This window comes from Arthrobacter sp. P4_F11 (assembly GCF_056401395.1).
In genome coordinates this window covers 1-112,844 of the sequence record NZ_JBFUJK010000008.1, presented here as the reverse complement: position 1 = coordinate 112,844, position 112,844 = coordinate 1, and the positions used below count along the sequence as shown (strand labels likewise).

Sequence of the window (112,844 nt, the reverse complement as noted above, 5' to 3'; positions counted from 1 at the left end):
GCGTTCGAGGACGAGGAATCCACCACCGGCGTCGTGTGCCTGGCCGTCGCCGTCCCGACCCGGGGCGCACACGGGCCCAGCCTCGGCCTTTCGGTCACCGCGCTGAAGGCGACTTACTCGCAGGAGCAGGGCGCCATGATGGTGAAGGAACTCCAGGACCTCGCCCGGTCCCTCGGCAATCCCATGGGCTAGGGGCCCGCGCCGCGGGGCGTTTTGGGACGCCCCGGAATAAATCTGATTATTCATTGGCTAGGCGATCACTATGCTGTACGCTGTTCAGCATAGTGATCGACTCCTTGGGGTTGCTCACACCCACCAGACCAACGGGGGTCTGGAGTGTTCTTGAGGGAGTGCTTGTGACAACTAGTACTAATACACCGCTCGCTGAAGCGGACGGCGCCGTCGTCGATCCGGAACAGCTGCGACGGGCAACGCTTGCCAGCTCTGTGGGCTCCGCGCTGGAGTACTACGACTTCTACATCTACGGGCTGGCCTCCGCCCTGATCTTCGGCCCGCTGTTCTTCAAACCGCTCGGCGAGGACGGGGCCCTGATTGCATCCTTCGCCACGTACGGTGTGGGCTTCGCGGCCCGGCCCTTCGGCGGGATGGTCTTCGGCTACATCGGCGACCGGTTCGGCCGCAAGATGGTCCTGATCCTCACCATCGGCCTGATGGGGACCGCCAGCTTCGCCATCGGCCTGCTGCCGACGTACGAACAGGCCGGCATGCTCGGCGCCGTTCTTCTGGTGACGCTGCGCATCCTGCAGGGACTGGGTGCCGGCGCTGAACAGGCCGGTGCCACCACGCTCATTTCCGAAGTCGCGCCGCGCCGCCGTCGTGGCTTCTTCGCGTCGCTCCCGTTCGTCGGCATCCAGCTGGGAACCCTGCTCGGCGCCGGAACATTCGCGCTCATTGCCATGGCAGACAAGGCCGTCCTGGAGGGCTGGCTATGGCGGGTGCCCTTCCTGGCCAGCGTGCTCCTGGTTGTGGTGGCCATCTTCATCCGTCTCCGGTTGAAGGAAACGCCCGTCTTCCAGGAACTGGAAAAGCACAAGAACGTGGTCAAGAACCCCATCGGCCAGCTGTGGAAGCACTCGAAGAAGAACGTGCTGATCGGCATCGGCCTGCGGATGGGCGAAAACGGCAATTCCTCGATCTACTCCGCCCTGCTCATCGCGTTCCTGGCGGCCAAGGACGGCGTTTTTCCCGGCGACAAGTTCATCGGTCCGGTCGGCCTGCTCATCGCCGCGGGCTTCGCGGCCGTCATGGTGATCACGTTCGGTGCGCTGTCCGACCGGTTCGGCCGGGTGCCTGTCTACCGCTACGGTGCACTGTTCCAGGCGCTCATCGCGCTGCCGGCGTTCTACCTGGTGACGCTGGGCAATGTCACGCTGGTCTGGATTGTCATGGTGGTGGGCATCGCCCTCGGCGTTCAGTCCATGCTCGGCCCGCAGTGCCCGCTGCTGCCTGAACTCTTCGGCTCGCAGTACCGCTTCACCGGCGTGGCCATGAGCCGGGAGCTCTCCGCCGTCCTGGCCGGCGGACTGGTCCCGCTGGTCGGCGCCGCGCTGCTGGCCGCCACGGACCATTCCTGGCTGGTGCTCGCCATCTACTCGCTGGTCCTGGCGCTGATCTCGTTCGTCACCACCTTCTTCACGCCCGAGACGGTGGGACGCGACCTTCTCCTGACGGAGGATGCGCACTAGGCGGTATCCGGGCCGCAGACGCTCCGTCCGCGCAGCACAGGCCGTGGCCCCTTCCACCCAGGAAGGGGCCACGGCCGTTTCTGCGCGACCCGAATACCACGTCGACGGGCGGAACCCGCCTCGCCCAACGCAAAGGGCGGCCCACCGTTTCCGGTGGGCCGCCCTGTGTGCGCCGCGGCGCTAGTGCAGTGCGAAAGAGTGGACTCAGTAGAAGTGCACCGTGTCCACCTGGTGGGGGAGTTCGCCGCCGTCGAGGTAGGTCCGCAGGTTGCTGCAGAAACGTTCGGTGATCAGCCGGTTTTCGGCGGCACTGAGCGCCGAGGTGTGCGGGGACACCATCACCCTGGGGTGGGTCCACAGCGGGCTGTCCTGCGGCAGTGGCTCCACGGCGAAGACATCGAGGCAGGCATAGGAGACCTGGCCGTTGCCCAGGGCCTCCAGAAGCGCCTCTTCATCCACCACGGTGCCGCGGCCCACGTTGACGAAGACCGTTCCGGGCTTCATTGCGGCGAAGACCTCGCGGCTGAAGAGCTTCTCGGTGTACGGCGTACCGGGCAGGGTATTGACGACGGCGTCGGCGGTGCCCAGCAGGCCGGCGAGGCCGTCGTTGTCCGTGACCGTCTCGATCCCGTCGATGGCCTCCACGGTCCGTTTGGTCCCGCTGACGCTCATGCCCAGGGCGCGGGCGATCCGTGCGGTCTCGAGCCCGATCTCGCCGAGCCCGGTGACCACCAGGCGGGAGCCGTTGACCAGGCGGGTGGGGGTGCGGAGCTCGGGCCAGAGCTTGGCCGCCTGGTCCTGGGCCAGCTCGGCGCTGCGCTTGAAGCCGTTGAGGATGCCCAGGGCGGCGAACTCGGCGAGCGGCAGGGCGTGCACCCCGGCCGAGGTGGTGACCCTGAACTTCTGCAGCGTCGCGGCGTCCAGCCCCGATGCCTTCACGGCACCGCCGGCGCCGGCCGCCATGGCATGGATCCACTCAAGCCGGGGATTGCTGCCGGCGATCCGGGCGAGGCCTGCCGGGCTTTCGTTGGGGAGCCCGTACAGGACCTGGGCCGTGTTGAGCATGTCCCAGTAGCGCTCTTCCTGTTCCGGCGTCCGGCGGAAGTCCGGGTCACCCGCATGGTCGGCGGGAAAACGTTCCGGCGGCAAGAGCTCGGGGTCGTAGAGGACGGTCACGGACGGATCTACGGCGCGGATGCGGTCCACCAGCTCTGCTTCGAGCGGGACGGCGATCGCGACGGTGGTTTTGGTCGTCATAGTGTTCATCATACTGAATGGAGGCTAGGATGCTGAACAGAATTCCAAGATTAACCACGACGAAGTGAGGGCAACGCATGGAGATGGACCGCAGGGAGGCCGGGTTTGTCGGCCTCGGCCTGATGGGCGCGCCGATGGCCGCCAACCTCCTCGCGGCAGGATGGACCGTCACCGCCTGGAACCGTTCGCCGGCGGCGCTGGACGCCTTCGAGGCCCAGGGCGGCTCGCGCGTGGCCAAGGTCGAGGGGCTCCGCGACCAGCCCGTCATCGTCTTCATGCTGCCGGATCTGTCCGACATTGAGGACGCGAGTGCCGCGCTCCTGGCCGGCTGGACCGCCAGCCCGCCCGCGCCCGGAACCGCCGTCGTGGTCATGAGCAGCGTCTCGCCGTCCGGCGTGCGGGACTTCGGGGCACGGGTCGCGGAGGCGAGCGGAGGCAACGCCGTCGTCGTTGATGCGCCCGTCAGCGGCGGCACCAAGGGCGCGGCGGACGGCACCCTTGCCATCATGGCGGGCGCCAGCGACGGCGACTTCCGCCGGCTCCTGCCGCTCTTTGGCGCGATGGGCAGCACCGTGCGGCGGCTGGGACCGCTGGGATCGGGGTCGCTCGCCAAGGCGTGCAACCAGCTGATCGTGGGAACCACGACGGCGGCGCTCGCCGAGGCCGCGGAGCTCGCCGAACGCTCCGGCATGGAGGTGCCCGCCCTTTACGAGGTGCTCGCGGGCGGACTGGCGGGCAGCCGGGTCCTGGACATCGTGGGCCCGCGGCTCGCCGCCAGGGACTACGAGCCCACCGGACCCGCCAAGTTCATGCACAAGGACCTCTCCTTCGTGCTCGAGAGCGCCGCGGCCGCGGGTGCCGCAGTGCCGATGGCGGCCGCCGGCGCCGAGCTCTACGCGGAACTCAAGCGCCAGGGGCTGGGGGACCGGGACCTCGCCGTCGTGCGGCAGGCCATTTCCAACCTCAGCGACAACGCACGTGACAACCCCAGCGACAAGCCAACAGCCAACACAGCAGCAAAGACCAATGAGGATCAGTGAACCATGAGTGGACTTTTTGACCTGACCGGGCGCGTGGCCCTGGTGACCGGTTCGAGCCGGGGAATCGGCAACGCCCTGGCCCGGGCCCTGGCCGACGCCGGCGCCACCGTGGTGCTCAACGGCATCAACCCCGAGCGTCTCAAGGCCGCCGAGGCCGCGATGGCCGCGGACTACGCGCCGGGCCGGGTGCACAGCTGCGCCTTCGACGTCACCAGCGACACCGGGGCTGCCCGGGGCATCGCCTGGGTGGAGGAGAACGTTGGCCCGCTGGACATCCTGGTCAACAACGCCGGCATCCAGCACCGGGTCCCGATGCTCGAGCTCGACGTGGCCGACTGGGAACGGGTGATCTCCACGGACCTGACCAGCGCGTTCCTGGTGGGGCGGGAAGCGGCCCGGCACATGATCCCGCGGGGCCGGGGCAAGATCATCAACATCTGCTCGGTTCAGACCGACCTCGCCCGGCCCACCATCGCGCCCTACATCGCGGCGAAGGGCGGTCTGCGGAACCTGACCCGGGCCATGACCGCGGAATGGGCCGCCTCGGGCCTGCAGATCAACGGGATCGCGCCGGGCTACATCCACACCGAGATGACCCAAAACCTTGTTGACGATGAGCAGTTCAACGCCTGGATCCTGGGCCGGACCCCCGCGCACCGCTGGGGGACCGTGCAGGACCTGGCCGGACCCGCCGTGTGGCTGGCCTCCGACGGGTCAGACTTCGTCAACGGCCAGACCATCTTCATCGACGGCGGAATGACGGTGGTGGTCTGATGGGCACCGTGGCAGCACTTCCGGCCACGGCCGCGGCCGTGGTGGCCCACGCCGCGGGCGACCTGCGGATCGAGGATATCCCCGTGCCCGCGCCGGCGCCCGGTGAAGCCGTCATCGACGTGGCCTTCGGCGGCATCTGCGGCTCAGACCTGCACTACTGGCTGCACGGCGCCGCGGGCGAATCCGTCCTCAAGGCTCCCATGGTCCTGGGCCACGAGATCGTGGGGACCGTGATCCGCGCCGCCGCTGACGGCTCGGGACCGGGGCCCGGCACGGCCGTCGCGGTGCATCCCGCCACGCCGGGCCCGGGCGGCGCCCGGTACCCGGCGGAGCGTTCGAATCTGTCACCGGGCTGCACCTATCTGGGCAGCGCCGCACGGTTTCCGCACACGGACGGGGCATTCAGCCGGTATGTGAACCTGCCGGCCCGGATGCTCCGGCCGCTGCCGGCGGGGCTGGACCTGCGGACCGCGGCCCTGGCGGAACCGGCCAGCGTCGCCTGGCACGCCGTGTCGCGCGGCGGGGCCGTGGCGGGAAAGACGGCGCTGGTGATCGGCAGCGGTCCCATCGGGGCCCTGGCCGTGGCCGTGCTCAAACGCGCCGGCGCCGGCCGGATCGTGGCCGTGGACATGCACGAGCGGCCGCTGGAGATAGCCCGTGCCGTGGGGGCCGACGCGGTCCTCAAGGGGGACGACGCCGGGGCGATCGCCGCGGTTGAGGCGGACGTCGTCATCGAGTCCTCGGGCAGCCACCGGGGCCTGGCCTCGGCGATCACGGGCGCGGTCCGTGGCGGCAGGGTGGTGATGGTGGGGCTGCTGCCTTCCGGCCCGCAGCCGGTCCTGATCTCCCTGGCCATTACCCGCGAGCTGGAGCTGGTGGGCTCCTTCCGCTTCAATGACGAAATCGATGACGTCATAGCGGCGCTCGCCGACGGCTCCCTGCGGGTGGACCCCGTGGTGACCCATACCTTTGGCCTGGACCGCGGACTGGAAGCGTTCGAGGTCGCCAGGAACGCGGCTGTTTCGGGGAAGGTGCTGCTGGACTTCAGGCCGGCACCGGCGTGAGGAGCGCCGCCGTCGGGCCCGGGACGGCCAGTGGCGGGTTAGTGGCGCTCGACCGGGACAAACACCCGCGGCTGGTTCTTCCAGCTAGGCTCCATCTCCGAAATGGTCTCGCGCATGATCCGGTTCGAGGCCTCGCGGGCGGCGGCGGCATCCCCGGCGGCGATGGCCTCGGCGACCTCCACGTGCCAGCGCAGCGCCGTCTCCCGCGGATGGTCCGGCATCAGGCCGTGGATGGTGCGGCCGGTCAGCGTCTCGGTCACCTGGCCCACCATGTTGGCGAACATCTCGTTGCCCGAGCCGGTCAGCAGCAGGGAATGGAACAGGATGTCCAGCTCGAGGAACCGGGGCACGTCCCCGGCCTGCCCGGCGTCGCGCATGGCGTGCGAGATCTCCACGAGCTCCCGGCGGAGCTCCTCGGGGGCGTTGGCCGCGGCCAGCTCGGCGGCCACCGGCTCGACGGCGGTGCGGAGTTCGGCCAGGGAGCGCAGCTGGGCGCCGCGGCCTTCGCCGGCCAGCCGCCAGCGGATCACGAGCGGGTCGAAGGGGTTCCACCGGTTCGAGGGCAGCACCCGGATGCCGACGCGTTTGATGGTCTCCACCAGGCCCAGGGACTGGAGGACCCGGACCGCCTCCCGGACCACCGAGCGGGAGACCTTGAGTTCGTCCTCAAGGTGCTCGGCAAGCATGACGTGACCGGCCGGAAGCTCGCCGGCCACGATCCGGGTCCCGAGGTGCTCAATGGCACGGTGGTGGAGGCTGGTTGACATAGTCGTAAGCATAATGCGGTGGGCATGGTCCGGGCCGACCGGAGGGGCGCACGCCGGTGATCATAGACTGTTTATGACGCGCAGCATTCCGCTCCGTGGGCGCGGCTTTCCCGCGGCCCGCGGATATACATATGGTTTAAGGACAGCCACAATCCTCAAGAGCGGGTTCCGCCCTCCGCGGCGCAACCTGCCGAGTCCTAGATGAACGTCTGAGACGAATCGCCGTACACGTGGTCTACAGAAATCATCGTGTACAAAAATGAATTGGAGTTTTTGATGTCAGCACACATCGGTGTTACCGGCCTCGCGGTGATGGGGGCCAACCTCGCACGCAACCTGGCCCGGAACGGCTTCACCGTTGCCCTGCACAACCGGTCCGTGGAAAAGACAGACACCCTGCTCGCCAAGTACGGCGATGAGGGCGACTTCGTCCGCACCGAGACCCTCCAGGAACTCGTTGATTCGCTGGAGAAGCCGCGCCGCGTGCTGATCATGGTCAAGGCCGGCAAGCCGGTCGACTCCGTGATCGAGCAGCTTGAGCCGCTGCTGGAAGCGGGCGACATCATCATCGACGCCGGCAACTCGCACTACGAGGACACCCGCCGCCGCGAGGCTGCGCTCGCCAAGAAGGACCTGCACTTCGTCGGCATCGGTGTCTCCGGTGGCGAGGAAGGTGCCCTCAACGGCCCCTCAATCATGCCGGGCGGTTCCAAGGAGTCCTACGACGCCCTCGGCCCGCTGCTGGAAAAGATCGCCGCGCACGTCGACGGCCAGCCCTGCTGCGCCTGGATCGGCACCGACGGCGCCGGCCATTTCGTCAAGATGGTCCACAACGGCATCGAATACGCCGACATGCAGGTCATCGGCGAGGCCTTCGACCTCCTGCGCTCCGGCGCCGGGATCGAACCGGCCGAGCAGGCCAAGATCTTCGAAGAGTGGAACAAGGGTGACCTCGCCTCCTTCCTGATCGAAATCTCCGCCGAGGTCCTCGGCCACGTCGATGCGAAGACCGGCAAGCCGTTCGTCGACGTCGTGGTGGATGCCGCCGGCCAGAAGGGCACCGGCCGCTGGACGGTCATCTCCGCCCTTGAGCTCGGCTCCCCGACGTCGGGCATTGCCGAGTCCGTCTTCGCCCGGGCCCTGTCCTCACAGGCCGAGCAGCGCGTGCTGGCACAGGAGCTGCTGGCCGGCGGCGAGGCCGCCGTCGAGGTCTCCGAGAGCTTCGTCGAGGACGTCCGCCAGGCGCTCTACGCCTCCAAGCTGGTCTCCTACGCCCAGGGACTGGACATGCTCACCTCCGCGGCCAAGGAATACGGCTGGGACCTGAAGCTGGATGAAATCGCCTCGCTGTGGCGCGGCGGCTGCATCATCCGTGCGGAACTGCTCAAGGAGATCACCAAGGCCTACGCCGCTGAGGAGAAGCCGGCCAACCTGCTCTTCGCCCCGGCGTTCACCAAGGCGATCGCCGAAGTCCTTCCGGCCTGGCGCCGGGTGGTGTCCACCGCGGTGCAGCTCGGCATCCCGGTGCCGGTGTTCTCCTCCTCGCTGGCCTACTACGACGGCCTGCGCCGCAAGCGCCTGCCGGCCGCCGTCATCCAGGGCCAGCGTGACCTCTTCGGGGCGCACACCTACGGCCGCGTCGACGCCGAGGGCACGTTCCACACCCTCTGGGGCGAGGACAAGTCCGAGATCGAGGCAGTCGACACCCACTGACCCACCCCGTTCCGACGCGACGGCCGGTGCTTTCCAGATACGCTGGGAGGCGCCGGCCGTCCGTGTTTCCGCACCGCTCCTGCCCCGGGAGTTCAGCGCCCTAGGAGTTCAACTCATGCCCCAGCCCGTAGCATTTGTCACCGGTGCCTCCACCGGCATCGGCTTCGAAACCGCGAAAAAGCTTGCCTCGGCCGGCTTCACCGTCTATGCCGGGGCCCGCAGGGTGGAGCTGATGGAGCCGCTGAAGGCATCCGGGGTCAAGGTGGTGGCACTGGACGTGACCGATGAGGCCTCGATGAGCGCCGCCGTCGGGGACGTGCTGGCAGCACACGGCCGGATCGACGTCCTGGTCAACAACGCCGGCTACGGGACGTACGGTTCGCTCGAGGAGGTCGAACTGGCTGAGGGCCGGCGGCAATTCGACGTGAACGTCTTCGGCCTGGCGCGCATGACGCAGCTCGTGATCCCCGCCATGCGGGCCGCCCGTTCGGGCAGGATCATCAACATCTCATCGATCGGCGGCAAGATGTACGAGCCGCTGGGCGCCTGGTACCACGCGACCAAGTTCGCCGTGGAGGGCCTGAGCGATTCGCTGCGGCTCGAGCTCAAGCCGCACGGTATTGATGTGGCCGTCATCGAGCCGGCCGGGACGCAGTCCGAGTGGGGCGCCATTGCGGCGCAGGGGCTGCTGGCCAGCTCCGGAAACGGCCCCTATGCGGCCCAGGCCAAGGTGGTGGCGGCGGCGCTGGGCACCACGGACAACCCCGCAACGTCGTCGCGGCCCGAGCTCGCGGCCGAGGCGATCCTGCACGCCGCGACCGCGCGGCGGCCCAAGACGCGGTACCCGGTGGGTGCCAGCGCCCGGGGGATCCTGCTGCTGCGCCACCTGCTGCCGGACCGGGCGTTCGACGCCGTCCTCTGGAACATCTACAAACGGTTCCCCGGCTAAGACGCCCTAGATGTGGTAATCGATCAGGTATTCGGCCGGGTCGACGGCGGGCTTGGTCTCGCGCTGCGCGTCGCGGTGCCGCCAGGTGGCCGGCACGCCGGTGACGATTGATTCGGCCGGGGCATCCTTGACCACCACGGCGTTGGCGCCGACGGCGCTGTCCCGGCCGATGGTGATGGGACCCAGAACCTTGGCCCCGGCACCGATCACCACGCGGTCCTCGATGGTGGGGTGGCGTTTGATTTTGGCGAGCGAGCGGCCGCCGAGGGTCACGCCGTGGTAGATCATGACGTCCTCGCCGATCTCGGCGGTCTCGCCGATGACCACGCCCATGCCGTGGTCGATGAAGAAGCGCCGGCCGATGGTCGCGCCGGGGTGGATCTCGATGCCGGTGAGGAACCGGGCGAGTTGGGAGATGAGCCGCGCCGGGAACCGCAGGGCCGGGTTTTGCCACAGCCGGTGCGTCAGGCGGTGGAACCAGATCGCGTGCAGGCCGGAATAGGCGAAGAAGTTCTCAAAAGAACCTCGAGCCGCCGGGTCGTGGGACCGGGCGGCGTCGAGGTCTTCCTTCAGTCTTGCGAAGAAGCTCACAAAGACCTTTCTGGGCAATCGTGGGTCAGCGGACTTAGCCGCGGATGTCGTCGTACAGCACGGTGGAGATGTAACGCTCACCAAAGTCGCAAACCACAGCAACAATGAGTTTACCGGCGTTCTCCGGGCGCTTGGCGAGCTCCAGGGCCGCCCAGACGATGGCGCCGGAGGAGATGCCGCCCAGGATGCCTTCCTTGATGCCGAGCTCGCGCGCGACGCGGACGGAGTCTTCCAGCGTGGCGTCGATGACCTCGTCATAGACGTTGGTGTCCAGGATTTCCGGGACGAAGTTCGCGCCGAGGCCCTGGATCTTGTGCGGGCCCGGGGCGCCACCGTTGAGGATGGCGGAGTCCTTCGGCTCGACGGCGACGATCTGGACCTCCGGCTTGCGTTCCTTCAGGACCTGGCCGACGCCGGTAACGGTGCCGCCGGTGCCGACACCGGCGACGAAGATGTCCACCTTGCCGTCGGTGTCGACCCAGATTTCCTCGGCCGTGGTGCGGCGGTGGACCTCCGGGTTGGCCTCGTTGGCGAACTGCTGGGCCCAGATGGAGTTCTCCGTGTTGGCCACGATCTCCTGGGCCTTCTCCACGGCACCGCGCATGCCCTCGGAGCCGGGGGTCAGGACAATCTCGGCGCCGTACGCGCGCAGCATGACCCGGCGCTCGGTGGACATGGTTTCCGGCATAGTCAGGATGACCCGGTAGCCGCGGGCCGCGCCCACCATGGCCAGGGCGATTCCGGTGTTGCCGGACGTGCCTTCGACAATGGTGCCGCCGGGCTTGAGGGCACCGGACTTCTCGGCAGCATCAATGATGGCGACGCCGATCCGGTCCTTGACGCTGTTGGCCGGGTTGTAGAACTCCAGCTTGACCGCCACAGTGGCGTCCAGGCCTTCGGTCAGCCGGTTCAGCCGGACCAGCGGAGTTCCGCCCACCAGCTGGGTTACATCGTCATAGATCGGTGCCATGTATGTATGCCTGTCTTTGAAGAGGGTTGACTGAGGTCAGCCTAACGAGCGGTCACAGGCCCTAGCTAAGCATTAAGCCATGCAGAGTAATATTTCCTCGCCTTAGCCAGCTTCGGGTTGATGATGACCTGGCAGTAGCCCTGCTCCGGGTACTTGGCGAAGAAGTCCTGGTGGATTTCCTCGGCCACATGGAACTTCGGCAGCCGGCTGACCTCGGTGACGATCGGGTGCCGCCACAGGGCCTGGTTCCGTTCGATCGCCTCCTCGAACAGGATCTTTTCCTCGGTGGTCTCGTAAAACATTGAGGAACGGTACTGGGTCCCGACGTCGTAGCCCTGCCGGTTCAGCGTGGTTGGGTCGTGGAGGGCGAAGAACATGTCCAGGATGACTTCGGCGGGAATGACGTCCTCGTCGAATGTCACCGCCACCACCTCGGCGTGGCCTGTGGTCCCGGAGCACACAGAGTAGTAGTCGGGGTTGTGGTCATGGCCGCCGGTGTAGCCCGAGACGACCGAGCTGACGCCCTTGGTTTTCTGGTAGACGGCGTCGAGGCACCAGAAGCAGCCTCCGCCGAGCACAAAAGTTCTCATGCACTGTTCAATGGTTCGAGGGCCCCGATGATTCCCCACCCACCTTACGGGAGTGTTACGAGTGACCGGGGCGCGCGCGGATAGGGTAAAAATGGGGGTATGGAACCTGTGAACACCGATGTTTCAGCGGAATCCGACCGCCCTGCTGCCGCCGTCGACGGCGATACTGGCGCCGGTGAGGCCTCCGGCTCCGCGACGCTGGGCATGATCCAGCTGGCCGTGGAGGAGCTCTGGCCCGAGTCGCTGGCCGAGGACTGGGACGAGGTGGGCCTCGTGGCGGGCCATCCGGGCGCCGAGGTGCACCGGGTCATGTTCGCGGTCGATCCGACAATTGACGTGATCGAGGAAGCGATCGACTTCGGTGCCGAGCTGCTCATCACGCACCATCCGCTGCTGCTCAAGGGCGTGACGTCCGTGGCTGCGAATACGGCCAAGGGCAAGGCCGTGCACCGTCTCATCGAGTCCGGGACCGCGCTGCTGACCGTGCACACCAACGGTGACTCCGCCGTCGGGGGCGTTTCCGACGTCCTGGCGGACGCGCTGGGCCTGCAGAACGTGGCCCCGCTGACGCCGGCCGCGAACGGGCTCCCCGAGGAAGGCATCGGCCGCGTCGGCGACCTCGACGAGGTCCTGACGCTGGGTGATTTCGCGGCCCGCGTGTACGGCATCCTGCCCTCGGTGGCTGGCGGCGTGCGTGTCTCGGGGGACCGGGACGGGCTGATCCGGCGGGTGGCTGTCTGCGGCGGCGCCGGCGATTCCCTCTTCGGCGAGGTGCGGGCGAGCAACGCGGACGTCTACGTCACGGCGGACCTGCGGCACCACCCGGCATCGGAAGCCCGGGAGGCGGCGGTCAACGACCGGCCGTACCTGATCGACGTTTCCCACTTCGCCAGCGAATGGCTGTGGCTGCCTGCGGCCGCCGAAGCGCTGGGCAATGTGCTCAGCGACCAGGGCCATGATGTCGAGATCCGGGTGAGCAGCACCAACAGCGACCCGTGGGACTTCATTCTGACTCCGGGCTAAGCCTGGCGTGCGAGGGGCCCCGGGTGAGCGTAGCGAGGCCGGGGAGTACGCTAGGCGCTAGAGTCTAAGGAGCGCCGGGACGGTGCCCGGCTTCGGCCGGATTGGATTTAGCGGAGGTAAATAGTGGCCAAGGCAGCACCGGCGGAACAGTTGAAGTTGCTCGAATTGCAGGGACTCGATGCCAAGCTCAAGTCCTTGTCCAACCGCCGGCGAAGCCTTGAAAGCGATTCCCGCATCACGGACCTGGAAGCCGCCCTCAGCGTGGCCAACGGTGAGCTCGGTGCCGCGAAGGTGGCCGTCCACGATGCTGAACTGGAGCTCAAGCGCTCAGAGGCCGACGTCGAGCAGGTCGCCTCCCGGATCGAACGCGACGAGGCCAGGCTCAACAGCGGCACGGGGCTGTCCAAGGACCTCGTCGCCCTGCAGCGGGACCTTGTCTCCCTGAACAAGCGCCGCTCGGACCTCGAGGACGTGGAGCTCGAAGTCCTCGAACGGCTCGACTCGCTCCGCGCCCGCCAGGCGGCCCAGCAGCAGATTGTGGACGACATCCAAGGCTCCTTCGGCTCCATCCGTGCCGAGCTGGACGAGCAGCTGGCCGAGATTGCCGCCGAAGCCACGGTGGTGCGCGGGCAGCGTGCCGAGTTCGCCGCCGGACTCGACGCCGGAATGCTCGCCGTCTACGAGAAGACTTTGGCCAAGCGTGGCGTCGGCGCTGCCCGGCTCTTCCACGGCACCTCGGAAGGCTCCGGCATGCACCTGAGCCCGGGCGACCTGGCCGAGATCAAGGCCGCAGCCGAGGACGACATCGTGTTCTGCCCGGACTCCGGCTGCATCCTTGTGCGCTCGTCCGAGTGGGCCTAAGCACCCGCCTGCGCGTCAGCTCGGCAGGATGATGTTCAGGGTGTGAGGCTTCCGGGCCGTGCCCTCAACGAGTTCGGCAACCCACTTCTCCGCCGCCGCCTTCTGCAGCTGTGCGGGGGTTTGGGGCGCCTTGCCCCGGCGGCTGAGCAAATGCCGTGCCAGTTCGCCCCGGGTGTGCTTGGCAAAGTGGCTGACCACCTTGCGCACGCCGGCGGTCTCGGTGAAGACGTTCACGGCCACCGTCTGTTCCGGCGGCGGAGTCCACGCCGCGGCGTAGGTGCTGGACCGGCAATCCACTAACAACTCACCCGTAGTGGCCGCCGCCAGGGCGTCGTTCAGTTGCGGCTTCCAGAATGAGGCGAGCCGTCCGACGTCGGGCAGCGAAGTCCCCATCGACAGCCGGTAGGCGGGCACGCGGTCGGCGAAGCGGATGGCGCCCCACAGGGCGGAGACCACCAGCACCGATTCGTCGGCCTTCCTCCGCTGCGCCGGGGTCAGCGAGTTGTAGCCGAGGGCGTCAAAGAGCACCCCGGAATACACCTGGTGGGCCGGGGCGGCAGGTTCCGCGTGCAGCCGCGTATTGCGTTCGACGTCGGCGCTCAGGGAAGCGCCGACGCCCAGAAGCGCCAGCGCGTCCGCGTGGGCGCTGACGGTGCCGAGCGCCTCCAGGACCTTGGCGCGGGAGCTGTTGAGGGCGGGAAAGCTCAAGGCGCCCCAGTCGGCGGCGTCCCCGCGCGCAACGGGAGTCTTGCCCTCGGAGGGCGGCAACAGAATTAGCACCGTACGATCCTACCGGCGGCGGGTTCAGGCGAGGTTGACGCCCAAAAATGACACCACCTCGGGCAGGACGGACCGCCAGTAGCTGCTATCGTGGCCGCCGGGCCGGAAACCACCCTCGACGTAGCCCGGCAGTCCTGCACGGTACGCATGGACCGTGGCGGCAAGATCGTCCCCGGTGCCGCAGTCGATCCGTTTCGGCACCGCCGCGAGCCGGGACCGGAGCGCGAACACGTCATGTGCCGCGAAATCGGCCGGTCCGTCGAAGGCGGATCCCTCCCGGGGGTCGTAGTGGTCCCAGACCGCCGGACTCATGGCCGCGACGGCGCGGACTCCGGGCAGCCGGCCCTGCGAGGCCAGGAGGAGGGCGCCGAAGCCTCCCATGGAGATGCCGACGAGGCCGATCCTGCCAAGGTCGTAGCCCTGGCTGCCCAGGAGCGGAACAAACTCCTTCACCAGCATCGACTGGGTGTCGCTGCCGTCGGCGCGGCGGTGCCACCACGTGTTTCCGCCGTCCACCGCAGCCATCGCGAAGGGTGTGCCGCCGTCGTCGAGGTGCCGTTGGAGGGGCTCGTGGGCCGCCAGGTCCTCCAGCAGGACGGCGTGGCTGCCGCCCAGTCCGTGGAGAAACACTGCCACGGGCAATTCGGGCTGCGAGCCGCCGGGCGGCAATTCGGGTGCAGCCAGCGACCAACGGGTGGAGATTCCGGGGCGGAAAGCCGAGAGGAACGAACCTGAGCTCGTCCGGACTCTGAGCCGCGCCGGGGGAGCCGGCGGCGCTGTCAGGGTACCGGTTGGCATGCGCGCAGAGGTGTCGGGAGGCGGGATGCCGCCTGTGCAGGCGGTGAGCGCGGACACGCCCAAGCCGATCCCTGCCAGCTCAAGCAGCCGGCGCCGGGTCAGGGCAGACTCGTCCATTCCTCGATAGTAGGCCTGACGCGGACGCTATGCCGCTTTGATCGGTGGCGCCGGTGTCGTTGCCTCTGGCGTCGCCGTCGCCGGCATCGCTGTCTTGGCCACATGGTCCTCGCGTGCCAGGAAAGCGGCCAGTTCGGCGATGGTGCTCATCAGGGGCGCCGGGAAGACGACGGTTGAGTTCTTGTCCACCCCGATCTCGACAAGTGACTGAAGATTCCGCAACTGCAGGGCTACCGGGTGGGCCATCATCGTGTCAGATGCCGCGCCGAGCGCCACGGCGGCGATCGCCTCTCCTTCGGCCGAAATGATCTTCGCCCGCTTCTCCCGCTCGGCCTCCGCCTGCCGGGCCATCGCCCGCTTCATGCTCTCCGGGAGCTGGATGTCCTTGAGTTCGACGAGCGTCACTTCGACACCCCATTCCAGGGTCATCGCGTCCAGGATTATCCGAATGTCGCTGTTGATGCGCTCAGTCTCCGACAGCGTCTGGTCCAGGCTGTGGCGGCCGACCACTTTCCGCAGGGTGGTCTGGGCGATCTGGTTGATGGCCGCGGCCACGTCTTCGATCGCCACGACGGACTTCACGGAGTCGATCACCCGGTAGTACGCCACTGCCGAGATATCGACGCTGACGTTGTCCTGGGTGATGATGCCCTGTGACTGGATCGGCATTGTCACGATCCGCAGGCTCACCAGCTGAAGCCGGTCCACCACCGGGATGATGAACCGCAGGCCGGGCATCCGTACCGCGACCACCCGGCCCAGGCGGAACAGGACGCCCTGTTCGTACTGGCGCACAATCTTGATCGACATCTTGGCGAGAATAGCCACCAGGACGATGGCCAACAGCCAGATGATGATGGCGGTCCAGTTCACCGGGATCACTCTTCCTTGAGTAGCAGGAACCCTGCTTAAATTCTCCCACCGGCGGCCCCGAAAGGCCGCGGTGCGGCTGCGCCGGCCGGGAGAACGTAGACTGGACAGCGGATGGGTTGACCAGGCGGCCGCGCGTCACGCAAGTGGCTCGAGGAACGTCCGGGCTCCGCAGAGCAGGGTGGTGGGTAACGCCCACTCGGGGTAACCCGCAGGCCAGTGCCACAGAGAATAGACCGCCTCCATGCGGCGTGTGCTTGCACAGGCAGCAGGGCAGGTAAGGGTGAAACGGTGGTGTAAGAGACCACCAGCTTCCCGGGTGACCGGGAAGGCTAGGTAAACCCCACCCGGAGCAAGGCCAGACAGGGCACGTTTGAGGGCTGCTCGCCCGAGTGTCCGGGTAGGCCGCTGGAGGGCGTCGGCAACGGCGTCCGTAGATGGATGGCCGCTACTCCCGCGCCGGCAACAGCGCGGGAACACAGAACCCGGCGTATCGGTCAACCCATCCATTCACTCCGGTTACCGCGAAGAGGCCGATGTGGCGGGCCGGGTTCCAGGCCCTAATATTGTCGTAATGACAGTCGTGCTGGGGCGCTGACGAAGTTCCTGGGGCTTGGCTGGTGGAAGCCCCGCCGTTCACGCTTGGCGGGGAGCACGGTCCGGCCGTGCATCAGGCAGGCTGGCCGCCAGCAGGATCATTGGACACATCGAACAAATGGGGGGAAACCTTGACATCGGGCTTTGAGCTGCGTCGCGAAATTGATCGTATTAATCGTGCAGGAACCATCGCAGCGCGACAAAAAGAGACAAAAGAGCAGGCGCGGAAGCTCTTTGCCGAAGCGTTGGAGAAGGACGTCTATGCGTGCCAAGACGATTGGGACCTTCTGGCAGAATCGCCACGGGCCTTCCGGGCGCGCGTGCAGCTAAGGAACCTCCTTCGCCTCCGCATGGCTCCAATGGCCCGGGACGCCAAAGTGTTCAATGCAGAGTATGTGGTGCCTGAGGATTGGACGCCGAAGATCTTTGTCTATTGGGGGCAGGGTTTCGAGAATGCTCCTGAGATCGTGAGGTTCTGCCACGCGGAGCTCCACCGCCTGCATAACGCCGATGACATCGTGGTCCTAACAGACGAAAATTTGTCGGACTGGGTTGAGCTGCCGCCCGGCCTGCGGGAAATGCTGGGAGACAACCGAACCGCGTTCTCGGACGTTCTGAGGTTTGAGCTCCTCGCCAAGCACGGCGGCATCTGGATCGATGCCACGTGCTTGCCCACCGTGCGTCTCCAGGATCACTTCGACGAACTGGTAGGCGAGGCAGGGTTTTTCGCGTTCGAAACCAAGGAAAAAACCATTTCCAGCTGGTTCCTGGCCAGTCGTCCCGGACACTATCTGACTCATCTCGTCAGGGATTCACTGCGTCTGTATTGGCGTGTCTTTGACAGGCCGGTGACCTACTTCTATCTCCATTTCATCTTCCAACTAGTGCATATGCTGGATAGGCGTTCGGACCGGATTTGGTCGAAGGTACCCCGGCCGGCGTACGATCCACGCACCTTTGGCCGGGTGCTCAAGCGCCGCGCGGAAGACGTCGACGCCGAAAAGATCGTCAGTGCCAGCATTGTGCACAAGCTCTCCTACAAACCGGACCCTGCAGACGTAGGCCCGGGTACTGTATTCCATGAGCTGGTCCATGGATCATTCTTGAGCACGAGTCAAAACACCGCCTCGTAGCCAAAGCGCGCATTTGGCCCCCGGAAGCACCTGCAATGTGAGGATGGGGGCCATCCGGTGCCAGTGCCGGTTCCGCCGCGTGCCGCCTCCTTGCGGCTTTGCACGCCAGCCCGGATGCTTGACATCATGCCCGCTTAACTAACACACTTCAATCAACGCTTCAAGGAGCGGTAGTTTCGGCGATGGTTGAGGAGTCATGGTGCCGGACGATGCTGAGTACGACTATGTGATCGCCGGGGGTGGTACCGGCGGCAGCGTTCTGGCTGGCAGATTGAGTGAAGACCCCTCAGTCCGTGTGCTTTTGCTGGAGGCGGGCAGATCCGACCGCCATCCTTTCATCCATATGCCCGCGGGCTTCCCGAGATTGAAGGGAGGACCGTACCAGTGGGCGTATAGCAGTGTTCCGCAAAAGCACAGCAACGGCCGCAGCATCCCGCTCCCTCAAGGCCGCGGGCTTGGCGGCGGCGGGTCCATCAACTCCCAGGTCTTCACCCGCGGCGTGGCTGGGGACTACGACGGGTGGGCCGGGGACTACGGATGTGAGGGCTGGTCCGCCGCCGAGGTGTCCAAGTATTTTATTCGCTCGGAGTCAAACACCAGGCTCTCAGGACCCCACCATGGAACCACAGGGCCCCTCGGCGTCTCGGATCTCCGGCGTCCGCACACGCTCTCGGCGGCATTCGTGCAGGCGGGCCAGGAGTTCGGGCTGCCCTACAACAACGATTTTAACGGGGCGAAGCAGCTCGGCGTTGGCTTCTATCAGACCACCACCAGGAATGGCCGCCGGTGCAGCGCAGCCGTCGCCTATCTGAAACCCGCGCGCAGGCGGCCCAATCTCACTGTCCGCGTCAATGTGACCGTCTCCAAGGTGGTCATCAAGAATGGCCGCGCCGTCGGCATCCAGGCGATTGAAGGCGGAGTCGCGCGAACCTACGGTGCCCGGCGCGAGGTGCTGATCGCCGGCGGCGCGTTTGGCTCGCCCAAGTTGCTGCAGCTTTCAGGCATCGGCGACCCGGCAGACCTTGCTCCCGCCGGCATCGACATGCTCCACGCCCTGCCCGGGGTCGGGAAGAACCTGCAGGACCACCTTGACCTGGACATCATCTACGAACTCACCGATGACCACAGCCTGGACCGGTTCAATCGGGTGCGGCCGGCGACAGTCCTGGCGGGCCTCGAGTATCTGGTTTTCCGCTCGGGACCGTTCGCGTCCAACCTCGTCGAGGCCGGTGGCTTCAGCTACGCCAACACAGATGAGAAGACCCCGGACCTGCAGTTCCACTTCCTGCCCGCGGCGAGGTCGGAGCCGGGCATTGCGTCGCTGCGGCCCGGATTCGGGGCGACGCTGAACTCGTACTTCCTGCGCCCCCGCAGCCGGGGGGCAGTCCGCGTCGCGTCCTCGGATCCCACAATGACACCGCTCATCGATCCGAATTTCCTGGCGGATGACTACGATCTGGAGATGACGATCGCCGGCGTGCAGCAGAGCCGGCAGATCATGGAACAGTCATCGATGGCGGCGTTCATCCAGAAGGAGCACATCGGCGACGGCTCCCGGGTGGCAACCCGCGACGAGTACGTGAATTTCGTGCGCTCCTACGGACGGACCTCGTACCACCCGGTCGGCACGTGCGCCATGGGTACCACCGACGATTCCGTTGTCTCCCCGCGGCTGAAGGTCCACGGGCTGGAGGGACTGCGGGTCGTTGACTCCTCGATCATGCCGCGGCTGGTCAGTGCCAACACGCAGGCACCCACCATCATGATCGCGGAAAAGGCCGTCGACATGATCCTTGAGGACGCAGCGGGGCTGGCGCCCGGCGCGGATGGTTTTGCCGACTTCGACGTGGCCCCGGACAGTGTGTGAGTCAATTCACGCGCAACAGGCACCCCACCCTGCCTGGCCGCCCGTAGAATTGATGGTGAACGTAGAAGTTCTGCCGCCGGGTCTGCGTTCGCAGCCGGCGGTTTTTCTTTGCGCTCGATGAGGCGCCCGGGGTGGACCGAATCCCCGCCGGTGCCCGGTACCGGACACCCTCCGGCGGCCGACTTCCCCCTACGAGGACGTAGGGGGTGGATTCTAGGAAGGTAGTTCTGTGAGCCAGACGTCAGATTCTTGTCTTGATACGTGGATGGGCCGTGAGGCACTCGCCGAGGCGATGATCCCCGTGATCGGCCGGCTGTACCGCGAGAACAACGTGGTGACCTCCATCCACGGACGCAGCCTGATCAACAAGTCCACCATGAATATCCTCAAGGCCCACCGCTTCGCCCGCAGGATGAGCAAGGAAGAACTGCGCCTCGAGGAGACGGCCCCGCTGCTGGAGGCCCTGACCAAGCTGGACCTCGGCGCCGCGGCGATCGACATTGCCCGCCTCACCGAGAAATACCGCGCCGAGGGCGACGGCGCCAGCCTGGATGAGTTCCTCCGCGCCGAACTCGCCGAGGTTGTCGGCAAGCGCGGCGGCGACGACCGCACCAGCACCGACGTCGTCCTCTACGGCTTCGGCCGCATCGGCCGGCTCCTGGCCCGGCTCCTGATCGAAAAGGCAGGCGGCGGCCACGGCCTGCGCCTGCGTGCCATCGTGGTCCGCCGCGGTTCAGACAACGACCTTGCCAAGCGCGCGAGCCTGCTGCGCCGCGACTCCGTCCATGGCTCATTCGAAGGCACCATCAAGGTTGACCTCGAAAATGACACCATCACGGCCAACGGCGTCCAGATCCAGGTCATCTACTCGGACAACCCCTCCACGGTGGACTACACCGCCTACGGCATCCACGACGCTCTCGTCGTGGACAACACGGGCCGCTGGCGCGACGCCGAGGGCCTGTCCCAGCACCTGGTGAGCAAGGGTGTTGCCCGCGTTCTCCTCACCGCACCGGGCAAGGGCGAGTTGAAGAACATCGTGCACGGCATCAACCACGGCACCATCGACGGCTCGGACACGATCGTCTCGGCGGCGTCCTGCACCACGAACGCCATCACCCCTGTGCTCAAGGCGATCAACGACCGCTACGGCGTGGTGCATGGCCACGTGGAGACGGTCCACTCCTTCACGAACGATCAGAACCTGATCGACAACTTCCACAAGGGCGACCGCCGTGGACGCTCTGCCGCGCTGAACATGGTGATCACCGAGACTGGTGCAGCCAAGGCCGTGGCCAAGGCCCTGCCGGAACTGCTCGGCAAGCTCACGGGCAGCTCCATCCGCGTCCCCACCCCGGACGTCTCGCTGGCCATCCTGAACCTGAACCTGGAGAACGGCACCACGAAGGACGAGGTCAACGACTACCTGCGGGAAATGTCGCTGCACTCCGAGCTGCGCAAGCAGATCGACTACATCGATTCGCCCGAGGTTGTCTCCACGGACTTCGTCGGCTCACGCCGGGCAGGCATCGTCGACGGCCTGGCCACCATCTCCAACGACAAGAACCTCGTGCTGTACGTCTGGTACGACAACGAGTTCGGCTACAGCTGCCAGGTGGTCCGCGTCATGGAGGAAATGGCCGGGGTCAACCCGCCGTCCTTCCCCGCCAAGGACGCTGCGTCCATCCTCGAGGCCGCAGGGCTGCCCGTCGAGGTCTAAGCAGGGCGAACGTCCCTGACCGGGACATGTTCCCTCTTTCCCGGCCGATGCACTGGAATCGGCCGGGAAAGGGAACCACAATGGAGCCATGGAACCGAACCCGGCTGTTGAACACGAGACCACCCTGGAACACGCGCTGGACGTCGCGCGGAGCAACGCGAAAGAAGCGAAGCGGCTGCTGGACGACGCCCTCGTCAAACGCCAGTCCGGTGAAGTCAACGACGACCGGGTGACCCAGCTCCAGGGCCTGCTGGATCTGGCCAACGAAGATCTGAAACGGGTCACACGGGAGCAATAGGCCCCCGCGTTCCGCCACCGGTCCCCAACACTGTGGACAACCGCCCGAGTGGGGTGGCGTCCGCATAGGCTCAGGGCGTGCAGCCAAAACGCCGCGAGCGGCCGCCCACATGACCGTAACCTGGATGGATTTCCGCCGCGCCCGCCGCCACTCCCGCCAGGCCTGGATTCTCCTTGCCGCGGCCGGCCTGGCCGTCCTGGGCGGCTTGGTCTGGTTCTTCACGGCCGGCCAGTTTGCCGCCGCGGAACCGCAAATAGCCGGCCCCAGCGAGGCCCCCGTCATTGCCCGAGGGTGGATGAACGCGGTGGACGCCGTCCGGGCCGTGCCGCAGGGAAGCGCTGCCGGCGTGCTCGAGACCCTTGCGGTCAAGGGTCGGTCGGCGAAGAACAACTATGACCGGGGCGCGTTCGGCCAGGCGTGGCTCGACGTCGACCGCAACGGCTGCGATACGCGCAACGACATCCTCCGCCGCGACCTGGCGGCCGCCGAATTCGTCAGTGGCTCCCGCTGCCAGGTGGCCGGCGGCACGTTCCAGGAACCGTACATCGGCCGCATGACCGCGTTCCGGCGCGGCGCCGAAACCAGTGCTGCGGTGCAGATCGACCACGTCGTGGCGCTGGGAGACGCGTGGCAAAAAGGCGCCCAGCAGCTCACCGCGCAGCAGCGCGAACACCTGGCCAACGATCCCCTCAACCTGATCGCCGTCGACGGTCCCGCCAACCAGGACAAGAGTGCCTCCGACGCCGCCACCTGGCTGCCGCCAAACAAGGCTTTCCGCTGCCACTACGTCGCCCGCCAAATTTCGGTCAAGGCGGCCTACCGGCTGTGGGTCACGGCGGCAGAGAAGGAGGCGATGAAACGGATCCTGGCCTCGTGCCCAGGGCAACAGACGATCGTGCCGCGCTGACGCGCCCTTCGCAGTTTCCGGGCTGGAGGACCCTTGCAGCCGTTCTGCTGCCCGGCGACAATGGGCGCGGTGGGACAAACCGCGCGCCCCAAATGCTGGAACGGAAGCCATGGCACATCGCACGCACAATTCAGGCAAGGGGCACGCCGGCCACAAGAAGGGCTCCGCACGGCGGCCGGCCCGGCTCGACGCCGGACTCTACAAGGCCGAACTTCTGCGGCTCCAGGCAGAACTGGTTGCCCTCCAGGAGTGGGTCCGGAGCACCGGGGCGCGGGTCCTCATCATCTTCGAGGGGCGGGATGCAGCCGGTAAGGGGAGTGCAATCAAGCGGGTCACCGAGTACCTGAATCCGCGGTTTGCCCGGATAGTCGCGTTGCCGGCGCCGACGGAGCGCGAACGCGGTGAATGGTATTTCCAGCGCTATGTGGCGCATCTGCCCGCCGCCGGGGAAATCGTCCTGATGGACCGCTCCTGGTACAACCGCGCCGGCGTCGAACACGTGATGGGCTTTTGCACCCCGGCGGAGCACAAACGCTTCATGGCCCAGTGCCCGGTTTTTGAACGGCTCCTCATCCAGGACGGCATCCTGGTCTTCAAGTACTGGTTCTCGATCAGCCATGGGGAACAGGAGCGGCGGTTCAAATCCCGGCTGGATGATCCCATGCGGCAATGGAAGCTCTCGCCGATGGACCGGGAGGCAATCCTGCGCTGGGAAGACTACTCGCGGGCCAAGGACGACATGTTCGTGCAGACAGATACCGCGGATTCACCCTGGTACGTGGTGGAAGCCGAAGACAAACGCCGGGCACGGATCAACCTCATCGCCCACCTGCTCTCCAGCATCGACTACACCGAAGTACGGACCGAGCCGGTGACCCTGCCGGAGCGGCCGAAGGCCGTCAACTACACGCGCCCGCCGCGGGAACTGTTCCGCTATGTCCCGGACTTCGCGGCGAGATTCGAAAAGCCGGCCGCGGACTGAGCAGGATCGATGGGCTCAGTAGACTGCCGCATGGACATTGTGAAATACGTGACACCGTTCCTTGGCACCTGGCAGGGACAAAACCGCTTGCGGCTCATGCCCACGGACGACTACAAGGCTTCGGCGGCCACCGCCACGGTGACGGTGACCGCCGCACACTTCGCGAGTGTCGCCTACACCTGGTCAGAGGGTGAGAGCCAGCAGGAAGGCCTCCTGATCCTGGCCGGCGGCGCGTCCGGCGCGGATCCCGCCACCGCGGTGTGGCTGGACTCCTGGCACACGGGCAAGGCGCTGATGCAGTTTTCCGGGAGCGTGGGCGGCGACGGTGTCCTCCGGCTCAACGGCTCCTATGCGGCGCCGACCGGCCCGGACTGGGGCTGGCAGATCCACCTGCACCCGGCGGACGGTCCGGGCGGACGCATCACCATGCACAACCTGGTCCCGGGCGAGGACCCGTATCAGGTGGTGGAGCTGGTACTCGACCGGTAGGGTACCGGCATGGACATCATCCTCGTACCCGGATTCTGGTTGGACGCCTCGTCGTGGGCTGACGTCACCCCGCCGCTGACCGCGGCCGGGCACAAGGTCCACCCGTTGACACTGCCGGGCCTGGAGTCAGCCGATGCGCCGCGCGCCGGGATCGGCCTGCGCACCCACATCGACGCCGTCGTGGCGAAGATCGATTCCTTCGACGCGCCGGTGGTCCTGGTGGGCCACTCCGGCGGCGGGGCCATCATCCATGGCGCCGTCGATGCCCGCCCGGACCGGGTGGCCCGGGCTGTCTACGTGGACAGCGGACCGCTGGGGGAGGGCGGGGTCATCAATGACGACTTGCCGGCCGACGGCGACGAGGTGCCGCTGCCGCCGTGGGAGCTCTTCGAGGACGAGGACCTCACCGACCTGACCGACGAGCTGCGCGCCGGGTTCCGTGCCCGTGCCATCCCGCAGCCCCGAGGCGTGGCCCAGGACCGGCAGCAGCTCTCGGATGAACGCCGCTTTGAGGTTCCGGTCACCATCATCGCCTGCGAATTCCCGTCCTCGATGCTGACGGAAATGGTTGCCGGCGGCCACCCGTTCGTGGCGGAGCTCGGACGGATCCGCCAGGTCGACTATGTGGACCTGCCTACAGGACACTGGCCGCAGTTCACCAGGCCGGCCGAGCTCGGCGCCGCCATCCTGGCCGCCGTCGACCGGACCTAAAGGAACTGGCCGGCCGGGTCACTGCTGACCTGGGGAAATCCCGCCGAAATTCCCCACCTTTGGGACCCGCCGCCGGCGCGTCCTGCCAAACCGCCGGCGATTTCCTGCGCATCGGTGTCAAACGTGGGGAAAATCCGCGTGCAGCAGCGCCTAACTGCCGCCGTCAGTGGCCGAACGGGTCCGGGTCCACTCCCGGCATCCAGGTCAGGCCGGGAACGCCCCAGCCGCTGCGCTTGGCCTGCTTCAGGGCCCGGCGGGCATAGCGGTCAATGAGCCGGTTGACGTAGAGCTTGCCGTCGAGGTGGTCGTATTCGTGCTGGATGACCCGGGCGAACCAGCCGGTCGCCTCGAATTCCACCGGCTTCCCGTCACCGTCGAAGCCCTGGACCCTCGCCCATTCGGCCCGCTTGAGCGGATACTGGCCGCCGGGGAAGGACAGGCAGCCTTCCTCTTCCTCGTCGGGGTCCGGCAGGGCGCCGGAGATCTTGGAAAGGGTCAGGACGGGGTTGACCACGACGCCGGTGGGCGCGGCGCCGTCGTCGTTGTCGTACTTGTACACGAAGAGCCGCTTGCCGACCCCCACCTGGGGGGCCGCCAGCCCGACGCCGTTGGCGGCGTCGTTGGTCTCGAACATGTCGGCGATCAGGCTGCGGAGTTCGTCGTCGAAGACTTCGACTTCCGCGGCCCGGCGGTGCAGCACGGGCTCGCCCCAGATCGTGATGGGCAGGACGGTCATATCAGGAAAGTTCCTCGGGTGCAGGTGGAGTCGCGGCGTCTCAGCCGGCGATGGTGCGGCCGACGACGTCGCGCATGATTTCGTTGGTGCCGCCGAAGATCGTCAGCAGCCGGGCGGCGAGGTAGGCCTGGGCCACCGGGTATTCCATGATGTAGCCGTACCCGCCGTGCAGCTGCAGGCAGCGGTCCGTGACGGACTTGGCGCGCTCGGAAGCCCACAGTTTGGCACGGGCAGCGCCTGCGGCGTCGAGCTCTCCGGCGTTGAACGCCAGGATGGCCTGGTCCACGTACGCTTCGGTGACCTCGACCTCCGTGAGGATGTCGGCGAGTTCGAAGCGGCTGTTCTGGAAATCGATGATTCGTTCGCCGAACGCGTTGCGGTCCTTCGTGTAGCGGACCGTCGCCTCGTAAGTGGCGCGCACGACGGCGGAGCTTGCCACGGCGATCGCCAGCCGGCCCTGGGGGAGCTGTTCGGCCGCGTACTGCAGGCCCTTGCCTTCCTCGCCGACGAGGTCCGCGTGCGGGACGCGGACGTTGTCGAAGAACAGCTCGGCCGTGTCGGAGGCCTTGAGGCCCATCTTGTCCAGCTGCTTGCCGGTGTTGTAGCCCTCACCCTTCTGGACCATGAAAAGCGAGAACGAGTCGCGGTTTCCGCGTCCGGTGCCGCCGTCAGTGCGGGCCAGGACGAGGGAGGCATCGCCGGATATGCCGTTGCCGATAAACGTTTTCTGGCCAGTGATCAGCCAGTCGTCGCCGTCGCGGACTGCTTTGGTGCGGATGCCGCGCAGGTCGGAGCCGGCCCCCGGTTCGGTCCAGGCGACCGAGGTGATCTTTTCGCCCGAGACCATGCCCGGGAGCCAGCGGGCCTTGAGGTCATCGGAGCCGTAGGCCAGCAGGTGGGGGAGGACCATGTCATCGTGCAGGTGGAACGCCAGGCCGACCGCGAGGTGGTTGCTCTTGGCGAATTCTTCGTCCAGCACTGTCCGGAAGCGGTAGTCGGACATCCCCATGCCGCCGAACTCTTCCGGCACGGCCAGGCCCAGCAGGCCCTGCTCGCCGGCAGCGGACCACAGTTCCCGGGGCATCATGTGGTCCTCGTCCCACTGGGTGTAGTGGGGAGCGACCGCGCGCGCGTTGAACTCGGCGGCCATCTCACGGAACATCTCGTGGTCTTCTTCAAACAGCTTGCGCTTCACTGCGATTCCTTCCAATACAGACAACAAAGGCCGCACCGGATAACCGGTGCGGCCTTTGGAAAAGGTCGGACAATCACTGCCGTCCTTCATGAGGGTGAGCGACGGGGGTTGAACCCGCGACCTCCTGGACCACAACCAGGCGCTCTGCCAACTGAGCTACGCCCACCATGTGCCATATCAGGCCCTCCGGCGAACCGGCTGGCTGGAAAGGCAACGACAAATAGCTTACCTGCTGTTTGGGGGTGGTTTTGCCACTTTTGCGATTTTCGCCGAAATTTCCGCGAAACGTGGCGCAGATTACTTTTCCGCGCCACGTCCCCGGCGACGTTTCATCGGCTCCGCTGCGCGGAGGGGAGGTGTGCGGCCGCTACTCCGCCGGGGTGGGCTCGGCTGCCTCGCCGCCCATGACGCGCTTGGCGATCCGCTGCGCCGTGGCACTGTCCGGGCCCGGCGCGGGAACAAACACGGCCTCGCGGTAATACCGGAGTTCGTCGATGGAGTCCTTGATGTCGCCGAGCGCCCGGTGGCCGCCCAGCTTGGCCGGGGACTGGAAGTAGGCCCGGGCAAACCAGCGGCGGGAGAGTTCCTTGATGGTGCTCACATCGATGACCCGGTAGTGCAGGTGCTCCACCACGTCGGGCATGTCGCGGACAAGGAACACGCGGTCGGTGCCCACCGAGTTGCCGCCGAGCGGGGCCTTCCGGGGATCCGGCACCCATTTCTTGATGTAGGCGAGCACGGCTGCCTGCGCTTCGGCCATCGTCTTGCCGTGCGGAAGCTCCGCCAGCAGGCCGGACCGTGTGTGCATGTCGCGGACAAAGTCGTTCATCTGGGCCAGCGCGGCGTCGTCGGGCTTGATCACGACGTCGACGCCGTCCCCCAGGATGTTGAGCTCCGAATCGGTCACCAGGGCGGCCACCTCGATAAGGGCGTCATTCTTGGTGTCCAGGCCGGTCATTTCGCAGTCGATCCAGACGATGCGTTCGTTAGTAATAGGCACCCGCCCAGCCTACCGTTCCGACGCCACAGAGCCGTCCGGTGCTAGGATTTCGAATACGCGGCCGCCGAATTATTTCGGCACTTATTTCTTCGACGCGGCGCCCCGGGCCGGACACTGCGGCCGGCTGTGGGCGGAATTGTGGCCCACAACAGATTGGACGATCCTGACATGACGGCGCCTGTGCCTGCGGCGGGGGAAACGGCTGCCGGTACGTCCCGCCCGTCCACGTCCCGCCCCTCCGCGTCCGGCCGGACCGCGCTCACCTCGGCTGCGGCCTCCCCTGAGGGGGAAGGGGGCGTCGGCGACGTCGACAACCCGCGGTCCCCGATCCTTGCCGGGTTCCTGGGCTCGCTGTTCATGACGATCGGTTCGATCGGCGTCGGCTGGCTTGCCCCCGCGTCCGAACTCCGCCGCGTCCCGCTGTTCATCTTTATGCGCACCGAGGCCCTGGGCGTCGCCCTCTGCATTGTCCTGCTGGCCTTCGGCGGCATGCTGCTGGTCCGCGCCTGGCTGCGGCTCGGCCAGCGCGTCCGGGTCTGGGGGGCCGGCGCCCGCAAGGCCACGCTCCAGGCGACGGCGGCGTGGGGGCTGCCGCTGATGTTCTCTGTGCCGCTGTTCAGCCGCGACGTCTACGCGTACATCGGTCAGGGCCGGCTCATGGTGGAGGGCTTCAACCCCTACGAAAACGGCATTTCGGCGCTGTCCAACTACTTCCAGCTGGGCGCCGACAGAATGTGGACCGAAGCTCCCGTCCCCTACGGGCAGCTGTTCCTGTGGATCGAACAGTTCGTGGTCTGGGCCACCAACGTGCACCCTGAAGGCAGCATCATGCTGTTCCGGATCGCGGCCCTGGTGGGCGTGGTCCTCTGCGTGATCTACGTGCCGAAACTGGCCGAACTGCACGGAGTGAACCCGAACCGGGCCCTGTGGCTGACGGCGGCCAACCCGCTGTTCCTCACCAACTTCATCGCCAGCGTCCACAACGATGCCCTCATGATCGGCCTGGCCCTGGCCGGCCTTTATTACTGCGCCACGCGCCGGGTCATCCTCGGAATCGTGCTGGTCACGCTCTCCATCTCGGTCAAGCCCATCACGGTGGTCTTCCTGCCGTTCATCGGCCTGCTCTGGGCGGGCAAGGGCGCCAGCTGGCCGCGCAAGTTCGTCTTCTGGGCCCTCACGGCCGGCATCAGCGTGGCCCTGCTGTATCTCATGAGCCGGGTCAATGGCTTCGGCTTCGGCTGGATCAACGGGCTGTCGGCCCCGGGCAGCATCTGGATCTGGTACGCGCCTGTTGGCCTGGTGGGCCTGATCGTGGCCTCCATCTCCAACGCCTTCGGGCTCGACGGCTGGGGACTGGCCAAGTGGGCGTTCGACGCCGGCAAGCTGCTCGCCGTCGGCATCGTCGCCTGGCAGATCTTCCGCGGCGACTACGACCGGCTGATGCGCCGGCTCACCCTGGCGTTCGCCGCCGTCGTGCTGCTGTCCCCGATGATCCAGTCCTGGTACATCGTCTGGCTCATCCCGCTCTTCGCCGTCACGGGCATCCGCGACGACTGGCAGGTCAAGGCGCTCTACTTCATCGTGTCCTTCTTCATGGTGTACGCGATCTCGGACCAGCTCGATGTCTTCCCGTACCTGCAGACCGCGGATCTGGGCCTGGCCCTGGCCCTGGCCCGCAACGCCGCGGCGATCATTGCGTTGCTGTTCGCGCTGTACCTGATCTTCCTTGACCCGAAGACCAAGCTGCTGTTTACCAAGTCGGACGAGCCGGTCACCACGCGGCCGATCATCTAGGGCTGGTTCTGGCTAGGCCGCCAGGTTCCTGAGCGCTTCCCTGCGTGAGAGCGGACTGAGCTGGTCCGCGTGCCGCCGCACGAACGCTTTCACCCAGGCCGGATCCGTCCTGGCGTACTGGCGCAGCGCCCACCCGATCGCCTTGCGGATGAAGAACTCCCGGTCCTCGAGGTTGGCCTCGATCACAGCGGCCAGAAGCTCCGTGTCAGTGGCGTCCTTCGCCCCCAGCTGTGCGGTGATCGCGGCCCTCCGGACCCAGAAGTCCTCGTCCCGGCTCCAGCGTTCGAGCACCGGCGTCAGTTCTGCCCGGTGGGCCTGCAACAGGGCGCCCAGCCGGTGGGCCACCCCGTCCACCAGGTCCCACCAGGCTCCGGTGCGGATGATTTCCTCATAGAGGGCCAGCATGCCCAGTTCCCCGGCTGCGGGCTTGAGCCCCGTGAGCTCGATCGCGGCGTAGCGTTCCTCACGGTGGCCGGCGTTGCGCCACAGCACAAGAACCGCGGACTGCAGTTCCGCCAGGCTGCCCGGCGGGTGGTCCGCGGCCGCGGCCCTGACAATGCTGCGAACCTCGGGAACCCGCACGCCCAGGGATGGCATCTGCGATTTCATATAGGCCTCTGCCCCCGCGGCGCGGCCAGCATGGGCAGCAGCCTGGAGGCTGCCGCGGATCGCGTCAATGAGTTCCGTGGTGGTCATGAGGCCACTGTAGACACGACGCGGCGGGCTTTAGAGTTGAAGCCAGCAAGCCGCGGCTCCGCGTCGGAAGGGAAAGCCATGTCCATGATCAAGAGTCCCGAAGAGATCGCACTGATGCGCGAGGCCGGCCGGGTGGTCGCCACCACCCTCGCCCGGATCCGCGAGGCGGCCGCCGTCGGCGTTTCGCTCAAGGAACTGGACGATGTCGCCGCAGCATCAATCGCCGACGCGGGAGCCACTCCGGCGTTCCTGAACTACCGGCCGCGGTGGGCGTCAGTGCCGTTCCCGGGGGTCATCTGCGCGTCCGTCAACGACGCCGTCGTACACGGCATCCCCAACGAGTACCGGCTCCAGGACGGGGACCTCCTAAGCGTGGATTGCGGCGCCTTCCTGGCCGGGTGGTGCGGCGATGCGGCCGTCAGTTTCATCGTGGGGACCGTGGACCCGGTGGACCAGGCCCTCATAGACGCCACGGACGCCGCCCTGGCGAGGGGGATCGATGCGGCAAGGATCGGGAACAAGATGGGGGATCTCGCCTACGCGATCGGCGGGGCGGCTCGCCGGGCAGGCTACGGGCTGCTCGCCGACCACGGCGGCCACGGGATCGGCCGGACCATGCACGCCGAGCCGCACGTGCCCAACGACGGGCGTCCCGGTCGCGGCATCAAACTGACCGAGGGTCTGGTCATAGCCATCGAGCCAATGCTGATTCTCGGCCGCAAGGACGACTACTACCATGACGACGACGAATGGACCCTCCGCTCAGCGAACGGCCGCCGCGCCGCGCACAGCGAACACACCGTGGCCATCACCGCCGAAGGGCCGGTGATCCTGACGCTGCCCTAGCGCCCGCGGTCCCCGCCGGGCCGGGGCACCGTGAGGCGGACGACGGCGCATCCCGGCACTGGGCCGCTGACCACTGCGCCGCTGACCACTGTGCCGCTGACCACCGTGAAGCCGGCCGCCAAAAAGAGTCCCAGGGTGCCGTGGTAGAGGTCCGCCGGGCCGGCCTTGGGCCGTTGCGCGGGGTCGACCGGATAACCCTCCACCACCGTTGCGCCGTGCGCTGAGGCGTGTTCGACGGCGGCGGCAAGCAACGCCCCCGCCACGCCGGTCCGTCGGCGGCCGGGGGAGACGACAAAGCAACTGACGGACCACACGCGGTCCACGCCGGGATCCCGGGCGGCGTCGGGGGCCGACGCCAGCACCTTCGAGCGCAGGATCCTTGGGTAGCACCCGCGGGGCTCGACGGCGCACCAGCCCACCGCATTCCCGTCGCGGAAGGCCAGGACCCCGGGCGCCGGCTGGCCGCCGTCGAACTTGTCCCGCACCTGGTTCTTCCGCTCCTCCGGGGTGGACGCGGACCACTGCGGGCCGGTCAAGGCAAAGAACCGGCACCAGCATCGTGAGGGTTCGCCGCGCACGCCAAAGAGACGCTCGACGTCGGGCCAGTCCGCCGCGGCGGTGGTGATGGCTGCCTGGGCCCGGGGTTCTGCGTCGCGCATGGAACGAGGGTAGCGCCTGGCGGCTTCAGCGTCAGCGCGTGCGCGTGCCCGGGCTGGCTTGGCGGCGGACGCGGTGCGCGGCGAGCCGGAGCTGGATGATGCGGGCGGCTCCGGCGATGGCGACCAGAACGCCGCCGCCGACGGCCGCGATGAACAAGGCGATGCCGAGCGGGACCGAGCCTTCGAGGCCAAAGAACTTCACCTGCACGTATTCCTGGTTCTGCAGGATGAAAGCGATCAGCAGGATCAGCACCACGAGCGCGCAGGCAACCGCGGCCCAGACCATGCCCGCACGGGTGACCTGGCGCGTGTCCGGAGCGGGCGCCGGCGCGGGAGCCTGAGCCGTGGGTTCCTCGGGCTGGGTGGTTTCGGCGCGCCCCGCCGTCGTGGCGGCCACATCGGTGCTGAGGCCTTGCTCGGCGGACGCGGGCCCGGGTTTGGCGTCAGCGGACCCCGCGTAGGGGGAGGTGGGGGCGTCGTCTGGATTGGTGGGGTCGAATCTGCGGGGTGTCTCGGTCATGGCGGCCGTACCTTTCGATTGCGGGCAGGGCGCACAGACTATCCCTGCCGGCCTGCCAGTCCATTCAATACTAAGCGTGCTGAGGGCTGGCGGGGCTCAGGGCGGACGGTGTGCACGGTTCGGGCGATCCCCGCATGCCAGCAACCGTGCTTTGGCTCTCCCTGGCGGCCGCCGTCGGCGTCGTTCTTCCAGGCAATCTTTCCGGGGTCCTTCCCGGAAACCGGCGGCGCCCGCGGGGCGGTGCGGGCGGTTGGCACCGGCCCGGGGACGGTATAACGTCACAGCAAAGCGAATGCCTTGAAGAGGAGGCGCGGCCGTGACGATTATTGACAACGCCGTCTATGTGGACGGTCACCGGACCGCCGACCCGGAAGGGCTCGAGGAGACGTACTTTCTGCTGCGGCAGCGCCAGGGTATGGCCTGGATCGGGCTCTACCGGCCCGAAGCCGAGGAGCTGCGCTCCGTGGCCGAGGAATTTGACCTGAGCCACCTGGCCGTGGAGGACGCGCTCGCCGGACACCAGCGGGCCAAGCTGGAACACTATGGCGAGACGTTGTTCCTGGTGCTGCGGCCCGCGCGGTACCTGGACGACGTGGAGAAGGTCGAGTTCGGCGAGATCCATGTGTTTTCCGGCCCGGACTTTGTGGTGACTGTCCGCCGGGCGGAGTCTCCCGACCTGGCCCGGGTGCGCCGGCGGATGGAGTCCGAGCCGGCGTTCCTAGCGCTCGGACCGGATGCGGTGTTGTACGCGATCCTGGACCAGGTGGTGGACGAGTACGAGCCGGTGGCGGCAGGGCTGGAAAACGATATCGATGAAATCGAAGACGACCTGTTCGCTGCCGACCCCGGCGTATCGCGCAGGATCTATGAACTCTCCCGCCAGGTCATCACGTTCCAGCGTGCCACGGCCCCGCTGGCCGGAATCCTGCAGAGCCTCATGGGCAGCGGACCGGACGGCGTGCCGGACCCGGAACTGCAGGATCATTTCCGCGACGTCCTGGACCACGCCATCAGGCTGGGCGAGCGGGTGTCCGGCTTCCGGGCGTTGCTGCAGAACGCGCTGGCCGTCAACGCGGCCCTCGTTGCCCAGCGGCAGAACGACGAAATGCGGCTCCTGACGGAGTCGAGCTTCGCCCAGAACGAGCAGGTCAAGCGGATCTCGTCGTGGGCTGCCATCCTGTTTGCGCCGACGTTGATCGCCTCGATTTACGGCATGAACTTCCGCGACATGCCCGAGCTCGACTGGATCTTCGGCTATCCGATGGCACTCGCGCTCATGCTCGGCATGGGCGGGATCCTGTTCCTGACGTTCAAACACAACAAGTGGATCTGATGTTCTGGTTGAAATAGGAGTTGACATGGGAAGCGGCCCTGACCTTGCGTTGTCGCAGGTCAGAGCCGCTCTCTTGTGCCCCAGGAGGGAATCGAACCCCCGACCGGCGGATTAGAAGGCCGCTGCTCTATCCCCTGAGCTACTGGGGCGCGCTGGCGCCCACCGGCTGCTGCCGGTGACGCCTCAAAAAGTTTACAGTGCCGGACGGCCGGTGGAGGTCAACGCCGGCGGGTGGCCGGTCCTGCCGGCCCTGACTTCTCCCCAACACGGCCCCCCACACCGTTGCCGGCAGGCGGTTATCCACATGGCACAGCCGGGTCCTCCCCGGCCACGGTCCACGGCGGGATGCTGGAACTGCCCGGCAGGGCACGACAATTCGAGACAGGACATGAGAATGAGCGACAACATTACGGTCCGTGGCTTCGTCGCCTCGGAGATCAGAAGCTCGACCACACCCGGTGGCGTGGCCACGGCGTCCTTCCGGTTCGGCGCCACCGAGCGGCGCTACGACCGCGGCTCCAGCACCTGGGTGGATGGCAACACCAACTGGTTCACTGTCCAGGGATACCGGCAGCTGGCCGGCAACATTGGCTGCAGCATCAAGAAGGGCCAGCGGGTCATCGTGGTTGGCAGGCTGAAGATGCGGAGCTGGGAGAAGGACGGCAGGGTGTACCACGTCGCCGAAATTGACGCGGAGTCAGTTGGCCACGACCTCATGTGGGGCTCTGCCAACTTCACCCGCTCAGCCGCAGCCGGAAGCCATGCGGCCGCCGGACCCGGTTCCCCGGATGCGCCCGGTAGCGGCGACGGTGAGGGCGACGGACCGCAGAGCCAGCCAGGGGACGACGACGGGGACGGCGACCACGGTGCCGACCACAACGCGACGTTCATCCATGACGAGAGCGGTGAGGAAGAGGAGGTGGACCAGGAAACCGGAGAACTGAAAGGGGCCGCAGCCTGAATCCGCAGGACCGGCGGGCAACGCCGTGGACGCCGGGACCGGGCACCGGAACGCCGGAACGGGGCACTGCAGCGTCGCAGAATTGCCGGATGCAACACGCCAGGATCACTGCGGGACGGGCGGCGCCCACCCCCGCCGCGGGAGGGGACGCCCGTCGCCGCGGGCCGTTCCGGCCGCCGCAACCTTGGTGCTCCTTCTTTCGGCCTCCGCCTGTGCGACGCCGGCCGGTAGCAGCGGAGCCATGGCCTCTGAAGCCGCGGATTCTCAGGGGACACCTTCCGCAACGTCCCCGGCACCGACAGCCACTGCGTCGCCGGCACCCGCAACGGCATCCACGACGTCGCCGCTGGCGAACCCCGGCCTGAAACCCGACAGGGAATCCGCCATGAAGTCCACGGTCGAGGCGGTCCTGAACTCCGCCATCCGCGCCGGCGGTCAGCCCGAAACGGCGGGCATCCGCGCGTCGTTGGTTAAGGCAGGGATTCCGGCCGACGCTGTGGAAGTCACAGCCGGGCGGAGGCCCACCGGCCTGGCTGTCGACGCCGTCGAGGCCGGAGTGCGTGACGGCAGCGACTGCATCGTGGCCCAGACGCCGTTAAGTGGCCGATCCGGGCTCACGGAATGTGAGTTATCCCGCCCGAACCACTAGATTTGTAGGCATGGCGGAATTTATCTACACAATGACCAAGGCCCGTAAGGCTGTCGGCGAAAAACTCATCCTCGATGACGTAAGCATGTCCTTCTTCCCGGGGGCCAAGATTGGCGTTGTCGGCCCGAATGGTGCCGGTAAGTCCACCATTCTCAAGATCATGGCCGGCCTGGACACTCCCTCCAACGGTGAGGCCCGGCTCAGCCCCGGCTACACGGTAGGCATCCTGCTGCAGGAGCCGCCGCTGAACGAAGACAAGACCGTCCTGGGCAACGTCCAGGAAGGCGTCGGCGAAATCTACGGCAAGATCCAGCGCTTCAACGCGATCTCCGAGGAAATGGCCAGCCCCGACGCTGACTACGATGCCCTCCTCGAGGAAATGGGACAGCTGCAGGAAGCGATCGACGCGGCCGACGCCTGGGACATCGATTCCCAGCTGGAACAGGCCATGGACGCACTGCGCTGCCCGCCCGCCGACGCCGACGTCACCCTGCTCTCCGGTGGTGAGCGCCGCCGCGTCGCGCTGTGCAAGCTCCTGCTGCAGAAGCCGGACCTGTTGCTCCTCGACGAGCCCACCAACCACCTTGACGCCGAGAGCGTGCTGTGGCTGGAACAGCACCTCTCCAGCTACTCTGGTGCCGTCCTTGCCGTCACCCACGACCGGTACTTCCTCGACCACGTGGCCGAGTGGATCGCCGAAGTCGACCGCGGCCACCTGTACCCGTACGAGGGCAACTACTCCACGTACCTGGAGAAGAAGCGCGCCCGCCTGGAAGTCCAAGGCAAGAAGGACGCCAAGCAGGCCAAGCGCCTGACCGAGGAACTCGAATGGGTCCGGTCCAACGCCAAGGGACGCCAGACCAAGTCCAAGGCCCGTCTGGCCCGCTACGAGGAAATGGCTGCCGAGGCAGACCGTACCCGCAAGCTCGACTTCGAAGAGATCCAGATCCCGCCGGGCCCGCGCCTGGGCGGACTCGTGCTGGAGGCCAAGGGTCTCCAGAAGGGCTTCGATGACCGCACCCTGATCGATGGACTGTCCTTCAGCCTGCCCCGCAACGGCATCGTCGGCGTCATCGGCCCCAACGGCGTCGGCAAGTCCACCCTCTTCAAGACCATCGTGGGCCTGGAACCGCTCGACGGCGGCGAACTGAAGATCGGCGATTCCGTCAAGATCTCCTACGCCGACCAGAGCCGTGGCGGCATCGACCCGAACAAGACCCTGTGGGAAGTCGTGTCCGACGGCCTCGACTACATCCAGGTCGGCCACGTCGAAATGCCGTCCCGCGCCTACGTGGCCGCATTCGGCTTCAAGGGCCCGGACCAGCAGAAGAAGGCCGGGGTGCTCTCCGGTGGTGAGCGCAACCGCCTCAACCTGGCGCTGACCCTCAAGCAGGGTGGCAACCTGCTGCTCCTCGACGAACCGACCAACGACCTCGACGTCGAAACCCTCAGCAGCCTCGAAAACGCCCTGCTCGAATTCCCGGGCTGCGCCGTCGTTGTCTCGCACGACCGCTGGTTCCTTGACCGGGTGGCCACCCACATCCTCGCCTACGAAGGCGACGAGGAGAACCCGTCCAAGTGGTACTGGTTCGAGGGCAACTTCGAATCCTACGAGGAGAACAAGGTCGAGCGCCTGGGCCCGGATGCGGCCAAGCCGCACCGGGTAACCCACCGCCGCCTCACCCGCGACTAAGCCCGCAAGGCTTACAGCGCCACGAAAAAGCCGGCTCCCGCCTGAACTGCTTCAGGGGGAGCCGGCTTTTTGCGTGCGGTGGGCCTGTGCGCCGAGGACGCCGTGTGCCGAGGACACCGTGTCCCAGCCGCCGCGGGGGAGTACTGGCAGCCCTTTGGCTTGCGGATCAGGTGCTGCAGCGCCCTCGATCAGACGGCGGCCTGCACGGCGCCCTTCTCTGTGTTCTTCAGGTCGGTGTTTTTGAAGTCGTTCGGGACGCGGATCATGCCTTCCTGGGCCACCGTCGCCACGTGCCGGCCGTCCCGGCTGAAGATTTTGCCCGTCGCGAGGCCCCGTGCGCCCTGCGCGCTGGGCGATTCCTGGACGTACAGGAGCCACTCGTCGACCCTGACCGGCCGGTGCCACCACATGGCGTGGTCCAGGCTTGCCACGGACATCCCCGGCGTAATCCAGCTCATGCCGTGCCTGCGGAGGATGGATTCGAGCAAGGTGTAGTCGCTCGCGTAGGCCAGGGCCGCCCGGTGCAGGCCGGCGTCGTCGGGCATCGGGCCGAAGGTCTTCATCCACACGGCGTTGCGGGCCTCCCGCGGTCCCTTGGCCGAGACATACAGCGCCGGATCGACGTGGCGGATGTCGAACGGCCGCTCGTAGGCCCAGTGCCGGGCCACGGGGTGATCGAACTTGCCCAGCAGGTCGGCCGTGCTCGGCAGCGATTCGGGGTCCGGGATCCCGGCGGGCATCTCGGACTGGTGCTCGATCCCCTCGTCCTCGGCCTGGAAGGACGCAATCATCGACAGGATGGGCATGCCCTCCTGATAGGCGTGGACCCGGCGGGCCGAGAACGACCGCCCGTCGCGCAGGCGCTGCACGCCGAAGGTGATCGGCTTGTTGGCGTCTCCGGGCCGGAGGAAGTAACCGTGCATGGAGTGCACGCTGCGGTCCGGATCGACGGTGCGGCTGCCGGCTATCAGGGACTGCGCCAGCACCTGGCCGCCAAAGACGCGCTGCTTGGGCTGTTGCTGGGAGGGACCTATGAAGATGTCCTCGTCCGTCCGGGCGCCCTCGAGCTCGCCGAGGTTGAGAAGTTGGATGAGCGAGGAGGTGGGGTCCTGGGTCGGGAGCCCCAGCAGTCCGGCTTCGGCTTCAGTCATGGTCTGACTCTAGACGGCGTCCAGCGCCGCTCCAAAGAAGCGCAGCCGGTAGAGTCAGTAGTGTGTCTGATGTCCTAACCCAGCCCCTGCAGTTCACCGATCCCCGCGACCTCGACGACCTGCGCACCTTCGCGACGCGCGCCAAGTCCATTGACGACGGCGCCATCAGGCTCCAGGCCGCTGGCCCCGTCCTGGCCGCCTACGTCTGCGTCCTGCGGCCCCGGCTCCTGGGCGAATCCACCCCCACCATCCTGGGCCTGCGGACCATGGCGCTGGCGCAGCCGGCGGACACTGACGTGACAGTGCCGCTGTCCGCCGTGCTGGACCGCCTGGCACGGGCGGGGGAGCACGACGTCGAACTTCCCGTCCCGCCGGTGACCGTCAGCGAGTCGTGGGCCGGGATCGGCGCGCCGCGGGCCGGCTGGGAACTGCTCGGCACCGTCCAGGACACCGCCCTGCGGACCGCAGCGGAGGCCGGGATCAGGGAGATCGCCGCGATCATTCCGGACAAGCCCGGTGCGTTGATCGTCAACAACGCGAGGGCAACGGTCTGGGGCCGGGAACTGCCCGACGCCGGCGGCCTGCCGGCCGGGGCCGCGTTCGCCGCGCTCACCCTGGGCTTCCTGGCAGAGAGCGAGCAACGGCTCTACCGGGCCGGGCGCTGGTTCCGGCTCAGCGGCACCCGCGGCCACGTGCTGGTCCGGACCGGCACCGGGCTCTAGGAAGCTCCGGCGCCGGCGCCCTCCGCGCTCAGCCCTCCGACGGGCTGTTCACCATGGACAGGGCTGCCCGCTCCATGTAGTCCCAGAGCGTTCCCTCATACAGCGGCGGCAGTTCCAGGGCATCCACCGCGGCACGCATGTGGAACAGCCAGCGTTCCTTGGCCTCCGGTGTCACCCGGAACGGCATGTGGCGCATCCGCAGCCGCGGATGCCCGCGCTCCTCGCCGTACGTCGTCGGCCCGCCCCAGTACTGTTCCAGGAACATCAGGAAGCGGCGCTTGGCCGGGCCAAGGTCCTCTTCCGGGTACATGGCGCGCAACAGCGGATCAGTTGCGACGCCGTCGTAGAAGACGTCGATGAGCTTCACAAAAGTCTGGTGGCCGCCCACGGCGTCATAGAAGTTGTCCGTGTAGCCGGGCTGGCTGAACGGATCGTTCTGCAGCAGCTGCCTGGGCTGGCTGGGTTCGCTGGCGCTGGGAATCGTCATTTCACTATTCTCCGGCCTTCTGCTGGGGTGCACTGTCGGCCTCGGCCGCCGGGGACGTCTCGGGCGGAATGTACGTGCCCTGGGAGCGGTTGCCCACACGCAGGATTTCGCCGTTGCGCAGGTACCAGATGGTGCCGTCGTCGGCCCGGACCCGGGTGATCCGCAGGTTCATGGCCTCGACCGTGCCCACCACCTCGGAAGTCTCGATGATGTCGCCAATGCCGTACTGGTCCTCGAAGGTAATGAAGATGCCGGCGAGGAAGTCGCGGATCAACTGCTGGGCACCGAAACCGATCGCCACACCGAGGATCCCGACGCTCGTCAGGATGGGAGCCACGTCCACGTTCAGGTACTTGAGCACGTACACGATGGTGAGGACGGCAATCAGGACGCCGACCACGCTGCGGAGCAGTGCGCCGATTGTCTCTGCCCGCTGGACGCGGCGTTCGTGGTCCAGGGCGCGGAACGCCGGAGCCACCCAGCGGAAGTGCGACTTCTTGAAGAGTGTGCTGCCCGCCGCGACCCGTTTGGTGATTCCGGTGATCACGAAGGATGCCACCAGCCACACGGCGACGCCGATGCCCAGGCTGATGAGGCCACCTGGCAGGTTGACAGCCGAGATGTCCGGTGCGGTGATTGGTTCGATGGTGGTCAGGCTGATCATCGGTGAGGGAAAACTCCTAGTTTACTGCAGCCCTGCTGCCGGCCGGCAGCAGGGCTGGGCGTCAGGAAAGGCGGCTGGCGTTCGCCGGGCGCATAACGCTCTGGTCTACTTCAACATTAGCGCCGTAGCGTGGCCCCATGCGCATCCTGGTCCTTGGCGGCACCGTCTTCCTGTCAGCTGAAATAGCCCGGCAGGCCCTCGCCGCCGGGCACGACGTCACATGCCTGGCCCGCGGTACCGCCGCCGCGCCGCCCGACGGCGCCACCTGGCTGCGCGCGGACCGCGCGCAGGGGAAGACCGCGTACGAAGGGGCCGCCGGCAGCGGCGCGTGGGACGCCGTCGTCGACGTCTCGCGGGACCCTGACCAGGCACGGGAGGCCCTCGAGACGCTGGCCGGCTCGGCCCGGCACTGGACCTTCATCTCCAGCTGCTCGGTCTACGCTGACAACTCAGTGGCCGGCGAGGCAGAAGACGCCCTGGTGCTCCCGCCGCTGGCTCCGGGCACGGAGCTGACCATGGATAACTACGGCGAGGCCAAGTCCGCGATCGAGCACCTGACCCGGGAACTGGCAGGGGGCAAGGCGCACCTCTGCCGCGCCGGCCTGATCGGCGGACCCGGGGACGGCTCCGACCGCTACGGGTACTGGCCGGCCCGGTTCGCCCGGGACAACGATCCCGTCCTGGTCCCGGACATCCCCGCCGACGCCACCCAGATCATCGACGTCCGCGACCTTGCGGCCTGTATCCTCACCGCCGCCGAGAACGGAACCACGGGGGCGCTGAACGCCGTCGGTGAGCCGGTGCCCTTTGCCGCCTATCTGGAGGAAGCCCGCCAGCTCGCCGACGCCGACTCCGAGGTGGTTGTCGCACCCGAGGACTGGCTGGCGTCGCACGGTGCGAACTACTGGGCCGGCCCGGACTCGCTGCCGCTGTGGCTGCCGCCAGGCCACGAGGGCTTCGCGACCCGCAGCAACGACGCTGCCCGGACAGCAGGACTCCGGCTCCGGCCCTGGATGGACACGCTGCGGGACACCCTGGCGGATGAACGCCGCCGCGGACTTGGCCGTGAACGCAAGGCCGGCATGAGCCCGGAGACGGAGCGCCGGCTGGTGTCCGAGTACCGGGCGGAGGCCTCGGCCTGCCCGGCTGACGGCGCCGCCTGAAAACTATTCAGTCAGCCTGGCCCTCCACCACAGCCGTCGGCTCGTGCAACACCGGGAAATTCACGCTGCGGGCGATGAAACAGACCTTGTTGGCCTCCACGTGGAGTTCCTCAAGGACATCCGGTGCCGCCGCTTCCGCCACCGTCACCCGGGGCCTCAGCGTGACGGATTCGAACTGCCCGCTGCCGTCCCGGTTGGTCCGCATCAGGCCCTCGGCCCGGTCCTCGTAGGCCGTCACCACAACGCCGTGCTTCACGGCCACGTGCAGGAAGGAGAGCATGTGGCACTGCGAGAGCGCGGCCAGCAGCAGCTGTTCGGGGTTGTAGCGCTCCCGGTCCCCGTGGAAGGTCGGATCGGCCGAGCCGCGCAGCACCGGCAGCCCGGGGATCTCGACGTCGTGGTCCCGTGAGTAACCGCGGTACGAGGACGTCCCGGCCCCGCGGTTCCCGGTCCAGCGGACGGTCAGCGCATAGTGATGTTCGTCAAGGCTCATGACTCCAGCCTAGAACGACAGAACCCCGGCGCCGCACAGGGGCGGTGCCGGGGTTCCAGGCTTGCCGGGGGTCCGGTGCCTAGGTCGTTAGCCGACGTCGGCCTGGCGGGCGCGCAGGGCGCGGGCAACGCCGTCGCGGTTCTCCAGCATCATCCGGCGCAGCGCCGCACTGCCCTCCGGCAGCGAGGCCAGGAACTCATCCGTGCGGTCCACCGTGGCCTGCGTGGTCAGCTGGGCCGGGTAGAGCCCGACGACGATCTGCGAGGCCAGCGCGTGGGTGCGGCTTGCCATGATGCCCGGGACGGCCTCGAAGTACTTCTCGGCGTACGGCTCGAGCAGGGACGTGTCCAGGACCCGGGTAAAGCCCGTCACCGCGGAGCCCTGCAGGGCGTTGGACAGGTCGCCCTTGACCACAATCGATTCCCAGGCCGCGGCCTTGGCCTCCGGAGTGGGGATGGCGGCCTTGGCCAGGGCCGCCGCGTTCTGGCCGTTGGAGGTGTTGTCGTGCTCCAGTTCATCGTCGATCCGCTCCTGCCCGGCGCGGCCGCCTGCCACGAGGGAAGCCAGCAGCTCCCACCGCAGGTCCTGGTCCACGCTCAGCCCATCGAGGGTGAGTGAGCCGTCCAGCAGCCCGGAGACCGTGTCCAGCTGCCCGGCGCTGCGGGCCAGCAGGGCGTAGGACTTCACGAACTGCAGCTGGGCGTCCGAGCCAGCCGGCACCGCCGAGGCGAGCTCCCAGAGCTTGTCGGCCGCGGCCACGGCGGTGGCCTCCTGGTGCTCCTCGGCCACGTAGAAGGTCAGGGTGGTGGCCAGCTGCCGGAGCTGGACCAGGATCACGGAGGAATCGGATTCCTCGGCAATGTTGGCGAGGATCAGCTCCACGTACCCGCGGGCCGGGGACTCGCCGTCGCGCGCCGCATCCCAGGCCGAGCCCCACACGAGCGTGCGGGGGAGGCTCTGGCTGAAGTCCTTCAGGTGCGCCGTTGCGGTGGCGAGGGACTTCGGATCCAGGCGGACCTTGGCATAGGCGAGGTCGTCGTCGTTGAGCAGGATCAGGTCCGGCTGGGCCACGCCGGCCAGGGCCGGAACTTCGGTGCGCTCGCCGTCGACGTCGAGCTCCTCACGGTGCACCCGCTCCAGCTTGCCGGCGCCGTTGAGGTTGTAGAAGCCGACGGCGAGGCGGTGCGGGCGCAGGGTCGGTTCGCTCTCGATCGCCGACTGCACGATGGCGAAGGACTCGATGGTGCCGTCCGCGGACGCCGAGATTTCCGGTGTCAGCGTGTTCACGCCGGCGGTCTCCAGCCAGAGCTGCCCCCACCGTTCCAGGTCGCGGCCGCTGGCCTTCTCGAGTTCGGCCATGAGGTCGCTGAGCTCGGTGTTCTGCCAGGCGTGCTTGCTGAAGTACTCCCGCACCCCGGACATGAATTGCTCCGGTCCCACCCAGGCGACGAGCTGGCGCAGCACCGAGGCGCCCTTGGCGTAGGTGATCCCGTCGAAGTTCACCTCGACGTCCTGGAGGTCATTGATCTCGGCGAAGATCGGGTGCGTGGTGGGCAGCTGGTCCTGCCGGTAGGCCCAGGACTTCTCCACGGACGCGAACGTGGTCCAGGCGTGGCCGAACTCGGTGTTCTCGACGGCGGCCAGGTGGGACATGTATTCGGCGAAGGACTCGTTGAGCCAGAGGTCGTTCCACCAGCGCATGGTGACGAGGTCGCCGAACCACATGTGCGCGAGCTCGTGCAGCACGGTGATGGCGCGGCGTTCCACCTGGGCGTCGGTGACCTTGCCGCGGAAGACGTAGCCTTCCAGGATGGTGACGGCCCCGGCGTTCTCCATGGCGCCGGCGTTGAACTCCGGCACGAAGAGCTGGTCGTACTTCTCGAACGGGTACGGGCAGCCGAACTGGGCCTCGAAGAACTCGAAGCCCTGCCGGGTGAGCTCGAAGATGTTGTCCGCATCGAGGTACTGCATGAGCGACTTGCGGGCGAAGATGCCCAGCGGGGTGACCTTGCCCGCCGCCGACGTGACCTCGCTGCGCACCGACTGGTACGGCCCGGCGATCAGCGCGGTGACATAGGAGGACAGCCGCGGTGTCGGCGTGAACTCCCAGACAGAGCGGGCGCCCCCGTCCGCGCCGGGGATGGTCTCCACCGGCACCGGGGTGGGGGAGTTGGACACGACATCCCAGTGCGAGGGGGCGGTGACGGTGAACGTGAAGCTGGCCTTCAGGTCGGGCTGTTCGAAGACGGCGAACATGCGCCGCGAATCCGGGACCTCGAACTGGGTGTACAGGTAGACCTCGCTGTCCACCGGATCCACGAAGCGGTGCAGGCCTTCACCGGTGTTCATGTACGGGGCGTCGGCGACCACAAGCAGGTCGTTCTCGGCCGCGAGGTCCGGGAGCTGGATCCGGACGCCGTCGGAGACCTCGGCCGGATCCAGTTCGCGGCCGTTGAGGCTCACGCTGTGCACGGCGTGGGTGACGGCGTCGATGAAGGTCGACGAGCCCGGCTTGGCCCGGAACTTCACGGCCGTGGTGGAGCCGAAGACCTTCTCGCCGCGGGTCAGGTCCAGGCTGACCTCGTAGGAGTCAACGTCGATCAGGGCGGCGCGCTCGCGGGCTTCGGCGCGGGTCAGATTCATACCGGGCAAAGGGGCCTCCAGAAGAAGATGGATACTGCCGGCCGGCCGCGGCCGCGGTCGCCGACGTTACTGTGAAATTATTCTTTCACGTTAGCGGCCCTTGGCAAGTTAGCCCGGTCACAACCGGCCCCTAGAAACCGCCTGCCCTTAGCGGCCATTCGTGTCAGATGGCTGCGGTTGGGGTGGCCACGTTGACGTTGCCCCGGCGATCTCTTCTTGGTCGTGGCGAGGTCCGGGCGCCGGACTGCGTGCCTGATCCCACAATTGCTTCCCGCCCACCTGCTGACCTGCGCGCATGTCCCCAGATCCATCAAGGTGCGTCCGCGGTAGCGTTGGAGCATGGGAAAGATCCGTGACTCCGTCGATGCCAGAGCGCTGCGCTTTGCCATCGGTTTCCCCCTGATGCTGGCGGCAGGATTCGTGCTGTGTGCGCTTCTGGTACGCCCGGATCTGCCCGAGCCGCTGGCCGTCCGCTGGACCGCCGCCGGTGCCGCCGACTTCGCGCCGTTCGTGACAGTCGCGGGAGCCGGAGCCTCGCTGATCGTGGTGATCGGCTGGGCCGTGCTGCTGCAGGCCGTGCCGCTGTCGCGCCCCGCGATGATGCGCCGCATCATGATGGGCGCCGGCCTGTCCATGAGCCTCTTCGTCACCACAGTCCTTGCCGCCGTGCTCGTGGGCCAGCTGGGCCTGCCCGATGCGCGGGGATCCCATGTGGACGCCTCGGTCCTGGCGCTCGGCAGCGGCGCGGCCCTCGGCCTGGGCATCGTGATGGGTTTTGTCTTCAAGGCCGACGAGCGCTGGTCCGTCGATGACGACGTCGCCGTCCGGCAGGCCCTTGAGCGCGAACAGGATCCGGATTTGGCCAGGGACCGGGTGAGCCTCTGGGTCCACGCCCGCAGCTCAATCTTCGTCATGCTCGGCATCGCAACGATTTTGCCGGCCGCCCTCCTGACCATTGCCGTGCCGTGGCTGTCTGTCCTCCTGGTGGCGGCGGCCCTGGTGGCCGCGGCGTTCCTGGTGGCCCGGATCCGGGTTGACCGCGGCGGGCTGCACGTCTTCGCGGCAGGCTTCGTCCGGGTCATGGAGGTTCCGGCCGCGGCCATCGACGCCGCGACGCCCAGGGACGTCACGGCGGCGGACTATGGCGGGTGGGGCTACCGGACCCATGGCAACACCACCGCGATGCTGGTCAGCAGCGGCCCCGCGGTGGTCATCGACCGCTCAGACGGGCGCCGGCTGGCGGTGAGCGGCGGCAGTGCCACCGCGGCGGACAATATTGCCCAAACGCTGTCCCGGGTGGCGGACAGGGCCCGGCGGAACGGCGGGACCCCCGCCGTGTAGCACGGCGGTGTCGGTCCGCGGTGTCGGTCCTCAGTGTCGGTCCCCGGTGGAGCTAGACGGTGGGGCAAGACGGTGGAGTACGACGGCGTGCCGGGCCTGTGTAACACGACCGTCCAGTGAGGGGGCCGGCCGGCTGCAGCACGGTCCCGGGAGGCCCGGCCTAGTACGCTTGGACCAGACCCCAACCGCCCCGGCCGCCGCCCGGCGCCGCAACCGAACGGAACAGCCGTGACCATTTCTGACCTGCCCCGCGTGCACATTGCCACCGACCACGCCGGAATGGAGCTCAGCGCCCACCTGGTCAGCCACCTCAGCGCCAAGGGCTACGAGGTGGTGGACCACGGACCGAAGGTCTACGACGCCCTGGATGACTACCCGTCGTTCTGCATCAACGCCGCCCTCGCCGTCGTCGCGGACCAGGAAGCCGGAACCCGCGCCCTCGGCATCGTCCTCGGCGGCTCGGGCAATGGCGAGCAGATCGCCGCCAACAAGGTCAAGGGCGTCCGGGCCGCGCTGGCCTGGAACCTGTCCACCGCCCAGCTGGCACGTGAGCACAACGACGCCAACGTCGTCGCCGTCGGCGGCCGCCAGCACAGCGTCGACGAGGCCACGGAAATCATCGAGGCGTTCCTGGCCGAACCTTTCAGCAACGATGAGCGCCACGTCCGCCGGATCGGCAAGATCGCCACGTACGAGCGCACCGGCGAGGTCATCGACTAGTGCCGGAGGGGCATTCCGTCCACCGGCTGGCCCGCCAGTTCGGGGACGTCTTCGCGGGGGAGCGGCTCGCGGTCTCCAGTCCGCAGGGCCGGTTTGCCCAGGGCGCTGCGCTGCTGGACGGCCACACCCTCGTCAGTTCCGTGGCGCACGGGAAGCACCTCTTCCTGGAGTTCGGGCACGGGCTTCTCCTGCACGTCCACCTGGGCCTCTATGGCGCCTGGGATTTCGGCGGCGACGCCACCTTCCGCGGCGCCTCCAGCATCGGTGCGCCCCGGAAGGTGGGGGAGCGGGAAGTCTACGACGACGCTGAGGCGGCCGGGCCGGCCTCATATGAGGGCCCGCCCGCGCCGGTCGGTGCCGTCCGCGTCCGGCTCGCCGGCGCGCACGGCTGGGCCGATCTCCGCGGCGCGACCACGTGCGAGGCGATCACGGACGCGGAAGCGGCGGCCGTACTGGCGCGGCTCGGCCCGGACCCGTTGCGGAACCTTCCCGGCGACCGGGACGCCTTCAGCGCCACCGTGGCGGCCAAACGTACACCGCTGGCGGCCCTGCTGATGGACCAAAAGGTGATTGCCGGCGTCGGGAACGTCTACCGGGCCGAACTCCTGTTCAGGCAACGGCTCAACCCCTGGCTGCCCGGCGCCGAACTGACACCGGACGCGGCCCGCCGGCTCTGGGACGACACCGCAGACATGATGACCGACGGCGTCCGGGACGGCCGGATCATCACGACGCCGCCGCAGTACTGGAACGGGGCCGGAGCCGGCGTATCCCGCGGCGTCCTGCCGGCCCCGGAGGAGGCCCACTTCGTCTACCGGCGCCACGGACTCGGCTGCAGGGACTGCGGAACGCCGGTGGCGCTGACCGAGCTCGGCGCCAGGAAGCTCTATTGGTGCCCGGCCTGCCAGCAGGCCTGAGCCGGTACGCCTGCCCTTCCAAAGCCAACCCTTCCAAGCTCCGGCGCTCCGGCCACCGGGGCCTGGAGGGAACGAAAAAAGCCCCTCCGGAGAGGGGCTTTTTTCGTCATATTTCTGAGGGGACGACGGGAATCGAACCCGCGTAATCAGTTTGGAAGACTGAGGCTTTACCATTAAGCTACGTCCCCGGGGATCTCACTGGAACTCCAGTAAAACTTCCGGGCGGCTGTTCAAGCCGGATACAACTAAACCCAATTCAAGGCCCCGGTGTCAAATGTGCAAATCGGCACAGTATGACCGTAGACTGTTCTGTGCACTTACGGGGTGTAGCTCAGCTTGGCTAGAGCGCCTGCTTTGGGAGCAGGAAGTCGCAGGTTCAAATCCTGTCACCCCGACTCTGCAAGCACTGCCAGCACGTGGCAATGCAGAACCCCATACCCCCCACACCAGGAGTACTTAGACTGTGAAGAGCGCTGTCGAGAACCTCACCCCCACGCGGGTCAAGCTCAATGTTGAGGTCCCCTTTGAGGAATTGAAGCCCAGCATCGCAGAGGCATACAAGACTGTTGCTTCGCAGATCCAGGTCCCCGGTTTCCGCAAGGGCAAGGTCCCCTCCAAGCTCATTGACCAGCGCGTTGGCCGCGGCTACGTCCTGGAGACGGCCATCAACGAAGGCCTCAACGGCTGGTACCAGGCCGCCGTGCAGGAAACCGGCATCCGCCCCCTGAGCCGTCCCGAGGTCGAGATCACCGAGGTTCCGGACCCGTCCGCCACCGACGGCGAGCTCAAGTTCCACGCCGAGGTTGACATCCGCCCCGAGATCGAACTGCCCGACTACGCAGGCATCAAGGTTGAGGTCGCCGCCGCCGAGTCCTCCGACGCCGACGTCGACAAGGCCCTGGACGAGCTCCGCGGCCGCTTCGGCACGCTGAAGTCCGTGGACCGCCCGGCCGCCGATGGCGACTTCCTGACGATCGACATCGCAGCCTCGATCGACGGCGCCGATGTTGACTCCGCTTCCGGCCTGTCCTACCAGGTTGGCGCCGGCACCATGCTCGAAGGCCTCGACGAGGCCGTCACCGGCCTCAGCGCCGACGAAGACGCCATCTTTGACACCACGCTGGTCGGCGGCGAGCACGCCGGCGAGTCCGCTCAGGTCAAGGTCACCGTCAAGGCCGTCAAGGAGCGCGAGCTCCCCGTCGCCGACGACGACTTCGCCCAGCTCGCCAGCGAATTCGACACCCTGGCCGAACTCCGTGAGGACCTGGCCAAGCAGGCTGCTGAGTCCAAGGTTGTTGACCAGGGCGTCGAGGCCCGCGACAAGGTCCTGGACAAGCTCGTTGAGCTCGTCGAGGTGCCCGTCCCGGCGTCGATCGTCGAAGAGCAGCTCGAGCAGCACTTCAACGCCGAAAACGCCCACGGTGAAGGCGAGCACGACACCGAGGAGCACCGCGCCGAGGTCAAGGCCAACACCGAGCGCGCCTTCCAGAACGAGATCATCCTCGACGCCATCGCGGAGAAGGAAGAAGTCAACGTCAGCCAGAACGAGCTGATCGACTACATCGTCACCACCGCCAGCCAGTACGGCATGGACCCGAACCAGTTCGCCCAGATCATCGATCAGAGCGGCCAGGTGCCCATGATGGTTTCCGAGGTCCGCCGCCGCAAGGCACTGGCCGTCGTGCTGGGCCAGGCCGAGGTCACCGACTCCGAGGGCAACAAGGTTGACCTGAGCGACTTCGTCCGCCCCGGCGACGAAGCCGCCCCGGCCGCCGAGACCGTTGAGGACGAAGCAGCTTCGGCAGAAGCCAGCACCGAGGCCACGCCGAGCGATGACCCCGCAGCAGTGAAGTTCTAGCAGTCACTGAGACGTAGAACAGTCGGCCCCCGGATCACCGATCCGGGGGCCGACTGTTTTAAGCCCCCGCCTGCAGCCATGCCCGGCCGGCACGCTCTGTCCGGGAGCCGGGAAGGGCCCGCATCCGGGACCCGGCGCGCGGGGTCCCGGCAATCGTGCGCCGTCAGCGAACAGCCCGGCACCAGCGAACAAAGCGGGCGTGAAAACGGTTAGTGTCGCTGTAGGAAAGTTCAGTGATGTCGTCCAGTGGCGTCACCGTCGCCAGCGAGAGGTAAGTACATATGTCACAGCAAGCAGGGGCACCCCGGATGGCCACGGTCGATCCGGCAGCCCAGGATAACTACATTTACAACCGCCTGCTGAAAGAGCGCATCATCTGGCTCGGCTCCGAGGTCCGCGACGATAACGCCAACGCGATCTGCTCCCAGCTGCTGCTGCTCTCGGCGGAGAATCCTGAAAGGGACATTTACCTTTACATCAACTCACCCGGCGGCTCCGTCACCGCCGGCATGGCCATCTACGACACCATGCAGTTCATCCCGAACGATGTTGTTACGGTTGCCACCGGCCTCGCCGCGTCCATGGGCCAGTTCCTGCTCTCCTCCGGCACCAAGGGCAAGCGCTACGCCACCCCCAACGCCCGCATCCTCATGCACCAGCCCTCCGGCGGCATCGGCGGCACGGCGTCTGACATCAAGATCCAGGCCGAGCTGATCCTGCACATGAAGAAGGTCATGGCCGAGCTGACCGCCGACCAGACCGGCCAGAGTGTGGACACCATCCTCAAGGACAACGACCGCGACAAGTGGTTCACGGCCCCGGAAGCCCTCGAATACGGCTTCTTCGACAAGATCGCCGCACACGCCGGCTCCGTGGCAGGCGGCGGCGGAACCAACGCCAACGGCTCCGGAAACAGCGGCGGCGCTGCGACAGCCACCGAGAACTGACCGGCAGGTAGACAGCAATGAATTCAGGAGCAATGAACATGAACTACAACTTCGGTTCGACTGCCGGCAACCTGCCGAGCAGCCGCTACGTGCTGCCCCAGTTCGAAGAGCGCACCCCCTACGGCTTCAAGCGCCAGGACCCGTACACCAAGCTGTTCGAGGACCGCATCATCTTCCTCGGCGTCCAGGTCGACGACGCCTCGGCCGATGACGTCATGGCCCAGCTGCTGGTGCTCGAGTCCACCGACCCGGACCGCGACATCACGCTCTACATCAACTCGCCTGGCGGTTCCTTCACCGCCATGACCGCGATCTACGACACCATGACGTACATCCGGCCCGAGATCCAGACCGTCTGCCTCGGCCAGGCGGCCAGCGCCGCCGCCGTGCTGCTCGCGGCCGGCACGCCGGGCAAGCGCCTCGCGCTGCCGAACGCCCGCGTACTGATCCACCAGCCCTCGCTGTCCGGCGGACAGGGCGGGCAGGCCTCGGACCTCGAGATCCAGGCCGCCGAGGTCATGCGCATGCGCTCCTGGCTCGAGGACACGCTGGCCAAGCACTCCGGCCGAACGCCTGAGCAGGTCAACAACGACATCGAGCGGGACAAGATCCTCACGGCCGCCGAGGCCATGCAGTACGGCCTCATTGACCAGGTCCTCGATTCCCGCAAGATCAAGCCCCAGGCAATCGCGCGCTAATCAGCAATCCGCGGCGCCGGTGCGGCATTTTTACTTGGCCGCACCGGCGTCCGCTTTCCACCCAACGGGCCCAAAGTGACCTAGAGTGGAACATGTCACAGCCAGCAGCAAGCTACTAAAGGGGTTCACACATGGCTCGGATTGGCGAGAGCACAGATCTGCTGAAGTGTTCTTTCTGCGGAAAGAGCCAGAAGCAGGTCCGCAAGCTCATTGCCGGGCCCGGCGTCTACATCTGCGACGAGTGCATCGAACTCTGCAACGAGATCATCGAAGAGGAACTCGCGGAAGTAGCTGACCTGGGCAGTTTCGAGTTGCCCAAGCCCCGCGAAATCTTTGATTTTCTGCAGGAATACGTGATTGGCCAGGAACCCGCCAAGCGTTCGCTCGCCGTCGCGGTGTACAACCACTACAAGCGGATCCAGGCCGGCCACGCGCCGAAGAGCGGCAGCCTCGCCGACGGCGTGCACCACGACGACGTCGAGATCGCCAAGTCCAACATCCTGCTGATCGGACCCACCGGCTGCGGCAAGACCTATCTGGCCCAAACCCTCGCCCGCCGCCTCAACGTTCCGTTTGCCGTCGCCGACGCCACGGCCCTGACCGAGGCCGGCTACGTCGGTGAGGACGTTGAGAACATCCTCCTCAAACTTATCCAGGCCGCCGACTATGACGTCAAAAAGGCCGAGCAGGGCATCATCTACATCGATGAGATCGACAAGATCTCACGCAAGAGCGAAAATCCGTCCATCACCCGGGACGTCTCGGGGGAGGGCGTGCAGCAGGCGCTCCTGAAAATCCTCGAAGGCACGGTGGCCTCGGTCCCGCCGCAGGGCGGACGCAAGCACCCGCACCAGGAATTCATCCAGATTGACACCACGAACGTGCTCTTCATCGTGGCCGGCGCCTTCGCGGGGCTCGAGGACATCATCGGTTCGCGGTCCGGGCGCAAGGGCATCGGCTTCGGCGCCCCGCTCAACGAGGTCAAGAACACCACGGATTCCTACGGCGAGGTCATGCCGGAAGACCTGCTCAAGTTCGGGCTGATCCCTGAGTTCATCGGCCGGTTGCCCGTCATCACCACCGTCTCCAACCTGGACCGCGCCGCGCTCATCCAGATTCTCTCGACGCCGAAGAATGCCCTTGTCAAGCAGTACCAGAAGATGTTCCAGCTCGACGGCGTCGAGCTCATCTTCGAGGACGAGGCCCTCAACACCATTGCCGACCAGGCGCTGGAGCGCGGCACCGGGGCCCGGGGGCTGCGCGCCATCATGGAGGAAGTCCTGCTTCCGGTCATGTTCGACCTCCCCAGCCGCGACGACGTCGCCAGCGTCGTGATCACCGAAGAGGTCGTGACCAAGAAGGCAACGCCCACGATGATCGCCCACGACGAGGTCAAACGGCGCAAGTCCGCCTGATCCGGAATATTATCGCGGCCAAGGTCGCTGTAATCCTTAGCGCGCCGTGTGCGTGATCCGCCCCGGCGCTTTCCCCGCAGACTTCCCTAAGGAGAACACCTGTGTCTGAAACCATGACCAACAAAGCCGACTTCTGGTTTGACCCGATGTGCCCCTTCGCCTGGGTCACCTCCCGCTGGATCGGCGAAGTCGAAGAAGTCCGCGACATCAAGACCGAGTGGCATGTCATGAGCCTCGCCGTGCTCAATGAGGGCCGCGAGGAACTGCCCGAGCAGTACCGCGAGTTCATGAAGAAGGCGTGGGCTCCGGTCCGCGTCATCACCGCCGCCGCTGAACAGCACGGTGCCGAATTCATCAAGGCGCTCTATGACTCCATGGGCACCAAGATCCACAACGAAGGCATCAAGGACATTGACGAGGTCATCGCCAAGTCGCTGGCCGAGGCCGGACTGCCGGCCGAGCTTGCGGCCGCGGGCCAGAGCGACGAATTCGATGCAAAGCTGCGCGCCAGCCACGAGGAAGGCATCTCGCTGGTGGGTCAGGACGTGGGCACACCCGTCGTCGCCTTCAACGGCACGGCCTTCTTCGGCCCGGTTCTGACGCGCATCCCGCGCGGCGAGGAAGCAGGACAGATCTGGGACGCCACGGTGACCCTGGCATCCTTCCCGTACTTCTTCGAAATCAAGCGCAGCCGTACCGAAAGCCCGGTCTTTAACTAGGCCTGAACAGGCCGGGCCGGGCCGCTGCCTGGCCTCCCGGGAGCCCCGGCAGAACTACTCTGTTGTAGTTCTGCCGGGGCTCTTGTGCACGGCAGGCCGGGGGACAACAATAGAACTTACCCACTTCGAAAGAAGAGGGACGCAGGAACCAAAGATTCAGTGACACTCATCCGACGCAGCCTTCGGCAAAGTCAGATGATGGCTACCAGTGACGAGGTAGGAAGACCTGAAAGTCTAAGGATCCCGCCAGATTGTCTAAGACGTCACGTGACAATCGAAAAGTCGAAGCCCCACCAACCGCTAAACGCTGATGGGGCTTCCCCTTTGCCCAAAAACACCTTGCCCAAAAACAGTGGGCCCAATAACGCCGTCCAAGGGCGCTTCCCCGGGTGCGGAGTGGGCATTGTGCAGGTGCGCACGACCCGGGGCGGGTCATGCGCACCTGAGGGTGCCGGGGGACTGGCTCCGTGGTGTTAGTCGCGGCGGTCCTCCCGGCGGTCGCCGCGGTCGTCACGGCGGTCTTCGCGCCGGTCGCCGCGACGGTTGATCCCGTGGGCGACGACAACGGCCCCGCCGACGGCGGCGGCGGTCCTGCGTCTGCGTCGTGCTGCCAGTGGCATGTCAGGCTCCTTCTATCGCTTCTTCAGGGGACTGGTCTTCAGCGTCGGCCTGGAAGGCGGCGATGACGGCCTGGGTCGGGATCCGGCCGCTGGCCACGAGTTGGCCGCCGGCCTTGCGGACTGCCGTGCCGAATGGGGCCGCCCAGAGGTTTTCCCAGACGAGCACCGCGGCGGAGTGGCCGGGCGCGATCGTCTCGGCCAGGTCCATGACGTCCTGTTCAGAGAGCACCATGGCCAGGTCGGCCTCGGCCGTGCGCACCTCGCCGAGCTCGCTCGGGTCGAGGTCGGAGATCTCCGCCGTCTCGAGTGTGCCGTCCTCCATCTTCCTCAGGAACACCATGTCGAGCACCCTGACGAGGTCACGCTGGACCAGGTCCTCCAGGAACGGGGCGATCTGGCCCTTGCCGAAATCGGGTCCGGGGAATTCAACGACGATCCAGTCGACCGGCCCCAGTTCATCGAGTGTCTCAGTCATGCGTATGACCTCCGCTTCTTCTTGGGGTTCGAGGCGATCCGACGGACCGCTGCACCTTCATTCTGTGCCCCCGGTGAGGTGCGGCGCCTCACCCGTGCCGGGTGACCTCACGCCTCAGCGATAGGACTTGCTTGTGCTGCCCCGGGTTCCGGGCCGAAGGAACAAGCCCGGCGGCCCGGCTGTTGCTTCCAATGACGGGGCAGCGGTCACCGTGCCGTGATCTCCGGGCAACCCGCCCGGTTGTACCCGGTTTTGTCCTGTCCCCACCTGCGAACATTGGAGCGCCATGCCCGTTAGAGCCCATCTCGACTTGAACGTCAAAGCCGAAGCCCTGCCCACGGCGCCCGCGGTGCTCCGCGATATTCTCTCCGATACGCGCGCCTTTGACGGCTGCCTCGGGGTCGACGTGCTGGTCGACAGCGAGGATCCGGCGCATTTTCTCGTGGTCGAACAGTGGGTATCGATGGAACACGATGCTGCCTATCGCGCCTGGCGCGCAGGCGACGGCGCGAGCGGGCTGGCAGACCTCCTGGCCGCCCCGCCGGTGCTGACGCACTTCGAGACGTCCTTCGCGGTCTGAGCCTCCCCGCGACGCCGAAGGGGCCCCGCCGGATCAGAACTGCTTCCCTGAACCGGACCGAGGGCCCCTTCGTGTTGTTTCCGCCGGAGACTACGCCTGGACGGGCGGCTCGGCCGGTGCCAGCACGACGTCGCTGACGGCCAGTTCACCCTCGCCGGCGACAAGCGCCAGTTCACGGGCGTTGGCCGCGGCCTTGAGGTCGGCGAGGCCGGCCTTGAGCTGGGTCGTGAGGGACTCCGAGGCGGTGATCGTCGCGGACAGCACCTCGGTGCGCTGCTTGACCTTGGCCTCGGACTTGGCCTTGCGGATGCCGCTGAGCGCGGTGCCCACCGTGGCCAGGAGGGTCGTGTCGCCGTCGACCGCGATGGCGGAGGGCCACTGGGCGCGGTGCACGGAACCGGTGCGCCACCAGCTCCAGACTTCCTCCGTGGCGAACGGCAGGAACGGCGCGAAGAGCCGCAGGAGGGTGTCCAGGCTCGTCGCGAGGGCGGCCAGCACGGATGCCTGCTGCTCCTCGCCGGCGGCACCGTAGGCACGGTCCTTGATGAGCTCCACGTAGTCGTCGGTGAAGTTCCAGAAGAAGCTCTCGGTGATCTGCAGCGCCCGGGCGTAGTCGTAGCCCTCGAATGCCTTGGTCGCCTGCTCGACGACGTCTGCGAGCTGGGCCAGGACGGCCCGGTCCAGCGGGTTGCTCAGCACGGACAGGTCGCCGGAGACGACCGAGTCCTCGGTGGCGCCCAGGTTCAGGACGAACTTGGAGGCGTTGAGCAGCTTGATGGCCAGGCGGCGGCCGATCTTCATCTGCGCGATCTCGTAGGCGGTGTCCGCGCCGAGCTTGGCCGAGGCAGCCCAGTAGCGCACCGCGTCGGAGCCGTACTCCTCCAGCACATCCGTGGGCACAATGACGTTGCCCTTGGACTTGGACATCTTCTTCCGGTCCGGGTCCAGGATCCAGCCGGAGATGGCTGCATGCTTCCACGGTGCGGTCTTCTGCAGCGCGTCGGCGCGGACGGCGGAGGAGAACAGCCAGGTCCGGATGATGTCATGGCCCTGCGGGCGCACGTCGAAGGGGTAGACCTTGGCGAAGAGCGCCTCGTCGGTGCTCCAGCCGCCCACAATCTGGGGGGTCAGGGAGGACGTGGCCCAGGTGTCGAGGACGTCCGCGTCGCCGGTGAAACCGCCGGGCACGTCGCGCTGGGCTTCCTCGTAGCCGGGGGCCGCATCCGCCGCGGTGTCCACGGGCAGCTGCGCGTCCGACGGGACGATCGGCGCGTCGTACTCGGGGTTGCCGGCGGCATCCAGGGGGTACCAGACCGGTACCGGCACGCCGAAGAAGCGCTGGCGGGACACGAGCCAGTCGCCGTTGAGCCCCGAGATCCAGTTCTCGTAGCGGGAGCGCATGAAGGCGGGGTGGAACTCGATCTCGTTGCCGCGGCCGATCAGCCGTTCGCGCCGGTCCTCGTCGCGTCCGCCGTTGCGGATGTACCACTGGCGTGAGGTGACGACCTCGAGGGGCTTGTCGCCCTTCTCGAAGAAGTTCACCGGGTGCATGATCTTCTTGGGCTCGCCGTCGAGCAGTTCCGCGGCGGCCAGGAGCTCCACCACGGACTCCTTGGCGCTGAACACCGTCTTGCCGGCGATGGCCGCGAAGTTGGCGCGGCCATCTTCTGTGGTGATCCACTCCGGGGTCTCGCTGATGATGCGGCCGTCGCGGCCCACGATCGCGCGGGTGGGCAGCTGCAGTTCGCGCCACCAGGTGACGTCGGTGAGGTCGCCGAAGGTGCAGACCATGGCGACGCCGGAGCCCTTGTCCGCCTTGGCCAGCGGGTGGGCCTTGACCTCTACCTCGACACCGAACAGGGGAGAGGTGACCTTCTTGCCGAACAGCGGCTTGTAGCGCTCGTCGTCGGGGTTCGCCACGAGCGCGGCGCAGGCGGCCAGCAGCTCGGGGCGGGTGGTCTCGATGAAGATCTTTTCGCCGTCTTCGGTGAAGAAGGGGTAGCGGTAGTAGGCGCCAGCGACCTCACGGTCCTCAAGCTCGGCCTGGGCCACGGCGGTGCGGAACGTGACATCCCACAGGGTGGGGGCCTCGGCCATGTACGCGTCGCCTGCTGCCAGGTTGGCCAGGAAGGCCCGCTGGGAGATGGCGCGGGACTTGTCATCGATCGTCCGGTAGGTCAGGTCCCAGTCCACGGACAGGCCCAGGGTCTGGAAGAGGTGCTCGAAGACCTTCTCGTCCTCGACCGCGAGCTCCTCGCACAGCTCGATGAAGTTCTTGCGGGAGATGACGTCGAAGTCGCGCTGGTTCTTAGCGGGCTCGGCCGGGGGACGGTAGCCGGCGTCGTAGGCGATCGCGGGATCGCAGCGCACGCCGTAGTAGTTCTGCACGCGGCGCTCGGTGGGCAGGCCGTTGTCGTCCCATCCCATGGGGTAGAAGACGTTCTTGCCGGTCATACGCTGGTAGCGCGCCAGGACGTCGGTCTGGGTGTAGGAAAACATGTGTCCGACGTGGAGGGATCCCGACGCCGTGGGCGGGGGAGTGTCGATCGAGTAGACCTGCTCCCGGGTGGTGTCCGGGTTGAACTTGTAGGTCCCTTCGTCAAGCCAGCGCTGCGTGAGCGCTTCTTCCAGCCCCTCCAGGGCGGGCTTGTCCGGAACGTTGATGGGGGCGGTGGTGGGCGTGTCTGTACCCTGATTGTCTTCAGCCATGGGTCAATTGTTGCAGTTCCTTACAGTCCGTTTCACCCAATCGCTACAGTCCGCTGCAGTAAACCGCACTATGCGAAGGCAAAACACTGGAATAGTGTCCAGCGGTATGGAGACGTCTGCCGGAAACTTCGCGATCAAGCGCATCTATGACGACCCTGCCGACGACGACGGCTGCCGGGTCCTGGTGGACCGGCTCTGGCCGCGCGGAGTCAGCAAGGAACGGGCCCAATTGGAACTCTGGCTCAAGGACGTGGCGCCCTCCCCGCCGCTGCGCAAGGAATTCGGGCACATGCAGGAACGGTTCGCGGACTTCCGGGCGGCCTACGAAGCCGAGCTCGAGGGCAACCCGGCCGTGCAGACACTCCGGGACCTCGCGGCGGAGCACGGGAAAGTGACGCTGCTCTACGGCGCCCGGGACCCGGAGACCAACCATGCCCGGGTGCTGCAGGAGTTCCTCGAGCGGGGCAGCAACAGCAGGAAATGAGCCCGGCATTGCCGTTACTGTGGTCCCATGACTGAGGGAATCGACAACAACACACAAGAATTTACTGCAGCAGGAGCCAAAGCAGCAGTAGTCACCGGCGCCAGCACCGGAATCGGCGAGGCCACCGTGCGTGCGCTCCGCAAGGAAGGCTGGACCGTGTTCGCCGTCGCCCGCCGTGCCGACCGGCTCGAAGCGCTCGCCGCCGAAACCGGCGCCGTCGCCCTTCCCGCCGATGTGACCGACGACGCCGATGTGGCCCGGCTGCTCGATGAGGTGACCCGCGCCGGCGGCATCGACACGCTGATCAACATCGCCGGTGGTGCCCGCGGCGCCGACAAGGTTGCCGGGGCCAAGACCGAGGACTGGGAATGGATGTTCCAGGTCAACGTGCTCGGCAGCATGAAGCTGATCCGCGCGTTCCTGCCCATGCTGCGTGCCTGCGGCGAGGGCACCGTGCTGAACCTGACCTCCACCGCAGGGCTCTCGGCCTATGAGGGCGGCGGCGGCTACAACGCGGCCAAGTTCGCCCAGCACGCCTTGACCGGCGCCCTGCGGCTCGAAGAGGCTGAGCACAACCTCCGCGTGATAGAGGTGGCCCCCGGGCTGGTGCAGACCGAGGAATTCGCCCTGAACCGCCTCGGCGACCAGGACGCGGCGGCCAAGGTGTACCAGGGAGTCGAGAAGCCACTGACCGCCGAGGACGTCGCCGATGTGGTCCGCTACGCCGTCGTCGCGCCGCACCACATCAACCTGGACCAGATCGTGATCCGCCCGGTGGCGCAGGCGGCCAACTACAAGCTGATCCGCAAGAACCAGTAGGGCGGGCCAGGAGCGGGGCCAAGGGCGGGGCCCGGGGCCGGGACGTCCGGCGGCGACACCTGACGTTCACCGTGGCGTGGGGCGCAGGTCAGGCTGCGCTGGTCCGGAGTTGGCCGGGGTTGGGCAAGGTGGCGCATGCAACTGCACACCACCAGAGTGGAGAACTTTCCCATGCGAACCCCGACGAAGCTCGGCGCTGCCGTACTCAGCGCAGCCCTGCTCCTCACCGCCGCCGCCCAGGCAAACGCTGCCCAGGCAAACGCTGGCCAGGCAAACGCGGCCGACACGAACCCCAACGGCCAGGGCAGCCACTTTGACCTCGAGGCCCATCGCGGCGGCATCGGCTTGACTGTCGAGTCAACCCTGGCTTCCTTCGCCAAGGGGATCGAGACCGGCGTCTCCACCCTCGAACTGGACCTCCAGATCACCAAGGACGGCCACGAGGTCATCACCCACGACCGCAAGATCAGCGGCCAGAAGTGCCTGGACACGGCTCCTGTCACGCCGAACGACCCACAGTTCCCCTACGTGGGCAAATACATCAAGGACCTGACGTTCGCGCAGGTCCGCAGCCTGGACTGCGGCACCCTCACGCTGCCCCAGTTCCCGGGCCAGACGGCCTCGCCGGGCGCCAAGATGCCCACGCTGGCCGAGGTCTTCGCCCTGGCGGACTCCCACCGCGCCAGCCAGGTGAAGTTCAACATCGAAACCAAGGTCGAGGCAGGGACGCCGCAGGAAACGGCCCCGCGGGAGCAGTTCGTCGACGTCGCGCTCCGCGAAATCAGGACCGCCCACATGCAGAGCCGGGTCTCAATCGAGAGTTTCGACTGGGGCTCATTGCGCCTGGTCCAGCAGCAGGATCCCCAGATCCGCACCGTGGCGCTGACCAACAAGGACTTCCTCCAGGCAGGCCAGCCCGGCAAGTCGCCGTGGCTGGGCGGCATCGACGCCGATGACTTCGGCGGTGACCTCGTCGCCGCAGCCTCCTCCCTGGGCTTCGACGCCATCTCTCCCGTGCACGGCACGCCGCAGGACGGCGCCGTGACGGATCCGGGCTATGTTCCCTACGTCACCGCCGACATGGTCAGCCGTGCCCACGCGGCAGGCATGCAGGTCATTCCGTGGACCGTTGATGACAAGCCCACCATGCGGGCGCTCATCGGTGCCGGAGTGGACGGGCTGATCACGGATTACCCGGAGCGGCTCCGGGACGTGATGGCCGAGTCCGGCATGAAACTGCCGCGCAGCTAGTCCGCTGCGGGGACGGACAATGTGGCCAGGACCGCCGCGTGGTCCGACCCGGCCACCGGCAGCACGGCATAGCCGCTGCTGCCCACCTGCGGGCCGGTCACGATGTGGTCGATCACCACGCCCGGCAGCGGGGGCCCGGCCATCGGCCAGGTCGGAACCAGCCGCGCCAGGGCCGCGGCGCCGGCGTCGACGCGGGGGCCGCCGGGCCCGGTGCCGTCAGGGCCCTGAAGGATCTGCCGGAACTCGGCGTGGTCGAGGGTGGCGTTGAAGTCGCCCAGCAGCAGCATGTTGCCGGGACGGGCGGCAAGGCGGCCCAGGGCGGCCAATTCGCTCCGCCACTGCCCGGCCCGGCCCCACACGGGCGCCTTGGTGTGCACGTTGGTCACGGCGAGGGGGGCCAGCCGGCCGCCGGCGTCGAGCTCCAGTTGCACCGTGGGCATGTGGAAGGCGGAACCGTCCACGGAGTCCACCGGAATGATCGGGCGGGCGGAGTACACGGCGCCGCCGCCCGCGCCGTCCCTCGAGCGGCTGATCCGGTGCGGAAGCAGCGCGCCCAGTCCCTCCGCATCCAGCCGTCTCTCCAGGGCCGGGGAGAGTTCCTGGACGGCAAGGAGCCCGACGCCGTTTTCGCGCACCAGCCGGACAACTTCCGCGGCGTCCGCCTGGCCCTTCCAGGCGTTGAGGGTCATGACCTTCAGTTCGGCCGACGGCCGCTGTCCCGTGCCCTGTCCGATGGACTCTTCTTGTCCCTGCAAGGGATCCGTCTGCCGGGCCAGAAGCCGGTCCGCCACCTGGTCCGGCGGGAACAGCCAGAGCAGCTGCAAGGCCAGGAGGGCGCCGGCCGGGAGGGCAAGCCAGGGACGGCGCGCCCGCAGCCCCAGCAGGAAGGCCGCGCCCGCGGGAAGCACGAACCAGGGCGTGAAGGCCACGAGCTGGACCACCGGGGCAGGCCACGGCGCCGGGACCGCCCGGAACACGGACACCACGGCAACGGGCGCGGCGCAAAGGGCAGAGGACACGTGCCACCGGCGGCTGGCGCTGCGGCGCTTCACGGGTAGGCCCGGGGCGGCCGGGGGACGGTCATGGCATGAGTCTATGCAGTCGGACCGCCGGCGTCGCCCCCTGTCAGCGGAGTTTGCCGCACCGGGAAACGCAGTGGCACTGAACGTCGCTGCAGCGGGGCAGTGAAACGCACTATTTTCTCCGGTACCATCGACGTAGCAGCTTTGACCCGGCTATCACCGGTGAGCTTCCGGAAGAACGCCCTCGCGTGAGGTGGAGACTTAATCGCCACGGTGCGCGCGCGGGCCAGTAGAACCGGACGGGTAAGCCCGTCACAGCAGTAATGAGCGGCCGACGCCGGTGCACGACCCTTCGCGAAGGGGAGCGGACCGGTGGCGGTAAGTGAGGTGGTACCGCGGTCCGTAGTGTCGGAAGACAACAGGGCCGTCCTCGCATCCTGAATGCATGTGTTCACCAGCTCAACCCAGGATGTCGAGATGACTTATTACCCCAAGGCCTCCGCCTCAGGCGCCGGCTCCACCACCTCTGCGTCAAACGCAACTTCCAACACTTCTGCGTCCAACACCTCCGGCGTATCCGCCTCCGTGAAGTTCCCGGAGATCGAAGAGCGCATCCTCAAATACTGGGACCAGGACGGCACCTTCCAGGCGAGCATCGACCAGCGGGATGCTGGTCAGGACGGGTCCAACGAGTTCGTCTTCTACGACGGCCCGCCCTTCGCCAACGGCCTGCCGCACTACGGCCACCTCCTGACCGGCTACGCCAAAGACCTCGTGGGCCGCTACCAGACCCAGCGCGGCCGCCGCGTGGAGCGCCGCTTCGGCTGGGACACCCACGGCCTGCCCGCCGAGCTGGAAGCCATGAAGCAGCTGGGCATGACGGACAAAACCCAGATCGAGGCCATGGGCATCGACAAGTTCAACGACGCCTGCCGCGCCTCCGTCATGAAGTACGCCGACGAATGGAAGAGCTACGTCACCCGCCAGGCGCGCTGGGTGGACTTCGAAAACGACTACAAGACGCTGAACGTCGAGTACATGGAGTCCGTGCTCTGGGCCTTCAAGCAGCTGCACGAAAAGGGCCTGACCTACAACGGCTACCGCGTCCTGCCGTACTGCTGGAAGGACGAGACGCCGCTGTCCAACCATGAGCTGCGCATGGACGACGACGTCTACAAGAACCGCCAGGACCAGACCGTCACGGTCACGTTCCCCATCACGGCAGGGGACTCGGAGCTGTCCAGGCAGCTCGCCGGGGTACAGGCACTTGCCTGGACCACCACACCCTGGACGCTGCCCACCAACCTGGCGCTCGCCGTCGGGCCCGACATCAGCTACGTGGTCCTGCCGGCTGGCCCGCACGGGATCAAGGCCGCCGCGGCCGACGCGCCAGTCACCGGCAGCTTCCTGCTCGCCGCTGACCTCCTGGCCGCCTACGCCAAGGACCTCGGCTACGGCGACGGGGCCGAGGGCGCCGCCGCCGCGGAGGCCGCCATCACCTCCCGCCACACCGGCGCCGAGCTAAACGGCTTGAGCTATGAGCCGCTTTGGGACTATTTCCACGACGCCGAAAAGTACGGCACCGAGAACGCCTGGCGCTTCCTCGTGGCCGATTACGTCACCACCACCGACGGCACCGGCATCGTCCACCAGGCCCCCGCCTACGGCGAAGACGACCAGAAGATCTGTGAAGAGGCCGGCATCCCCGTGGTCCTCTCGGTCGACGAAGGCGCAAAGTTCCTGCCGCTGTTCGGCCACGGCGACCTCGCCGAAATCGCCGGGCTGCAGGTGTTCGAGGCCAACAAGCCCATCACCCAGGTGCTCCGCGCCCAGGGCCGCCTGGTCCGCCAGGCCAGCTACGAGCACAGCTACCCGCACTGCTGGCGCTGCCGCAACCCGCTGATCTACCGCGCCGTGTCCTCCTGGTACGTCGAGGTCACCAAGTTCAAGGACCGCATGTCCGAGCTCAACCAGGACATCAACTGGATCCCGGGCAACGTCAAGGACGGCCAGTTCGGCAAGTGGCTAGCCAACGCCCGCGACTGGTCCATCAGCCGCAACCGCTACTGGGGCAGCCCCATCCCCGTCTGGCAGTCCACCGACCCGGACTATCCGCGCACCGACGTCTACGGCTCCCTGGCCGAGATCGAGGCCGACTTCGGCCGCCTGCCGCTGAACAAGGCCGGCCAGGTGGACCTGCACCGGCCGTTCATTGACGAGCTCACCCGCCCGAATCCGGATGACCCGCGCACCCCGGAAGAGGGCCAGTCCGTGATGCGCCGCGTCGAGGACGTCCTCGACGTCTGGTTCGACTCCGGATCCATGCCCTACGGCCAGGTCCACTACCCGTTCCAGAATGAGGAATGGTTCGACACGCACAACCCGGCGGACTTCATCGTCGAGTACATCGGCCAGACCCGCGGCTGGTTCTACATGCTGCACATCCTTTCCACCGCGCTGTTCGACCGTCCGGCCTTCCGGAACGTCATCAGCCACGGCATCGTGCTGGGTTCGGACGGGCAGAAGATGTCCAAGAGCCTGCGCAACTACCCGGACGTCTCCGAGGTCCTGGACCGCGACGGCTCCGACGCCATGCGCTGGTTCCTGATGTCCAGCCCGATCCTGCGCGGCGGCAACCTCGTGGTCACCGAGCAGGGGATCCGCGACGGCGTCCGCCAGGTCATCCTGCCGCTGTGGAACGTGTACAGCTTCTTCACGCTGTACACGAACGCCGCTAACGCTGCGGCAGGACAAGGGTCGGGCTACGACGCCAAGCTCCGCTACGACGGCTACGCCGACACCCTGGACCAGTACCTCATGGCCAACACCGGGGACCTGGTCCGGAACATGACCGCCCAGCTGGACAGCTACGACATCTCCGGCGCCTGCGACGAGCTGCGCAGCTACCTGGACATGCTCACGAACTGGTACGTCCGCCGCAGCCGCCAGCGCTTCTTCGACGAGAGTGTGGACGCCTTCGACGCGCTCTACACCGCGCTGGAGACGGTCACCCGCGTGGCCGCCTCCCTGCTGCCGCTGATCTCCGAGGAGATCTGGCGTGGCCTCACCGGCGGGCGTTCCGTGCACCTGGCCGACTGGCCGGATGCCGGACTGTTCCCTGCCAACCCGGGCCTGGTCGAGGCGATGGACCGGGTGCAGCAGATCTGCTCCACCGGCTCCTCGCTGCGCAAGGCCGCGAACCTGCGCGTGCGCCTGCCGCTGCAGGAACTCACGGTCGTGGCACCGGGCGCGGACGCGCTGGGCGGCTTCGCCGGCGTCGTCGCCGATGAACTGAACCTGCGCTCGGTCCGCCTGCTGGACGCCGAGAACGCCTCCCCGGAGGAGTTCGGCATCGAGCAGAAGCTCGTAGTCAATGCCCGGGCCGCCGGCCCGCGCCTGGGCAAGAACGTCCAACAGGCCATCAAGGGCTCCAAGTCCGGCGACTGGTCGGTCAGCGACGCCGGGGTGGTCACCGCCGGCGGCCTCGACCTCGAGCCGCAGGAGTACACCCTGGAAACCGTCGTGGCCGAGGCCGCGGAAGGCGAAGGATCCCGCGCAGCGGCGGTCCTGCCCGGCGGCGGGTTCGTGGTGCTCAACACCGAGGTCACCCCGGAACTGGAAGCCGAGGGCCTGGCCCGTGACATGGTCCGCGCCATCCAGCAGGCCCGCAAGGACGCCGGACTCAATGTCAGCGACCGGATCAGCACGTCCGTCACGGCGAAGCAGGACGTCGTCGAGGCGCTGCTGGCCAACGCGGAGCTGGTCAAGACCGAAACCCTGACCGTCGAGCTGGAAACCCTCGCGGCCGACATCAAGGACCCGCAGGTCAGCGTTGCCAAGAAAGTTGGAGCCTAAACCATGACCGACGAATTCTCCGTTGAAAGCGTCTACGCCGAGCTCCTGGGCCGGGCGCCGGAAAACAAGATGGAGCCGCGGCTCGCCCCGCTGCACCGGGCCATGGAAATCCTGGGGGAGCCGAACAAGGCGTTCCCGATCATCCACGTCACAGGCACGAACGGCAAGACCTCCACGGCCCGGATGATCGAGGCCGGGCTGCGCGCCCACGGCCTGAGCACCGGCCGCTACACGAGCCCGCACCTGTCCAAGGTCACCGAGCGGATCAGCATCGACGGCGCCCCGGTGCCGGATGAGACGTTCGTCCGGATCTGGGACGAGATCCGTCCCTACCTGCAGATCGTGGACGGCGAGCTCGAGGCGGCGGGCCAGCCCCGGCTGACCTACTTCGAGTGCCTGACCATCCTGGGCTTCGCGGTCTTCGCCGATCAGCCGGTCAACGTCGCCGTGATCGAAGTGGGCCTGGGTGGCATCACCGACGCCACGAACGTCGGCGACGGCCAGGTGGCCGTCGTCACCCCGATCTCCCTGGACCACACCGATCTGCTGGGCGACACCACCGGGGACATCGCCTACGAGAAGGCCGGCATCATCAAGCCCGGCAGCTTCCTCATCAGCGCGGCGCAGCCGGTCGACGCGGCCCAGGTCCTGCTGGAAAAGGCCAAGGAAGTCAACGTGCCGTTCCGCTTCGAAGGCGTGGAGTTCGGCGTCGAATCCCGCACCGTCGCGGTCGGCGGCCAGATGGTCACCATCCAGGGCATCGCCGGACGCTACGAGGACCTGCTGGTGCCGCTGCACGGCGCGCACCAGGCCGAGAACGCCGCCGTCGCCATTGCCGCGCTGGAAGCGTTCTTTGGCGGGGAAAAGGCGATCGACGCCGAGATCCTGCAGGAGGCCTTCGCCTCCGTCACCTCCCCGGGTCGGCTTGAGGTGGTCCGCACCGCGCCGACCATCATTGTGGACGCCGCCCATAACCCGGAGGGCATCCGAGTCTCCGCCGAGGCCATCCACGAGGCCTTCAACTTCACCAAGCTGGTGGTGGTGGTCGGCGTGCTGCGGGAAAAGGACGCCGAGGAGATCCTGCGCCAGCTCAAGGAATCCCTGGGCGGCCTCGCCACCGAATACTGCTTCACCCAGTCCAACTCGCCCCGGGCCGTCCCGGCCGAGGACCTGGCCGAAATCGCGGTTGACCTGGGCTTCGGCGAGGAGAACATCCACGTCGCCGGGAAGCTCGATGACGCCCTCGAATGGGCCGTGGAACGGGCCGAAGCCGACGACGAGCCCGCCGGCGGGGTCCTCGTGACCGGTTCCATCACGCTCGTCGCGGACGCCCGGATCCTGCTCGGAAAGGCGGACGCGTAAGCGATGGCGAAACTCACCAAAGCCCAACGCGAATGGCGCCCGGGCATGCCCAAGAAACGACGTTCCACGAAGGTCATGTTTGCCTCCACGGTCCTGCTGCTGGAAGCATTCGTGGTGCTCTTCGGAACACTGGCCGTCTTTGGACTGCACCGGAACGAATACCCTGCGGCCCTGGTCTTCTCGGTCGGGATCGGCCTGTGCCTGGTCTTCGTCTTCACCTGCGCTGTCCTCTCGAAGCCCTGGGGAGTGGCCCTGGGCTGGGTCCTGCAGCTCGTGCTGATCCTGGGCGGCATCGTGGAACCGGCCATGTACCTCGTCGGCGCGCTCTTCGCCGTGGCGTGGTGGTACGGGATCCGGACCGGCATCCGGATTGACCGGGAAGCTGCCCAGCGGGAGCGCGAGCAGGCCGACTGGGATGCCGCCCACCGCCAGGGCCCCGCGCCGGGAAATAGAGCCTGAACCTGTGCCCGGGCACCTGGCGCGAACCCCGTAGACTTGACCTAAATCCCACCCCAACACATTGGAGCAGCTGTGAGCATTGAGCGCACCCTCGTCCTGATCAAGCCCGACGGAGTCGCCCGCAACCTGTCCGGCGCCATCCTGAGCCGGATCGAAGCCAAGGGCTACACCTTGGCCGAGCTCAAGAAAGTCGACGCGAGCCGCGAACTGCTGGAGCAGCACTACGAGGAGCACGTCGGCAAGCCGTTCTACGAGCCGCTTGTTGAGTTCATGCTCAGCGGCCCCGTGGTCGCCGCGATCTTCGAGGGCCACCGCGTCATCGAGGGCTTCCGCACCCTGGCCGGTACCACGGACCCGACGACGGCGGCGCCCGGCACCATCCGCGGCGACTTCGGCCGCGACTGGGGCCTGAAGGTCCAGCAGAACCTGGTCCACGGCTCGGATTCGGCGGAATCCGCCGAGCGCGAGATCAAGATCTGGTTCTAGCCCGAATTTCGGGACACCCCCACCGAGGGAACCGTTGAGGCCAATGTTCGTACCGGACATTGGCCTTAACTGTCCCCTCGCGCTCTGGCACCTCGCGGCGGGTGGGGCTTCGCAGCCCGCTCCGAGCCGTGGAGACCTTTCAACGGCTGGCGAGGCGCACGAGATTCGAGAACTGACGGGTCTGCATGACCCAATGCGCGGGCTCCAGCATGGTGATGCTCAGGATGGGTTGCAGCCATTGTGGCTGTAGCGACCAGGACCCGCTGACTACCAGCCGGGTGCGCTCACCCGGGGACGCCCGCAGCTCGAATCCCCAGAGCGAGTCGGTGTAATAGCGCGGCCGGGTTCGTGCCGGGTCGAAGGGACGCCCCCGGAGATCGATCGACATACGCAGGCCCAGGAACCGCTCGGGTTCAAGCGCCGCGACCGCCCACCACTCGCTGCCGTCGGGCCTCGCCGCCAGGCGGTCACCAATGGCGATCTCCTGCCACTCGGGATGGATGCTCTCTGCGCTGCGGCGCCCGAAGTTGTCGAGACGGTCCCAGCTGTACCAGCCGGCGCGATCCGTTCCCATCTGCACCAGCCAGGGCCACACGTGGGAAGGGGGCGCATCGATGGTCACCGCCATGGTCGCCCCTCGGGTGCTGCCCGGAATCAACCCCGCGCCCGGGTAAGGTCCCCGCACTTCGTCAGCGGTCGCGCCCCAGCGAAGCAGGCGTGGCCGCACGAGTGCCAGGTAGCCGGCAGTGAAACCGGCCACAGCGCCCGCTGCCAGCAGGGCTCCCCTCGGTGCAGGGTGCATCATCGCGCTTCCCCTTCATTGGTCAGGTGTTCCCGGAAGAAGCCGAGGATGCGCAGGCGCGCGTCCTCGGCGGAGGGCTCGTGGTAACCGGCCGCAACCAGCTTCACGAGCACCTTGTCCCCGAATGTGAGCTCCGACGGGCCATGCCTGTTGAGGAAGCCGTGACCGGCGTCGGGATAGACCTTGATGTCATGGTCTATCCCGGCGTCGGCGAGCAGCGGCTCCAGACGCGCCGGGACCTTGCGCACTCCGGGCCAGCGGTCCCTGGCGCCGTAGCTGCCAACGATGGGGCAGGCCCGGGGCAGTGCGCGGGCAGTCCCGTCATCGAGTCCGCCGTAGTTGACGCTTGCCGCGGCGAAGTCATGGTCCGGGGCCAGCATGAGGGCGAACCCGCCGCCCATACAGAAGCCGATCACGCCGATCCGGCCGGTGCAGCCGTCCCGTCCGGCCAGCCACGCGCGGGTGAGGTCCAGGTCGCCGAGGGGCCGCCAGCCGCGGATGAGGGACCACAAGCAGGCCGCCCTGCTGCCCCAGTAAAACAGGTCAGGTGCCACGGCGAGGAACCCCTCGCCGGCCAGCCAGTCGGCCTGGTCTCTGGTGTCACGGCTCAGGCCGAGTGCGTCATGGATGACGACGACGCCGGGCCACGGACCGGCACCGGCCGGCGTCGCCGCGTAGGCAGGCATGTCCCCTCGTTCGGCGTGAATGCTCACAACGGTCATGGGTCCTCCCGTGCACGCACCACCGCGCCGGGCGCCGCGGCCGGGATGCGCAGTCTCGATGGCATTAGCCTGTGATGCTGCCTGAAGACGTGGACGAAGCAGGTTTAGCGAGTTGGGCCGTAATCTGATCCGTCCATTCGTCGACTGCCGCCCAGTCCCGCAAATCCCCAAATCGGCCGCCGGTGAGCCTGAACAACACCCGGAGCGGTGCCGACATCTGGCCGGCCTGGTAGACGCCGGAGAAGAGTTTGTGGCCTCGAAGCGGAACTTCTTTGATCAGGACTTCTGCCAGACGTTCCTGTTGCATTGCCGCGCCGCGCCGGCGAATGGGCTTAGGCAGCGCATCCGCCATCCCTACACTGAAGGCCCACACGGGCCGACTGGCCAGCTCGCGGGCATGGTGTTTGAAGAACAGCAAAGCCGGGGGCAGCCAGGCCTGGTTGTGGACGGCGCTGCCGACGACGACAGCCTCATAGCGGGAGAGGGCCCCGACGTCCTCCACGGACCGGCACTCTACCTCGCCCAGTGCACCCGCCATGCGGGATGCCATATGTTGTGCCATCTCCCGGGTGGACCCCAAGGCGCTTGCATACGCAATAAGAACAGTCATCAAGAGGCCTCCGGTCTTCCTTCCTCCAGCCTTATGTAACCTGCGCGCGCGGGGTCGTGCCATAAGTCCCGAGATGGGCCCGGAGCCTCACACCGAAGAGACAGTTAAGGCCAATGCCCGGCGCGAGCATTGGCCTTAACAGTCTCTTCGATGCGGTTGGGGCGTTTAGTAGCCGGAGGTACCGATGAAAACCTGGATGAAGGCGAAGAAGATCGTCGCGACGACGGCGACGTACAGCAGCGCCGTAATGATCCAGCCGGAGTCGCCGATCACCTTGGTGGGACCGGCGGGCAGGGCAATCACGCCGTGGGAGATGTTCCGGACGCTCACCCAGACGAACAGCGGGATCATCACGGCCCAGACGATCATGCAGAACGGGCAGAGGATGTGGATGGCGTACAGGGCCTGGGACCAGAGCCAGACCACGAACGCGAAGCCCAGCGTCACGCCCACCTGTTGCCCCAGCCAGTACCACCGGGAAAACCGGGCGCCGGCCAGGATACCCATGGCCGTGGTGATGATCACGGCGAAGGCGACGATCCCGATGAACATATTGGGGAAGCCGAACACGGAACTCTGCGGTGTCTGCATGACCTGGCCGCAGGAGATCCACGGGTTCACGTCGCAGACCGTGACGTGGTTCGGGTCCTTCAGGACCTCCAGTTTCTCCAGCACCAGGGCCCCGGATGCGAGCCAGCCGATGACGCCGGTGATCAGCAGGAGCCAGGCGAACGGGCGGTCGCGGGTCATCGTGGGAAGGGACCGCGCCGTGGGGGCCGGGCCGGAACCCGGTTGGTGCACGGTCGCGTCGCCGGCAGTGCTGGAGATGCTGGGCATGGAAATTGAGTCCTTCTTTAGTCGTCTTGACCGGGTGCTTCTTGCCCCGATTGTAACGCCGGAGGCTGAGCAGCGCCGGAGAACGGCCCCGCCGGCCGCGCCCGGCCGCAACTGCTGCACTTCCGGCCCCGCCTGCCCCTGCTTTCACGGCTCCTGTGAGACAATGATCGTGGCTGGAACCCGATCCACATCCGGATTCCGGTCCGGCGATTTTGTTTCAAGACCGCCAATGATGAGCAGGGAGCTGCGGATCCTCTGATTCCAGCTGTCCCGCAATGCCATTGGACGGCACCTGGTTGTGGCGTGTAGGTCAACGGGTTCCAAAACAATCTCGCCGGCCCTCCAGGGCTGCCGCACCCCACTGCCGGTGCGAACCTGAGGGTATTCAATTGACTTCTGTCAATGCCTGCGGGTGTTGACGCATATTTGCCCCAAGGGGCGCCGAATGTGGCGGCGCATCAGGGGCAGGAGTGTCGCCACATATGGATAATGACCAGGTAGTAGCCGGAAATGAAGAACTAGTAGTCACCGGGGAAGCACAGGGAACTGCGGAAGCAGAGGCTCCGGTAGCGCCGAAGAGGGCCGTACGGACCCGCCGGAAGGCGCCCGCCGCCAGGGTCAACGCCGCGGAGGCGGCCGAGGCTGTTGCCGAAGCCGCGGCCCTGGCCGACGCGGCCGGTTCAGATGAGCCCGTCCGGGGCCGCCGTAAGCCGGCAACCGTCGAAGCAGCCGGATCTGACACTGTTGAACCCGAAGCTGCTGTATCTGAAACTGCTGCAGCCGAGACTGCGGCCAAGGCGCCCGCGCGGCGCACCCGGACCCGGAAAGCTGTAGCAGCCCCGGAACCGTTGCCTGCCTTCGCCGGCGACGCCGAAGCCGGCGCACCTGCCGCGGCTGAGGCCCCCGCAGCAGCTGGCACCGACGCAGCTGCCGCCGCAGAATCGGCCGCAGAGACGGTTGCAGAGAAGCCGGTCCGCCGCCGTGCCAGCCGTGCCAAGGCCGCCCCGAAGGCCGAAGAAGCACCCGCGGCAGTACTCCCGGCCGAAGAAGCCGCCGCTGCGGAAGCACCCACCGCGGAAACCGCCGCAGCCCAGCCTGAAGAGCCGGAAGCCCGCCCCGAGGAAAGCCCGGCCGCGTCGCTGTTCATGGAACCGGGTGCCCTCACTTCCGTCATCTTCCAGGCCCCGGACCTGAGCACTGTGGTGCGTCCGGCCCCCGTTGCCGCCGCAGCAGCTGAGCCCGAGGATGAGGAAGGCGACGAGGACGAGGACGCCGGCAACCGCCGTCGGCGCCGCAGCCGCGGCCGGCGCGGCCGCACCCGCACCTCTGCCGAGTCCGACACCGAGTCGGAAGGCACCGAAGAAGAGGGCGACGAAGGCTCCGAGGTAATCCTTGAAGACGGTGTGACCTCCCGCCGCCGCCGCCGCCGTCGCCGTGGAGACCAGGACCTGGAGCTGACCGGCGGGGAAGGCGACGATCCGCCCAACACGGTGACCCGCGTCCGTGCGCCGCGGGCCATGGCCGAGGCGCCGGTGAACAACCGCGTCACATCCGTCAAGGGCTCCACCCGCCTGGAAGCCAAGAAGCAGCGCCGCCGCGAATCCCGCGACACCGGCCGCCGCCGTACCGTCATCACCGAGGCCGAGTTCCTGGCCCGCCGCGAGTCCGTGGACCGCCAGATGATCGTCCGCCAGCGCGACGACAGAATCCAGATCGGTGTCCTTGAAGACGGCGTCCTGGCCGAGCACTTCGTGTCCAAGACCCAGCAGGACTCCCTGATCGGCAACGTCTACCTGGGCAAGGTCCAGAACGTGCTGCCCTCCATGGAAGCCGCTTTCGTGGACATCGGCCGCGGCCGCAACGCCGTGCTCTACGCCGGTGAAGTGAACTGGGAGTCCGTCAACCTCGAGGGCAAGCAGCGCCGCATCGAGAACGCGCTGAAGTCCGGCGACTCCGTGCTGGTCCAGGTCACCAAGGACCCGGTCGGCCACAAGGGCGCCCGTCTCACCAGCCAGATCTCACTGCCCGGCCGGTACCTCGTGTACGTGCCCGGCGGTTCCATGACCGGCATCTCCCGCAAGCTGCCCGACGTCGAACGCAACCGCCTCAAGCGGATCCTCAAGGACCGCCTGCCCGAGGACGCGGGCGTCATTGTCCGCACCGCGGCCGAGGGAGCTTCCGAGGAAGAGCTGACGCACGACATCAACCGCCTCCGCGCGCAGTGGGAAGGCATCGAGAGCCAGTCGACGTCCACCAAGATCCTCGCCCCCGAGCTGCTCTACGGCGAACCTGACCTGACCATCAAGGTGGTCCGGGACGTCTTCAACGAGGACTTCTCCAAGCTGATCGTCTCCGGCGAGGAAGCCTGGGACACCATCGAGGCCTACGTCACCTACGTCGCACCGGACCTCGTGGGCCGGCTCGAGAAGTGGACCAAGGACACGGACATCTTCGCGGCCTGGCGCATCGACGAGCAGATCCACAAGGCCCTGGACCGGAAGGTCTTCCTGCCCTCGGGCGGTTCGCTCGTGATCGACCGCACCGAAGCCATGACCGTGGTCGACGTCAACACCGGCAAATTCACCGGCTCCGGCGGCAACCTCGAGGAAACCGTCACCAAGAACAACCTGGAAGCGGCCGAAGAAGTCGTCCGGCAGCTGCGCCTGCGCGACATTGGCGGCATCATCGTGATCGACTTCATCGACATGGTGCTCGAATCCAACCGCGACCTCGTGCTGCGCCGCATGGTGGAGTGCCTGGGCCGGGACCGGACCAAGCACCAGGTGGCCGAGGTGACCTCGCTGGGCCTCGTGCAGATGACCCGCAAGCGGATGGGCACCGGGCTGCTGGAAGTCTTTGGCGAACAGTGCGAAACATGTGCGGGCCGCGGCATCGTCACCCACGACGAGCCGGTGGAGCACCGCCGCGCCAACACGGTCGCCGCGGAGCACTATGTGCCGCGCACCGAGGCGCAGCCTGCTGCCCGCCCGGAACGCAAGAGCCGTCGCCGCGGCAGGGGAGGCCAGGGCGGAGAGACCGCGCCGGCCGCACCCGCGCCCGTCCACGCCGAACCCACCGAGGCCGAACGCCACGCCAAGGCCGAGGCCACCCGTGCCGCGCTGGCCAACATCGCTGCCGCAGCGCACGCCGCGCACCTGCACGACGGGGAGGCAGCCGCAGCCAGCGAAGCCGGGGCCCGCCAGGCCGCCGTCGACGCCGTCACGCAGCTCGCAGCCGCCGACGAGGCAGCCGGCCGCCCCGCAACGGTGCTGACGTTTGGCGGCGAGCAGGTGGCCCTGCCCTTCGTCGAGCACGCGGAGGACGCGCCGTCACCGGCCCTGACCCTGGACCTGCTGACCGAAGCTTTCGCAAACCTGGGCGAAGCCGAGGCCGGCAAGCCGGACCAGGCCGCCGGCCCGGAGGCCGGTCAGGCAACGGCTGTTGCCGCACCGGAAGCCACGGCGCCCGAGGCGCCGTCGGCCGTCCGCGCTGGGGAGGCGCCGGCGTCACGCACAGCTAACACCTCAACGCTGCGCGGCCGCCGCGGGCGCCGCAACCGGAGTGCCAGCCGCGCCCAGGGCGCAGCCAACGAAACCTCCGTGGAGCACCGCGAGGCAACCCGGCCGGCTGCGGCCGGATCGGTCCACGAGGCCAAGGCTCCCGCTGCGGCCAGGCCTGCGTCCATCCCGGCCGGCAACGAGCCGATCATCCTCGGCGTCGGCGTGCCGGCGTCGGAGCTGTAGTCCACCGCGACTGACCACGTCCCCGTCCAGTCATTATTTCGACTGGTCGGGCTGCGGGTCCGGGTCAGGGCAGACGTAACATACGTCCGCCCAGGCCCGGGCCCGCTCGTGCGTTAACGGGTCCTCCGGGTGGCAGCGGCTAGGCTGGAACACTGACACGGGGTGCCGGGCATCGGGCCGGCTGAGATCCAGACCCGTTGAACCTGTCCGGTTAGCACCGGCGAAGGGATGTCTTCCTTGTCCGCGAGATCGAATCCGTCCGAGTTCCTCCCGCTCAATTTTCTGCACAGCGAGTCTCTGCCGGCCCCGCCGCGCATTCCCCGCGTGCTGGCCATCGCCGGCTCCGATCCCTCCGGCGGTGCCGGAATCCAGGCCGACCTGAAGAGCATCGCGGCGAACGGCGGCTACGGCATGGCCGCCATCACCGCCCTGACCGCGCAGAACACGCAGGGCGTGCGCGCCGTCCACGTTCCCCCGGCGGCGTTCCTCACGGCGCAGCTGGACGCCATCAGCGACGACATCGGCATCGACGCCGTCAAGATCGGCATGCTCGGTGATGCCGCCGTGATCGATGCCGTCCGCAGCTGGCTGGAAAAGGTGCGCCCCGCCGTCGTGGTCCTGGACCCGGTGATGGTCGCCACCAGCGGGGACCGGCTCCTGCAGGAATCCGCCGAGGCCGCCCTGCAGGCCCTTCTGCCGCTGGCGGACCTCATCACGCCCAACCTCGCCGAACTCGCCATCCTGCTCAAGGAGCCCGTCGCGGCCGACTGGTCCGAGGCCCTGGCGCAGGGCAAGCGGCTGGCCGCCCTCACCGGCACCACCGTCCTGGTTAAGGGCGGACACCTCCAGGGCGGCGAGCCGGGGGACGGGCATGCCCACGACCTCGACGGCCACGACGCCGACGCCGCTAACGGTGCCGGGGACGGTTGCCCAGATGCGCTGGTCAACACCGGCGGCCTGCTCGGCCAGGAAACGGTGGTGGTGCCGGGGGAGCGGATCGCGACGCGCAACAGCCACGGCACCGGCTGCTCCCTGTCCTCGGCCATGGCCACCGTGCAGGCCCGGGTGGGGGACTGGGAAGCGGCGCTGCGCGAAGTCAAGCCGTGGCTGCTGGGCGCGCTCCGCGAAGCCTCAGCCCTGGATGTCGGCTCCGGTAACGGCCCGGTCCACCACTTCCACCACCTGCAGCACCTCCAGGGCGGGCAGGCCCCCGAAGGCGGCCAGCCCGGCCAGCGCCGCCCGGCCGGGCACGGTCCGGCGGCGGGGGAGTTCGCCGCAGCCCTGCGCGCAGGAGCCACTGGCGATCTTGAGGCGATCTACGCCCTCGACTTCGTCCGCGGACTGGCCGACGGCACCTTGCCCGAGCACGAGTTCGCGTACTACCTCGCCCAGGACGCCATTTACCTCAACGGTTACTCCCGGGTCCTGGCCCGGGCCGCGGCGATTGCCCCCACCGAGGCCGAGCAGCTGTTCTGGGCCCGTTCGGCGCAGACCTGCCTGGAAGTCGAATCCGAGCTGCACCGTTCATGGCTCAGCACCCGCCCCACGGCCTCCACCCTGGGCCCGGTCACGAAAGCGTATGTGGACCACCTGCTGGCCGCCTCGGTCTCCGGCAGCTATGGGGTCCTCGTGGCGGCGGCGCTGCCCTGCTTCTGGCTCTACGCCGAGGTCGGTTCCACGCTGCACCGGGAGTTCCTGGCCGGCGGCGCCCCCGGGGAGCACCCCTACGCCGGCTGGCTGCGGACCTACGCCGACGAGGACTTCGCCGCCGCGACCCGGCAGGCCATCGCGTACACGGACACGGCGGCCGGACGGGCATCGGAGAGCGAGCGGGAGGCCATGGCCCTGGCGTTCCGACAGTCATCGCGCTACGAAGTGGACTTCTTCGACGCGCCGCGGCTGTACGCCTGACGCGAGCAGGTCCGCACTACCGGTACGATGGTGGGGCACGGTTCCGGAAGTCGTTGCGGCAACACAGCTCAGGATGGTCAAGATCCCGGCCAAGAACATTGGCGGGGACTTTGCATCAAGTCACTGTGGCGCCTATCACGGACTACCCGCCGGAACCAGCCTCATTTGCGGCCGAAGGCAAAATTAGCGTATTCTAGATCTTCGGTGCTTACGCCAACACTTGGGTTATGACCCTGAGAACAGTCCACTTGGAATTCCAAATGGATTTGTTCCGGGGGTAGCTCATGGGTTCCCCCGGGGAATCCACCGGCGTTGAGGCACAGCGTGAGCCGGTCCAAACAATTTGGCCCCTGGTTCCGCACGCAAATCTAGTAATAAACGTCGAGAGAAGTGAGTTCCCCAGTGGTGTACGCGATTGTCCGCGCAGGCGGCCGCCAAGAGAAGGTTTCCGTTGGAGACTTCGTTACCCTGAACCGCGTCCCCGGTGGAGCCGGCAGCACCTTTGAGTTGCCCGCACTGCTCCTGGTGGACGGTGACAAAGTCACGTCTGCTGCTGCGGACCTGGCCAAGGTAACGGTTACGGCTGAGATCCTCGAAGACCTCCGTGGTCCGAAGATCGTCATCCAGAAGTTCAAGAACAAGACCGGTTACAAGAAGCGTCAGGGCCACCGTCAGGAACTGACCAAGGTCAAGATCACCGGTATCAAGTAACTCTTCGTTACTGTTCAGGTTCCAGCAGATTCCCCAGAATTTTTGAAGGCAGGCATTTCAAATGGCACATAAAAAAGGCGCGAGTTCCACTCGCAACGGTCGTGACTCCAACGCCCAGTACCTCGGCGTCAAGCGCTTCGGTGGCCAGGTAGTTTCCGCAGGCGAGATCATCGTCCGCCAGCGCGGCACCCACTTCCACCCGGGCGCCGGCGTAGGCCGCGGCGGGGACGACACCCTGTTCGCCCTGACCCCCGGTGCTGTCGAGTTCGGCACCCGCCGTGGTCGCCGCGTTGTGAACATCGTGGCTGCTGCAGCTGCAGAGTAACAATAAGTTCTAAATCGGTGGGGCGGGCCATTAGGTCCGCTCCACCGGTGTTTTAACCGCATTACAATCATCTTGGGCCCCTTTGGGGGTCCGGGGAACAGCACTGAGGAGATCCACGTGGCGAGCTTTGTAGACCGGGTAGTACTGCACGTATCCGGCGGTACCGGCGGCCACGGCTGTGTCTCCGTCCACCGCGAGAAGTTCAAGCCCCTCGGCGGTCCCGACGGCGGCAACGGCGGCAACGGCGGCGACGTCATCCTCCGCGTGGACCCCCAGACCACCACCCTGCTCGACTACCACCACGCGCCCCACCGGCACGCCACCAACGGCGGCCCCGGCATGGGCGACTGGCGCGGCGGCAAAAACGGCGAAACCCTGATCCTTCCGGTGCCGGTGGGCACCGTAGTGAAGTCCAAGTCCGGCGACGTCATCGCCGACCTCGTGGCCGAAGGCGACGAATACATCGCCGCCGCCGGCGGCATCGGCGGCCTCGGCAACGCCTCCCTGTCCTCACAGAAGCGCCGCGCGCCCGGCTTCGCGCTGCTCGGCATCGAAGGCGAATCCAGCGACGTCGTCCTGGAACTGAAGTCCATCGCCGACATCGCCCTCGTCGGCTTCCCTTCGGCCGGCAAGTCCAGCCTGATCGCCGCCATGTCCGCCGCCAGGCCCAAGATCGCGGACTATCCCTTCACCACCCTCATCCCCAACCTCGGCGTCGTCCAGGCCGGTGAAGTCCGCTTCACCATCGCCGACGTCCCCGGCCTGATCGAGGGCGCCAGCGAGGGCAAGGGCCTGGGCCACCACTTCCTGCGCCACGTCGAGCGGTGCGCCGCCCTGGTGCACGTGCTGGACTGCGGCACGCTCGAATCGGACCGCGATCCGCTCTCCGACCTCGCCATCATCGAGGCCGAGCTGGAGAAGTACGCCGTCGACATGAGCTACAGCGGGTCCGACGGCGAAGTCGTTCCTCTGAACCACCGCCCCCGCCTCGTGGCCCTGAACAAGGTTGACCTGCCGGACGGCAAGGACATGGCCGAGTTCGTCCGCCCGGAGCTCGAATCCAGGGGCTACAAGGTCTTCGAGATCTCGGCGACGAGCCACGAAGGCCTCCGCCAGCTCGGCTTCGCCATGGCCGAAATCGTCAAGGCCGCCCGCGACGCCGTCGCCGCGACCCCGCCGAAGGTACACGCCCCCGTGCTGCGCCCCCGCGCCGTCAACGAGACCGGCTTCACGATCCGCCGCGAAGAAAAGAACCTCGAGCCGCTCTTCCGCGTCCTCGGCGACAAGCCCGTGCGCTGGGTCAAGCAGACAGACTTCACCAACGAGGAAGCGATCGGCTACCTCGCCGACCGCCTGGCCAAGCTCGGCGTCGAAAATGAACTGTTCAAGCAGGGCGCCAAGCCGGGCGACATGGTGGTCATCGGCGAGGACGACGGCGTCGTCTTCGACTGGGAGCCGACCATGATGGCCGGGGCCGAGCTGCTCGCCTCGCCCCGCGGCACGGACGTGCGCTTCGCCGACATCGGCGACCGCCCGACGCGTGGCCAGAAGCGCGACGAACAGCAGGAACGCCGCGACGCCAAGGCCGCCGCCCGCGCCGAGCTCGAAGCCGAACGCAAGGCCGGCATCTGGACCGAATCCGTCAGCGGCCGCCGCGCGCGGCAGCCGCTCAAGGAGAGTGGACTGGGCGAAGCCGATGACGAGTAAGACCGTCGTCGAGCACGGGTCCCAGCCGCTCAGCGCTCAAAACATCGGTGCCCAAAACATCGGTGCCCAGACCATCAACGCCCCGGACCGCACCGCGCTGTCCGGGGCGCGCCGGATCGTCGTCAAGGTCGGCTCGTCCTCGCTGACGTCCATCAAGGGTGGGATCTCCGAAGAGGCCCTGACCGGGCTCGCCGACGCCCTGGCGCACAAGCGCAACGCGGGCGCGGAGATCATCCTGGTGTCCTCCGGCGCGATCGCCGCCGGCCTCGCCCCGCTCGGCCTCGAGAAGCGCCCCCGCGACCTCGCCACCCAGCAGGCCGCCGCCAGTGTGGGCCAGGGCCTGCTGATGGCCCGCTACACCCACGCCTTCGGCGCGCACGGGGTCACCGTCAGCCAGGTGCTGCTGACCGCGGATGACTTCATGCGCCGCAGCCAGCACACCAACGCGTTCCGAGCGCTGGACCGGCTGCTGAACCTCGGCGTTGTCCCGGTGGTCAACGAAAACGACACGGTAGCCACCCACGAGATCCGCTTTGGCGACAACGACCGCCTCGCTGCCCTGGTGGCACACCTGGTCCGCGCCGACGCGCTCGTGCTGCTGTCCGACGTCGACTCCCTGTACGACGGTCCGCCGTCGCACGGGGCCAAGCGGATTCCGCACGTCTCCGGCCCCCGCGACCTCGACGGCGTCTCGATCGGCAGCACCGGCAAGGCCGGCGTGGGCACGGGCGGCATGGTCACCAAGGTGGAAGCCGCCAGCATCGCGGCGGGGTCGGGCATCCACGCCCTCGTAACATCCACGGCCAATGCGGCCGCCGCGCTGGCCGGCGAGGATGTGGGCACGTGGTTCTCCGTCAACGGCGCGCGCAAGCCGATCCGGCTCCTGTGGCTGGCCCACCTGGCATCCGTGCGCGGCACTCTGGTGCTCGACGACGGCGCGGTCAAGGCCGTCCGCGACCGCCGCACCTCGCTTCTGCCGGCCGGAATCGCCGCGGTGAAGGGCGACTTCGAGGCCGGCGACGCCGTGGAGATGGTGTCCGTGGACAACACCGTGATTGCCCGCGGGCTGGTCAACTATTCGGCCGCCGAGCTGCCCCAAATGCTGGGCCGCTCCACCCATGAGCTCGGCAAGGCACTGGGCCGCGGATATGACCGCGAAGTTGTTCATGTTGACGACCTGGTGCTGGTCTAGGTTCACTCGGCGCCTAAACTGGAAGCATGACTGAGGCCCTGACTTCCGCTGCCGTGACTGATGTGCCTGCCGGCACCGTTCCCGCCGGTACCGCCGCGCCCGCCCGAGGGTTCGCCGCGGCACCGGATCCGGCAGGGGCGCCGGCCGCGGCCACGGAGACCGAAGCAGCCGTGCACGCGATCGCTGACCGCTCGCGCCATGCTGCCCACAGGATGGCGCGCGCCAACCGGGCCTGGAAGGACCGGGGCCTGCGGGCCATCGGCAAAGCGCTGGTGGAACAAAAGCCTCAGATCCTGGCCGCCAACGCCAAGGACGTCGCTGCCGGCCGGACCGCTGGCACCAGCGCCGCCCTGCTGGACCGCCTGACGCTGACCGACTCACGCATCACGGCACTCGCCGCCGCACTGGAAAACCTCGCCACCCTGCCCGATCCCGTCGGAAACGTCGTGCGGGGCCAGACCCTCCCCAACGGGCTGCGCCTGCGTCAGATCAACGTACCCATGGGCGTGGTGGCCGCGATCTATGAGGCGCGCCCGAACGTCACGGTCGACATCGCCGGACTGGCCCTCAAGAGCGGCAACGCCGTCATCCTGCGCGGCGGATCCGCCGCCGCTGCCACCAACGCCGCGCTGATCACCATCCTGCGGGATGCGCTGGAATCGGTGGGCCTGCCCGCTGATGCCGTCCAGACCGTTGACCAATACGGCCGCGACGGCGCCAACGCGCTCATGCGGGCGCGCGGCCGGGTGGACGTGCTCATTCCCCGCGGCGGCCGCGACCTTATCCAGACCGTTGTGACGAACTCCTCCGTGCCGGTCATCGAGACCGGTGAAGGCAACGTGCATATCTTCCTGGACGCTTCCGCCGGCGAGGAAATGGCCGTGGACATCCTCCTCAATGCCAAGACCCAGCGGCCCAGCGTCTGCAACACCGTCGAAACGCTCCTGGTGCACTCCAAGTCCACCGTCCTTCCCGCGGTCGCCTCCGCATTGCGGGCAGCCGGGGTCACCCTGCACGTGGACCAGCGCGTCCGCGCCGCACTGCCGGCCTCGATCCAGACCGTGCCGGCCACGGACGACGACTGGGCCACCGAATACATGAACCTGGACCTGGCAGTGGCCATGGTGGACAGCTTGGACGAGGCCGTCAGGCACATCCGGAAGTGGACCACCGGCCACACCGAAGCGATCCTGACCAACGACCTCGCCAACGCCGAGCGCTTCATCGCCGACGTCGATTCGGCCGCCGTGATCGTGAACGCCTCCACCCGCTTCACCGACGGCGGCGAGCTCGGCCTCGGCGCCGAAGTGGGCATTTCCACGCAAAAACTCCATGCCCGCGGCCCCATGGGACTGACCGAGCTGACCACCACCAAGTGGATCGTGCAGGGCGAGGGCCAGATCCGGGGCTAGCAACGCTGTAACATGGAACGGAAGACCGGAACGGTGGACACCTCCGCCGTCGTCAAATTTTGAACTCACTAGGGGAGAACATGCTGTCGCAGCAGATCGCCACTTTCGTCGCCGCCGCCGGCGAATCGGGCCACGAGGAACTCGCACCGCTCATTGCACCGCCGTTTGTCATTGGCGGCACCATGTTCGCGATTCTGGTGGTCCTGCTGCTGATCACCCTGTCCTACTCCAACCTGGGTCGGCGCCACGTGGCCGTCGAGGAGCACTCGGACCCGCACCGCCAGCACCCGAACAAGCACGATCACGGCCAAGGTCACTAATATTTCCGCCCCCACGAAGCAGAGCGGCGCCCAGCGCCGCCTGCGTCTGGGTGTGATGGGCGGCACGTTCGACCCCATCCACCACGGACACCTTGTCGCGGCCAGTGAGGTCGCGGCCAAGTTCGACCTCGACGAAGTCGTGTTTGTGCCCACCGGCCAGCCCTGGCAGAAGATGGCCAAGAAGGTCAGCGAAGCCGAGCACCGGTATCTCATGACAGTCATCGCCACGGCCTCGAACCCGCGCTTCACCGTAAGCCGGGTGGACGTGGACCGTCCGGGACCGACCTACACGATCGACACCCTGCGTGACCTGCGGACCCTGCGTCCGGACGCCGATCTGTTCTTCATCACCGGCGCCGACGCCCTGGCCCAGATTTTGTCCTGGAAAGACATCGATGAGCTCTGGTCCCTCGCGCACTTCGTGGGCGTAACCCGGCCCGGCCACGTCCTGGACGGCATGGGCCGCAAAGACGTCAGCCTCCTGGAGGTCCCGGCCATGGCCATTTCCTCCACGGATTGCCGCACGAGGGTGGCCGAAGGCAACCCGGTCTGGTACCTCGTGCCGGACGGGGTGGTCCAGTACATCGCCAAATACGGCCTGTACCACGCCAGCCCCGACGCCGATCGCCTCGAAGCCGGACACGCCGCGAAAGCCAACGCCGGAAACGCCAACGCCGGAAACGGCGCGGCCGGGACTGCCCCCGCACAGCACGATCCAGCCTTTGAGATAACCCAACCAGCCAGCACTGAATGAGTTTGCCATGAGTCAGGAACAGCCTCCCATCCGCAGCCGCCGCGAATTGCGGCAGGCCAGAGATGAACGTCTGGACACTCCGGGCCCGGGCGAGCCGACGGAGGCCGAAATCACCGGCCGGAGCCGTCGCGTTGCCGACGCTCCGGTGGACTCTGTGCGTGCTGAGTCTGTGCCCGCTGATTCTGTGCCCGCTGGCACTGAGCGGTCTTCCCAGGTCCGGGCACGGGACCGCGCCGCGCTGCGCACCATCAAGGAACTCGCAGAGAAGGAAGGCCAGCTGGCCGGCGGAGGACCGCCCACGCGACGCCAGTTAAGGCTTTTGGAGCTGGCGACTGAAACGGCCCCGGCCACCCAAGCCAACACCATTGTCCCGGTGTCGCCGCGGACCCGGGCCACCCCGGTGGTTTCGCCGGCCCCGAAGGACGCCGCCTCCACGGATGCGGCCGCGAAGGGCGCTGCCGCGGCTGGGGCGGCCGCCCCGGCGCCCAAGGCCCCCGCTGCGCCCAAGGCTCCCGCGGCCGACGGCGCCGGACCGGGCGGGGCGACGCCCGAGGGCATGACTGTGGAGCAGGCGCTGGCCGCCCGCGAACTCCTCGCGGAGCAGGCCAAGAACCAAGTAGCCAAGATGGAACACATTGCGGCCACGGATCCGGATGCCGTTGATCCGGCCGTCCTGGCCGAGCAGATCGCCCTCGCCGAGCGTGCCGCAATCCTGAACCGCCGCGCCGCCGCCAAGCAGAAGCTTGCCGAACAAAACAGCCAGCCGGCGGCGCCCCGCAACGATCCGACCACGGCCAACAACCTGGCCATGGTCACGCCCCTGGAATTCGAGAAGGTTCCCGGCGTGGAGCGGCCCGTCATGAAGCGCCCTGCCACGTCGTACGTTCCGGTTGTCACCAACCCGGGTCCGCGCGTGGACGCGCCGAGGAAACCCGGCCTGCGGCGGCCGGGCATCTCCCGCCAGAAGGCCGCAGGTCCCGCGACGGGTTCTGCCGCTGGCAGGGCCGGCGTCCTGGCCCGTGCGGAAGCAGCCGCGAAAGCCGGAACGGCACGGCGGGCAGACGCTGCAAACGCGGCAAACGCGGGAAATTCGGCGGGGGAGGCCGAGGAAAGACTCGTCGGCGGGGAACCCGTAGCCGCGAATGCCGCCTACGGGCTCGAACCCCTGGATGCCGCTACCGCCGGGCTTGGCCGGGCGCGCCGCCTGCGCATGCTCCAGCTCGGCGTCCTGGCGGTGGGGATCGTTGCCCTCATCGCCGGCATCACGCTGATCGTCACCGGGCTGGCCCACTAGGTCTCAGGCCGCCACTGGCGCCACATTTTCATCACCATAATTTTTCATCACTACAAGGAGTCCCGTGACTGCAACCGATTCATCCATCACTACCGCCCGCCACGCAGCCCGCGCTGCCTCGGAGAAGCTCGCCGAGGACATCGTGGCCCTGGACGTCAGCGAACGGCTGGCCCTGGCCGACGTCTTCCTGATTGCCTCGGCCCCGAGTGAACGCCAGGTCAACGCGATCGTGGACGGCATCGAGGACGAGCTCTCCAAGTTTGACCAGAAGCCCGTCCGCCGCGAGGGCCGCTCCGGCGGTCGCTGGGTGCTGCTGGACTACTCCAACGTCGTCATCCACGTCCAGCACGAGGAAGACCGCGTGTTCTACGCCCTCGAGCGCCTGTGGAAGGACTGCCCCGTCGTCGATCTGCAGCTCGGCGACGACGCCTCCGCCAAGGCCACCGCCGGCACCGACACGGAGTAGCCCCCGCGTTCAGGCCACCTCCGGACGCTAAACCGAGCCGAATATGCGCGATTTGGAATTTTCCGGAGGGCCGGTCTAAGATATTTGAGTTGCTTCGGAGAAATCCGGACAAAAAACCGGAACATCGCACGTCGGAAGACATGCTCGGAGCAGCGAAAATTCGGGGCTGTGGCGCAGCTGGTAGCGCACCTGCATGGCATGCAGGGGGTCAGGGGTTCGAGTCCCCTCAGCTCCACCGGATAATCCGCCGGAATCGAAAGATTCCGGCGGATTTTTTTGTGCCCTGTTCCGCACCCTGTTCCATGAGTCAGCGCGCCGATTAGCGCGAACGCGATTTGTGGTTTAGGCTATTCAGGTTGCTTCAGGGAGGACGAAACTTCCAGGCAAATGAGGGGCTGTGGCGCAGCTGGTAGCGCACCTGCATGGCATGCAGGGGGTCAGGGGTTCGAGTCCCCTCAGCTCCACCAGAAAGGGAATCACCGCTAGGCGGTGGTTCCCTTTTTCGTACCCTCCGCAGCTATGCGGGAGTTCGAAAGCCGCATCCGTCAAGACCGTCTCATGACTGGACGTCATAAACTGTCATTTAGGCTCTCCACCCTGAGCTGGACCTTGCTATCGTCGCTAGGAGACAGCCGCCATGCGGCTTAGCTGGAAGGCCATTTCCGGCTCCACGACTAAGGAACATCATGAAGCGCACACGACTTTCCGTTATTGGCCTCATCGCTGCTGCAGGACTCGCCCTGGCAGGCTGCGGGTCGGCGTCCACCACCCCGGCCAGCTCAGCGCCGGCAGCCGGTGCGGACACCTCCCTCAGCGACGTCAAGAGCGCAGGCGTGCTCAAGGTCGGCACGGAAGGCACCTACAAGCCGTTCACGTTCCACGCCAACGGCAGCGGTGAACTGACGGGCTACGACGTGGAGATCATGAACGCCGTCGCCGCGAAGCTGGGCGTCAAGCCCTCCTACCAGGAGACGCAGTTCGACGCCATCTTCGCCGGCCTCGACGCCAAACGGTTCGACGTCGTCGCCAACCAGGTTTCCATCACCGACGAGCGCAAGGCGAAGTACGACTTCTCCACCCCGTACACGGTGAGCACCGGCGTGATCGTCACGAAGTCGGACAACGACAGCATCCACTCCTTTGACGACCTCAAGGGCAAGACCACGGCGCAGTCCCTGACGAGCAACTGGTACAAGCTGGCGCAGCAGAGCGGCGCGAATGTCGAGGCCGTGGAGGGCTGGGCGCAGGCGATCACGCTGCTCAAGCAGGGCCGCGTCGATGCCACCATCAACGACAAGCTGACCTACCTGGACTCCCAGAAGACCGACCACGACGCCGGCATCAAGATTGCCGCCGAGACCACCGACAAGTCGCTGAGCGCGTTCGCCCTGCGCAAGGGATCCACCAGCCTGACCGATGCCATCAACAAGGCCCTCGGCGAGCTGGCGGCCGACGGCACGCTGACGAAGATCTCCCAGAAGTACTTCGACGCCGACGTCTCGAAGTAGCCCTGTGCAAGCCGCAGAGAAACGCCGCGTCCGGGCATGAGCATCAACTGGGAACTCGTGTGGTCATCGCTGGGCCCGCTCCTGACGGGTGCGATCTTCGGCACCATTCCCTTGGCGCTGGCCTCGTTCAGCCTGGGCCTGCTGCTGGCACTGGTGGTGGCCCTCATGCGGTTGAGCCGCAACCGCCTGGTTTCGGCGGTGGCGCGGACCTACATCTCCGTCATCCGCGGAACCCCGCTTTTGGTCCAGCTGTTCGTCATTTTCTACGGGCTCCCTTCCGTCGGAATCACCATCAGCCCCTGGCCCAGCGCCATCATCGCGTTCTCCCTGAACGTCGGCGGCTATGCCGCGGAGGTCATCCGGGCGGCCATCCTGTCGGTTCCGAAGGGCCAGTGGGAGGCCGGCCACACCATCGGAATGTCGCGCCGGCAGACGCTCGTGCGGATCATCCTGCCGCAGGCCGCCCGGGTCTCGGTTCCGCCGCTGTCGAACACCTTCATCAGCCTGGTCAAGGACACGTCGCTGGCGTCGCTGATCCTCGTCACCGAACTGTTCCGCGTGGCGCAGCAGGTGGCGGCCTTCAGCCAGGAGTTCATGCTGCTGTATCTGGAGGCGGCCGTGATCTACTGGATCATCTGCCTCGTTCTCGCCAGCGGACAGTCCGCCCTGGAGAAGAGATTGGACCGCTATGTCGCCCACTGAACCGCAACCCTCTGACGTTCCTGTCCCGGACGAGCCGCTCCTGACCGTCACCGGCTTGCGCAAGTCGTTCGGCCACCATGTTGTGCTCAAATCCATCGACCTTGAAGTCCGCCGCGGCGAAGTGGTCACGTTGATCGGGCCGTCCGGATCAGGAAAAACGACGGTCCTGCGCTGCCTGAACGGCCTCGAAGTCCCCGACGCCGGCGTCGCCGAATTCGCAGGGGAACTGACCGTGGACTTTGCCACACCGGTGGCGAAGAAGCAGGTGCTGGCTTTGCGGGACCGCAGCGCCATGGTGTTCCAGCACTACAACCTCTTCCCGCACAAGACCGTCCTGGAGAACGTGATCGAGGGCCCGGTCCAGGTGCAGAAGCGGCCCAAGGCGGACGCGATCCAGGAGGCCCGGGACCTGTTGGCCCGCGTCGGCCTGACCGGCAAGGAGAACAGCTACCCGTTCGAGCTCTCCGGCGGCCAGCAGCAGCGCGTCGGCATTGTGCGTGCCCTCGCCCTGCGCCCGCAACTGCTGCTCTTCGACGAGCCCACCTCTGCGCTGGACCCCGAGCTCGTGGGCGAGGTCCTGGCCGTCATCAAGGAACTCGCGGACGAAGGCTGGACCATGGTGGTGGTCACCCACGAGCTCGCGTTCGCCCGTCAGGTGGCCGACGAGGTCATCTTCATGGACGGCGGCGTGGTGGTCGAACGCGGCCACCCCGACACCGTACTGCGGGACCCGCGGGAGGAACGCACGCGGCAGTTCGTGGACCGCCTGCTGAACCCGTTCTAAGGCGCCCCGCCCACGGCGAGAATAAGCGGCGGGCAAGGCGGCGGGAATTCGCGCGGGCACAGGCGGCGACTAAACTTGGTCGGGTGAACGACTCCCTGCCCCCGTGCCCCGAATGCTCCAGCGAATACACCTACGAAATGGGGGCGCTCCTGGTCTGCCCGGAGTGCGCGCACGAATGGTCCGGATCCGCGGAGACTGACACAGAGGCCGACGCCCCTGCGGCCGCCGTCATCAAGGACGCGGTGGGCAACGTCCTCGCCGACGGCGACACCGTCACCGTGGTCAAGGACCTGAAAATCAAGGGCAGCTCCACCGTCATCAAGGTCGGCACCAAGGTCCGCGGCATCCGCCTGGTCAACGGTGTTGGCGACCACGACATCGACTGCAAGGTGGACGGCGTGGGCCCCATGCAGCTCAAGTCCAGCGTCGTCAAGAAGATCTGACTGGGGACACGACCGTGACCGCAGAGACGGTGCGGGCGGCCGACGTCGTCGTGGTTGGTGCCGGCCAGGCGGGCCTGTCGGCGGCCTACCACCTTCAGCGCCGCGGCTTCGTCCCGGCCGGCGCTGACATGGCCGGCGCTGACGCGACCGGCCCTGCCCCGGCCGGGACGTACATCGTGCTCGACGGCGAGGACGGGCCCGGCGGAGCCTGGCGGCACCGCTGGAAGAGCCTCTGCTCATGGCCACGGTGAACGGCATCAGCGACCTCCCGGGAATCCCGCAGCCCGATGTGGACCCCGCCGAGGCCAGCTCCAGTTTCCTCACCCGCTATTTTGGCGGGTACGAGCACGACCTCGGCCTGGCGATTGAGCGGCCGGTCAAAGTGCAGTCGGTGAGCCGCGAGGACGATGACCCCGCCGGGCGGCTGAGCATCGCAACCTCCCGCGGCCGTTTCTCTGCCCGCGCCCTCATCAACGCAACCGGCACCTGGACCCGGCCGTTCTGGCCCATCTATCCGGGCAAAGCCAGCTTCCGCGGCCGGCAGCTGCACGTCGCCGACTATGTTTCCGCCGACGAATTCCGCGGGCAGCACGTCATTGTGGTCGGCGGCGGCATCTCGGCCGTCGGGCTGCTCGATGAGATCTCCAAGGTCACCACCACCACATGGTTCACGCGCCGGCTACCGGTCTGGCGCGAGGCTGCGTTCGACCGGCAGGCCGGCCACGACGCCGTCGCCCTCGTCGAGGAGCGGGTGCGCCAGGGCCTGCCGCCGCAGAGCGTCGTCTCCGTGACGGGCCTGATCTGGACCCCGGCCCTGCGCGCCGCCGCCGCGCGCGGCGCCCTGGACCGGCACCCCATGTTCACCGCGATCGAACCCTACGGGGTCCGGATGGCTGACGGAAGCTTCCTGGCCGCCGGGGTCATCCTGTGGGCCACGGGATTCCGTGCCGAACTCGAACACCTCGCCCCGCTGCACCTGCGCGGACCCGGCGGCGGCATCGCGATGAACGGCACCCAGGTCGCGGGCGAGCCGCGGGTGCACCTCGTCGGCTACGGGCCTTCCTCATCCACCATCGGCGCCAACCGGGCAGGCCGGGCCGCCGTCGCCGGAATCGTCACCCTGCTGGCCCGGTCCGGTATAACGTAAAACGAAAGACCTGCAGTGCAGCACCGGGGGAGACTTCACACCCGGCTCCCACTGCCAGCACCCATACCCAAGCCCGAGAAGAAACGGCGGCACAACGCGCGTGGCGGACAACAGCTTCGAATCCCTCTTTGCCCGGCTGAGAAGATTCCCGGACGTCGAGGCCGACAACCTGCAGGCCTGGGACGCCACGGACAGGCTCCTTCTCGACTCTGCCCTGGAGATGCCCGCGGCCGGCCTGCTGCAGCCCGGGGGCCGGCTCGCGGTGGTGGGGGACCGGTACGGTGCCCTCACCCTCGGCGCCCTGACCCTCGGGGCGGACGCCGTGCGCGTCCAGCAGGACCTCATCACCGGTGAACGGGCACTGCGGGCGAACGCCGAGGCCCTGGGCATCGACGGCGGCTTCGAGCACCTCCCGTTGGGCGCCGAACTGCTGGAGGGAGCCTCCCTGGTCTTGCTGCAGTTGCCGCGGTCCCTGGCGGAACTTGAGGAAATCGCCGACGCCGTGGCCCGCTATGCGGCGCCAGAGGTGGTGCTGGTCGCGGGCGGACGCGTCAAACACATGAGCCTGGGCATGAACGCCGTCCTGGCGCGCTACTTCGAGGATGTCCAGCCCCAGCTGGCGCGGCAGAAATCACGGCTCCTGCTGGCCCGGAGCCCCAGGCCGGTCCCCGCCGCGCTGCCCTTCCCGGTCACTGAGGTCAACGACGAACTGGGGCTCACGGTCTGCGCCCGGGGGGCCGTCTTTGCCGGCACCGGGCTGGACATCGGGACCAGGTTCCTGCTGGACTTCCTGCCCCGGATGCCGCACGCCACCCATGCCGTCGACCTTGGCTGCGGCACCGGAATCCTCGCCGCGATGTACGCCCGCGCCAACCCCGGCGCCCGCGTCACCGCGACCGACCGGTCCGCCGCAGCCGTCGACTCAGCCCTGGCCACCTCCCGGGCCAACGGCCTGGACGGTCGGATCGACGTGCTTCAGGACGACGCCATGAGCTCCCTCCCGGACGCCAGCGCGGACCTGGTGCTGCTGAACCCGCCCTTCCACCTGGAAGCGGCGGTCCACTCCGGCGCGGGGATCAAGCTGATCGAAGCGGCCGGCAGGGTGCTTGCCCCGGGCGGGGAGCTCTGGACTGTGTTCAACAGCCACCTGCACTACCGGCCGGCTCTGGAACGGCTGATCGGTCCCACCCGCGAGGCCGGCAGGAATCCAAAATTCACCGTCACGGCCAGCACCCGGCGGCCTTGACGCAAGAAACTTTGTGTCGGTAAAGCACAAGTGTGGGCGCACGCCTGCACGTAACGTACGATTCTGACAACTGCTGTGCGTGGCCAAAACGTTTAGAGGTATCAGTGACCGAGTTCCGGCAACCCTCGCCGAGGCGAGGGACCAACCTACCGAAGATGGGCGACTTCAACCTCACAGTCATCCTCGACGCCATCCGCCGCACGCCGGGCGGGCTGAGCCGGGTGGAACTCGCCCAGATTGTCGGACTCTCCCCGCAGACCATCTCCAACATTTCCCGCCGCCTGCTGGACCAGCACCTGATCGTCGAGGCAGGCAAGGAAGGCACCGGGCCGGGCAAGCCCAGGACCATGCTCCGGCTGAATCCCTCGGGGATGTATGCCGTGGGCGTCCACCTGGACCCGGCCGTCCTCACGTTCGTCGTGCTGGACCTGCTCGGTGCCGTCGTCCGGCACTCACGGATCACCACCCCGCCCGGCACCGACCCCAGGGCTGTCATTGACACCATCGCGGGCGAAATCAAGAGAATCATCCTGGACTCCGGGGTGGACCCGGACCGGATCGCCGGGCTCGGGGTTGCGTCGCCGGGGCCCATCGACCTCAACGAGGGCGCCGTCGTGGACCCGCCGCTGCTGCCGGGCTGGGACCACGTGGGGCTGCGGGATGGCCTCGCGGAGGCCACGGGCCTGTCGACACTCATGGACAAGGACGTCACCAGCGCAGCCGTGGCCGAAACCTGGGCCGGGGGCCCCAGCGGCGAGGGCAGCTTCGTCTTCATGTACATGGGGACCGGGATCGGCTGCGGGATCGTCCTCAACGACGAAGTCGTCCGCGGGACCTCGGGCAACGCCGGGGAAATCGGGCACATCATCGTCGACCCGGGCGGTGCCCTCTGCGACTGCGGGCAGCACGGCTGCGTGAAGTCCTCTGCCATTCCGCAGGTCCTCGTGGCGCAGGCTGAGGCGGCCGGGATATTGAATGGTTCACTCCAGGACAGGAGCGCACCGGCAGTTCAGGAACGTTTCGCCGAGTTGTGCGCGATCGCCGACGCCGGCAACGACGCAGCCAAGGAAATCATTCGTGGGTCCGCAGTGCTCGTGGCCCGTGCGGTGTCGGTCGTCACCAACGCCCTGGACGTGGACCGGGTAGTGTTCGGCGGCCCGTTCTGGACCTGCCTCTCAGCGGCTTACCTCGAGCTGGTCCCCGGACTGGTTGAGGCGAACAGTGCCACCCGGAGGATTCATGGGATCGAAGTCGTGGGCACGGGGGTAGGCGAGGACGTCGGCGCCGTCGGTGCGGCCTGCCTGGTGCTCGAACACACGCTGGCTCCGCGTTCCCAGCGCCTGCTCCTGGGCGACTAGACAGGGGCTAACCGGGCGTCAGTCGATGTCCTCAACCACCGTCCCATACGGGATGGTGTCATCCAGATGCGCCTGGTGGCCATGCGGAAGCACGAGAATCCGGACCCCGTGCAACCTCTCTGCGGCCGACTGCATGAGCACGGGCCGGACGGTGTTGATGAAGCTCTCGCTCTTGCCGGCGAGGTACTGCTGGTAGCTGGCTGGAAGCTGGATCATGGCAACAGGATAGTCCTGCCGGGGTGCGTTGGGGAGAGCAGCCGCGCGGGGCGAAAATGCCGTCGTGGGCGAACATTGTTCTGCCCGGCGCCGCAAACGGCCGTAAAGGTGCGTCTTAATTCGGGGACCGACTTGAAGGGTCCCACGGCCCGGCCTTAGAGTTCTATACAAGTTACCTCAGTAACGTGTCAGCGATCCTCCGCTGAAAGCTGCCCCCGGGCGGCCCAGGAGGGTGTGGGTGCCCCCATGTGGGCCTGACATTTGCTCACGGACAACTTCGTATCAGGCGTAACAGTCGCGGCTGCGCCCTGCTGAAGTTCCCTCCGTGTTCCCCAAACTCAATTCACTGACGACGGAGTTTCCGTTTCTGGTTCCGGTCCTCCGGGATTCCGGATCTCCCGGCGGCAGTGTTCAAAGCCAAGGACGCAAATGTCACCACCAAGCCTTATCGATACCCATCCCAATCTTGCCGGCGCGGCGCCTGTTGCGCTGTCCTACGAGCTGTTCCCGCCGCGGTCTCCCGCAGCCGCGGAATCCCTTTGGACCACCATCGGCGAACTGGAAGCCACGGACCCGGACTACGTGTCCGTGACCTACGGCTCCAACGGTTCGAACCGCAGCACCGCCGTCGATCTCGTCAACCGGCTCGTGCAGGAAACGACGCTCCGGCCCCTGGCCCACCTGACCTGCGTGGGGAATTCCCCGCAGGAACTGGCGGAGATCATCGGCGAACTGCTCGACGTCGGCGTCCGCGGCATCCTCGCCCTCCGCGGCGACCGGCCCAAGAATGGAGAAACCCCGCCGCCGGGATCGCTCCGGTACGCCCAGGACCTGATCGAACTCATCCGCCGCGTGGAGCAACGCCGCTCGGCGCTGCTGTGCGCCGGCAGGGTCGCGGTCGGCGTCGCCGCCTACCCGACGCGGCACCCGGAATCCCCGAGTGAGGCGCACGACGTCGAGGTCCTGCTGGCCAAGCAGCGCTCCGGCGCCGACTTCGCCATCACCCAGGTCTTCTTCCACACCGAGCAGTACGCCGACCTCCTCGCCCGGGCCCGCCGGGCCGGGGTGACCATCCCGATCATTCCCGGGGTCATGCCGCTCACCAGCCTCCGGCGGCTCGCCCGGCTCGGCGAACTGACCGGCGTCGAACCGGCCCCGGAACTGATCGAACGCCTCGCGGCTGCCGATACCGACGCCGACCGGACCCGGATCGGGGTCAGCGCCACCGTTGATCTCGCCAACGCAGCCCTGGACGCCGGAGCCCCCGGCATCCACCTCTACACGTTCAATGAGCACGCCGCGGCCCTGGATGTGCTGGACAAACTCGCGCTGCCCCGCCCGCACCGCGGCAACCGGCACAGTGGCAACCGGCACACGGCCAGCCGCCGCCAGCTCGCCAGCTGACCGCGCCAGGACAACACAACTTCCCTCCGCACCACACCACCAACACTTAGGACTTCCCATGACTGCACTGAACACCCCCAACCCCACTCCGTTCCCGGCTGCCTCGATCCTGGGCTACCCGCGCATCGGCCGCCGCCGCGAACTCAAGAAGGCCGTCGAGGCCTACTGGGCCGGCAAGATCGACGCCGCAGCCCTGGACGCGGCCGCCAAGGAAATCCAGCTCGGCACCGCCAAGCGGCTCCAGGGCCTGGGCCTGACCGAAGCCGCCGCGGTGCCCGGCACCTTCTCCTACTACGACCAGGTGCTCGACGCCGCCGCCCACCTCGGCGCCGTGCCGGCCCGCTTCGGGAACCTCCTCAACGCGCAGGGCCAGCTCGACATCGACGGCTACTTCACCCTGGCCCGCGGCAACAAGGACCAGCAGCCGCTGGAAATGACCAAGTGGTTCGACACCAACTACCACTACCTCGTGCCGGAAATCGGGCCGGAAACCAACTTTGCGCTGACCTCGAACCGGATCGTCGAGGAATTCGAGTACGCCCTCGCCAACGGCGTCGAGACCCGCCCGTACATCGTCGGCCCGGTCACGTTCCTGCTGCTGAGCAAGGCATCCGACGACGCCCCGGCCGGCTTCAGCCCGCTGTCCCGCCTGGAGGACATCCTCCCCGTCTACACCGCGCTGCTTCAGAAGCTCGCCGCCGCCGGCGCCAGCTGGGTCCAGCTCGACGAGCCCGCCCTCGTGGTGGACCAGGACACCCCGGCCGTGGAAATCCAGGCCGCCGTCGCCCGTTCCTACGAGGCCCTGGCCGCCGCGGCCCAGCGCCCGCAGCTTTTCGTCTCCACCCCGTACGGCGCGCTCAACGGCCAGCTCGGCACCCTCGCCGCCACCGGCATCGACGCCCTGCACCTGGACGTCTTCAAGGGCGAGGTCCCGTCCGCCGCTGCCCTGGCGGCGCTGGGAAACAAGACCCTCGTCGCCGGCGTCGTGGACGGCCACAACATCTGGCGCAACGACCTCGCCGCTTCCGCGAAGAAGATCGTCGAACTGAAGAAGTCGGTGGCCAAGCTGGCCATCAGCACCTCCACCTCCACCCAGCACGTCCCGCACGACGTCGACGAGGAAGTCCAGCTCTCCGAGCAGCTGCGCAGCTGGCTGGCCTTCGCCGACCAGAAGGCCGTTGAAGTCGTCACCCTCGCCGGTCTGCTGACCGACGAGGCAGCCGTCCAGCCCGCCATCGACGAGGCCACCCGCGTCATCGCCTCCCGCGCCGAGGCCGAAGGCGTCCGCCGCGGCGACGTCCGGGCCCGCACCGCCGCCCTGACCGGCGCCGACTTCAACCGCTCCGCCTACGCCGTCCGCGAGGCAGCCCAGGACAAGGCGCTGCACCTGCCGCCGCTGCCCACCACGACGATCGGCTCCTTCCCGCAGACCGGCGAAATCCGCACCGCCCGGGCCCGCGCCAACCGCGGCGACCTCACCACGGAGCAGTACGAGCAGCTCATGAAGGACGAGATCAAGCGCGTCGTGGAGCTGCAGGAAGAGCTCGGCTTCGACGTCCTGGTCCACGGCGAGCCCGAACGCAACGACATGGTCCAGTACTTCGCCGAGAACCTCGAAGGCTTTGACGTCACCGTCCACGGCTGGGTCCAGTCCTACGGCTCGCGCTGCACCCGACCGTCCATCCTGTGGGGCGATGTCACCCGCAGCGCCCCGATCACGGTGAAGTGGGCCGAGTACGCGCAGTCCCTGACCAGCAAGCCGATGAAGGGCATGCTCACCGGCCCGGTCACCATCCTGGCCTGGTCCTTCGTCCGCGATGACCAGCCGCTTGGCGAGACCGCCAACCAGGTGGCACTGGCCCTCCGCGACGAGATCGCCGACCTCGAGGCGGCCGGTATCAAGGTCATCCAGGTGGACGAGCCGGCGCTGCGCGAGCTCCTGCCGCTGCGCAAGGCCGACCAGGCCGCGTACCTGGACTGGTCCGTGAAGTCCTTCCGGCTCTCCACCGCAGGTGCCGCGGACGCCACCCAGGTCCACACGCACCTGTGCTACTCGGAGTTCGGCGCCATCATCGACGCGATCGACGGCCTCGACGCCGACGTCACCTCGATCGAGGCCGCCCGCTCCCGCATGGAGGTCGTCCACGACCTCGAGTCCCACGGCTTCGGCCGCGGCGTTGGCCCGGGCGTCTACGACATCCACTCGCCCCGCGTCCCGGGCGAACAGGAAGTCACCGAACTGCTCAGCACCGCCGTCAAGCACGTCCCGTCCCGCCAGCTCTGGGTCAACCCGGACTGCGGCCTGAAGACCCGCGGCTACGCCGAGACTGAAGAGTCCCTGCGCAACCTCGTCACGGCCACCAGGACGGTCCGCGCCGAACTGCTCTCAGCCGCCAAGTAACAGGCCACCAGGCAAGCAGCCGACAGGGAGCCCGCTCCACACACAAACGACGCCGGCCGGTCACCCTGGCGGTTTCTAGGGGTCGTTGCAACACCTGCTGGTTAGGTGGTCAGTAGTAAATCACGTAGACGCTCGGCTGGAGTATTCCAGCCGAGCGTCTTGCGTGGGCGTCCGTTGAGTTCCTGCGCGACGTGCTCAAGGTCTTCGGGTCCGTAGACGGACAGATCGGTGCCTTTGGGGAAGTACTGGCGCAGCAGCCCGTTGGTGTTTTCGTTGGAGCCGCGTTGCCAGGGGCTTCCCGGATCGCAGAAGTAGACAGGCATGTCGGTGGCAATGGTGAAGGATTTGTGGGTGGCCATTTCAGCGCCCTGGTCCCAGGTCAGGGACCCTCGCAGGTGCTCCGGGAGGGTGGCCATGGTTTTGACGAGTCCGTCGCGGACGGTTTCGGCAGTGTGGTCCCCGGGCAGGTGGACGAGCATCACGTACCGGGTGGTGCGTTCGACCAGGGTCGCGATCGCTGACTGGTTGTAGGCGCCGGTGATGAGGTCCCCTTCCCAATGGCCCGGCACGGCGCGGTCCTCGATTTCGGGGGGACGCTCGGAAATCATGACCATCGGATCCACGAACCTGGAGGTGCGTTGCTCGCCGGTGCGGTGGGGTTTGCGGCGGGTCCGGCCAGTGCGCAGCGCGGTCTGTATCTCGCGCTTGAGTCCCCCTCTTGCCTGGACGTAGAGGGCTTGATAAATCGTCTCTGGACTCACGCGCATCTCCGGGTTGTCGGGGAACTCTTCGACCAGGGTGTGGCTGATCTGCTCCGGAGACCAGCGTATGAGCAGTTTGTCCTTCACGTAGTCGCGCAGGTCCGACTCCCCAGCGAGCTTGGCGCTCTTGGGCCGTGCGCGCCGGGCGGCGGCCATCCGTTGCGCCCCGTGCGGCAGGTAACCCAGCCGGGGATCGGTGTTGCGGTCCAGCTCGCGGCTGATCGTTGAGGGCGATCGTCCCAGGGCGTAGGCGATCGCCCTGGTTGCAGTACCGGCAGCTTTCAGATCCCGGATCGTCTCCCGCTCCTGCACGCTCAGGAACCGCGGATCGATGGTCTTCTCCAGCGCGGCCACCGGGAGCGACGGGACCAGGGCCGGTCCGGTCGTGCCCGCGGGAGGGGTCATAGTGGTCACACCACGTTTGTAGTCGACCACCCGGCCATCCGGGTAAATGCGTCGGTCGCCGGACTTACGGATCCCGCGGTCCCACTCTTCGGCGCTCCGGAGATGTATGCCGACCACCGCGGCAGCCTTCCGCCGGTTCAACCCGGTCTTGCGCAGCCGGAAGTACTCATCCCGCCCGGGGTGAGGGCCCGCCCCCGGTTTCCCATAGCTTTTCAACCCGGCTTTACGCACCCAACCGGCGCACGTGTCGGGATTCAAACCGAGTTCCCTGGCAGCCTGCCGCGTGCCCTTGAGCCGGTCGAACACGACGAAGAACTCGTCCTTCTCCTCACGCGTGTACTTTCTCTGGCCCGCCTGCCGATTTCGCGGCTTCCCTTGAGTCAGTCCCGCTTTGCGCGCCCATTGATAGCACGTCATCTGATTGAATCCGAGCTCCGCCGCGGCCGCGCTCACACTCCCCAGCCGGTCCACCACCGACAAGAACTGGTCCTTCTGCTCCGGCGTGTACTTCCGCCGCCGGGCTGTTTCCTCCGTTAAAAACGACACGGTCGTTGCAACTCCCAAAGTGTTGGGTGTTGCAACGACCGTTAGAACCCGCCCCTCCCAGGTGACCGGCCGGCGTCGTACGTTCTTGATCATCGATTGCTGGGCAGCCGCCGTTTTGAGCACCCGGAAGGGCATCTGCGGAGCAGTCGATGCAGGATTACCGGCGACTCAGGATGCCCGGGTCAGGACTCCCAGAGGATTTCGTCGTCGACGACGCCGTCCTCATCCGCGGACGCGACGAGGACCTCGTCGGTGAAGTGCTGGCCCAGCGTGAAATCGAGGACGAAGTAGCGTTCCGGCTGGCCGGGGTAGATGCCCACGTGGCCGAGCTTGAGCGCCTTGAGGAAGACCTCGTCGGTCAGCTGGCTCTTGTCCTCGACGCCGAAGACCTTCTTGAGGTGCTCGTCCTTGATCGCGTTGCAATGGAAGTGGCGGTACTCCTGGGGACTGGTGCCTTCCTGGTCCAGTTCCTCGGCGATCATTTCGCGGACCTGGTCCACGAGTTCGGGCAGGAAGCGCAGGCGGTAGTCAACTTTATGCATGGCCGCTTCATCGAAATGGTCATGTGCGTTGACGTTCAGGTCAAGCTCCACGGTCTGGCCCGCCAGCTCATGCGTGGCGGTGAGATTATGCTCCCGTCCGTGGTTGAGCTCGACCTCTCCGAAGTGCTTGCTCGCTACCTTGTTCATATCTTCAACATAGTCCTGAAAACCGGACCATTCCAGCGTTGAAGAGTTTTCCCTACCGGAGCAATATCCGGTACCGGACCGGCGGACGGCCGCATGACTGTACATTGATCGGATGCAGCATGTAATCTCACCCGTCGGCCGTGCCCGGGCCGCGTTCGACGCCGGGACCACCCGCCCGCTCGCCTGGCGGCTGGATCAGCTGCGCCGGCTTCGGCGCATGCTCGCGGAGCGGCACGCGGACTTCGCCGAAGCCCTCGCCCGCGACCTGGGCAAGCACCACACCGAGGCGCAGCTCGCGGAGATCGGGTTCGTGGACGCCGAGGCGGCGCACCTGGAGCGGCACCTCGAAGGCTGGCTGCGGCCCCGCCGCGTGCCGGTGCCGCTGGCAGTGCGGCCGGCCCGCGCCTGGACCGAACTCACCCCACTGGGCGTGGTGCTGGTGATCGGGCCGTGGAACTACCCGCTGCAACTGCTGCTCGCCCCGCTCGCCGGCGCCCTGGCCGCGGGAAACACCGTGGTCCTCAAGCCGAGCGAACATGCCCCGGCCACGTCGGCCGTACTGGCCCGCTGGATTCCCGAATACCTGGCCGGCGCCGCCGAAGTGGTTGAGGGCGGCATCCCGGAGACCACCGCCCTCCTGGCCGAACGCTTCGACCACATCTTCTTCACCGGGGGAGAAGCCGCGGCCAAGGTGGTCATGCGCGCGGCGGCCGAGCACCTGACCCCGGTGACGCTGGAGCTCGGCGGCAAGTCCCCGGCCTACGTCGATGCATCCACGGACCTGGCCACGGCGGCCAAACGCATCGCCTGGGGCCGGTTCATGAACGCCGGGCAGACGTGCGTCGCACCCGACTACGTCCTGGCCCGGGAGGAGATCCTGGAGCCGCTGCAGGCCGAGCTGATCAAGGCCGTTACGGCGCTCTTCGGACCGGACCCGGCGGCGAGCCCGTCGTACGGCCGGATAGTCGATGACCGCCACTTCGCACGGCTCGCGGCCCTCGCCGACGCCAGCACGGTGGTGCACGGCGGACAGCACGACGCGGCCAGCCGCTACTTTGCGCCGACCCTGCTGCGCCCGGCGCCCGGCGACGCCGTCATGGCGGAAGAAATCTTCGGACCGCTGCTGCCACTGGTGCCCGTGGACGGGCTCGACGAGGCCATCGAGGAGGTCAACGGGCGCGCCAAGCCGCTGGCACTCTACGTCTTCAGCAACGATCCGCAGACGCGCCGCGCCTTCGCCGGGAGGACCTCGTCGGGGGCCCTGTGCTTCGACGTTCCGGCGGCCCACCTGTCCGTCCCCGGGCTGCCGTTCGGCGGGGTCGGCGGCAGCGGCATGGGGGCCTATCACGGGGAACATTCGGTGCGGACGTTCTCGCATGAGCGCCCCACCCTGGACAAGCCGCTGTGGCCGGACACGCTGGAACTGATCTATCCGCCGTACACCCGGACCAAGCACCGGATCATCGACGCGCTGGTGGCGCCGGTCGGGAAGCGGGCCAGGAAGCGCTGAACGCACGCCGGGCTAACGGGGGCTTCAGCTCAGTCCTTTCGCGCGGTCCCGGACCGGTGCATCGTCTCGGCCAGCAGCTCCACGAAGAGCTGGACCTGGGCCGTCCGTTTCTCGTTGATCAGCAGGGCGAAAACATTCCGTGCCAGCCGGATCTCCGGCACATCGAGGACCACCACCCCGGCAGGCCGGTGTCGCAAGGCCAGGTCGGGGACCAAGGCGGCGCCGAGCCCGGCGGCGGCCATCTCCAGGCTCGCGTGGAAGTCATCGCTGTAGGCCACCACGCGGGGGTGCAGGTTGCAGCTCGCGAAGAGCCGTTCAATCACCGTGGCGTCGGACGTGCCGGGGTGGTGCATGATCCAGGGCATGTCCGATAGGTGCGGCGCGGCGACCTTGGAATCCGTGCCGATGCCCCAGGCTGCCGGCAGCACCACGCGGAAGTCGTCGTCGCCGATCCACTGCCGGTCCACGGTGTGCGGCCAGGCGAGTCCGGACTGTCCCACCTGGTACACCAGGGCGACGTCGAGTTCGCCGCCGGTCCGCAGCCCCTGGATGGTCTGGGCCGGCTCCGCGACCGAGACACGCAGGTCGATGCCGAGCTTCTTCCAGGCCGGGTTCCGCAGGATCGGCGGCAGCACATAGGTGGCGAGGCTCGGGAAGATGCCCAACCGCAGCTCCTGGCTGGGACTCTCCTGCGCCCGGGAGGCGGCGGCCATCAGCGTCTCGATGTCCGTCAGGACCTTGGCGGCGTGCCGGGTCATGACGACGGCGGCTTCGGTCGGCTGGATGCTGCGGGCCGCGCGCTGGAACAAGGTGACGCCGGTGTCGCGTTCCAGTGCCGACATTTGCTGGGAGACGGCCGAAGCCGTGTAGCCCAACCGGGTGGCGGCGGCCGCAAACGATCCAAGCCGGATCACTTCCACAAGGGTCCGGAGATGGACGGGGTTGATCAAGGGCTGCCCTTCGCCTGGTTGGGGTCCACGGAGACGGGACCGGAATTCCCGCTTCATTGTGGCATATCCGGCCCTCCGGCGGCCGTGCCGGTCTGCGTGCTGATGTGTCTGCCGGAATGTCCGCACGGAAAGTCTGCGCTGCGCGGCCGGGCACATGCAGGAGAATCCGAGAAACCCAGCTCACGTGGCAGATGACGGCGTCACTGGCGACGGTCTGACAGCAGAACTGAAAAATTCCACATTCATACTCATCCGGCCACCCGACAGCATCGAATTGCCCATAAGAGACTTCGGGCCAGACAACAGGAGCAGATCAGTGTCGCAAGCAGCAGGGATACCGGCAGGCCGGCGCGTCGCCGTCATCGGCAGCGGAGTGGCGGGGCTGACCGCCGCGTACGTGCTGAACGGGCAGGACCGGGTAACGCTCTTCGAGGCCGACTCCCGGCTCGGCGGCCACGCCCACACCCACGATGTGACGCAGCAGAACGGACCCACGCTGGGCGTGGACACCGGCTTCATCGTCCACAACGAGCGGACGTATCCCACGCTCCTGCGCCTGTTCGCCGAGCTCGGCGTCGAAACCCAGGACTCCGAAATGAGCATGTCCGTCCGCTGCGACGGCTGCGGGCTGGAATACGCCGGCGCACGGGCCAAGGGGCGCGGGATCATTCCCCGGCCGTCCACCCTGCTGCGTGGCCGCTACCTGCGGATGCTGCTGGAAGTCACCCGGTTCCACCGTCGGGCCCGCGCACTGCTGGCCGAACCCGCCACAGGCACGGCAGCCGCCGGACACGAGCTCACCCTGGGGGAGTTCCTGGCCCAGGAGAAGTTCAGCAGCTACTTCATCTCGCACTTCATGACCCCCGTGGTCAGCGCCGTTTGGTCCTGCGACCCCACCACCGCGCTGGCCTACCCGGCCCGCTACCTGTTCACCTTCCTGGGCCACCACGGCCTGCTCGGCGTCAAGGGCTCCCCGCAATGGCGGACCGTCACCGGCGGCTCGCGCAGCTACGTCGACAAAGTCGCCGCGACCCTCCCGGACATCCGGCTCGCCAACCCGGTCACCACGGTGCACCGGCACGCCGACGGCGTCGACGTCACGTCCGCGCTCGGTGCCGGGACCGTGCGCGAGACCTTTGACGCCGTCGTCATCGCCACCCACCCGACGCAGGCCCTGCGCATGCTCACCGACGCCTCGGCTGCCGAGAGGGCCGCCCTTGGCGGCATGCCGTATTCGGTGAACCAGACGCTCTTCCACCGTGACGAGGCCGTGCTGCCGGCCAGCCCCAACGCCCAGGCCTCCTGGAACTACCGGCTGCCGTCCTGCGACGCCCGGCCGGACAAGGTCCTGGTCAGCTACGACATGACCCGGCTGCAACGGCTGGAACCCGTCGACGGCGGCCGGTACATCGTCAGCCTCGGCGAATCCGAGCTGATCGACGACGCCACGGTCCTGGACCGGATGGTCTACGAACACCCGCAGTACACCCCGGAGTCGCTGGCGGCGCAGCAGCGGATCCTCGGACTCGGCGACGGGCGGCTGGCCTTCGCCGGCGCGTACCACGGCTGGGGATTCCATGAGGACGGCGCCCTGTCCGGACTCAAGGCCGCCGCCCGGCTCGGCCGCGACTGGGACCCGGTCAACAGCGACGCTGTTAACATCGGCACGGTCAACATCGGCGCAGGGGCCGTGGACCCGGACCCCGCCCCGGCCACAGTTCAGCCGGCCGCAGTCCAGCCGGCCGCGGTGGAGGTGCCATGAGCGCGCCGGCCACCATCCATCCGGCCGCCCTCCACGGCGCGGCCATCTACCGCACTGCCATCGCCCATGTGCGGCGGACTCCGCTGCGCAACGCGTTCACCTACCGCAGCTACAGCTGGTATGTCGACGTCGACCATCTCCCGCAGCTGCCGCGCCTGCTGCGGCCGCTGGCGGGATTCCGGGTGGAGGACCACCTCGGCGATCCGGACGGCACCCTGCGCGGCAACGTGGAAAGCTACCTTGCCACCCAGGGGATAAAGCTCGACGGCGGACGTATCACCATGCTTGCCAGCGCCCGGGTGTTCGGGCACGTGTTCAACCCGCTGAGCGTGTTCTGGTGCCATAGTGCCTCCGGTGAGCTGCGCTGCGTCGTCGCCGAGGTCCACAACACGTACGGGGAGCGGCACTGCTACCTCCTCGAAACCGACGCCACGGGCAGGGCGAGTGTCCCGAAGGCGTTCTACGTCTCGCCGTTCAACGACGTCGACGGCGAGTACCGCATGAAGCTCCCCGAACCCGGCGAACGGCTCGCCGTATCGATCGTCCTGGAACGGGAGGGACAGCAGCCATTCATCGCCACCATGGACGGCGTCCGGCACGAAGCGGGCATGCGGAACATCGTGTCCGCGGCGCTCGCCGTACCCGCGGCCCCGCTGCGTGTCGCGGCACAGATCCGCTGGCAAGGCATCAAGCTGTGGGCGCGCCGCCTGCCCATCATCAAAAAACCACACCACCCTTCACAGGAGGCAGTTCAGTGACAATGACCGAAGCGACCGGATCCGGTACGGGACGGGCACAGGGCACCACGCACAGCAGCGCAGTAAACGGCAGCGCCGTCAACAGCGGGCTCGTCACCGGCAGGGTGCCGTACACCGTTCCCCAGCCTCCCGCCACCATCGACGCCGCCATCTGGCCCAGCATCGCCACGGTGCCCTCGAGCTTCAAGGCCCGTGTGGCCGGACGCGCTGCGGACGCCATCTTCAAGGCGGCCGTGCGCAGGCTGCCGCTGGAAGTCCGGTACCCGGACGGCACAGTGTTGGGCAAAGCAGCACTGGGCACGGCTCCCTCCGACCAGGTACCCGCCGGCACCGCGTCTGATGAGCCTGCCGCCGCCTACCCCGTCATGACCATCAACCGACCCGTTGCCTTCGCCACCCGCCTCGGCGACGGCGGCCTGATCGGCCTGGGCGAGTCCTTCATGGCCGGCGACTGGGACGCCGATGACCTCACAGCCGTCATGGAGGTCTTTGCCTCCCGCGTCGGCACGCTCGTTCCCGAGCCGCTGCAGAAGCTGCGCGGGCTGTACCTGCCGCGCCAGCCGCGCAGGGAACGGAACACGGAGAAGAACACCCGCTCCAACATCTCCCGGCACTACGACCTCTCCAACGAGCTCTTCGCCTCGTTCCTGGACAGCACCATGACGTACTCCAGCGCCCTCTTCCCGGAAAGCGGCGACGCCCTGCGGCACGTGGCCTGGGACGGGCTGGCCGCCGCGCAGCAGGCCAAGATTGACCGGTTGCTGGACAAAGCCGGCGTGAAGGAAGGCACCCGGGTCCTGGAAATCGGCACCGGCTGGGGGGAGCTCGCCCTGCGCGCCGCCGCCCGCGGCGCCACCGTCTACTCCGTGACGCTCTCCAGCGAGCAGCAGGAACTGGCCCGCCAGCGCGTGGCCGAGGCCGGCTACGCCGACGCCGTCACGATCGAGCTCAAGGACTACCGCGCCGTGGAGGGCGAGTACGACGCCGTCGTCTCGGTCGAAATGATCGAGGCCGTCGGCTTCGAATACTGGGCCACCTACTTCCAGACCATCGAGCGGGTCCTGGCCCCGGGTGGCAAGGTGGCCATCCAGGCCATCACGATCGCCCACGACCGGCTCATGGCCACCCGCACCAGCTACACCTGGGTGCACAAGTACATCTTCCCGGGCGGGGTCATTCCGTCCGTCCGCGCCATCGAGGACATCACCGCGAAGCAGACCGGACTGCGCGTCCGCGAACGCCTCGCCATGGGCGAGCATTACGCCCCGACCCTGCGGCTCTGGGAGGAACGGTTCATGGCCCGCGAAGACGAGGTGGGGGCCATGGGCTTCGACGCGGTCTTCCAGCGGATGTGGCTGTTCTACCTCTGCTACTGCCGGGCCGGGTTTGAAACGGGCTACCTCGACGTGCAGCAGATCGTGCTCGACTCCGCCTCCTAGCGCCGGTGTTAGAACAATCACGAATCGCTTGAGGCGGGCACCACGGTGCCCGCCTCTTTCGTGTGCCCGGACACCAGATGTAGTGGCCGGCGCCACCAATCCGGGTCCCCGCGGCGGCGGCGCGACACGCCGTCTGCGGTGCGACACGCGGGCGTGATTAATGTGGCTAACTACTCCACAGGGTGTGGATTTCGTCCGCCAAAATGGCGGAAATCCGGACATTTGGAGGGCCCCCTCCTGTGGATTAAAGGTGGGTTAAATGACATACTTGTAATACATCATCTTGGGGTCCACATGAGGCTCTTGCACTACATGTAGTATCGACATACAGTTCCAGCAGAGCATCAGCGCGGGACATCCGGAGCCGGGATTGCGCTCCACAGAAGACTTCAACAAAGGGGACAGGACCATGACCGTTACGGTTTACACGAAGCCGGCCTGCGTTCAGTGCAACGCGACCTACCGCGCGCTGGACAAGAAGGGCATCGCCTACCAGAGCGTCGACATTTCCCAGGACGCTGAAGCCCTCGAGCGCCTGAAGTCCCTGGGCTACATGCAGGCCCCTGTTGTCGTCACCGACCAGGACCACTGGTCAGGTTTCCGCCCGGACAAGATCGAAGAACTGGCGCAGGCTGCCGCCGTCGCTGTAGCCTGAAACGCCCTGTCGCCTGAAAAGCCCAGGACGCCGCTACCAGGGAAGAATTCACGGTAGATGAGGTGACCACCGTGGCTGTAAGTACTGAAGATCGGGTGGCTGCCACGGCTGACGGCGGGGAAGCGGTCAGCACGGCAGCACCGGCCACCACGACGCACTGCCGGCTCATCTACTTTTCCTCCACCTCCGAAAACACCGCACGCTTCGTTGCGAAGCTGGGCGTCGACGCCGCCAGGATCCCCCTTTACCCGAGGGACGCTCCGCTGGTGGCTGGGGAGCCCTACGTTTTGTTGCTCCCGACCTATGGGGGCACCGGGGGAGAGGGATCTGTTCCAAAGCAGGTCATCAGGTTTTTGAACGATCCGGGCAACCGGAAGCTGATCCGCGGAGTGATCGGCGCAGGAAACACCAATTTCGGGGACAACTACTGCATGGCAGGGGACATCATCGCCGCCAAGTGCAAGGTCCCGCACCTATATCGCTTCGAACTCATGGGGACGCCGGAAGACGTCAACCGCGTACAACAAGGATTGGAAGAGTTTTGGACACGACTGTCGCAGACAAAGCAGTAACTGAAGGCGCAGGCCTGCACACGGGCACCGGCACCGCCGCCGCCGCTGTTGAGAAGAAGCACGAGATGCCGGCCGCCTACAAGGGCCTGGGCTACCACGAGCTGAACGCCATGCTGAACCTCTACGGCCCCAACGGGGAGATCCAGTTCGAGGCCGACCGCGAGGCCGCGCACCAGTACTTCCTGCAGCACGTGAACAACAACACCGTGTTCTTCCACGACCTCGAGGAAAAGCTCGACTACCTCGTCAAGAACGAGTACTACGAGCGCGAAACCCTCGACCAGTACACGATGAACTTCATCCGCGAGCTCTACAACCGCGCGTACAAGAAGAAGTTCCGTTTCGAGACCTTCCTCGGCGCGTTCAAGTTCTACACCTCCTACACGCTGAAGACGTTCGACGGAAAGCGCTTCCTGGAGCGCTACGAGGACCGCGTCTGCATGGTGGCCCTGCACCTGGCCCGCGGCGACGAGAAGCTCGCCACCCAGATGGTCGACGAGATCATCGAAGGCCGCTTCCAGCCGGCCACCCCGACGTTCCTGAACGCCGGCAAGCGCCAGCGCGGCGAGCTGGTCTCCTGCTTCCTGCTCCGCATCGAAGACAACATGGAGTCGATCGGCCGGTCCATCAACTCCGCGCTGCAGCTCTCCAAGCGCGGCGGCGGCGTGGCCTTCGCGCTGACCAACATCCGCGAGGTTGGCGCGCCGATCAAGCAGATCGAGAACCAGTCCTCCGGCGTCATCCCCGTGATGAAGCTCCTTGAGGACAGCTTCTCCTACGCCAACCAGCTCGGTGCCCGCCAGGGCGCCGGTGCCGTGTACCTGCACGCGCACCACCCGGACATCTACCGTTTCCTGGACACCAAGCGCGAGAACGCGGACGAGAAGATCCGCATCAAGACTCTCTCGCTCGGCGTCGTCATCCCGGACATCACCTTTGAGCTCGCCAAGCGGGACGAGGACATGTACCTGTTCTCCCCGTACGACGTCGAAAAGGTCTACGGCATGCCGTTCTCCGACGTCTCGGTCACCGAGAAGTACTACGAGATGGTGGACGATTCCCGGATCAAGAAGACCAAGATCAAGGCGCGCGAGTTCTTCCAGACCCTCGCCGAGATCCAGTTCGAATCCGGCTACCCGTACATCATGTTCGAGGACACCGTGAACCGGGAAAACCCGATCGACGGCAAGATCATCATGTCCAACCTGTGCTCGGAGATCCTCCAGGTCTCCCAGCCCACCACGTACCACGATGACCTGTCCTACGACCAGACCGGCAAGGACATCTCCTGCAACCTGGGCTCGCTGAACATCGCCAAGACCATGGACTCGCCGGACTTCGGCCTGACCATCGAGACGGCCATCCGGTCGCTCTCGGCCGTCTCGGACATGTCCAACATCACCTCGGTGCCCTCGATTGCCCGCGGCAACGACCAGAGCCACGCCATCGGCCTCGGCCAGATGAACCTGCACGGCTACCTGGCCCGCGAGCGGGTCCACTACGGCTCCGAAGAGGGCCTGGACTTCACCAACATCTACTTCTACTCCGTGGTGTTCCATGCGGTCCGCGCCTCGAACCTGCTGGCCATCCAGACCGGCCAGACCTTCGGCGGCTTCGAGAAGTCCAAGTACGCCTCCGGCGAGTTCTTCGACAAGTACACCGAGCAGGAATGGGTCCCGCAGACCGAGAAGGTCGCGGAGCTGTTCAAGAACATCCACATCCCCACCCAGGATGACTGGCGCGAGCTGAAGGCCTCCGTCATGGAGCACGGCATCTACAACCAGAACCTGCAGGCTGTGCCGCCCACCGGCTCAATCTCGTACATCAACAACTCCACCTCCTCGATCCACCCGGTGGCGTCCAAGATCGAGATCCGCAAGGAAGGCAAGTTGGGCCGCGTGTACTACCCGGCGCCGTACCTGACGAACGACAACCTGGAGTACTACCAGGACGCGTACGAGATCGGCTACGAGAAGGTCATCGACACGTACGCGGCCGCTACGCAGCACGTGGACCAGGGCCTGTCCCTGACGCTGTTCTTCAAGGACACCGCCACCACGCGCGACATCAACAAGGCCCAGATTTACGCCTGGAAGAAGGGCATCAAGACCATCTACTACATCCGTCTCCGCCAGCTTGCGCTGGAAGGCACCGAGGTAGAGGGCTGCGTCAGCTGCATGCTGTAGCTTCAACTAAATCGTGACAGTACGACGGCGGGCGCCCGCCCGCCGTCGTACGCTTTTACTAAGAACTAAACCCAACATTTAGGGGATGACATGACCGAGAAGGTCAAGCTGCTTAGCCACGTCGAGGCGATCAACTGGAACCGCATCCAGGACGACAAGGACGTGGATGTCTGGAACCGCCTGGTCAACAACTTCTGGCTGCCGGAAAAGGTGCCGCTGTCCAACGACGTGCAGTCGTGGGCGACGCTGACCCCGGACGAGCAGCAGCTCACCATGCGCGTGTTCACGGGCCTGACCCTGCTGGACACCATCCAGGGCACCGTCGGCGCCGTCTCGCTGATTCCGGACGCGCTCACCCCGCATGAAGAGGCTGTCTACACGAACATCGCGTTCATGGAGTCTGTGCACGCCAAGAGCTACTCCTCCATCTTCTCCACGCTGGCCTCCACCAAGGAGATCGACGAGGCGTTCCGCTGGTCCACCGAGAACGAGAACCTTCAGAAGAAGGCCCAGATCGTCATGGACTACTACCAGGGCGATGACCCCCTCAAGCGCAAGGTGGCCTCCACGCTGCTGGAGAGCTTCCTGTTCTACTCGGGCTTCTACCTCCCGATGTACTGGTCCTCCCGGGCCAAGCTGACGAACACGGCCGACCTGATCCGCCTGATCATCCGCGACGAGGCCGTCCACGGGTACTACATCGGCTACAAGTTCCAGAAGGGCCTGGAGAAGGTCTCCGAGGAACGCCGGCAGGAAATCAAGGACTACACCTTCGAGCTGCTCTTCGAGCTGTACGAGAACGAGGTCCAGTACACGCACGACCTCTACGACTCCGTCGGCCTGGCCGAGGACGTCAAGAAGTTCCTGCACTACAACGCCAACAAGGCCCTGATGAACCTGGGCTACGAGGCCATGTTCCCGGCTTCCGTCACCGACGTGAACCCGGCCATCCTCTCGGCCTTGTCGCCCAACGCTGACGAGAACCACGACTTCTTCTCGGGTTCGGGTTCGTCGTATGTGATTGGCAAGGCTGTCAACACTGAGGATGACGACTGGGACTTCTAGTCTTGACACGAAGACTGGCCTAGTTGGCGGTGTGTGTGAAATTCGGAGCTAGTTGATTTCTTTCGGACCAAGTTGGACCAATTCTGGTCAACCTGACCTCGGTGCAACTTGGTACGAATCTGGCGCCTCAGGTGAGATGGCGCGTAAGTGGAAGAACCCGTCCCGACCTATGTGGGTGCACTCTTCCTCGTCCAGTCAGAAGTCTTCCACTGAGGGCAAACAGCCATCCGGCCCTGACGATGCCATCGGGGACAACGGCTCTGAGCGGGGGAGCGCGGTGGTGGAATTCAATTTTCTGTCTTTGCTGCTGATGGTCCCGCTGGCCTAGTTCGGACCAATGGTCTGGTTGTCCAGTATGTCCGTAGATTAACAATTCCTTTTCGAGATATTCAGTAACGTAGCAATTGCTAATTTCGAACCGGCGGAGCATTCCACTGGCTACTCGGCGGCGCTTCCGCGGGAGCAGAACTGGCGGATCGCCGCGCTGCAGGCGTTGCGGTAAGGACGATGACCGTGGCGGTGGCGGAACCGGCGCGAGTGGCGCCTGGGCTGGGATTGTTGGGATGGGATAGGCCCGCGTGCCGAGCGGCCTCTGGCTGAGGTTGCCGCGTTCACGGTGGGAAGACCTCCCTCAACTCCCGGCTGTGCAATCAGCTCAGTGGCAGAGGTTGTCGAGGGTTTCCTGGGCAGCCTGTTCCATCTGCGTACCGAGCAGGTCGATGCGGCTTGCGGTTGCCGGGTCCTGCCAAGGCATCGGCCGAACTGCCATGGCCATCGTGACCTGGCTGCCGCCGTCGGCGCTCGTGACGGAAATACTCATGTAACCAAATATCGCCCCGTGATGGCCGTAGCGGAATTCGCCGGAACATGCGTCAGGAAACCGGCTTAGACCGAGCCCGTATTCCGCGAAGCCGGCCTTCTTCTTCATTTCCTCCAGCATGGCGGGGGAAAGCAGCTGGCCCTGGAGGAGGGCCCGGTAGAAGGTGTTGATGTCCTGCGTGGTGGAGATGACGCCGCCTGCGGGGGAGCCGACCCAAACCTCGGCCTGGGTGACATCGACCCGTTCGCTGCCATCCATGATGTAGGCGTGGATGTTGTCCGGAGCCCCGCGGTCTGGTTCGGCCAGCGACGTGTGCTGAAGTCCCAGAGGGGCAAAGATGTCTTGATTGAGCACGTCGGCGACGGGACGTCCGCGGAGCTTTTCGATCAGCTGGCCAAGAGCCAGGTAATTGGAGTTCGAGTAAGAAAAGCGGTCCACATTCTTGGACTCCCACGGGAGCGTGGCGGCCAGCTCGAGTCCCCGCTGCAGGCTGAGCCGCGTGTTCATAACCTGCTGCAGTGGTTCCGCCTCGTGTTCTGCGTCTCCGTAGTCGGGCATGCCGGAGTTGTGGTCCAGCAACTGGCGGACGGTGATCGGTCCGGGCGGCCGCAGCGTGGTCCGGAAACTCTCCAGGACGCCGTTCACCGGGTCATCGAGCCCAATGAGTCCCTGGTCGACGAGTTTCAGGACGGAGACGGCGACCATCGACTTCGTAATGCTGGCTACCGATACCCGGTCCTGCGGCTGGGCCGGGTCATTGGTATCTAGGCTTCGCACCCCGTAGGCCTTGGACCATTCCCCGCCAGGCCATCGCAGGTGCACAACAAAGGCCGTCGCACCACCGTCCATGAAGTGCTGGACCCTGCGTTCCAGAGAATCAGTCGCTGCCTGGATCGCGGCGGCGCTCGGCGGAGTCGGCCCGGAAGGGGCCGGGCCGGGAGGGGCTCCCACGCAACCGCTCACAGCGACAAGCAAAACCGCGGAAAACGCGGCACCGATCAGACGAAGACGCGTCCGCCACCAAGCAGGCAAGGCACCCATGAACATCCTTTTACGCTCAAATGTGTCTTCTGGATAGGCATGGCTCTCAAAGTCCCTCCGCAGGCAGCCTGCTGAGTCGGCCAAGCCCGGTCTGAGACCGCCTCCTGGTCAGGGCGTTGCTGAGTACCATGGCGATCAAAGTTCTTCGCTTTGGCATCGATGCAGATCAGCGCGCAATGGTCGCCGGTTTCGTCAGGAATCTGGACGGGCATCTCAACAGTTTGAAAGGAAATGCTGCGCCTCCTAGTCGTAGAGTCGAGCCTTCCGCCGCCCAGGTCCGATTTGCTAACTTACAGGCGGAAAGCCGGTCTGACAGGTTGTTAATGTCCGCGTGAAAAGGCCGTAACCACAAGGACCGATTGTTAATCTTTGGCCGTATTGGACACTGGTTGTCCAGTACGCTCGAAGATTAACAGGTCCGCGTGTAGATTTTCCGCACTTTAACAATTGTTAATTTCGGACCGCCTGGAAGCGTCAGCAGCCTAGTTTTCCGCCTGCTCGGTTCCTGGAATAGGGGAGACAACTACCACGCTTCGAGGCTTCTCCTGCAACCGAATTGCAGCACTTGCTCAAACGAGAGGCCAGCAAGGCGAACTGGCCGATCTCCTGGGGAGATTCCTAGATGCTGTGACAGGCGGAGCGCCGTGATTCGTCGCCTGTTCTCGCATTCTCGGGTAGGGACAGGCCGGTGTTTATTGCCGTCGGACCTCAATGTCGCGGTGGTTCTTCTCGACCCAGTCGGCCATCCGGTTGCCCCGCCGCGCTATGAACTTCAGCGAGGCTTCCTGAACCCTGACGTACTCGTCCTTCGTGACCGGGACGCCGAGGCGCGTGAAGACCTTGTCCTCATCCTCCTCGAGGAAGAAGTCGATCTTCCCCTCCGGCGTCACGAGATCCTGGAAGTGGAAGAACTCCACGAACTTCTCGAACGTACAGAAGAGTTCGAAGAAGTCCCCATAGTTAGTGGTGACGTCGGCGAGGGGGCTGCCTGGCTCCTTGGCGTAGTGGCGCCGGATGCATTCCAGAGTCAAGTCCATCCGGTCCGCAATCCGTATCCGCATTCCCCTGGCGGTGTTGAGGGTGGGCAGGTGTATTGTCCTGACGGGCCAGATCATGGCGCTGCCGATCGTGTACGGCGGGTCGAAATAGCGGCGCTTCTGCTCCTCACTCAACTCGGCCTTAGCCTCGACCAAGGCCTTGGGCTTCCCCCACCTGGTGTAGGAGTTCGTGATGGCGTCACTGCCGACCGTGAACCACTTGTCGGGCGTCTGCTCGAACATCAGGTAGTTTTTCCGACGCACCTTGGGAACTTCCGAGACCGCCAGTTCGAACAGCTGCCCCTCGCATAGCTCCTTCTTCCAGAGCAGCTGATGGTCAGCCTTGAGCCGCGGACTATGGGAGTCCGGGTCCCTTCCTGGAGGCGTGGTGTCGAGCAGGTAGTTGAAGGCAATGTCGAAGACGCGCATGGAAGGAAGTCTATGTGCCCGCCTTTTGCGAACCGCGGAACCTGCAGCTGAAACAACTGCACGGTCGCGCAAGCACTTGGATGATAATCTTCGGCGGCATTGGGCTCCTCCAAGGACCCGCGGCCACCCCTTTAGCCAATCCCTTGGTGAGAACCTGGCGCCGGGCCTGCAGAGCATCGGGCCGCCTACGACAAGCTTCGCCCTGATTTGCTCTGGTTGATGAATTCCCCTATATCCACGCCTTCCCACACGGGCTAGCCTGGCTCCGCTTCAGTGTGCTGCGTGCTGATCGAACGCGAACTAATCAAGCTGCTGACCATACTTGGCCTGATCAACCGCGCTCTCCCTGTATGGCCGTCCGTCCTACCGCGTCCCGCTGGCGGGCATCTGCTGGTGCGCACAACACTTGCGCCGCTTCCCGGGCAGTGAGGCCACCCTGCCCAGCGCCGTGACTCTGACGTTCGAGGCAGTACGTCAGCTTGCCCTCCATAAGGTCAAACGCCGCCGACCCCCTACGCGGACCGGCAGTCCTGGTATTTATCTATCTGGATGACGTCAGCGACGGCCGTGTCTTCAACGGCCTCTTTTTCGGCCGACATCTCGACTGTGTGGTTGGTACTGTGCCGGAAGGCCGCGGGCGGGTTGGCGGTCTCGGCTGCGAACTCAGGAGCATCTCCGTTCACGGTTGGGACCTCTGGCTCGCTCAGCTTCGGGCGGAACAATCGCTGCGCAAGCCGTTTCCCCCCGGGCACGACTTTGGTGTCCCACAATGCTCTGCCCTTGGTGTCCCACAACTTAGTCGCACCCGGAATGAGGTAATTTTTCGTCAACGGAATCACGTACTTGTCAATGAGAAGCAGAGTGCGGTCGAAGTTTTGCTGGCGACGACGCTCTTCGGCCTCTTCTTCGCGCCTGCGGCGCGCCTCGTTCTCGCGGCTCGACCGCTCGTCGGCTCTAGGCTGGTTGGCCGGCTTCGGACGCCTCGGGTTCCCGTATTGAACTTTGAGCGTACCGTCATCGTTCCGGGCGCCGCCCGGGCCCAGCGAATCGAAGGAGATGGGGTTTCCGTCCTTATCGTGCTTCGGAACGTCTACAGCACTTCCTGGAACTCCGAATTGTCAATATTCATCGCGCCTCCAATAAGCTCATGGATGAGCTTATACCCTGCGCCGACTATGCTGGCCGCCTCATTAAGGCTCGCTTCATCCGTGTAACGGAGCGATCCAGGCCGGGCTAGACAATATGAAGTGTGGTGGTTGCCTGAAGTAGGACTGGAACCCCGGGTTCAAAGAGATTCGTGGGTTGCCGGCCCACGGTCTGTTCCGCATTCTGGTGCGGGTGTGGACTGGTAGAGCCACATTTGAACGTCTGGAGGTTCCAGCCATGAACAAGCGTACCTACGTCGGTTTGGATGTCCATGCGCGCAGTGTCAAGGGTTGCGCGATCGACCGCGAAACCGGTGAAATTCTGCGCCAGAGCCTGAGCCTG

At 66.8% G+C, this 112,844-nt stretch carries 103 protein-coding genes, 6 tRNA genes, 1 other RNA gene, 2 pseudogenes and 1 riboswitch (1 of these 113 running past the window's edge); of the genes and pseudogenes, 73 read left to right on the top strand and 39 right to left on the bottom strand.

Going from position 1 to position 112,844, the window contains the following annotated elements; all coding sequences use genetic code 11:
* Together AC1DRO_RS11065 and AC1DRO_RS11060 are read left to right on the top strand one after the other, a co-directional pair.
* Positions 1–192, top strand: the final stretch of a protein-coding gene (locus AC1DRO_RS11065; RefSeq protein WP_476950831.1) for an IclR family transcriptional regulator. It extends 606 nt beyond the left edge of the window; only the last 192 of its 798 coding nucleotides appear in the window; its start codon lies beyond the left edge, outside the window; the stop codon is at positions 190–192.
* Positions 193–356: 164 nt separating this feature from the next.
* Positions 357–1,706, top strand: coding sequence for an MFS transporter (locus AC1DRO_RS11060; RefSeq protein WP_155855730.1), 1,350 nt, complete (start codon positions 357–359; stop codon positions 1,704–1,706).
* A gap of 204 nt (positions 1,707–1,910) precedes the next feature.
* Here AC1DRO_RS11060 and AC1DRO_RS11055 read toward each other — a convergent pair whose 3' ends face one another.
* A complete protein-coding gene (locus tag AC1DRO_RS11055) occupies positions 1,911–2,975 on the bottom strand; it encodes a D-2-hydroxyacid dehydrogenase (protein WP_476950830.1) in 1,065 nt (354 codons plus the stop codon).
* A gap of 65 nt (positions 2,976–3,040) precedes the next feature.
* Between AC1DRO_RS11055 and AC1DRO_RS11050 the strand changes: the two genes are divergently transcribed.
* From AC1DRO_RS11050 to AC1DRO_RS11040, 3 genes are read left to right on the top strand one after another with little or no spacing between them, the layout of a single operon-like run.
* Complete coding sequence (locus AC1DRO_RS11050; RefSeq protein WP_476950829.1) at positions 3,041–4,003, top strand: NAD(P)-dependent oxidoreductase; 963 nt, start codon at positions 3,041–3,043, stop codon at positions 4,001–4,003.
* Between the two features lie 3 nt (positions 4,004–4,006).
* A complete protein-coding gene (locus AC1DRO_RS11045; RefSeq protein WP_079554757.1) occupies positions 4,007–4,777 on the top strand; it encodes an SDR family oxidoreductase in 771 nt (256 codons plus the stop codon).
* On the top strand, positions 4,777–5,841 hold the full coding sequence (locus tag AC1DRO_RS11040; RefSeq protein WP_476950828.1) for an L-idonate 5-dehydrogenase: 1,065 nt from the start codon (positions 4,777–4,779) through the stop codon (positions 5,839–5,841). The genes AC1DRO_RS11045 and AC1DRO_RS11040 overlap by 1 nt, the downstream gene beginning before the upstream one ends.
* Positions 5,842–5,879: 38 nt before the next feature.
* On the opposite strand, the gene AC1DRO_RS11035 is transcribed toward AC1DRO_RS11040, so the two are convergent.
* The gene (locus AC1DRO_RS11035; RefSeq protein WP_028277812.1) at positions 5,880–6,608 is read right to left on the bottom strand and encodes a FadR/GntR family transcriptional regulator; all 729 of its coding nucleotides are present in this window, start codon (positions 6,606–6,608) and stop codon (positions 5,880–5,882) included.
* A gap of 276 nt (positions 6,609–6,884) precedes the next feature.
* On the opposite strand from AC1DRO_RS11035, the gene gndA reads away from it, so the two are divergent.
* The gene (gndA, locus tag AC1DRO_RS11030) at positions 6,885–8,321 is read left to right on the top strand and encodes an NADP-dependent phosphogluconate dehydrogenase (RefSeq protein WP_476950827.1); all 1,437 of its coding nucleotides are present in this window, start codon (positions 6,885–6,887) and stop codon (positions 8,319–8,321) included.
* Positions 8,322–8,436: 115 nt separating this feature from the next.
* Positions 8,437–9,270 (top strand): oxidoreductase, encoded by an 834-nt coding sequence (locus AC1DRO_RS11025; RefSeq protein ID WP_476950826.1) that lies wholly within the window; start codon positions 8,437–8,439, stop codon positions 9,268–9,270.
* Positions 9,271–9,276: 6 nt separating this feature from the next.
* Here AC1DRO_RS11025 and epsC read toward each other — a convergent pair whose 3' ends face one another.
* From epsC to msrA, 3 genes are all read right to left on the bottom strand, one after another.
* Positions 9,277–9,861, bottom strand: coding sequence for a serine O-acetyltransferase EpsC (gene epsC, locus AC1DRO_RS11020; RefSeq protein ID WP_090953239.1), 585 nt, complete (start codon positions 9,859–9,861; stop codon positions 9,277–9,279).
* 34 nt (positions 9,862–9,895) lie between these two features.
* Positions 9,896–10,831, bottom strand: coding sequence for a cysteine synthase A (gene cysK / locus AC1DRO_RS11015; RefSeq protein WP_476950825.1), 936 nt, complete (start codon positions 10,829–10,831; stop codon positions 9,896–9,898).
* A 65-nt stretch (positions 10,832–10,896) separates the two neighbouring features.
* The gene (gene msrA / locus AC1DRO_RS11010) at positions 10,897–11,421 is read right to left on the bottom strand and encodes a peptide-methionine (S)-S-oxide reductase MsrA (RefSeq protein WP_476950824.1); all 525 of its coding nucleotides are present in this window, start codon (positions 11,419–11,421) and stop codon (positions 10,897–10,899) included.
* Between the two features lie 99 nt (positions 11,422–11,520).
* Between msrA and AC1DRO_RS11005 the strand changes: the two genes are divergently transcribed.
* Together AC1DRO_RS11005 and AC1DRO_RS11000 are read left to right on the top strand one after the other, a co-directional pair.
* A complete protein-coding gene (locus AC1DRO_RS11005) occupies positions 11,521–12,444 on the top strand; it encodes a Nif3-like dinuclear metal center hexameric protein (RefSeq protein ID WP_476950823.1) in 924 nt (307 codons plus the stop codon).
* 123 nt (positions 12,445–12,567) lie between these two features.
* A complete protein-coding gene (locus tag AC1DRO_RS11000) occupies positions 12,568–13,305 on the top strand; it encodes a zinc ribbon domain-containing protein (RefSeq protein WP_243177190.1) in 738 nt (245 codons plus the stop codon).
* A 15-nt stretch (positions 13,306–13,320) separates the two neighbouring features.
* Here the strand turns inward: AC1DRO_RS11000 and AC1DRO_RS10995 are convergent, their stop codons facing one another.
* The 3 genes from AC1DRO_RS10995 to AC1DRO_RS10985 are packed head-to-tail and all read right to left on the bottom strand — an operon-like array spanning position 13,321 to position 15,873.
* Complete coding sequence (locus AC1DRO_RS10995; RefSeq protein WP_476950822.1) at positions 13,321–14,085, bottom strand: YaaA family protein; 765 nt, start codon at positions 14,083–14,085, stop codon at positions 13,321–13,323.
* Positions 14,086–14,109: 24 nt separating this feature from the next.
* Positions 14,110–15,000 carry an alpha/beta hydrolase gene (locus AC1DRO_RS10990; RefSeq protein ID WP_476950821.1) on the bottom strand — a complete coding sequence of 297 codons (891 nt, stop codon included), beginning with the start codon at positions 14,998–15,000 and terminating at the stop codon, positions 14,110–14,112.
* A gap of 27 nt (positions 15,001–15,027) precedes the next feature.
* Positions 15,028–15,873 (bottom strand): slipin family protein, encoded by an 846-nt coding sequence (locus AC1DRO_RS10985; protein ID WP_476950820.1) that lies wholly within the window; start codon positions 15,871–15,873, stop codon positions 15,028–15,030.
* A 112-nt stretch (positions 15,874–15,985) separates the two neighbouring features.
* Here AC1DRO_RS10985 and rnpB point away from each other — a divergent pair.
* The 9 genes from rnpB to AC1DRO_RS10940 all read left to right on the top strand — a co-directional run bounded on the left by rnpB (position 15,986) and on the right by AC1DRO_RS10940 (position 24,574).
* Positions 15,986–16,379: RNase P RNA component class A (gene rnpB / locus AC1DRO_RS10980), an RNA gene on the top strand.
* Between the two features lie 189 nt (positions 16,380–16,568).
* The gene (locus tag AC1DRO_RS10975) at positions 16,569–17,600 is read left to right on the top strand and encodes a capsular polysaccharide synthesis protein (RefSeq protein ID WP_476950819.1); all 1,032 of its coding nucleotides are present in this window, start codon (positions 16,569–16,571) and stop codon (positions 17,598–17,600) included.
* Between the two features lie 196 nt (positions 17,601–17,796).
* The gene (locus tag AC1DRO_RS10970; protein WP_476950818.1) at positions 17,797–19,467 is read left to right on the top strand and encodes a GMC family oxidoreductase; all 1,671 of its coding nucleotides are present in this window, start codon (positions 17,797–17,799) and stop codon (positions 19,465–19,467) included.
* A gap of 229 nt (positions 19,468–19,696) precedes the next feature.
* On the top strand, positions 19,697–21,187 hold the full coding sequence (locus AC1DRO_RS10965; RefSeq protein ID WP_476950817.1) for a glyceraldehyde-3-phosphate dehydrogenase: 1,491 nt from the start codon (positions 19,697–19,699) through the stop codon (positions 21,185–21,187).
* 88 nt (positions 21,188–21,275) lie between these two features.
* Positions 21,276–21,485 carry a hypothetical protein gene (locus AC1DRO_RS10960; RefSeq protein ID WP_018773403.1) on the top strand — a complete coding sequence of 70 codons (210 nt, stop codon included), beginning with the start codon at positions 21,276–21,278 and terminating at the stop codon, positions 21,483–21,485.
* A gap of 109 nt (positions 21,486–21,594) precedes the next feature.
* Positions 21,595–22,392: an HNH endonuclease family protein gene (locus AC1DRO_RS10955; RefSeq protein ID WP_476950816.1), complete on the top strand. Its 798-nt coding sequence runs from the start codon at positions 21,595–21,597 to the stop codon at positions 22,390–22,392.
* Positions 22,393–22,501: 109 nt separating this feature from the next.
* Positions 22,502–23,374, top strand: coding sequence for a polyphosphate kinase 2 (gene ppk2, locus AC1DRO_RS10950; protein ID WP_243177198.1), 873 nt, complete (start codon positions 22,502–22,504; stop codon positions 23,372–23,374).
* Positions 23,375–23,404: 30 nt separating this feature from the next.
* The gene (locus tag AC1DRO_RS10945) at positions 23,405–23,863 is read left to right on the top strand and encodes a DUF1579 family protein (RefSeq protein WP_476950815.1); all 459 of its coding nucleotides are present in this window, start codon (positions 23,405–23,407) and stop codon (positions 23,861–23,863) included.
* Positions 23,864–23,872: 9 nt separating this feature from the next.
* Complete coding sequence (locus AC1DRO_RS10940) at positions 23,873–24,574, top strand: alpha/beta fold hydrolase (protein ID WP_476950814.1); 702 nt, start codon at positions 23,873–23,875, stop codon at positions 24,572–24,574.
* A gap of 163 nt (positions 24,575–24,737) precedes the next feature.
* Here the strand turns inward: AC1DRO_RS10940 and def are convergent, their stop codons facing one another.
* The 4 genes from def to orn form a co-directional block, all read right to left on the bottom strand.
* Positions 24,738–25,310: a peptide deformylase gene (gene def / locus AC1DRO_RS10935; RefSeq protein WP_476950813.1), complete on the bottom strand. Its 573-nt coding sequence runs from the start codon at positions 25,308–25,310 to the stop codon at positions 24,738–24,740.
* Between the two features lie 40 nt (positions 25,311–25,350).
* The gene (locus AC1DRO_RS10930; protein WP_028277827.1) at positions 25,351–26,505 is read right to left on the bottom strand and encodes an acyl-CoA dehydrogenase family protein; all 1,155 of its coding nucleotides are present in this window, start codon (positions 26,503–26,505) and stop codon (positions 25,351–25,353) included.
* Between the two features lie 93 nt (positions 26,506–26,598).
* Positions 26,599–26,671: transfer RNA gene (locus AC1DRO_RS10925), tRNA-His, on the bottom strand.
* A gap of 201 nt (positions 26,672–26,872) precedes the next feature.
* Positions 26,873–27,505: an oligoribonuclease gene (gene orn, locus AC1DRO_RS10920; protein ID WP_308197202.1), complete on the bottom strand. Its 633-nt coding sequence runs from the start codon at positions 27,503–27,505 to the stop codon at positions 26,873–26,875.
* A gap of 168 nt (positions 27,506–27,673) precedes the next feature.
* Here orn and mptB point away from each other — a divergent pair, with 168 nt between their 5' ends.
* Positions 27,674–29,299 (top strand): polyprenol phosphomannose-dependent alpha 1,6 mannosyltransferase MptB, encoded by a 1,626-nt coding sequence (mptB, locus tag AC1DRO_RS10915; RefSeq protein WP_476950812.1) that lies wholly within the window; start codon positions 27,674–27,676, stop codon positions 29,297–29,299.
* Positions 29,300–29,311: 12 nt separating this feature from the next.
* Here mptB and AC1DRO_RS10910 read toward each other — a convergent pair whose 3' ends face one another.
* Positions 29,312–29,995 carry a DNA alkylation repair protein gene (locus AC1DRO_RS10910; RefSeq protein ID WP_476950811.1) on the bottom strand — a complete coding sequence of 228 codons (684 nt, stop codon included), beginning with the start codon at positions 29,993–29,995 and terminating at the stop codon, positions 29,312–29,314.
* Between the two features lie 78 nt (positions 29,996–30,073).
* Between AC1DRO_RS10910 and map the strand changes: the two genes are divergently transcribed.
* Complete coding sequence (gene map / locus AC1DRO_RS10905) at positions 30,074–30,841, top strand: type I methionyl aminopeptidase (RefSeq protein ID WP_476950810.1); 768 nt, start codon at positions 30,074–30,076, stop codon at positions 30,839–30,841.
* On the opposite strand, the gene AC1DRO_RS10900 is transcribed toward map, so the two are convergent.
* Together AC1DRO_RS10900 and AC1DRO_RS10895 are read right to left on the bottom strand one after the other, a co-directional pair.
* Entirely contained in the window at positions 30,838–31,500 is a 663-nt protein-coding gene (locus AC1DRO_RS10900) for a GNAT family N-acetyltransferase (RefSeq protein ID WP_476950809.1), read from the bottom strand. The two genes, map and AC1DRO_RS10900, sit on opposite strands and share 4 nt — an antisense overlap.
* Positions 31,501–31,531: 31 nt before the next feature.
* Entirely contained in the window at positions 31,532–32,020 is a 489-nt protein-coding gene (locus tag AC1DRO_RS10895) for a LapA family protein (RefSeq protein WP_476950808.1), read from the bottom strand.
* A gap of 316 nt (positions 32,021–32,336) precedes the next feature.
* Here AC1DRO_RS10895 and AC1DRO_RS10890 point away from each other — a divergent pair, with 316 nt between their 5' ends.
* Positions 32,337–33,353, top strand: coding sequence for a magnesium and cobalt transport protein CorA (locus AC1DRO_RS10890; RefSeq protein ID WP_476950807.1), 1,017 nt, complete (start codon positions 32,337–32,339; stop codon positions 33,351–33,353).
* A 76-nt stretch (positions 33,354–33,429) separates the two neighbouring features.
* Here AC1DRO_RS10890 and AC1DRO_RS10885 read toward each other — a convergent pair.
* Positions 33,430–33,502 (bottom strand) — tRNA-Arg (locus AC1DRO_RS10885).
* A gap of 245 nt (positions 33,503–33,747) precedes the next feature.
* Between AC1DRO_RS10885 and AC1DRO_RS10880 the strand changes: the two genes are divergently transcribed.
* Positions 33,748–34,314, top strand: a complete 567-nt coding sequence (locus tag AC1DRO_RS10880; protein ID WP_476950806.1) for a single-stranded DNA-binding protein — start codon at positions 33,748–33,750, stop codon at positions 34,312–34,314.
* Between the two features lie 264 nt (positions 34,315–34,578).
* Here the strand turns inward: AC1DRO_RS10880 and AC1DRO_RS10875 are convergent, their stop codons facing one another.
* Positions 34,579–34,701, bottom strand: a complete 123-nt coding sequence (locus AC1DRO_RS10875; protein ID WP_476950805.1) for a hypothetical protein — start codon at positions 34,699–34,701, stop codon at positions 34,579–34,581.
* Here AC1DRO_RS10875 and AC1DRO_RS10870 point away from each other — a divergent pair.
* The gene (locus tag AC1DRO_RS10870; protein WP_476950804.1) at positions 34,700–34,963 is read left to right on the top strand and encodes a DUF6993 domain-containing protein; all 264 of its coding nucleotides are present in this window, start codon (positions 34,700–34,702) and stop codon (positions 34,961–34,963) included. The genes AC1DRO_RS10875 and AC1DRO_RS10870 overlap by 2 nt on opposite strands.
* A 10-nt stretch (positions 34,964–34,973) precedes the next feature.
* Complete coding sequence (gene ettA / locus AC1DRO_RS10865; RefSeq protein WP_026266424.1) at positions 34,974–36,656, top strand: energy-dependent translational throttle protein EttA; 1,683 nt, start codon at positions 34,974–34,976, stop codon at positions 36,654–36,656.
* A 188-nt stretch (positions 36,657–36,844) separates the two neighbouring features.
* Here the strand turns inward: ettA and AC1DRO_RS10860 are convergent, their stop codons facing one another.
* On the bottom strand, positions 36,845–37,807 hold the full coding sequence (locus AC1DRO_RS10860; protein ID WP_476950803.1) for an acyl-CoA thioesterase: 963 nt from the start codon (positions 37,805–37,807) through the stop codon (positions 36,845–36,847).
* 62 nt (positions 37,808–37,869) lie between these two features.
* Here AC1DRO_RS10860 and AC1DRO_RS10855 point away from each other — a divergent pair, with 62 nt between their 5' ends.
* Entirely contained in the window at positions 37,870–38,529 is a 660-nt protein-coding gene (locus AC1DRO_RS10855) for a DUF8185 domain-containing protein (RefSeq protein WP_459385058.1), read from the top strand.
* A gap of 28 nt (positions 38,530–38,557) precedes the next feature.
* Here the strand turns inward: AC1DRO_RS10855 and AC1DRO_RS10850 are convergent, their stop codons facing one another.
* Together AC1DRO_RS10850 and AC1DRO_RS10845 are read right to left on the bottom strand one after the other, a co-directional pair.
* On the bottom strand, positions 38,558–39,016 hold the full coding sequence (locus tag AC1DRO_RS10850; RefSeq protein WP_476950802.1) for a globin: 459 nt from the start codon (positions 39,014–39,016) through the stop codon (positions 38,558–38,560).
* A gap of 4 nt (positions 39,017–39,020) precedes the next feature.
* A complete protein-coding gene (locus tag AC1DRO_RS10845; protein WP_476950801.1) occupies positions 39,021–39,680 on the bottom strand; it encodes a mechanosensitive ion channel family protein in 660 nt (219 codons plus the stop codon).
* 137 nt (positions 39,681–39,817) lie between these two features.
* On the opposite strand from AC1DRO_RS10845, the gene AC1DRO_RS10840 reads away from it, so the two are divergent.
* Positions 39,818–40,843 (top strand): NAD-dependent epimerase/dehydratase family protein, encoded by a 1,026-nt coding sequence (locus AC1DRO_RS10840; protein ID WP_476950800.1) that lies wholly within the window; start codon positions 39,818–39,820, stop codon positions 40,841–40,843.
* A 7-nt stretch (positions 40,844–40,850) separates the two neighbouring features.
* Here AC1DRO_RS10840 and AC1DRO_RS10835 read toward each other — a convergent pair whose 3' ends face one another.
* On the bottom strand, positions 40,851–41,336 hold the full coding sequence (locus AC1DRO_RS10835; RefSeq protein WP_243177217.1) for an OsmC family protein: 486 nt from the start codon (positions 41,334–41,336) through the stop codon (positions 40,851–40,853).
* An 87-nt stretch (positions 41,337–41,423) separates the two neighbouring features.
* Positions 41,424–43,979 (bottom strand): aminopeptidase N, encoded by a 2,556-nt coding sequence (gene pepN, locus AC1DRO_RS10830; RefSeq protein WP_476950799.1) that lies wholly within the window; start codon positions 43,977–43,979, stop codon positions 41,424–41,426.
* Between the two features lie 339 nt (positions 43,980–44,318).
* On the opposite strand from pepN, the gene AC1DRO_RS10825 reads away from it, so the two are divergent.
* The 3 genes from AC1DRO_RS10825 to AC1DRO_RS10815 all read left to right on the top strand — a co-directional run bounded on the left by AC1DRO_RS10825 (position 44,319) and on the right by AC1DRO_RS10815 (position 46,957).
* Positions 44,319–45,320: a hypothetical protein gene (locus AC1DRO_RS10825; protein ID WP_476950798.1), complete on the top strand. Its 1,002-nt coding sequence runs from the start codon at positions 44,319–44,321 to the stop codon at positions 45,318–45,320.
* Between the two features lie 228 nt (positions 45,321–45,548).
* Complete coding sequence (locus AC1DRO_RS10820) at positions 45,549–46,040, top strand: ribose-5-phosphate isomerase (RefSeq protein WP_028277845.1); 492 nt, start codon at positions 45,549–45,551, stop codon at positions 46,038–46,040.
* A complete protein-coding gene (locus AC1DRO_RS10815) occupies positions 46,040–46,957 on the top strand; it encodes an Fpg/Nei family DNA glycosylase (RefSeq protein ID WP_476945267.1) in 918 nt (305 codons plus the stop codon). Before AC1DRO_RS10820 ends, AC1DRO_RS10815 begins: the two co-directional genes overlap by 1 nt.
* A gap of 117 nt (positions 46,958–47,074) precedes the next feature.
* Here AC1DRO_RS10815 and AC1DRO_RS10810 read toward each other — a convergent pair.
* A tRNA-Gly gene (locus AC1DRO_RS10810) sits at positions 47,075–47,145 on the bottom strand.
* A 132-nt stretch (positions 47,146–47,277) separates the two neighbouring features.
* On the opposite strand from AC1DRO_RS10810, the gene AC1DRO_RS10805 reads away from it, so the two are divergent.
* The 6 genes from AC1DRO_RS10805 to AC1DRO_RS10780 all read left to right on the top strand — a co-directional run bounded on the left by AC1DRO_RS10805 (position 47,278) and on the right by AC1DRO_RS10780 (position 52,594).
* Positions 47,278–47,352 (top strand) — tRNA-Pro (locus tag AC1DRO_RS10805).
* Positions 47,353–47,420: 68 nt separating this feature from the next.
* Positions 47,421–48,815 carry a trigger factor gene (tig, locus tag AC1DRO_RS10800; RefSeq protein ID WP_476950797.1) on the top strand — a complete coding sequence of 465 codons (1,395 nt, stop codon included), beginning with the start codon at positions 47,421–47,423 and terminating at the stop codon, positions 48,813–48,815.
* A 308-nt stretch (positions 48,816–49,123) separates the two neighbouring features.
* The gene (locus tag AC1DRO_RS10795) at positions 49,124–49,762 is read left to right on the top strand and encodes an ATP-dependent Clp protease proteolytic subunit (RefSeq protein ID WP_028277848.1); all 639 of its coding nucleotides are present in this window, start codon (positions 49,124–49,126) and stop codon (positions 49,760–49,762) included.
* Between the two features lie 38 nt (positions 49,763–49,800).
* Entirely contained in the window at positions 49,801–50,460 is a 660-nt protein-coding gene (locus AC1DRO_RS10790) for an ATP-dependent Clp protease proteolytic subunit (RefSeq protein ID WP_026266422.1), read from the top strand.
* Positions 50,461–50,591: 131 nt separating this feature from the next.
* The gene (gene clpX, locus AC1DRO_RS10785) at positions 50,592–51,875 is read left to right on the top strand and encodes an ATP-dependent Clp protease ATP-binding subunit ClpX (protein WP_476856918.1); all 1,284 of its coding nucleotides are present in this window, start codon (positions 50,592–50,594) and stop codon (positions 51,873–51,875) included.
* A gap of 113 nt (positions 51,876–51,988) precedes the next feature.
* Positions 51,989–52,594 (top strand): mycothiol-dependent nitroreductase Rv2466c family protein, encoded by a 606-nt coding sequence (locus AC1DRO_RS10780; protein ID WP_476950905.1) that lies wholly within the window; start codon positions 51,989–51,991, stop codon positions 52,592–52,594.
* A 473-nt stretch (positions 52,595–53,067) separates the two neighbouring features.
* Here AC1DRO_RS10780 and AC1DRO_RS10775 read toward each other — a convergent pair whose 3' ends face one another.
* Positions 53,068–53,214, bottom strand: a complete 147-nt coding sequence (locus tag AC1DRO_RS10775; protein ID WP_155855732.1) for a hypothetical protein — start codon at positions 53,212–53,214, stop codon at positions 53,068–53,070.
* A 1-nt stretch (position 53,215) separates the two neighbouring features.
* Positions 53,216–53,689, bottom strand: a complete 474-nt coding sequence (locus AC1DRO_RS10770; RefSeq protein WP_243177222.1) for a DUF6325 family protein — start codon at positions 53,687–53,689, stop codon at positions 53,216–53,218.
* A gap of 286 nt (positions 53,690–53,975) precedes the next feature.
* Between AC1DRO_RS10770 and AC1DRO_RS10765 the strand changes: the two genes are divergently transcribed.
* Positions 53,976–54,269, top strand: a complete 294-nt coding sequence (locus tag AC1DRO_RS10765; RefSeq protein WP_476950796.1) for a putative quinol monooxygenase — start codon at positions 53,976–53,978, stop codon at positions 54,267–54,269.
* A 90-nt stretch (positions 54,270–54,359) separates the two neighbouring features.
* Here AC1DRO_RS10765 and valS read toward each other — a convergent pair whose 3' ends face one another.
* Positions 54,360–56,978, bottom strand: a complete 2,619-nt coding sequence (gene valS, locus AC1DRO_RS10760; RefSeq protein ID WP_476950795.1) for a valine--tRNA ligase — start codon at positions 56,976–56,978, stop codon at positions 54,360–54,362.
* A 106-nt stretch (positions 56,979–57,084) separates the two neighbouring features.
* Between valS and AC1DRO_RS10755 the strand changes: the two genes are divergently transcribed.
* From AC1DRO_RS10755 to AC1DRO_RS10745, 3 genes are all read left to right on the top strand, one after another.
* Positions 57,085–57,462: a DUF488 domain-containing protein gene (locus AC1DRO_RS10755; protein ID WP_476950904.1), complete on the top strand. Its 378-nt coding sequence runs from the start codon at positions 57,085–57,087 to the stop codon at positions 57,460–57,462.
* Between the two features lie 27 nt (positions 57,463–57,489).
* Positions 57,490–58,281 (top strand): SDR family oxidoreductase, encoded by a 792-nt coding sequence (locus AC1DRO_RS10750; RefSeq protein ID WP_476950794.1) that lies wholly within the window; start codon positions 57,490–57,492, stop codon positions 58,279–58,281.
* A 171-nt stretch (positions 58,282–58,452) separates the two neighbouring features.
* Entirely contained in the window at positions 58,453–59,532 is a 1,080-nt protein-coding gene (locus AC1DRO_RS10745) for a glycerophosphodiester phosphodiesterase (protein ID WP_476950793.1), read from the top strand.
* Here AC1DRO_RS10745 and AC1DRO_RS10740 read toward each other — a convergent pair.
* Positions 59,529–60,584 (bottom strand): endonuclease/exonuclease/phosphatase family protein, encoded by a 1,056-nt coding sequence (locus tag AC1DRO_RS10740; RefSeq protein ID WP_476950792.1) that lies wholly within the window; start codon positions 60,582–60,584, stop codon positions 59,529–59,531. The genes AC1DRO_RS10745 and AC1DRO_RS10740 overlap by 4 nt on opposite strands.
* 447 nt (positions 60,585–61,031) lie before the next feature.
* On the opposite strand from AC1DRO_RS10740, the gene ileS reads away from it, so the two are divergent.
* From ileS to ndk, 4 genes are all read left to right on the top strand, one after another.
* Entirely contained in the window at positions 61,032–64,409 is a 3,378-nt protein-coding gene (ileS, locus tag AC1DRO_RS10735; protein ID WP_476950791.1) for an isoleucine--tRNA ligase, read from the top strand.
* Between the two features lie 3 nt (positions 64,410–64,412).
* Positions 64,413–65,771, top strand: coding sequence for a bifunctional folylpolyglutamate synthase/dihydrofolate synthase (locus AC1DRO_RS10730; protein WP_223917442.1), 1,359 nt, complete (start codon positions 64,413–64,415; stop codon positions 65,769–65,771).
* 3 nt (positions 65,772–65,774) lie between these two features.
* Complete coding sequence (locus AC1DRO_RS10725; protein ID WP_476950790.1) at positions 65,775–66,230, top strand: DUF4233 domain-containing protein; 456 nt, start codon at positions 65,775–65,777, stop codon at positions 66,228–66,230.
* Positions 66,231–66,302: 72 nt separating this feature from the next.
* Positions 66,303–66,716: a nucleoside-diphosphate kinase gene (gene ndk, locus AC1DRO_RS10720; RefSeq protein WP_018773361.1), complete on the top strand. Its 414-nt coding sequence runs from the start codon at positions 66,303–66,305 to the stop codon at positions 66,714–66,716.
* Positions 66,717–66,855: 139 nt separating this feature from the next.
* On the opposite strand, the gene AC1DRO_RS10715 is transcribed toward ndk, so the two are convergent.
* The 4 genes from AC1DRO_RS10715 to AC1DRO_RS10700 all read right to left on the bottom strand — a co-directional run bounded on the left by AC1DRO_RS10715 (position 66,856) and on the right by AC1DRO_RS10700 (position 69,687).
* A complete protein-coding gene (locus AC1DRO_RS10715; RefSeq protein WP_476950789.1) occupies positions 66,856–67,344 on the bottom strand; it encodes a hypothetical protein in 489 nt (162 codons plus the stop codon).
* A gap of 173 nt (positions 67,345–67,517) precedes the next feature.
* Positions 67,518–68,240, bottom strand: coding sequence for a dienelactone hydrolase family protein (locus tag AC1DRO_RS10710; protein ID WP_476950788.1), 723 nt, complete (start codon positions 68,238–68,240; stop codon positions 67,518–67,520).
* Positions 68,241–68,304: 64 nt separating this feature from the next.
* A complete protein-coding gene (locus tag AC1DRO_RS10705) occupies positions 68,305–68,850 on the bottom strand; it encodes a flavodoxin domain-containing protein (protein WP_476950787.1) in 546 nt (181 codons plus the stop codon).
* A gap of 165 nt (positions 68,851–69,015) precedes the next feature.
* Complete coding sequence (locus AC1DRO_RS10700; protein ID WP_476950786.1) at positions 69,016–69,687, bottom strand: vitamin K epoxide reductase family protein; 672 nt, start codon at positions 69,685–69,687, stop codon at positions 69,016–69,018.
* 482 nt (positions 69,688–70,169) lie between these two features.
* Here AC1DRO_RS10700 and AC1DRO_RS10695 point away from each other — a divergent pair, with 482 nt between their 5' ends.
* From AC1DRO_RS10695 to AC1DRO_RS10600, 20 genes and pseudogenes are all read left to right on the top strand, one after another.
* Positions 70,170–73,430, top strand: a complete 3,261-nt coding sequence (locus AC1DRO_RS10695; RefSeq protein WP_476950785.1) for an Rne/Rng family ribonuclease — start codon at positions 70,170–70,172, stop codon at positions 73,428–73,430.
* Between the two features lie 148 nt (positions 73,431–73,578).
* Positions 73,579–73,676: riboswitch (TPP riboswitch) on the top strand.
* A complete protein-coding gene (locus AC1DRO_RS10690; RefSeq protein WP_476950784.1) occupies positions 73,659–75,341 on the top strand; it encodes a bifunctional hydroxymethylpyrimidine kinase/phosphomethylpyrimidine kinase in 1,683 nt (560 codons plus the stop codon). It overlaps the preceding riboswitch by 18 nt.
* A gap of 402 nt (positions 75,342–75,743) precedes the next feature.
* Positions 75,744–76,052 carry a 50S ribosomal protein L21 gene (gene rplU / locus AC1DRO_RS10685; protein WP_018773353.1) on the top strand — a complete coding sequence of 103 codons (309 nt, stop codon included), beginning with the start codon at positions 75,744–75,746 and terminating at the stop codon, positions 76,050–76,052.
* A 61-nt stretch (positions 76,053–76,113) separates the two neighbouring features.
* Positions 76,114–76,377: a 50S ribosomal protein L27 gene (gene rpmA, locus AC1DRO_RS10680; protein WP_009372867.1), complete on the top strand. Its 264-nt coding sequence runs from the start codon at positions 76,114–76,116 to the stop codon at positions 76,375–76,377.
* A 117-nt stretch (positions 76,378–76,494) separates the two neighbouring features.
* Positions 76,495–78,084 carry a GTPase ObgE gene (gene obgE, locus AC1DRO_RS10675; RefSeq protein WP_028277867.1) on the top strand — a complete coding sequence of 530 codons (1,590 nt, stop codon included), beginning with the start codon at positions 76,495–76,497 and terminating at the stop codon, positions 78,082–78,084.
* Positions 78,074–79,276: a glutamate 5-kinase gene (gene proB, locus AC1DRO_RS10670; RefSeq protein WP_476950783.1), complete on the top strand. Its 1,203-nt coding sequence runs from the start codon at positions 78,074–78,076 to the stop codon at positions 79,274–79,276. The genes obgE and proB overlap by 11 nt, the downstream gene beginning before the upstream one ends.
* Before the next feature lie 26 nt (positions 79,277–79,302).
* On the top strand, positions 79,303–80,688 hold the full coding sequence (locus AC1DRO_RS10665) for a glutamate-5-semialdehyde dehydrogenase (protein WP_476950782.1): 1,386 nt from the start codon (positions 79,303–79,305) through the stop codon (positions 80,686–80,688).
* An 80-nt stretch (positions 80,689–80,768) separates the two neighbouring features.
* Positions 80,769–81,008, top strand: a complete 240-nt coding sequence (locus AC1DRO_RS10660) for a hypothetical protein (RefSeq protein ID WP_230011093.1) — start codon at positions 80,769–80,771, stop codon at positions 81,006–81,008.
* Between the two features lie 55 nt (positions 81,009–81,063).
* The gene (nadD, locus tag AC1DRO_RS10655) at positions 81,064–81,762 is read left to right on the top strand and encodes a nicotinate-nucleotide adenylyltransferase (RefSeq protein ID WP_476950781.1); all 699 of its coding nucleotides are present in this window, start codon (positions 81,064–81,066) and stop codon (positions 81,760–81,762) included.
* Positions 81,763–81,769: 7 nt separating this feature from the next.
* Positions 81,770–83,056 carry a hypothetical protein gene (locus AC1DRO_RS10650; protein ID WP_476950780.1) on the top strand — a complete coding sequence of 429 codons (1,287 nt, stop codon included), beginning with the start codon at positions 81,770–81,772 and terminating at the stop codon, positions 83,054–83,056.
* A 64-nt stretch (positions 83,057–83,120) separates the two neighbouring features.
* Positions 83,121–83,522 carry a ribosome silencing factor gene (gene rsfS / locus AC1DRO_RS10645; protein WP_018773346.1) on the top strand — a complete coding sequence of 134 codons (402 nt, stop codon included), beginning with the start codon at positions 83,121–83,123 and terminating at the stop codon, positions 83,520–83,522.
* 162 nt (positions 83,523–83,684) lie between these two features.
* Positions 83,685–83,757 (top strand) — tRNA-Ala (locus AC1DRO_RS10640).
* A 156-nt stretch (positions 83,758–83,913) separates the two neighbouring features.
* Positions 83,914–83,989: transfer RNA gene (locus tag AC1DRO_RS10635), tRNA-Ala, on the top strand.
* A gap of 219 nt (positions 83,990–84,208) precedes the next feature.
* Entirely contained in the window at positions 84,209–85,030 is an 822-nt protein-coding gene (locus AC1DRO_RS10630) for an amino acid ABC transporter substrate-binding protein (protein ID WP_476943508.1), read from the top strand.
* 36 nt (positions 85,031–85,066) lie between these two features.
* Positions 85,067–85,732 (top strand): amino acid ABC transporter permease, encoded by a 666-nt coding sequence (locus tag AC1DRO_RS10625; protein ID WP_018773344.1) that lies wholly within the window; start codon positions 85,067–85,069, stop codon positions 85,730–85,732.
* Positions 85,719–86,516, top strand: coding sequence for an amino acid ABC transporter ATP-binding protein (locus AC1DRO_RS10620; RefSeq protein WP_476943509.1), 798 nt, complete (start codon positions 85,719–85,721; stop codon positions 86,514–86,516). The genes AC1DRO_RS10625 and AC1DRO_RS10620 overlap by 14 nt, the downstream gene beginning before the upstream one ends.
* Before the next feature lie 83 nt (positions 86,517–86,599).
* On the top strand, positions 86,600–86,959 hold the full coding sequence (locus tag AC1DRO_RS10615) for a zinc ribbon domain-containing protein YjdM (protein ID WP_476950779.1): 360 nt from the start codon (positions 86,600–86,602) through the stop codon (positions 86,957–86,959).
* 14 nt (positions 86,960–86,973) lie between these two features.
* Positions 86,974–88,106 (top strand): annotated as a pseudogene (locus AC1DRO_RS10610) (NAD(P)-binding domain-containing protein).
* A 100-nt stretch (positions 88,107–88,206) separates the two neighbouring features.
* Positions 88,207–89,352 (top strand): class I SAM-dependent methyltransferase, encoded by a 1,146-nt coding sequence (locus AC1DRO_RS10605; protein ID WP_476950778.1) that lies wholly within the window; start codon positions 88,207–88,209, stop codon positions 89,350–89,352.
* Positions 89,353–89,507: 155 nt separating this feature from the next.
* Positions 89,508–90,710, top strand: coding sequence for an ROK family transcriptional regulator (locus AC1DRO_RS10600; RefSeq protein WP_476950777.1), 1,203 nt, complete (start codon positions 89,508–89,510; stop codon positions 90,708–90,710).
* A gap of 18 nt (positions 90,711–90,728) precedes the next feature.
* Here the strand turns inward: AC1DRO_RS10600 and AC1DRO_RS10595 are convergent, their stop codons facing one another.
* Entirely contained in the window at positions 90,729–90,926 is a 198-nt protein-coding gene (locus tag AC1DRO_RS10595) for a hypothetical protein (protein ID WP_018773338.1), read from the bottom strand.
* Positions 90,927–91,355: 429 nt separating this feature from the next.
* Between AC1DRO_RS10595 and AC1DRO_RS10590 the strand changes: the two genes are divergently transcribed.
* Positions 91,356–92,330 carry a methylenetetrahydrofolate reductase gene (locus AC1DRO_RS10590; protein ID WP_476950776.1) on the top strand — a complete coding sequence of 325 codons (975 nt, stop codon included), beginning with the start codon at positions 91,356–91,358 and terminating at the stop codon, positions 92,328–92,330.
* Between the two features lie 58 nt (positions 92,331–92,388).
* The gene (gene metE, locus AC1DRO_RS10585; RefSeq protein ID WP_476950775.1) at positions 92,389–94,731 is read left to right on the top strand and encodes a 5-methyltetrahydropteroyltriglutamate--homocysteine S-methyltransferase; all 2,343 of its coding nucleotides are present in this window, start codon (positions 92,389–92,391) and stop codon (positions 94,729–94,731) included.
* Between the two features lie 101 nt (positions 94,732–94,832).
* Here the strand turns inward: metE and AC1DRO_RS10580 are convergent, their stop codons facing one another.
* From AC1DRO_RS10580 to AC1DRO_RS10570, 3 genes and pseudogenes are all read right to left on the bottom strand, one after another.
* Positions 94,833–96,038, bottom strand: coding sequence for an IS30 family transposase (locus AC1DRO_RS10580; RefSeq protein ID WP_476950903.1), 1,206 nt, complete (start codon positions 96,036–96,038; stop codon positions 94,833–94,835).
* A 249-nt stretch (positions 96,039–96,287) separates the two neighbouring features.
* Positions 96,288–96,536: pseudogene (locus AC1DRO_RS10575) on the bottom strand (transposase); the annotation flags it as partial.
* An 89-nt stretch (positions 96,537–96,625) separates the two neighbouring features.
* On the bottom strand, positions 96,626–97,132 hold the full coding sequence (locus AC1DRO_RS10570; protein WP_026537142.1) for a DUF2004 domain-containing protein: 507 nt from the start codon (positions 97,130–97,132) through the stop codon (positions 96,626–96,628).
* Between the two features lie 112 nt (positions 97,133–97,244).
* On the opposite strand from AC1DRO_RS10570, the gene AC1DRO_RS10565 reads away from it, so the two are divergent.
* On the top strand, positions 97,245–98,642 hold the full coding sequence (locus AC1DRO_RS10565) for an aldehyde dehydrogenase family protein (RefSeq protein WP_476950774.1): 1,398 nt from the start codon (positions 97,245–97,247) through the stop codon (positions 98,640–98,642).
* A 29-nt stretch (positions 98,643–98,671) separates the two neighbouring features.
* On the opposite strand, the gene AC1DRO_RS10560 is transcribed toward AC1DRO_RS10565, so the two are convergent.
* On the bottom strand, positions 98,672–99,592 hold the full coding sequence (locus tag AC1DRO_RS10560; protein ID WP_028277881.1) for a LysR family transcriptional regulator: 921 nt from the start codon (positions 99,590–99,592) through the stop codon (positions 98,672–98,674).
* 316 nt (positions 99,593–99,908) lie between these two features.
* On the opposite strand from AC1DRO_RS10560, the gene AC1DRO_RS10555 reads away from it, so the two are divergent.
* The 7 genes from AC1DRO_RS10555 (at position 99,909) to nrdF (ending at position 108,029) form a co-directional block, all read left to right on the top strand.
* Complete coding sequence (locus tag AC1DRO_RS10555) at positions 99,909–101,354, top strand: NAD(P)/FAD-dependent oxidoreductase (RefSeq protein WP_476950773.1); 1,446 nt, start codon at positions 99,909–99,911, stop codon at positions 101,352–101,354.
* Entirely contained in the window at positions 101,351–102,112 is a 762-nt protein-coding gene (locus tag AC1DRO_RS10550) for a DUF1365 domain-containing protein (protein ID WP_476950772.1), read from the top strand. The genes AC1DRO_RS10555 and AC1DRO_RS10550 overlap by 4 nt, the downstream gene beginning before the upstream one ends.
* Entirely contained in the window at positions 102,109–103,551 is a 1,443-nt protein-coding gene (locus AC1DRO_RS10545) for a class I SAM-dependent methyltransferase (RefSeq protein ID WP_476950771.1), read from the top strand. The genes AC1DRO_RS10550 and AC1DRO_RS10545 overlap by 4 nt, the downstream gene beginning before the upstream one ends.
* Positions 103,552–103,960: 409 nt before the next feature.
* Positions 103,961–104,206 carry a glutaredoxin-like protein NrdH gene (gene nrdH, locus AC1DRO_RS10540; protein ID WP_018773329.1) on the top strand — a complete coding sequence of 82 codons (246 nt, stop codon included), beginning with the start codon at positions 103,961–103,963 and terminating at the stop codon, positions 104,204–104,206.
* A 167-nt stretch (positions 104,207–104,373) separates the two neighbouring features.
* Positions 104,374–104,778 (top strand): class Ib ribonucleoside-diphosphate reductase assembly flavoprotein NrdI, encoded by a 405-nt coding sequence (gene nrdI, locus AC1DRO_RS10535; protein ID WP_476950902.1) that lies wholly within the window; start codon positions 104,374–104,376, stop codon positions 104,776–104,778.
* Positions 104,779–104,843: 65 nt separating this feature from the next.
* Positions 104,844–106,964, top strand: a complete 2,121-nt coding sequence (nrdE, locus tag AC1DRO_RS10530; RefSeq protein WP_026537148.1) for a class 1b ribonucleoside-diphosphate reductase subunit alpha — start codon at positions 104,844–104,846, stop codon at positions 106,962–106,964.
* A gap of 90 nt (positions 106,965–107,054) precedes the next feature.
* Positions 107,055–108,029 carry a class 1b ribonucleoside-diphosphate reductase subunit beta gene (gene nrdF, locus AC1DRO_RS10525; RefSeq protein WP_223916933.1) on the top strand — a complete coding sequence of 325 codons (975 nt, stop codon included), beginning with the start codon at positions 107,055–107,057 and terminating at the stop codon, positions 108,027–108,029.
* A gap of 655 nt (positions 108,030–108,684) precedes the next feature.
* On the opposite strand, the gene AC1DRO_RS10520 is transcribed toward nrdF, so the two are convergent.
* From AC1DRO_RS10520 to AC1DRO_RS10510, 3 genes are all read right to left on the bottom strand, one after another.
* The gene (locus AC1DRO_RS10520) at positions 108,685–109,890 is read right to left on the bottom strand and encodes a serine hydrolase domain-containing protein (RefSeq protein WP_476950770.1); all 1,206 of its coding nucleotides are present in this window, start codon (positions 109,888–109,890) and stop codon (positions 108,685–108,687) included.
* A gap of 692 nt (positions 109,891–110,582) precedes the next feature.
* Positions 110,583–111,356: a DUF6994 family protein gene (locus AC1DRO_RS10515; protein WP_476950769.1), complete on the bottom strand. Its 774-nt coding sequence runs from the start codon at positions 111,354–111,356 to the stop codon at positions 110,583–110,585.
* A gap of 512 nt (positions 111,357–111,868) precedes the next feature.
* Positions 111,869–112,039: a hypothetical protein gene (locus tag AC1DRO_RS10510; RefSeq protein WP_476947055.1), complete on the bottom strand. Its 171-nt coding sequence runs from the start codon at positions 112,037–112,039 to the stop codon at positions 111,869–111,871.
* Positions 112,040–112,844 lie beyond the last annotated feature (805 nt).

Bases quoted from the DNA above. Each gene is read 5' to 3' on its own strand.
- AC1DRO_RS10520 (WP_476950770.1), bottom strand. From the start codon at position 109,890: ATGGGTGCCTTGCCTGCTTGGTGGCGGACGCGTCTTCGTCTGATCGGT.
- valS (WP_476950795.1), bottom strand. From the start codon at position 56,978: ATGGCTGAAGACAATCAGGGTACAGACACGCCCACCACCGCCCCCATC.
- mptB (WP_476950812.1), top strand. From the start codon at position 27,674: ATGACGGCGCCTGTGCCTGCGGCGGGGGAAACGGCTGCCGGTACGTCC.
- AC1DRO_RS10625 (WP_018773344.1), top strand. From the start codon at position 85,067: ATGAGCATCAACTGGGAACTCGTGTGGTCATCGCTGGGCCCGCTCCTG.
- AC1DRO_RS10910 (WP_476950811.1), bottom strand. From the start codon at position 29,995: ATGACCACCACGGAACTCATTGACGCGATCCGCGGCAGCCTCCAGGCT.
- AC1DRO_RS10895 (WP_476950808.1), bottom strand. From the start codon at position 32,020: ATGACCGAGACACCCCGCAGATTCGACCCCACCAATCCAGACGACGCC.
- AC1DRO_RS10990 (WP_476950821.1), bottom strand. From the start codon at position 15,000: ATGGACGAGTCTGCCCTGACCCGGCGCCGGCTGCTTGAGCTGGCAGGG.
- AC1DRO_RS11025 (WP_476950826.1), top strand. From the start codon at position 8,437: ATGCCCCAGCCCGTAGCATTTGTCACCGGTGCCTCCACCGGCATCGGC.
- AC1DRO_RS10955 (WP_476950816.1), top strand. From the start codon at position 21,595: ATGACCGTAACCTGGATGGATTTCCGCCGCGCCCGCCGCCACTCCCGC.
- nrdE (WP_026537148.1), top strand. From the start codon at position 104,844: ATGCCGGCCGCCTACAAGGGCCTGGGCTACCACGAGCTGAACGCCATG.
- AC1DRO_RS10620 (WP_476943509.1), top strand. From the start codon at position 85,719: ATGTCGCCCACTGAACCGCAACCCTCTGACGTTCCTGTCCCGGACGAG.
- AC1DRO_RS10695 (WP_476950785.1), top strand. From the start codon at position 70,170: ATGGATAATGACCAGGTAGTAGCCGGAAATGAAGAACTAGTAGTCACC.
- AC1DRO_RS10845 (WP_476950801.1), bottom strand. From the start codon at position 39,680: ATGATCAGCCTGACCACCATCGAACCAATCACCGCACCGGACATCTCG.
- AC1DRO_RS10770 (WP_243177222.1), bottom strand. From the start codon at position 53,689: ATGACTGAGACACTCGATGAACTGGGGCCGGTCGACTGGATCGTCGTT.
- ettA (WP_026266424.1), top strand. From the start codon at position 34,974: ATGGCGGAATTTATCTACACAATGACCAAGGCCCGTAAGGCTGTCGGC.
- AC1DRO_RS10730 (WP_223917442.1), top strand. From the start codon at position 64,413: ATGACCGACGAATTCTCCGTTGAAAGCGTCTACGCCGAGCTCCTGGGC.
- AC1DRO_RS10860 (WP_476950803.1), bottom strand. From the start codon at position 37,807: ATGACTGAAGCCGAAGCCGGACTGCTGGGGCTCCCGACCCAGGACCCC.
- nadD (WP_476950781.1), top strand. From the start codon at position 81,064: ATGGGCGGCACGTTCGACCCCATCCACCACGGACACCTTGTCGCGGCC.
- def (WP_476950813.1), bottom strand. From the start codon at position 25,310: ATGACCGTCCTGCCCATCACGATCTGGGGCGAGCCCGTGCTGCACCGC.
- AC1DRO_RS10840 (WP_476950800.1), top strand. From the start codon at position 39,818: ATGCGCATCCTGGTCCTTGGCGGCACCGTCTTCCTGTCAGCTGAAATA.
- AC1DRO_RS10595 (WP_018773338.1), bottom strand. From the start codon at position 90,926: ATGATCCAGCTTCCAGCCAGCTACCAGCAGTACCTCGCCGGCAAGAGC.
- cysK (WP_476950825.1), bottom strand. From the start codon at position 10,831: ATGGCACCGATCTATGACGATGTAACCCAGCTGGTGGGCGGAACTCCG.
- AC1DRO_RS10875 (WP_476950805.1), bottom strand. From the start codon at position 34,701: ATGGCGGATTCCCTGTCGGGTTTCAGGCCGGGGTTCGCCAGCGGCGAC.
- AC1DRO_RS11050 (WP_476950829.1), top strand. From the start codon at position 3,041: ATGGAGATGGACCGCAGGGAGGCCGGGTTTGTCGGCCTCGGCCTGATG.
- AC1DRO_RS11005 (WP_476950823.1), top strand. From the start codon at position 11,521: ATGGAACCTGTGAACACCGATGTTTCAGCGGAATCCGACCGCCCTGCT.
- AC1DRO_RS10660 (WP_230011093.1), top strand. From the start codon at position 80,769: ATGCTGTCGCAGCAGATCGCCACTTTCGTCGCCGCCGCCGGCGAATCG.
- AC1DRO_RS10550 (WP_476950772.1), top strand. From the start codon at position 101,351: ATGAGCGCGCCGGCCACCATCCATCCGGCCGCCCTCCACGGCGCGGCC.
- AC1DRO_RS10940 (WP_476950814.1), top strand. From the start codon at position 23,873: ATGGACATCATCCTCGTACCCGGATTCTGGTTGGACGCCTCGTCGTGG.
- metE (WP_476950775.1), top strand. From the start codon at position 92,389: ATGACTGCACTGAACACCCCCAACCCCACTCCGTTCCCGGCTGCCTCG.
- AC1DRO_RS10665 (WP_476950782.1), top strand. From the start codon at position 79,303: ATGACTGAGGCCCTGACTTCCGCTGCCGTGACTGATGTGCCTGCCGGC.
- AC1DRO_RS10650 (WP_476950780.1), top strand. From the start codon at position 81,770: ATGAGTCAGGAACAGCCTCCCATCCGCAGCCGCCGCGAATTGCGGCAG.
- AC1DRO_RS11055 (WP_476950830.1), bottom strand. From the start codon at position 2,975: ATGATGAACACTATGACGACCAAAACCACCGTCGCGATCGCCGTCCCG.
- AC1DRO_RS10515 (WP_476950769.1), bottom strand. From the start codon at position 111,356: ATGCGCGTCTTCGACATTGCCTTCAACTACCTGCTCGACACCACGCCT.
- pepN (WP_476950799.1), bottom strand. From the start codon at position 43,979: ATGAATCTGACCCGCGCCGAAGCCCGCGAGCGCGCCGCCCTGATCGAC.
- rpmA (WP_009372867.1), top strand. From the start codon at position 76,114: ATGGCACATAAAAAAGGCGCGAGTTCCACTCGCAACGGTCGTGACTCC.
- gndA (WP_476950827.1), top strand. From the start codon at position 6,885: ATGTCAGCACACATCGGTGTTACCGGCCTCGCGGTGATGGGGGCCAAC.
- ppk2 (WP_243177198.1), top strand. From the start codon at position 22,502: ATGGCACATCGCACGCACAATTCAGGCAAGGGGCACGCCGGCCACAAG.
- ileS (WP_476950791.1), top strand. From the start codon at position 61,032: ATGACTTATTACCCCAAGGCCTCCGCCTCAGGCGCCGGCTCCACCACC.
- AC1DRO_RS10780 (WP_476950905.1), top strand. From the start codon at position 51,989: ATGACCAACAAAGCCGACTTCTGGTTTGACCCGATGTGCCCCTTCGCC.
- AC1DRO_RS10825 (WP_476950798.1), top strand. From the start codon at position 44,319: ATGGGAAAGATCCGTGACTCCGTCGATGCCAGAGCGCTGCGCTTTGCC.
- nrdF (WP_223916933.1), top strand. From the start codon at position 107,055: ATGACCGAGAAGGTCAAGCTGCTTAGCCACGTCGAGGCGATCAACTGG.
- AC1DRO_RS10880 (WP_476950806.1), top strand. From the start codon at position 33,748: ATGAGCGACAACATTACGGTCCGTGGCTTCGTCGCCTCGGAGATCAGA.
- AC1DRO_RS10725 (WP_476950790.1), top strand. From the start codon at position 65,775: ATGGCGAAACTCACCAAAGCCCAACGCGAATGGCGCCCGGGCATGCCC.
- AC1DRO_RS10705 (WP_476950787.1), bottom strand. From the start codon at position 68,850: ATGACTGTTCTTATTGCGTATGCAAGCGCCTTGGGGTCCACCCGGGAG.
- AC1DRO_RS10835 (WP_243177217.1), bottom strand. From the start codon at position 41,336: ATGAGCCTTGACGAACATCACTATGCGCTGACCGTCCGCTGGACCGGG.
- map (WP_476950810.1), top strand. From the start codon at position 30,074: ATGTCCATGATCAAGAGTCCCGAAGAGATCGCACTGATGCGCGAGGCC.
- AC1DRO_RS10565 (WP_476950774.1), top strand. From the start codon at position 97,245: ATGCAGCATGTAATCTCACCCGTCGGCCGTGCCCGGGCCGCGTTCGAC.
- AC1DRO_RS10900 (WP_476950809.1), bottom strand. From the start codon at position 31,500: ATGCGCGACGCAGAACCCCGGGCCCAGGCAGCCATCACCACCGCCGCG.
- AC1DRO_RS10870 (WP_476950804.1), top strand. From the start codon at position 34,700: ATGAAGTCCACGGTCGAGGCGGTCCTGAACTCCGCCATCCGCGCCGGC.
- AC1DRO_RS10790 (WP_026266422.1), top strand. From the start codon at position 49,801: ATGAACTACAACTTCGGTTCGACTGCCGGCAACCTGCCGAGCAGCCGC.
- AC1DRO_RS10755 (WP_476950904.1), top strand. From the start codon at position 57,085: ATGGAGACGTCTGCCGGAAACTTCGCGATCAAGCGCATCTATGACGAC.
- AC1DRO_RS10945 (WP_476950815.1), top strand. From the start codon at position 23,405: ATGGACATTGTGAAATACGTGACACCGTTCCTTGGCACCTGGCAGGGA.
- AC1DRO_RS11045 (WP_079554757.1), top strand. From the start codon at position 4,007: ATGAGTGGACTTTTTGACCTGACCGGGCGCGTGGCCCTGGTGACCGGT.
- AC1DRO_RS11040 (WP_476950828.1), top strand. From the start codon at position 4,777: ATGGGCACCGTGGCAGCACTTCCGGCCACGGCCGCGGCCGTGGTGGCC.
- AC1DRO_RS10765 (WP_476950796.1), top strand. From the start codon at position 53,976: ATGCCCGTTAGAGCCCATCTCGACTTGAACGTCAAAGCCGAAGCCCTG.
- AC1DRO_RS10570 (WP_026537142.1), bottom strand. From the start codon at position 97,132: ATGAACAAGGTAGCGAGCAAGCACTTCGGAGAGGTCGAGCTCAACCAC.
- AC1DRO_RS10775 (WP_155855732.1), bottom strand. From the start codon at position 53,214: ATGCCACTGGCAGCACGACGCAGACGCAGGACCGCCGCCGCCGTCGGC.
- nrdH (WP_018773329.1), top strand. From the start codon at position 103,961: ATGACCGTTACGGTTTACACGAAGCCGGCCTGCGTTCAGTGCAACGCG.
- AC1DRO_RS10960 (WP_018773403.1), top strand. From the start codon at position 21,276: ATGGAACCGAACCCGGCTGTTGAACACGAGACCACCCTGGAACACGCG.
- AC1DRO_RS10970 (WP_476950818.1), top strand. From the start codon at position 17,797: ATGGTGCCGGACGATGCTGAGTACGACTATGTGATCGCCGGGGGTGGT.
- AC1DRO_RS10715 (WP_476950789.1), bottom strand. From the start codon at position 67,344: ATGGCGGTGACCATCGATGCGCCCCCTTCCCACGTGTGGCCCTGGCTG.
- msrA (WP_476950824.1), bottom strand. From the start codon at position 11,421: ATGAGAACTTTTGTGCTCGGCGGAGGCTGCTTCTGGTGCCTCGACGCC.
- AC1DRO_RS10710 (WP_476950788.1), bottom strand. From the start codon at position 68,240: ATGACCGTTGTGAGCATTCACGCCGAACGAGGGGACATGCCTGCCTAC.
- clpX (WP_476856918.1), top strand. From the start codon at position 50,592: ATGGCTCGGATTGGCGAGAGCACAGATCTGCTGAAGTGTTCTTTCTGC.
- AC1DRO_RS10850 (WP_476950802.1), bottom strand. From the start codon at position 39,016: ATGACGATTCCCAGCGCCAGCGAACCCAGCCAGCCCAGGCAGCTGCTG.
- AC1DRO_RS10700 (WP_476950786.1), bottom strand. From the start codon at position 69,687: ATGCCCAGCATCTCCAGCACTGCCGGCGACGCGACCGTGCACCAACCG.
- AC1DRO_RS10630 (WP_476943508.1), top strand. From the start codon at position 84,209: ATGAAGCGCACACGACTTTCCGTTATTGGCCTCATCGCTGCTGCAGGA.
- AC1DRO_RS10590 (WP_476950776.1), top strand. From the start codon at position 91,356: ATGTCACCACCAAGCCTTATCGATACCCATCCCAATCTTGCCGGCGCG.
- AC1DRO_RS10600 (WP_476950777.1), top strand. From the start codon at position 89,508: ATGGGCGACTTCAACCTCACAGTCATCCTCGACGCCATCCGCCGCACG.
- AC1DRO_RS10690 (WP_476950784.1), top strand. From the start codon at position 73,659: ATGTCTTCCTTGTCCGCGAGATCGAATCCGTCCGAGTTCCTCCCGCTC.
- AC1DRO_RS10795 (WP_028277848.1), top strand. From the start codon at position 49,124: ATGGCCACGGTCGATCCGGCAGCCCAGGATAACTACATTTACAACCGC.
- AC1DRO_RS10745 (WP_476950793.1), top strand. From the start codon at position 58,453: ATGCGAACCCCGACGAAGCTCGGCGCTGCCGTACTCAGCGCAGCCCTG.
- proB (WP_476950783.1), top strand. From the start codon at position 78,074: ATGACGAGTAAGACCGTCGTCGAGCACGGGTCCCAGCCGCTCAGCGCT.
- AC1DRO_RS11035 (WP_028277812.1), bottom strand. From the start codon at position 6,608: ATGTCAACCAGCCTCCACCACCGTGCCATTGAGCACCTCGGGACCCGG.
- AC1DRO_RS10750 (WP_476950794.1), top strand. From the start codon at position 57,490: ATGACTGAGGGAATCGACAACAACACACAAGAATTTACTGCAGCAGGA.